This is a genomic window from Homoserinibacter gongjuensis, assembly GCF_030161875.1.
Lineage (GTDB): Bacteria > Actinomycetota > Actinomycetes > Actinomycetales > Microbacteriaceae > Homoserinibacter > Homoserinibacter gongjuensis.
Genome location: NZ_BSVA01000001.1, coordinates 2,196,219 through 2,308,069 on the forward strand (window position 1 = coordinate 2,196,219; position 111,851 = coordinate 2,308,069).

Annotated in this window: 106 protein-coding genes, 2 tRNA genes, 1 other RNA gene and 24 pseudogenes (2 of these 133 cut by a window edge); 74 read left to right on the forward strand and 59 right to left on the reverse strand. The window is 69.9% G+C overall.

The genetic code is table 11. The annotated features are described in order from the left end of the window. Positions 1-157: the end of a lamin tail domain-containing protein gene (locus tag QQK29_RS11825; protein WP_284300518.1), read on the forward strand. It extends 2,357 nt beyond the left edge of the window; 157 of the gene's 2,514 nt are visible here — the last part of the coding sequence; the start codon falls outside the window, past its left edge; it ends in the stop codon at positions 155-157. A 440-nt stretch (positions 158-597) separates the two neighbouring features. After that, positions 598-1,239 (forward strand): hypothetical protein, encoded by a 642-nt coding sequence (locus tag QQK29_RS11830; RefSeq protein ID WP_284300521.1) that lies wholly within the window; start codon positions 598-600, stop codon positions 1,237-1,239. A 62-nt stretch (positions 1,240-1,301) separates the two neighbouring features. Here QQK29_RS11830 and QQK29_RS11835 read toward each other — a convergent pair whose 3' ends face one another. Further along, positions 1,302-2,021, reverse strand: coding sequence for a DUF6994 family protein (locus tag QQK29_RS11835; protein WP_284300523.1), 720 nt, complete (start codon positions 2,019-2,021; stop codon positions 1,302-1,304). Positions 2,022-2,088: 67 nt separating this feature from the next. Here QQK29_RS11835 and QQK29_RS11840 point away from each other — a divergent pair, with 67 nt between their 5' ends. The 4 genes from QQK29_RS11840 to QQK29_RS11855 are packed head-to-tail and all read left to right on the forward strand — an operon-like array spanning position 2,089 to position 3,935. Further along, complete coding sequence (locus tag QQK29_RS11840) at positions 2,089-2,997, forward strand: SDR family NAD(P)-dependent oxidoreductase (protein ID WP_284300525.1); 909 nt, start codon at positions 2,089-2,091, stop codon at positions 2,995-2,997. A gap of 12 nt (positions 2,998-3,009) precedes the next feature. Next, positions 3,010-3,375 carry an iron chaperone gene (locus tag QQK29_RS11845; protein WP_284300527.1) on the forward strand — a complete coding sequence of 122 codons (366 nt, stop codon included), beginning with the start codon at positions 3,010-3,012 and terminating at the stop codon, positions 3,373-3,375. Beyond that, positions 3,372-3,656: a hypothetical protein gene (locus QQK29_RS11850; RefSeq protein WP_284300529.1), complete on the forward strand. Its 285-nt coding sequence runs from the start codon at positions 3,372-3,374 to the stop codon at positions 3,654-3,656. The genes QQK29_RS11845 and QQK29_RS11850 overlap by 4 nt, the downstream gene beginning before the upstream one ends. Before the next feature lie 9 nt (positions 3,657-3,665). Further along, positions 3,666-3,935 carry a hypothetical protein gene (locus QQK29_RS11855; protein ID WP_284300531.1) on the forward strand — a complete coding sequence of 90 codons (270 nt, stop codon included), beginning with the start codon at positions 3,666-3,668 and terminating at the stop codon, positions 3,933-3,935. Here QQK29_RS11855 and QQK29_RS11860 read toward each other — a convergent pair. After that, positions 3,914-4,345 (reverse strand): KTSC domain-containing protein, encoded by a 432-nt coding sequence (locus QQK29_RS11860; RefSeq protein WP_284300533.1) that lies wholly within the window; start codon positions 4,343-4,345, stop codon positions 3,914-3,916. The genes QQK29_RS11855 and QQK29_RS11860 overlap by 22 nt on opposite strands. Before the next feature lie 60 nt (positions 4,346-4,405). Here QQK29_RS11860 and QQK29_RS11865 point away from each other — a divergent pair. Then, positions 4,406-5,028: pseudogene (locus tag QQK29_RS11865) on the forward strand (GyrI-like domain-containing protein). Between the two features lie 15 nt (positions 5,029-5,043). Here the strand turns inward: QQK29_RS11865 and QQK29_RS11870 are convergent. Then, on the reverse strand, positions 5,044-5,610 hold the full coding sequence (locus QQK29_RS11870; protein ID WP_284300535.1) for a hypothetical protein: 567 nt from the start codon (positions 5,608-5,610) through the stop codon (positions 5,044-5,046). Between the two features lie 130 nt (positions 5,611-5,740). On the opposite strand from QQK29_RS11870, the gene QQK29_RS11875 reads away from it, so the two are divergent. Then, positions 5,741-7,225, forward strand: coding sequence for a hypothetical protein (locus tag QQK29_RS11875; protein WP_284300537.1), 1,485 nt, complete (start codon positions 5,741-5,743; stop codon positions 7,223-7,225). 1,395 nt (positions 7,226-8,620) lie between these two features. Here QQK29_RS11875 and QQK29_RS11880 read toward each other — a convergent pair. From QQK29_RS11880 to QQK29_RS11910, 7 genes and pseudogenes are all read right to left on the reverse strand, one after another. After that, the gene (locus tag QQK29_RS11880) at positions 8,621-9,295 is read right to left on the reverse strand and encodes a dihydrofolate reductase family protein (protein ID WP_284300539.1); all 675 of its coding nucleotides are present in this window, start codon (positions 9,293-9,295) and stop codon (positions 8,621-8,623) included. Further along, positions 9,283-9,701, reverse strand: a pseudogene (locus QQK29_RS11885) (DUF1761 domain-containing protein). Before QQK29_RS11885 ends, QQK29_RS11880 begins: the two are co-directional and overlap by 13 nt. A gap of 89 nt (positions 9,702-9,790) precedes the next feature. After that, a pseudogene (locus QQK29_RS11890) lies at positions 9,791-10,338 on the reverse strand (type 1 glutamine amidotransferase domain-containing protein). Between the two features lie 99 nt (positions 10,339-10,437). Then, positions 10,438-11,127 (reverse strand): NADPH-dependent F420 reductase, encoded by a 690-nt coding sequence (locus QQK29_RS11895; RefSeq protein ID WP_488803248.1) that lies wholly within the window; start codon positions 11,125-11,127, stop codon positions 10,438-10,440. A gap of 7 nt (positions 11,128-11,134) precedes the next feature. Beyond that, positions 11,135-11,467: a hypothetical protein gene (locus QQK29_RS11900; RefSeq protein ID WP_284300543.1), complete on the reverse strand. Its 333-nt coding sequence runs from the start codon at positions 11,465-11,467 to the stop codon at positions 11,135-11,137. Then, positions 11,455-12,006, reverse strand: a complete 552-nt coding sequence (locus QQK29_RS11905) for a hypothetical protein (RefSeq protein WP_284300545.1) — start codon at positions 12,004-12,006, stop codon at positions 11,455-11,457. The genes QQK29_RS11900 and QQK29_RS11905 overlap by 13 nt, the downstream gene beginning before the upstream one ends. Before the next feature lie 4 nt (positions 12,007-12,010). Then, entirely contained in the window at positions 12,011-12,934 is a 924-nt protein-coding gene (locus QQK29_RS11910; protein ID WP_284300547.1) for an NYN domain-containing protein, read from the reverse strand. A 124-nt stretch (positions 12,935-13,058) separates the two neighbouring features. On the opposite strand from QQK29_RS11910, the gene QQK29_RS11915 reads away from it, so the two are divergent. The 3 genes from QQK29_RS11915 (at position 13,059) to QQK29_RS11925 (ending at position 13,870) form a co-directional block, all read left to right on the forward strand. After that, positions 13,059-13,250 (forward strand): PspC domain-containing protein, encoded by a 192-nt coding sequence (locus tag QQK29_RS11915; protein ID WP_284300550.1) that lies wholly within the window; start codon positions 13,059-13,061, stop codon positions 13,248-13,250. A 36-nt stretch (positions 13,251-13,286) separates the two neighbouring features. Continuing rightward, positions 13,287-13,622: a hypothetical protein gene (locus tag QQK29_RS11920; protein WP_284300553.1), complete on the forward strand. Its 336-nt coding sequence runs from the start codon at positions 13,287-13,289 to the stop codon at positions 13,620-13,622. Between the two features lie 65 nt (positions 13,623-13,687). Further along, positions 13,688-13,870 carry a hypothetical protein gene (locus tag QQK29_RS11925; RefSeq protein WP_284300555.1) on the forward strand — a complete coding sequence of 61 codons (183 nt, stop codon included), beginning with the start codon at positions 13,688-13,690 and terminating at the stop codon, positions 13,868-13,870. 110 nt (positions 13,871-13,980) lie between these two features. Here QQK29_RS11925 and QQK29_RS11930 read toward each other — a convergent pair whose 3' ends face one another. The 6 genes and pseudogenes from QQK29_RS11930 to QQK29_RS18040 all read right to left on the reverse strand — a co-directional run. Then, positions 13,981-14,736, reverse strand: coding sequence for an MFS transporter (locus QQK29_RS11930; RefSeq protein WP_284300557.1), 756 nt, complete (start codon positions 14,734-14,736; stop codon positions 13,981-13,983). Further along, on the reverse strand, positions 14,649-15,215 hold the full coding sequence (locus QQK29_RS11935; protein ID WP_284300559.1) for an MFS transporter: 567 nt from the start codon (positions 15,213-15,215) through the stop codon (positions 14,649-14,651). Before QQK29_RS11935 ends, QQK29_RS11930 begins: the two co-directional genes overlap by 88 nt. A 1-nt stretch (position 15,216) precedes the next feature. Next, on the reverse strand, positions 15,217-15,804 hold the full coding sequence (locus QQK29_RS11940; protein ID WP_284300561.1) for a winged helix-turn-helix domain-containing protein: 588 nt from the start codon (positions 15,802-15,804) through the stop codon (positions 15,217-15,219). A 115-nt stretch (positions 15,805-15,919) separates the two neighbouring features. Continuing rightward, entirely contained in the window at positions 15,920-16,330 is a 411-nt protein-coding gene (locus QQK29_RS11945) for an FBP domain-containing protein (protein ID WP_284301965.1), read from the reverse strand. Positions 16,331-16,462: 132 nt separating this feature from the next. Beyond that, positions 16,463-16,744: a TetR-like C-terminal domain-containing protein gene (locus QQK29_RS11950; protein ID WP_284300563.1), complete on the reverse strand. Its 282-nt coding sequence runs from the start codon at positions 16,742-16,744 to the stop codon at positions 16,463-16,465. 212 nt (positions 16,745-16,956) lie between these two features. After that, positions 16,957-17,163 (reverse strand): annotated as a pseudogene (locus QQK29_RS18040) (hypothetical protein); the annotation flags it as partial. Between QQK29_RS18040 and QQK29_RS11960 the strand changes: the two are divergent. Further along, positions 17,162-17,557, forward strand: coding sequence for a VOC family protein (locus tag QQK29_RS11960; RefSeq protein ID WP_284300565.1), 396 nt, complete (start codon positions 17,162-17,164; stop codon positions 17,555-17,557). The pseudogene QQK29_RS18040 and the gene QQK29_RS11960 sit on opposite strands and share 2 nt — an antisense overlap. Before the next feature lie 29 nt (positions 17,558-17,586). Further along, positions 17,587-19,100: pseudogene (locus QQK29_RS11965) on the forward strand (DUF7059 domain-containing protein). 521 nt (positions 19,101-19,621) lie between these two features. On the opposite strand, the gene QQK29_RS11970 reads toward QQK29_RS11965, so the two are convergent. Further along, positions 19,622-21,055: an acyltransferase family protein gene (locus QQK29_RS11970; protein ID WP_284300567.1), complete on the reverse strand. Its 1,434-nt coding sequence runs from the start codon at positions 21,053-21,055 to the stop codon at positions 19,622-19,624. A 66-nt stretch (positions 21,056-21,121) separates the two neighbouring features. Next, positions 21,122-21,340, reverse strand: a complete 219-nt coding sequence (locus tag QQK29_RS11975; RefSeq protein ID WP_284300569.1) for a hypothetical protein — start codon at positions 21,338-21,340, stop codon at positions 21,122-21,124. Between the two features lie 341 nt (positions 21,341-21,681). On the opposite strand from QQK29_RS11975, the gene QQK29_RS11980 reads away from it, so the two are divergent. Beyond that, on the forward strand, positions 21,682-22,380 hold the full coding sequence (locus tag QQK29_RS11980; RefSeq protein ID WP_284300571.1) for a M23 family metallopeptidase: 699 nt from the start codon (positions 21,682-21,684) through the stop codon (positions 22,378-22,380). A gap of 125 nt (positions 22,381-22,505) precedes the next feature. Here the strand turns inward: QQK29_RS11980 and QQK29_RS11985 are convergent, their stop codons facing one another. Continuing rightward, positions 22,506-23,870: a zinc-dependent metalloprotease gene (locus QQK29_RS11985; protein WP_284300573.1), complete on the reverse strand. Its 1,365-nt coding sequence runs from the start codon at positions 23,868-23,870 to the stop codon at positions 22,506-22,508. A gap of 96 nt (positions 23,871-23,966) precedes the next feature. Between QQK29_RS11985 and QQK29_RS11990 the strand changes: the two genes are divergently transcribed. The 4 genes and pseudogenes from QQK29_RS11990 (at position 23,967) to QQK29_RS12005 (ending at position 29,098) form a co-directional block, all read left to right on the forward strand. Further along, entirely contained in the window at positions 23,967-25,112 is a 1,146-nt protein-coding gene (locus QQK29_RS11990) for a YlbL family protein (protein WP_284300576.1), read from the forward strand. A gap of 58 nt (positions 25,113-25,170) precedes the next feature. After that, positions 25,171-28,063, forward strand: a pseudogene (locus QQK29_RS11995) (UPF0182 family membrane protein). 1 nt (position 28,064) lies between these two features. Beyond that, positions 28,065-28,955, forward strand: coding sequence for a class I SAM-dependent methyltransferase (locus tag QQK29_RS12000; RefSeq protein ID WP_284300579.1), 891 nt, complete (start codon positions 28,065-28,067; stop codon positions 28,953-28,955). A 66-nt stretch (positions 28,956-29,021) separates the two neighbouring features. Next, positions 29,022-29,098 (forward strand) — tRNA-Met (locus QQK29_RS12005). 125 nt (positions 29,099-29,223) lie between these two features. Here the strand turns inward: QQK29_RS12005 and QQK29_RS12010 are convergent. Continuing rightward, positions 29,224-29,559, reverse strand: a complete 336-nt coding sequence (locus QQK29_RS12010; protein WP_284300581.1) for a hypothetical protein — start codon at positions 29,557-29,559, stop codon at positions 29,224-29,226. Positions 29,560-29,568: 9 nt separating this feature from the next. Beyond that, entirely contained in the window at positions 29,569-30,150 is a 582-nt protein-coding gene (locus tag QQK29_RS12015) for a hypothetical protein (protein WP_284300583.1), read from the reverse strand. An 87-nt stretch (positions 30,151-30,237) separates the two neighbouring features. Between QQK29_RS12015 and QQK29_RS12020 the strand changes: the two genes are divergently transcribed. Continuing rightward, on the forward strand, positions 30,238-31,056 hold the full coding sequence (locus tag QQK29_RS12020; RefSeq protein ID WP_284300585.1) for a carbon-nitrogen hydrolase family protein: 819 nt from the start codon (positions 30,238-30,240) through the stop codon (positions 31,054-31,056). 6 nt (positions 31,057-31,062) lie between these two features. Here the strand turns inward: QQK29_RS12020 and QQK29_RS12025 are convergent, their stop codons facing one another. The 3 genes and pseudogenes from QQK29_RS12025 to QQK29_RS12035 form a co-directional block, all read right to left on the reverse strand. After that, complete coding sequence (locus QQK29_RS12025) at positions 31,063-31,662, reverse strand: HdeD family acid-resistance protein (protein WP_284300587.1); 600 nt, start codon at positions 31,660-31,662, stop codon at positions 31,063-31,065. A gap of 54 nt (positions 31,663-31,716) precedes the next feature. Continuing rightward, complete coding sequence (locus tag QQK29_RS12030; RefSeq protein WP_284300589.1) at positions 31,717-32,358, reverse strand: hypothetical protein; 642 nt, start codon at positions 32,356-32,358, stop codon at positions 31,717-31,719. Positions 32,359-32,442: 84 nt separating this feature from the next. Beyond that, a pseudogene (locus tag QQK29_RS12035) lies at positions 32,443-33,620 on the reverse strand (aminotransferase class I/II-fold pyridoxal phosphate-dependent enzyme). Positions 33,621-33,752: 132 nt separating this feature from the next. Between QQK29_RS12035 and QQK29_RS12040 the strand changes: the two are divergent. Continuing rightward, positions 33,753-35,237 carry a S1C family serine protease gene (locus QQK29_RS12040; protein WP_431308694.1) on the forward strand — a complete coding sequence of 495 codons (1,485 nt, stop codon included), beginning with the start codon at positions 33,753-33,755 and terminating at the stop codon, positions 35,235-35,237. Between the two features lie 147 nt (positions 35,238-35,384). Beyond that, complete coding sequence (locus QQK29_RS12045; protein ID WP_284300593.1) at positions 35,385-36,431, forward strand: glycosyltransferase family 2 protein; 1,047 nt, start codon at positions 35,385-35,387, stop codon at positions 36,429-36,431. 64 nt (positions 36,432-36,495) lie between these two features. Here the strand turns inward: QQK29_RS12045 and QQK29_RS12050 are convergent, their stop codons facing one another. Both QQK29_RS12050 and QQK29_RS12055 read right to left on the reverse strand, forming a co-directional pair. Further along, a complete protein-coding gene (locus QQK29_RS12050) occupies positions 36,496-38,631 on the reverse strand; it encodes a CDP-glycerol glycerophosphotransferase family protein (protein ID WP_284300594.1) in 2,136 nt (711 codons plus the stop codon). A gap of 119 nt (positions 38,632-38,750) precedes the next feature. Then, positions 38,751-39,350 (reverse strand): annotated as a pseudogene (locus QQK29_RS12055) (CDP-glycerol glycerophosphotransferase family protein); the annotation flags it as partial. Positions 39,351-39,482: 132 nt separating this feature from the next. Between QQK29_RS12055 and QQK29_RS12060 the strand changes: the two are divergent. Next, positions 39,483-40,784: a CDP-glycerol glycerophosphotransferase family protein gene (locus QQK29_RS12060; RefSeq protein WP_284300596.1), complete on the forward strand. Its 1,302-nt coding sequence runs from the start codon at positions 39,483-39,485 to the stop codon at positions 40,782-40,784. A 157-nt stretch (positions 40,785-40,941) separates the two neighbouring features. On the opposite strand, the gene QQK29_RS12065 is transcribed toward QQK29_RS12060, so the two are convergent. Both QQK29_RS12065 and QQK29_RS12070 read right to left on the reverse strand, forming a co-directional pair. Beyond that, positions 40,942-42,492, reverse strand: coding sequence for a type I restriction enzyme subunit R domain-containing protein (locus QQK29_RS12065; protein ID WP_284300599.1), 1,551 nt, complete (start codon positions 42,490-42,492; stop codon positions 40,942-40,944). Beyond that, a complete protein-coding gene (locus tag QQK29_RS12070; protein WP_284300602.1) occupies positions 42,450-44,054 on the reverse strand; it encodes a type I restriction endonuclease in 1,605 nt (534 codons plus the stop codon). Before QQK29_RS12070 ends, QQK29_RS12065 begins: the two co-directional genes overlap by 43 nt. A 97-nt stretch (positions 44,055-44,151) precedes the next feature. On the opposite strand from QQK29_RS12070, the gene QQK29_RS12075 reads away from it, so the two are divergent. Then, entirely contained in the window at positions 44,152-44,430 is a 279-nt protein-coding gene (locus QQK29_RS12075) for a hypothetical protein (protein ID WP_284300604.1), read from the forward strand. A 44-nt stretch (positions 44,431-44,474) separates the two neighbouring features. Here QQK29_RS12075 and QQK29_RS18725 read toward each other — a convergent pair. The 3 genes and pseudogenes from QQK29_RS18725 to QQK29_RS18050 all read right to left on the reverse strand — a co-directional run. Further along, positions 44,475-45,236: pseudogene (locus tag QQK29_RS18725) on the reverse strand (restriction endonuclease subunit S); the annotation flags it as partial. A 262-nt stretch (positions 45,237-45,498) separates the two neighbouring features. After that, on the reverse strand, positions 45,499-46,284 hold the full coding sequence (locus tag QQK29_RS18045) for an HsdM family class I SAM-dependent methyltransferase (RefSeq protein WP_348533861.1): 786 nt from the start codon (positions 46,282-46,284) through the stop codon (positions 45,499-45,501). Positions 46,285-46,409: 125 nt separating this feature from the next. Then, positions 46,410-47,237 (reverse strand): annotated as a pseudogene (locus tag QQK29_RS18050) (type I restriction-modification system subunit M); the annotation flags it as partial. Between the two features lie 126 nt (positions 47,238-47,363). Here QQK29_RS18050 and QQK29_RS12085 point away from each other — a divergent pair. Further along, positions 47,364-47,669: a helix-turn-helix domain-containing protein gene (locus tag QQK29_RS12085; RefSeq protein WP_284300606.1), complete on the forward strand. Its 306-nt coding sequence runs from the start codon at positions 47,364-47,366 to the stop codon at positions 47,667-47,669. Here the strand turns inward: QQK29_RS12085 and QQK29_RS12090 are convergent, their stop codons facing one another. The 5 genes and pseudogenes from QQK29_RS12090 to QQK29_RS12110 form a co-directional block, all read right to left on the reverse strand. Next, a complete protein-coding gene (locus QQK29_RS12090) occupies positions 47,670-47,936 on the reverse strand; it encodes a hypothetical protein (RefSeq protein ID WP_284300608.1) in 267 nt (88 codons plus the stop codon). A 227-nt stretch (positions 47,937-48,163) separates the two neighbouring features. Further along, complete coding sequence (locus QQK29_RS12095; protein WP_284300610.1) at positions 48,164-49,060, reverse strand: hypothetical protein; 897 nt, start codon at positions 49,058-49,060, stop codon at positions 48,164-48,166. A 118-nt stretch (positions 49,061-49,178) separates the two neighbouring features. Further along, positions 49,179-49,903: pseudogene (locus QQK29_RS12100) on the reverse strand (ABC transporter ATP-binding protein). 49 nt (positions 49,904-49,952) lie between these two features. Beyond that, positions 49,953-50,768, reverse strand: coding sequence for an ABC transporter permease (locus tag QQK29_RS12105; RefSeq protein WP_284300613.1), 816 nt, complete (start codon positions 50,766-50,768; stop codon positions 49,953-49,955). A 178-nt stretch (positions 50,769-50,946) separates the two neighbouring features. Then, a complete protein-coding gene (locus QQK29_RS12110) occupies positions 50,947-51,639 on the reverse strand; it encodes a phosphocholine cytidylyltransferase family protein (protein ID WP_284300615.1) in 693 nt (230 codons plus the stop codon). Positions 51,640-51,887: 248 nt separating this feature from the next. On the opposite strand from QQK29_RS12110, the gene QQK29_RS12115 reads away from it, so the two are divergent. The 4 genes from QQK29_RS12115 (at position 51,888) to QQK29_RS12130 (ending at position 54,997) form a co-directional block, all read left to right on the forward strand. Then, the gene (locus tag QQK29_RS12115) at positions 51,888-53,111 is read left to right on the forward strand and encodes an ABC transporter ATP-binding protein (protein ID WP_284300617.1); all 1,224 of its coding nucleotides are present in this window, start codon (positions 51,888-51,890) and stop codon (positions 53,109-53,111) included. A 65-nt stretch (positions 53,112-53,176) separates the two neighbouring features. Continuing rightward, positions 53,177-53,317 (forward strand): hypothetical protein, encoded by a 141-nt coding sequence (locus QQK29_RS12120; protein ID WP_284300619.1) that lies wholly within the window; start codon positions 53,177-53,179, stop codon positions 53,315-53,317. Further along, positions 53,302-54,687, forward strand: coding sequence for a hypothetical protein (locus tag QQK29_RS12125; protein WP_284300621.1), 1,386 nt, complete (start codon positions 53,302-53,304; stop codon positions 54,685-54,687). Before QQK29_RS12120 ends, QQK29_RS12125 begins: the two co-directional genes overlap by 16 nt. 46 nt (positions 54,688-54,733) lie before the next feature. Continuing rightward, a complete protein-coding gene (locus QQK29_RS12130; protein WP_284300623.1) occupies positions 54,734-54,997 on the forward strand; it encodes a DUF3039 domain-containing protein in 264 nt (87 codons plus the stop codon). Between the two features lie 42 nt (positions 54,998-55,039). Here QQK29_RS12130 and QQK29_RS12135 read toward each other — a convergent pair whose 3' ends face one another. The 3 genes from QQK29_RS12135 to QQK29_RS12145 form a co-directional block, all read right to left on the reverse strand. Next, positions 55,040-56,344 carry a nicotinate phosphoribosyltransferase gene (locus QQK29_RS12135; RefSeq protein ID WP_284300625.1) on the reverse strand — a complete coding sequence of 435 codons (1,305 nt, stop codon included), beginning with the start codon at positions 56,342-56,344 and terminating at the stop codon, positions 55,040-55,042. Between the two features lie 55 nt (positions 56,345-56,399). Continuing rightward, the gene (locus tag QQK29_RS12140) at positions 56,400-56,888 is read right to left on the reverse strand and encodes a PKD domain-containing protein (protein ID WP_284300627.1); all 489 of its coding nucleotides are present in this window, start codon (positions 56,886-56,888) and stop codon (positions 56,400-56,402) included. A gap of 299 nt (positions 56,889-57,187) precedes the next feature. Continuing rightward, on the reverse strand, positions 57,188-57,604 hold the full coding sequence (locus tag QQK29_RS12145; protein ID WP_284300629.1) for a hypothetical protein: 417 nt from the start codon (positions 57,602-57,604) through the stop codon (positions 57,188-57,190). Between the two features lie 385 nt (positions 57,605-57,989). Here QQK29_RS12145 and murI point away from each other — a divergent pair. The 6 genes and pseudogenes from murI to QQK29_RS12175 all read left to right on the forward strand — a co-directional run bounded on the left by murI (position 57,990) and on the right by QQK29_RS12175 (position 63,136). Then, a pseudogene (gene murI / locus QQK29_RS12150) lies at positions 57,990-58,837 on the forward strand (glutamate racemase). Positions 58,838-58,877: 40 nt separating this feature from the next. Continuing rightward, positions 58,878-59,627 (forward strand): ribonuclease PH, encoded by a 750-nt coding sequence (gene rph / locus QQK29_RS12155; RefSeq protein WP_284300631.1) that lies wholly within the window; start codon positions 58,878-58,880, stop codon positions 59,625-59,627. Then, positions 59,624-60,202, forward strand: coding sequence for an RdgB/HAM1 family non-canonical purine NTP pyrophosphatase (gene rdgB, locus QQK29_RS12160; RefSeq protein WP_284300633.1), 579 nt, complete (start codon positions 59,624-59,626; stop codon positions 60,200-60,202). Before rph ends, rdgB begins: the two co-directional genes overlap by 4 nt. Before the next feature lie 104 nt (positions 60,203-60,306). Then, positions 60,307-61,221 carry a cation diffusion facilitator family transporter gene (locus QQK29_RS12165; protein ID WP_284300635.1) on the forward strand — a complete coding sequence of 305 codons (915 nt, stop codon included), beginning with the start codon at positions 60,307-60,309 and terminating at the stop codon, positions 61,219-61,221. Continuing rightward, complete coding sequence (locus tag QQK29_RS12170) at positions 61,214-61,828, forward strand: metal-dependent transcriptional regulator (RefSeq protein ID WP_284301966.1); 615 nt, start codon at positions 61,214-61,216, stop codon at positions 61,826-61,828. Before QQK29_RS12165 ends, QQK29_RS12170 begins: the two co-directional genes overlap by 8 nt. A gap of 134 nt (positions 61,829-61,962) precedes the next feature. Further along, a pseudogene (locus QQK29_RS12175) lies at positions 61,963-63,136 on the forward strand (Nramp family divalent metal transporter). A 97-nt stretch (positions 63,137-63,233) separates the two neighbouring features. On the opposite strand, the gene QQK29_RS12180 reads toward QQK29_RS12175, so the two are convergent. Then, positions 63,234-63,959, reverse strand: a complete 726-nt coding sequence (locus QQK29_RS12180; protein WP_284301967.1) for a DedA family protein — start codon at positions 63,957-63,959, stop codon at positions 63,234-63,236. 168 nt (positions 63,960-64,127) lie between these two features. Continuing rightward, a tRNA-Leu gene (locus tag QQK29_RS12185) sits at positions 64,128-64,211 on the reverse strand. Positions 64,212-64,337: 126 nt separating this feature from the next. Between QQK29_RS12185 and QQK29_RS12190 the strand changes: the two genes are divergently transcribed. From QQK29_RS12190 to QQK29_RS12220, 7 genes are all read left to right on the forward strand, one after another. After that, complete coding sequence (locus tag QQK29_RS12190; protein WP_284300637.1) at positions 64,338-65,771, forward strand: NAD(P)/FAD-dependent oxidoreductase; 1,434 nt, start codon at positions 64,338-64,340, stop codon at positions 65,769-65,771. Then, positions 65,761-66,999 carry a cytochrome b gene (locus tag QQK29_RS12195; protein ID WP_284300639.1) on the forward strand — a complete coding sequence of 413 codons (1,239 nt, stop codon included), beginning with the start codon at positions 65,761-65,763 and terminating at the stop codon, positions 66,997-66,999. Before QQK29_RS12190 ends, QQK29_RS12195 begins: the two co-directional genes overlap by 11 nt. After that, a complete protein-coding gene (locus QQK29_RS12200) occupies positions 66,981-67,418 on the forward strand; it encodes a hypothetical protein (protein WP_284300642.1) in 438 nt (145 codons plus the stop codon). Before QQK29_RS12195 ends, QQK29_RS12200 begins: the two co-directional genes overlap by 19 nt. After that, positions 67,415-67,783: a hypothetical protein gene (locus tag QQK29_RS12205; RefSeq protein WP_284300643.1), complete on the forward strand. Its 369-nt coding sequence runs from the start codon at positions 67,415-67,417 to the stop codon at positions 67,781-67,783. The genes QQK29_RS12200 and QQK29_RS12205 overlap by 4 nt, the downstream gene beginning before the upstream one ends. Before the next feature lie 140 nt (positions 67,784-67,923). After that, positions 67,924-69,204, forward strand: a complete 1,281-nt coding sequence (locus QQK29_RS12210) for a TadA family conjugal transfer-associated ATPase (RefSeq protein WP_284300645.1) — start codon at positions 67,924-67,926, stop codon at positions 69,202-69,204. Continuing rightward, positions 69,201-70,070, forward strand: coding sequence for a type II secretion system F family protein (locus QQK29_RS12215; RefSeq protein WP_284300647.1), 870 nt, complete (start codon positions 69,201-69,203; stop codon positions 70,068-70,070). The genes QQK29_RS12210 and QQK29_RS12215 overlap by 4 nt, the downstream gene beginning before the upstream one ends. Continuing rightward, positions 70,067-71,005 carry a type II secretion system F family protein gene (locus QQK29_RS12220; protein WP_284300648.1) on the forward strand — a complete coding sequence of 313 codons (939 nt, stop codon included), beginning with the start codon at positions 70,067-70,069 and terminating at the stop codon, positions 71,003-71,005. The genes QQK29_RS12215 and QQK29_RS12220 overlap by 4 nt, the downstream gene beginning before the upstream one ends. Positions 71,006-71,016: 11 nt before the next feature. Here QQK29_RS12220 and QQK29_RS12225 read toward each other — a convergent pair whose 3' ends face one another. Next, positions 71,017-71,385: a hypothetical protein gene (locus QQK29_RS12225; protein ID WP_284300651.1), complete on the reverse strand. Its 369-nt coding sequence runs from the start codon at positions 71,383-71,385 to the stop codon at positions 71,017-71,019. Between the two features lie 154 nt (positions 71,386-71,539). On the opposite strand from QQK29_RS12225, the gene QQK29_RS12230 reads away from it, so the two are divergent. The 8 genes and pseudogenes from QQK29_RS12230 (at position 71,540) to QQK29_RS18055 (ending at position 75,420) form a co-directional block, all read left to right on the forward strand. Then, positions 71,540-71,716: a hypothetical protein gene (locus QQK29_RS12230; protein ID WP_284300653.1), complete on the forward strand. Its 177-nt coding sequence runs from the start codon at positions 71,540-71,542 to the stop codon at positions 71,714-71,716. 1 nt (position 71,717) lies between these two features. Further along, entirely contained in the window at positions 71,718-72,140 is a 423-nt protein-coding gene (locus QQK29_RS12235) for a TadE/TadG family type IV pilus assembly protein (protein WP_284300655.1), read from the forward strand. Next, the gene (locus QQK29_RS12240; protein ID WP_284300657.1) at positions 72,115-72,588 is read left to right on the forward strand and encodes a hypothetical protein; all 474 of its coding nucleotides are present in this window, start codon (positions 72,115-72,117) and stop codon (positions 72,586-72,588) included. The genes QQK29_RS12235 and QQK29_RS12240 overlap by 26 nt, the downstream gene beginning before the upstream one ends. Before the next feature lie 5 nt (positions 72,589-72,593). After that, positions 72,594-73,031 carry a pilus assembly protein TadG-related protein gene (locus QQK29_RS12245; protein WP_284300659.1) on the forward strand — a complete coding sequence of 146 codons (438 nt, stop codon included), beginning with the start codon at positions 72,594-72,596 and terminating at the stop codon, positions 73,029-73,031. Between the two features lie 97 nt (positions 73,032-73,128). Next, a pseudogene (locus QQK29_RS18910) lies at positions 73,129-73,794 on the forward strand (DUF2207 domain-containing protein); the annotation flags it as partial. A 488-nt stretch (positions 73,795-74,282) separates the two neighbouring features. Further along, positions 74,283-74,945 (forward strand): DUF2207 family protein, encoded by a 663-nt coding sequence (locus QQK29_RS12255; RefSeq protein ID WP_284301968.1) that lies wholly within the window; start codon positions 74,283-74,285, stop codon positions 74,943-74,945. 92 nt (positions 74,946-75,037) lie between these two features. Further along, a complete protein-coding gene (locus QQK29_RS12260; protein WP_348533864.1) occupies positions 75,038-75,295 on the forward strand; it encodes a hypothetical protein in 258 nt (85 codons plus the stop codon). Continuing rightward, positions 75,271-75,420, forward strand: a complete 150-nt coding sequence (locus tag QQK29_RS18055) for a hypothetical protein (RefSeq protein WP_348533865.1) — start codon at positions 75,271-75,273, stop codon at positions 75,418-75,420. The genes QQK29_RS12260 and QQK29_RS18055 overlap by 25 nt, the downstream gene beginning before the upstream one ends. A 16-nt stretch (positions 75,421-75,436) precedes the next feature. Here QQK29_RS18055 and msrA read toward each other — a convergent pair whose 3' ends face one another. Beyond that, positions 75,437-75,985 carry a peptide-methionine (S)-S-oxide reductase MsrA gene (gene msrA, locus QQK29_RS12265; protein WP_284300661.1) on the reverse strand — a complete coding sequence of 183 codons (549 nt, stop codon included), beginning with the start codon at positions 75,983-75,985 and terminating at the stop codon, positions 75,437-75,439. Positions 75,986-76,123: 138 nt separating this feature from the next. On the opposite strand from msrA, the gene QQK29_RS12270 reads away from it, so the two are divergent. Further along, the gene (locus QQK29_RS12270; RefSeq protein WP_284300663.1) at positions 76,124-76,531 is read left to right on the forward strand and encodes a hypothetical protein; all 408 of its coding nucleotides are present in this window, start codon (positions 76,124-76,126) and stop codon (positions 76,529-76,531) included. Here QQK29_RS12270 and QQK29_RS12275 read toward each other — a convergent pair. Next, on the reverse strand, positions 76,518-76,799 hold the full coding sequence (locus QQK29_RS12275; RefSeq protein WP_284300664.1) for a peptide methionine sulfoxide reductase: 282 nt from the start codon (positions 76,797-76,799) through the stop codon (positions 76,518-76,520). The two genes, QQK29_RS12270 and QQK29_RS12275, sit on opposite strands and share 14 nt — an antisense overlap. Before the next feature lie 433 nt (positions 76,800-77,232). Between QQK29_RS12275 and QQK29_RS12280 the strand changes: the two genes are divergently transcribed. The 7 genes and pseudogenes from QQK29_RS12280 (at position 77,233) to QQK29_RS12305 (ending at position 81,741) form a co-directional block, all read left to right on the forward strand. Then, positions 77,233-77,388, forward strand: a complete 156-nt coding sequence (locus QQK29_RS12280; protein WP_284300666.1) for a DUF5709 domain-containing protein — start codon at positions 77,233-77,235, stop codon at positions 77,386-77,388. Between the two features lie 76 nt (positions 77,389-77,464). After that, positions 77,465-77,824 (forward strand): LmrA/YxaF family transcription factor, encoded by a 360-nt coding sequence (locus QQK29_RS12285; RefSeq protein ID WP_284300668.1) that lies wholly within the window; start codon positions 77,465-77,467, stop codon positions 77,822-77,824. Next, on the forward strand, positions 77,821-78,450 hold the full coding sequence (locus QQK29_RS12290; RefSeq protein WP_284300670.1) for a TetR/AcrR family transcriptional regulator: 630 nt from the start codon (positions 77,821-77,823) through the stop codon (positions 78,448-78,450). The genes QQK29_RS12285 and QQK29_RS12290 overlap by 4 nt, the downstream gene beginning before the upstream one ends. Positions 78,451-78,563: 113 nt before the next feature. Beyond that, positions 78,564-79,466, forward strand: coding sequence for an NADP-dependent oxidoreductase (locus tag QQK29_RS12295; protein WP_284300672.1), 903 nt, complete (start codon positions 78,564-78,566; stop codon positions 79,464-79,466). Positions 79,467-79,617: 151 nt separating this feature from the next. Beyond that, positions 79,618-79,905: pseudogene (locus tag QQK29_RS18730) on the forward strand (GNAT family N-acetyltransferase); the annotation flags it as partial. 539 nt (positions 79,906-80,444) lie between these two features. After that, a pseudogene (locus QQK29_RS18735) lies at positions 80,445-80,681 on the forward strand (GNAT family N-acetyltransferase); the annotation flags it as partial. Between the two features lie 115 nt (positions 80,682-80,796). Next, positions 80,797-81,741, forward strand: a complete 945-nt coding sequence (locus QQK29_RS12305; protein ID WP_284300676.1) for an NADP-dependent oxidoreductase — start codon at positions 80,797-80,799, stop codon at positions 81,739-81,741. 9 nt (positions 81,742-81,750) lie between these two features. Here the strand turns inward: QQK29_RS12305 and QQK29_RS12310 are convergent, their stop codons facing one another. Further along, complete coding sequence (locus QQK29_RS12310) at positions 81,751-82,989, reverse strand: MFS transporter (protein ID WP_284300678.1); 1,239 nt, start codon at positions 82,987-82,989, stop codon at positions 81,751-81,753. A 56-nt stretch (positions 82,990-83,045) separates the two neighbouring features. Between QQK29_RS12310 and prfB the strand changes: the two genes are divergently transcribed. The 4 genes and pseudogenes from prfB (at position 83,046) to smpB (ending at position 86,795) form a co-directional block, all read left to right on the forward strand. Beyond that, positions 83,046-84,151, forward strand: a protein-coding gene (gene prfB, locus QQK29_RS12315; RefSeq protein ID WP_284300681.1) for a peptide chain release factor 2 whose coding sequence is annotated in 2 segments (ribosomal slippage) — positions 83,046-83,115 and positions 83,115-84,151 — 1,107 coding nt in all. Because the reading frame shifts where the segments join, the coding sequence is not laid out codon by codon here. Between the two features lie 172 nt (positions 84,152-84,323). Next, complete coding sequence (gene ftsE, locus QQK29_RS12320; protein ID WP_284300684.1) at positions 84,324-85,274, forward strand: cell division ATP-binding protein FtsE; 951 nt, start codon at positions 84,324-84,326, stop codon at positions 85,272-85,274. Then, positions 85,271-86,178, forward strand: a pseudogene (ftsX, locus tag QQK29_RS12325) (permease-like cell division protein FtsX). The gene ftsE and the pseudogene ftsX overlap by 4 nt, the downstream one beginning before the upstream one ends. 140 nt (positions 86,179-86,318) lie before the next feature. Next, positions 86,319-86,795 (forward strand): SsrA-binding protein SmpB, encoded by a 477-nt coding sequence (smpB, locus tag QQK29_RS12330; RefSeq protein WP_284300686.1) that lies wholly within the window; start codon positions 86,319-86,321, stop codon positions 86,793-86,795. A gap of 80 nt (positions 86,796-86,875) precedes the next feature. Here the strand turns inward: smpB and QQK29_RS12335 are convergent, their stop codons facing one another. Then, the gene (locus QQK29_RS12335) at positions 86,876-87,583 is read right to left on the reverse strand and encodes an SIMPL domain-containing protein (RefSeq protein ID WP_284300688.1); all 708 of its coding nucleotides are present in this window, start codon (positions 87,581-87,583) and stop codon (positions 86,876-86,878) included. A 93-nt stretch (positions 87,584-87,676) separates the two neighbouring features. Here QQK29_RS12335 and ssrA point away from each other — a divergent pair. The 5 genes and pseudogenes from ssrA (at position 87,677) to QQK29_RS12360 (ending at position 91,166) form a co-directional block, all read left to right on the forward strand. Further along, positions 87,677-88,046: a transfer-messenger RNA gene (gene ssrA, locus QQK29_RS12340) on the forward strand. A gap of 194 nt (positions 88,047-88,240) precedes the next feature. Beyond that, positions 88,241-89,131 (forward strand): ABC transporter ATP-binding protein, encoded by an 891-nt coding sequence (locus tag QQK29_RS12345; RefSeq protein ID WP_348533866.1) that lies wholly within the window; start codon positions 88,241-88,243, stop codon positions 89,129-89,131. Continuing rightward, the gene (locus QQK29_RS12350) at positions 89,128-89,979 is read left to right on the forward strand and encodes an ABC transporter permease (RefSeq protein ID WP_284300692.1); all 852 of its coding nucleotides are present in this window, start codon (positions 89,128-89,130) and stop codon (positions 89,977-89,979) included. Before QQK29_RS12345 ends, QQK29_RS12350 begins: the two co-directional genes overlap by 4 nt. Then, positions 89,972-90,214, forward strand: a complete 243-nt coding sequence (locus QQK29_RS12355) for a helix-turn-helix transcriptional regulator (protein WP_284300694.1) — start codon at positions 89,972-89,974, stop codon at positions 90,212-90,214. Before QQK29_RS12350 ends, QQK29_RS12355 begins: the two co-directional genes overlap by 8 nt. Before the next feature lie 86 nt (positions 90,215-90,300). Further along, positions 90,301-91,166, forward strand: a pseudogene (locus QQK29_RS12360) (AraC family transcriptional regulator). A gap of 138 nt (positions 91,167-91,304) precedes the next feature. On the opposite strand, the gene QQK29_RS12365 reads toward QQK29_RS12360, so the two are convergent. The 4 genes and pseudogenes from QQK29_RS12365 to QQK29_RS12385 form a co-directional block, all read right to left on the reverse strand. Further along, positions 91,305-93,200 carry an alpha-glucosidase gene (locus QQK29_RS12365; RefSeq protein ID WP_284300696.1) on the reverse strand — a complete coding sequence of 632 codons (1,896 nt, stop codon included), beginning with the start codon at positions 93,198-93,200 and terminating at the stop codon, positions 91,305-91,307. Then, complete coding sequence (locus tag QQK29_RS12370; RefSeq protein ID WP_348533867.1) at positions 93,187-94,560, reverse strand: glycoside-pentoside-hexuronide (GPH):cation symporter; 1,374 nt, start codon at positions 94,558-94,560, stop codon at positions 93,187-93,189. The genes QQK29_RS12365 and QQK29_RS12370 overlap by 14 nt, the downstream gene beginning before the upstream one ends. 547 nt (positions 94,561-95,107) lie before the next feature. Beyond that, positions 95,108-96,933 (reverse strand): annotated as a pseudogene (locus tag QQK29_RS18740) (alpha-galactosidase); the annotation flags it as partial. A gap of 49 nt (positions 96,934-96,982) precedes the next feature. After that, positions 96,983-97,564, reverse strand: a complete 582-nt coding sequence (locus QQK29_RS12385; RefSeq protein WP_284300702.1) for a TetR/AcrR family transcriptional regulator — start codon at positions 97,562-97,564, stop codon at positions 96,983-96,985. A 122-nt stretch (positions 97,565-97,686) separates the two neighbouring features. On the opposite strand from QQK29_RS12385, the gene QQK29_RS12390 reads away from it, so the two are divergent. The 3 genes from QQK29_RS12390 to QQK29_RS12400 all read left to right on the forward strand — a co-directional run bounded on the left by QQK29_RS12390 (position 97,687) and on the right by QQK29_RS12400 (position 101,667). After that, the gene (locus QQK29_RS12390) at positions 97,687-99,102 is read left to right on the forward strand and encodes a hypothetical protein (protein ID WP_284300703.1); all 1,416 of its coding nucleotides are present in this window, start codon (positions 97,687-97,689) and stop codon (positions 99,100-99,102) included. A gap of 8 nt (positions 99,103-99,110) precedes the next feature. Then, positions 99,111-100,052 (forward strand): hypothetical protein, encoded by a 942-nt coding sequence (locus tag QQK29_RS12395; protein ID WP_284300706.1) that lies wholly within the window; start codon positions 99,111-99,113, stop codon positions 100,050-100,052. Positions 100,053-100,155: 103 nt separating this feature from the next. Next, positions 100,156-101,667, forward strand: a complete 1,512-nt coding sequence (locus tag QQK29_RS12400) for a S1C family serine protease (protein WP_284300709.1) — start codon at positions 100,156-100,158, stop codon at positions 101,665-101,667. Between the two features lie 86 nt (positions 101,668-101,753). Here QQK29_RS12400 and QQK29_RS18745 read toward each other — a convergent pair whose 3' ends face one another. From QQK29_RS18745 to QQK29_RS18070, 3 genes and pseudogenes are all read right to left on the reverse strand, one after another. Continuing rightward, positions 101,754-102,185, reverse strand: a complete 432-nt coding sequence (locus tag QQK29_RS18745; RefSeq protein ID WP_431308696.1) for a M15 family metallopeptidase — start codon at positions 102,183-102,185, stop codon at positions 101,754-101,756. A gap of 944 nt (positions 102,186-103,129) precedes the next feature. After that, a complete protein-coding gene (locus tag QQK29_RS18065; protein ID WP_348533942.1) occupies positions 103,130-103,315 on the reverse strand; it encodes a hypothetical protein in 186 nt (61 codons plus the stop codon). Between the two features lie 27 nt (positions 103,316-103,342). Beyond that, a pseudogene (locus tag QQK29_RS18070) lies at positions 103,343-103,651 on the reverse strand (hypothetical protein); the annotation flags it as partial. Between the two features lie 51 nt (positions 103,652-103,702). Between QQK29_RS18070 and QQK29_RS12415 the strand changes: the two are divergent. From QQK29_RS12415 to QQK29_RS12435, 5 genes and pseudogenes are all read left to right on the forward strand, one after another. Continuing rightward, a complete protein-coding gene (locus QQK29_RS12415; protein ID WP_284300711.1) occupies positions 103,703-104,326 on the forward strand; it encodes an NADPH-dependent F420 reductase in 624 nt (207 codons plus the stop codon). A 216-nt stretch (positions 104,327-104,542) separates the two neighbouring features. Continuing rightward, on the forward strand, positions 104,543-105,211 hold the full coding sequence (locus tag QQK29_RS12420; RefSeq protein WP_284301970.1) for a GntR family transcriptional regulator: 669 nt from the start codon (positions 104,543-104,545) through the stop codon (positions 105,209-105,211). Next, positions 105,208-106,720: pseudogene (locus QQK29_RS12425) on the forward strand (MmgE/PrpD family protein). The gene QQK29_RS12420 and the pseudogene QQK29_RS12425 overlap by 4 nt, the downstream one beginning before the upstream one ends. Then, positions 106,720-107,627 (forward strand): annotated as a pseudogene (prpB, locus tag QQK29_RS12430) (methylisocitrate lyase). The pseudogenes QQK29_RS12425 and prpB overlap by 1 nt, the downstream one beginning before the upstream one ends. Position 107,628: 1 nt before the next feature. Continuing rightward, positions 107,629-108,738, forward strand: coding sequence for a bifunctional 2-methylcitrate synthase/citrate synthase (locus QQK29_RS12435; protein WP_284300713.1), 1,110 nt, complete (start codon positions 107,629-107,631; stop codon positions 108,736-108,738). Between the two features lie 88 nt (positions 108,739-108,826). On the opposite strand, the gene QQK29_RS12440 is transcribed toward QQK29_RS12435, so the two are convergent. From QQK29_RS12440 to QQK29_RS12465, 6 genes and pseudogenes are all read right to left on the reverse strand, one after another. Then, entirely contained in the window at positions 108,827-108,973 is a 147-nt protein-coding gene (locus tag QQK29_RS12440) for a hypothetical protein (protein ID WP_284300716.1), read from the reverse strand. Further along, a complete protein-coding gene (locus QQK29_RS12445) occupies positions 108,970-110,133 on the reverse strand; it encodes a sugar ABC transporter permease (RefSeq protein ID WP_284300718.1) in 1,164 nt (387 codons plus the stop codon). The genes QQK29_RS12440 and QQK29_RS12445 overlap by 4 nt, the downstream gene beginning before the upstream one ends. Further along, positions 110,130-110,297, reverse strand: a complete 168-nt coding sequence (locus QQK29_RS12450; RefSeq protein ID WP_284302073.1) for a hypothetical protein — start codon at positions 110,295-110,297, stop codon at positions 110,130-110,132. Before QQK29_RS12450 ends, QQK29_RS12445 begins: the two co-directional genes overlap by 4 nt. 111 nt (positions 110,298-110,408) lie before the next feature. After that, positions 110,409-110,609, reverse strand: a pseudogene (locus QQK29_RS12455) (hypothetical protein); the annotation flags it as partial. Next, a pseudogene (locus tag QQK29_RS12460) lies at positions 110,528-110,881 on the reverse strand (ATP-binding cassette domain-containing protein); the annotation flags it as partial. The pseudogenes QQK29_RS12455 and QQK29_RS12460, both read right to left, overlap by 82 nt. 125 nt (positions 110,882-111,006) lie before the next feature. After that, positions 111,007-111,851: the 3' portion of a sugar ABC transporter substrate-binding protein gene (locus tag QQK29_RS12465; RefSeq protein WP_284300720.1), read on the reverse strand. The gene runs 220 nt beyond the window's last position; only the last 845 of its 1,065 coding nucleotides appear in the window; its start codon lies beyond the right edge, outside the window; the stop codon is at positions 111,007-111,009.

Consider the following 111,851-nt stretch of genomic DNA (forward strand, 5'->3'; position numbering starts at 1 on the left):
ACCGACCTCACGCCCGCCACGCAGGGCGGCGTCACCGGACCCTCGTCTGCCCGCGCCGGCTCGACCATCACGGTCACGGTGGGCGCTGACCGCGCCGGCGCCCGCGTCGACGGGTGGGTGTTCTCCACCCCCGTGCACCTCGGCACCCACACCGTGAGTGCGGCGGGCACTATCCGGCTCACGCTGCCGACCACGCTCGCCGCCGGTGCGCACCGTATCGCGGTGCTCGACGCCGACGGTGCCGTGATCGGGTGGTTCTCCATCACCGTGCGACCCGCGGCACTCGGCGCCACCGGTGCGGATGCAACAGCCACGGATGGGGGCTCGCGTTCGCGGCGCTGCTGCTCTCAGCGGGTGCGGGGCTCGTGGTGCTGCGCCGGCGCACGTCGCGGGTGGAGTAGCGCGGCGGGCGTTAAGCGGTCGTGTCCACGTCGACCTCGTCTTGTGCGCGTCGTATGGGCGCCAGTCTCGTCGTCACCTGAGATATGCGTCTGCCGCGCGTTCGAGGAGGCGCGGCAGGGCGGTGGAGCGGGAACGACGGGCTAAAGCCGATGGCGTCGTCGTGCCGCGGTTGTCGTCGGCGATACAGTGTCGACCGTGCCCTACTGGACAATTGACCCGAGTGCGATCTTGAAGTCGCTGGGAGCGCGGCGGCAAGTCTTCCACTCAGAGGCTGACCTTCAGTTCGAGTTCGCGAATGAAGTGAGGGTGCTGTATCCGGAGGCACAGATCCGCCTTGAGGTGCCGCTCTCGCCGCGAGAGTATGCAGACATCGTCGTGGTCGGTCCCGATGATTCGGCGGTAGTCATCGAACTCAAGTATCTGACGAGGAAATGGAGCGGACCCGTCGCGGGCGAACAGTTCGCGCTGAAGAATCACAGCGCGCTCGATCTTCGTCGCTATGACGTGATGAAGGACATCCGCCGAGTGGAGCAGTTCATCGCCGAGCGCCCGGGCTGGTCAGGCTACGTCGTCACACTGGCAAACGACGCTGGTTATTGGACGCCTCCTCGCGGCGAACGAGTAAGCAACGATTCGGAATTCCGAATCCATGACGGTGTCGTGATCAACCCCGGCCCGCGAGGGTGGGCCTCGAAGACAGCCAGCACCCGGAAGCGCGAGGCGGCGATCCACATCGGGGGCACGTACGCTCTGCGGTGGGCCGATTACACGACTCTTGACGCGAGTATTGCGGGAGCGTTCAGGTATCTGATCGTCCCGGTATCGCTCAGCGAGTAGATTGTCGTCGAGTCGCGCGCCCGAGCGCATGCTCTCGACGCAACCTTCGATTGGTCGCTGAGTCAGTTCGACGACCGCGCCGCCACCGACTCTGCAATGCGGGCGTTCCGCGCGTCGACGAAGCTCAGCATCCGCTCTCGGTAGTCGAGGTAGCTCTCCAGATCGGCCGGAAGCGGTGAGCCCGTGAAGTCGTCGAAGTCGGCCCAGAACTCGACCGTCGAGTAGTCGTCGCTCACGAGATCCTGCAGAAGCCAGAAGTCGACGTATCCCTTGAACGAACCGAAGAGCGCGAAGAAATCGGCGTAGCGTGCGAGCACCTCACTGAGAGGGTTGGATTGGCCGTCGTAGAACCTGCGGATGCACTCCAGGGCGAGGTCGAACCTGTCCTCGAGTTTGCGGTTCACGCCGCGTGCTTGATTGATCGTGTGCTTGCGGTCGATGCGCACCCCCGGGAAGAGGATCATCCCGCCCATCCGGTATCCGCGGCGCAGCGCAGCCTCGCGGTCGTCGGCAGGCAGCGCGGAGACGATGTGCTGCATCTTGAGGTGGCGAGCGAAAGTCCGGTGGATCGTGTCGCTCGACAGCAGGAATAGCCTGCCTTCTGACTCGCGCCGAAGGTATCCGCGGCTTCCTCCGTCGCTCAGAATGAAGTCGGTGCCGTCGGGAAGCGGCTTCGACCAGGCAAGCCGGTGGTAGCGCCGCAGGGTCGCGCTACGGCTGTCGGGGTCGCCCCCTCCCGCATCCGCTCGGAAATCGAACTCGGGGTCGTATTCGGGTGTCATAGCCGCCACCGTAGTGGGGCGCAACGACATGAGGTCGACGCTTACGCTGTGCCACGCGACTCAAGGGATGGGCACGGTGCGCTCGCGCACCCACGAGGCGCGAGAATGGCACCAACGGGCGACCCGGCCCGCGCTCTTCGACGACGAGGATGCCATGACCACGCGACTGCGCGACGTGCGAGACAGGGTGGTGCTCATCACGGGCGCCGCCCGCGGCATGGGACTGCTCTATGCCCGCTACGCGCTCGACGAGGGCGCCCGCGTGGTGCTCGGGTGGGATGCCGACGAGGCCGCACTCTCCGAGGTCGCCGCCGAGCTGGGGGAGCGCTTCTCGCCCACCGTCGTCGACCTCTCCGACGCGGATGCCATCGAAGCCGCAGCCGCCGCGGCGATCGAGAACCACGGCGCCCCCGACATCCTCATCAACAACGCCGGCATCGTGCGCGGCAAGCTCTTCGTCGAGCACACGCGCGCCGACATCGACGCGACGATCGAGGTGAACCTGCTCGCCCCCATGCATCTCACGCGCGCCGTGCTGCCCGCCATGCTCGAGGCGCCCGAGGGGCGGCGCATCATGAACATCGCGAGCGCCGCCGGCCTGCTCGCCAACCCCCGAATGAGCGTGTACGCGTCGAGCAAGTGGGGCCTCATCGGCTGGAGCGACTCGCTGCGCCTCGAACTCGAAGCGTCGGGCATCGGCGTCACGACGGTGTGCCCGTCGTACGTCGCCACCGGTATGTTCGCGGGAGCCCGCGGCCCGCTCTTCACGCCCGTGCTGTCGCCCGAGCGCATCGCATCCGCCCCCTGGAAGGCGATGAAGCGCGCCAAGCCCTTCCTGCTCATGCCCGGCATGGTGCACGTGAGCAAGCTCGGCCGCGGCCTGCTGCCGCCGCGCGCGTGGGACACCGTGGGCGGGCGCTGGTTCCGCGTCTACAGCTCGATGGACGAGTTCACGGGCCGCGGCGACGCACGCTGACATCATGAACCCATGACCGAGTCAGCGCAGACCGTCGACGACTACATCGCCGCGTTCCCGCCCGAGGTGGCCGCGCGACTGCAGCAGGTGCGCGCCGCGATCCACGCCGAGGTTCCGGATGGCGAGGAGCGCATGCGCTACGGCATCGCCGCGGTGATGCTCGGCGGCCGCTACGCCCTGCACTTCGCGGGGTGGAAGAAGCACATCGGGCTCTACCCGGTGCCCGCGCTGCCCGAGCCGCTCGAGGCCGAGGTCGCGCCGCGCCGGTCGGGCAAAGACACGGTCGGGTTCCCGCACGACGAGCCATTGCCTATCGAGCTCATCTCGCGCATCACGCGCGCGATCGTCGAGCAGCGATCGAAGGAGGTGGCCGGATGACGGCCCTGCGCAGCTACGGCGCCGGCGCGCTCGGTGCGGCGCTGCTGGTGATCGGCATCGTCGTCGTCACCACGCAGCCGGTCGGTTTCGGCTGGACCGCGTACGCCCCGCTCACCGACGCGACGTTCTCGCCGCCGTTCCCGACGCCAGCCATGTGGATCGGCGGTGCACTCGCGGCCGTGGGGCTCGCGCTGCTCGCGGGCTGGGTCGGTTTCCGCCTCGGGCGCCGCGGCCCACGTCCCGACCCCACCCAAATCGTGCAGACGCCCCGCGACCTGTAGAAATGACCCGTGGATGCGTTGAGAAGGTACGGAGTCGTCGGTGTCGGTACCGGGCTGCTCATCGTCGGTGTCGTGCTGCTGATGCTGCAGCAGCCGAGCGGATTCGGCTACGCGTCTGTCGACGCCACGGGCCTCGCGGGCGAGTCCACGGCCCCCGACCCGACGGTGCCCGCGATCGTCGCGATCGTCGGTCTCGCGCTCCTCGCAGGCGGCATCGGGTTCCTGCTGGGGCGTCGCCCCGGTCGCGCCGCGCGCGTTCAGAGCCGCTCGAACGTGTAACCGTCGCGGATCTCGGCGCTGAAGTAGGCGCCCTTGCTCGGGGCTGCCATGAGCGCGTGCACCACGAACGCGGGCACCTCGGCGTAGCGGTACACGTCGCCGCTCGTGAAGCGGATGTCGAGCCGCTCCGCGCGCGCGTCGTAGCGCACCGCGTCGATCACCGACGACTCCACGGGAACCCAGGCCACCATCCGATCCTGCGCCCCGGCGCGGGCGAGCGCCAGGGGTTCAGCGCAGCGGCGTGTACGCGGGGGCTGCGGATGCGTGCGGTCCATCCAGCGTTGATGATCGCGCAGCGCGCCCGTGACGGCGGCTCGGATCACGAGGTAGAGCAGCAGCAGGCTGATCGCGATGCCGCCTACGTAGATCAGAATCGGGGCCCAGACCCATCCCCAGCTGTCGAGTTGCATGCCGCCATAGTGGCGTATGCGGGCCTCCCGCGGGTCAGCGCCGCCCGCTAACGTGGCGCCGTGAGCGACAAGATCGACCTCAAGAAGCAGCTCGAGTGCTACGCGGCGCGGCGCAGCGAGTTCCGCATCCTCGAGGTGCCGCCCGCGAACTATCTCATGATCGACGGCGAGGAGACCCGAACACGCCCGTCTTCGCCGAGGCCACCGAGTCCCTCTACCCACTCGCCTACACGATCAAGTTCGCGAGCAAGCGGGAGCTGGGTCGCGACTACGTCGTGCCGCCGCTCGAGGGGCTCTGGTGGGCGGATGACATGGCCGCGTTCACCGCGCGCCGTGATAAGTCCCGCTGGAGCTGGACGCTGCTCATCATGCAGCCCGAATGGATCGAGGCCTCCCTCGTGGATGCCGCCCGCCGCACGGTCGAGGCGAAGGGCGCCCCGACGCGACTGCACGACATCCGCTTCGCGACCCTCGAGGAGGGACTCTGTGTGCAGACGCTCCACGTCGGCTCGTTCGACGACGAGGCGCCGGTGCTCGCGCGCCTGCACGACGAGTTCATCCCCGCGAACGGCCTGCGCATGACGGGCCACCACCACGAGATCTACCTGAGCGACCCGCGGCGCACGGCGCCCGAGAAGCTGCGCACGATCCTGCGCCAGCCCGTCGAGCGCGTCGCGGACTGACGCGGCACGAGCCCCTCAGCAGTCGCTCTTGGTGAACTCCATCGCGTACACATCGCCGGTGCTCTCGACCGTGTAGGTGTACTTCATGGCGATGTCCTGGTCGAGCACCTGACGCGTCTCCTTGGTGCTGCAGAGGCCCGGCAGCACGACGCCCTCGAGCACCTCCTGCGTGACGACCGACGGGTCGACGTCGACGAGCGTGTAGTGGTAGTGGATCGCGTCCTGCTCGGCGGTCACGTCGGTGAGCACCGTCACCTCGTCGATCTGGCGCGGCGGGTCGAAGGTGTCGAGCGCCTCCTCGACGCCCTTCTCGATGAGCATCTGCTTGCTGGGCCCGCTCAGGGCGTCGAATGCCGCGCGCACGCCCCAGTACACACCGAACGCCACGACCAGGCTCACGACCGGCACGATGATCTTCACCGCAAGCGGCACCTTCTTGCGCGGCGGCTGCGGGGTGGGCGGCACGGATGCGGGCACTGCGGCGGGCGGCACGGATGCGGTGGGTGGCACGGGCTGCGCGGGCGCGGCGGCCGCTGCTGCAGTCGGGTCGGTGGGCTGGCCGGTGCCGGATGTGTCGGTCATCCGTCCTCCTCGTCTCGTGGTGGTGCCCGCGGGACGGATGTCGGACGAGCTGAGCGCGAGCCTAGCTCACCATCGCGGTGGGGTGTGCGGGCGGGTGGGGCACCCTCCCGAAGCGGCCTAGGCTCGTGCCATGACGACGGCACGACGACGAGGAGCTCTCGCCGTCGTGACGGCCGTCGCGCTCGTGGCGCTCAGCGCGGGCGTCGCGGTGGCGGTGAGCGACGCGCTCGGCATCCGTGCGGAGCCCGCCGAGCAAATGCGGCCCGCGCCCGCGCAGGCGCCGCAGCGCACGAGCTTCACCGCGCCTCCCGCGTTCACGAGCATCCAGGCTCCCGACACCGTGCGCATGCAGCTCGCGCTCGATGAGCTCGACACGGCGCTCGCGGGCGCCGAGAACACCGAAGGCGAGGCGAGCCTCGAGGTCGTCATCACGGGCACGGCCGTCGACGACACCTACACCCTCACCGGCACCCCCGACGCGCTGCGCATCGAGGCGGCGGGGGAGCCAGGCGCCGTACGCGGTGTCTACGACCTGGCCGCGGCCGTTCGAGCCGACGACGACATCCGCACGCACCTTGGCGAGACCGTCACCTCGACGCTGCCGCTGCGGATGGTCGACCTCGGTGCCGTCGGCGTCGAGGCCGACCCCGCCCAATGGGTGGCGGGCGACGACTACTCGCACGTCTCACGGGCCTTCGAGAACGCCTATCTCGAAGAGGCGCCCTACATCGACGACGCGGCCCTCGCCGACGACTACGAGCAGTGGGATGACTACTTGCGCCACGTGATCGGGCTCGGCTACAACGCGGTCGCCTGGCCGGGCTTCGTCGAGTACGTCGACTTCGCCACGGCCGACGGGGAGGTGTACCCGGAGGGCGACCCGCACATCGCTCGCGCCGCCGCCCTGCGCGCCGCCTTCACCCCGTTCTGGGAGCGGGCCTCCGAGCTCGGCGTGAAGATCTACCTGCGCACCGACATGCTCGCCCTCACACCGCAGCTCGCCGACTACTTCGACGGGCGTTTCGGCTCGGCCGACACCGAGAACCCCGAGCTGTGGCAGGTCTACACCGACGCCCTCGACGAGCTCTACGCGGAGGTGCCGGCGATCTCGGGCATCCTCATCCGCATCGGAGAGGGCGGCAGCATCTACGCCGAACCCGGCTGGGACTACTACTCGGCGCTCGCGGTGCGCAGCGTCGAGGCGGTGCGCACGATGCTCACCGCGTTCACCGATCAGGCCGAGTCATCCGGGCGCGAGGTGGTCTTCCGCACCTGGAGCGTCGGCATCGGCGACGTGGGCGACATGCACACCGACGCCGACTCCTACCGCGCGGTGCTGGACGGGCTCGACTCGCCCGCCCTCATCGTGTCGACCAAGTACACGCTCGGCGACTTCTACAGCTGGCTGCCGCTCAACGCGACGCTCGAGGCGGGGAGCAACGGCGCATCGTCGAGTTCCAGTCGCGGCGCGAGTTCGAGGGCTTCGGTTCGTTCCCCAACGACCTCGGCGCCGAGTTCCAGTGGGCACTGCAGACGCTGCTCGCGGCGAACCCGAACATCGAGGGCGTCTGGACGTGGACGCAAGACGGCGGCCCGTGGCGTGCCGGTCCCATGACGCTGTATCTGACATCCGGGTTCTGGCAGCTCGCCGAGCTCGGCACCATGCAGGCGGTCGCGCTCGCCCGCGACCCCGACACGGATGTCGCGGGCGTCACCTACGCCTGGGCGCGCCGCTACCTCGCGAGCGATCCCGGCACCGCGCTCGCGGTGGTCGACGCGATGGCCTCCTCTCGCACCGCGATCATGCAGGGCCTCTACCTGCAGGGCTTCGCCGAGAACCGCGTGTTCGCGGTGGGGCTCGAACCGCCGCCGCAGATGTGGCTGTTCGAGTGGGACATCCTCACCGGCGACACCGCGACCCTCGACACGATGTACGCGATCATCGGCGCCGACCGGGTCGAGCAGACGATTCGGCAGGGCGACGACGCCGTGGCGGCGGTGCACCGGATGCGTGAGATCGTCGAGGGCGCGTCGTCGCTCGGATGGCGTGACGGCGCGCGGCAGCAGCTGCTCGACAGCCTCGACTACGAGGCCAGCACGCTCGAGCTGCTGAACGCCTACCGCGCGATGTTCCTGTACCAGGCCGAATGGCACGACACGGGGTCAGCGGATGCCTACACGCGTTGGCAGACCGCGCGCGACGCGTTCGCATCCGCGTCGGCCGACCACCTCGAGCGCTACACGGGCGACGTCGAGCACCCCGCGTGGAACCTGACGGCGGCCGAGCTCGGCGTGGAGCGCGCGGATCGCGACCTCGCCATGGCGTGGATCGCGCGGGCGCTGCTCGCCCTGACCCTGGCCTGGCTGCTCATCGGCATCTTCTCCGCCCGCACGCGTCTCGTGCGCCGCCCCGGCGCCGCCGCCGCCCGTGCCACCTGGATCGCCTCCACCCGGCCCTGGCGGGCGCAGGAGTCGACGCTCGGCCTCGACGATCTCGACAAGGCGCTCATCGTGCTGGTGCCCGGAGCGCTGCTCGTGGGCACGCGCGCTGTGCAGACCTCGTTCCTCGCGCCCGCGCAGCTCGCCATCACGCTCGGCGCCTGGGCTGTGTTCGTGGCGCTGCTGCTCCTGCTCGTGCGGGGGCGCGCGGCGTGGGCCGCGCTGTCGGCGATCGGGGGCGTCATCGTGCTGCGCGCCGTGCTCCTGCTCTTCGCCCTCGCCTTCACGGGCCCCGGCGGCTACTGGTTCGGCTTCTGGACCGACCCGGTGCGCCGCACCGTCTACATCTCGCTCGCCTTCGCCGCCTTCCTCTGGACCTTCGTGGCCGCCGGCTGGGCGCTCGCGGCGCGCCTCGGCGCGCGTCGCGCGACGGGCGTCGTGCTCGCCGCGGTCGGCGCGGGACTCGCGGTGCCCGCGGCGATCATCGGCGTGATCGGTCTCGAGCGGGCGCTCACCGTGTGGAACGACCAACTGGGCCTCTTGCCGTGGGGTCTCGCCCGCATCCTCGGCATCACGACCTACCTCGAGATCCCGGATGCGACGGCCTGGTGGGCGGCGGCGTTCGGTGCCGCGCTGCTCGCGGTGGGCCTGCTGCTCGCCCTGCCCCGCGGGCCGCGCGCTCAGGTGAGGCGGTAGCGCAGGTACAGCGAGCCGCTCGCGAAGCGGTGCTCGTCGAGCAGCTCCAGGTGGCGCCGGATGCCGTGGGCGAGATACGGCGTGCCGCCCCCAGCAGCACGGGAGTCACGATCAGGTGCACCTCGTCGAGCAGCCCCAGCCGTGCCGCCTCGGACGCGAGCTCGCCGCCGCCGATCGCGATCGGCTCATCCGACTCCGCCTTCCAGCGCGCCACCTCATCCGCGTCGAATCGCGAACGCAGGATGCTGCGCCGCATCCGCGATTCGCCGAGCGTCGTGGAGTAGATCACCTTGTCGACGTCGTTCCAGAGCTCTGCCCAGCCGCGTGAGGCGCCCGTGATCTCGGGGTGCTCGGCGTCCCAATAGAGCATCGTCTCGTAGTTGCGCCGGCCGTAGAGGTGCAGCCGCGTGGGCCGGAACAGCTCGTTGATGAAGGTGTGCACCTCCTCATCGGGCATGCTCCAGTCGAAGCGGCCGTCGGCGTCCTCGCGGTAGTTGTCGAGCGAGACGGTCGAGAAGTAGATGAGCGGCGCGCTCATCAGGCCGGCCACACCCCGATGATGATCGCCATCACCACGAGCGTCACGAGCTCATGCGCGCAGTTGAGGATCGTGAGCCCGGCCGGGCGGCGATCGAACTGGTCGTGCGTCACGAAACGCGCGGCGGTGAATCCGGCCCACAGGATCACGGCCGTGAGCACGGTGTTCCAGAAGAAGCTGCCGCCGTAGAACTGCAGCGAGATGTAGGCGGCGCCCGCGAGCACCCACGCCGTGATGAAGCTCACGATGAGCGTCACCACGAGCGGCCGCACGAACGGGCCGCCATCGTTCGGGTCGATGCCCGACTGCTTCATCCAGTAGGTGCCGAACACCTTGGGGTGTACCAGACCGCCCCCACGACCATGCTCGACAGGGTGGCGAGCACCACGGCGATGTAGTTGATCTCGGGCACAGTCATCTTCGTCTCCTTCGACGTACGGATGTTGCCGCTGATGCTAGCGGCAGCGGGCGGCGGGTGCGCCCCCGCCGCCCGCTGTGTCCCGCAGCTCAGGCGTGTTGCTCGGCGTGCTCGCCCTCGGCGATCTCCTCCACGACCTTGGCGCAGAAGGCGGGCAGGTCGTCGGGTGTGCGGCTCGAGACGAGCCCGGCATCCACGACCACCTCCTCGTCGACCCAGTTCGCGCCCGCATTGCGCAGATCTGTCGTGAGGCTCGGGTAGCTCGTGAGCGTGCGGCCGTCGACGACGCCCGCCTCGATGAGGATCCACGCACCGTGGCAGATCACGCCCACCGGTTTGTGCTGGTCGAAGAAGCCCTTACGAAGGCGATCGAGTCCTCGTCCATGCGCAGGTGGTCGGCGTTCACGACGCCGCCCGGCAGCACGAGCGCGTCGAACTGATCGGGTACGACGTCGGCCACCGGCCTGTCGACCTGCTGGCGATATCCGTTCTTGCCCTCGAGTTCGCCCGTCGTGGGCGACACGAGCAGCGCCTCCGCGCCGTGGTCGGTCACCGCCTTCCAGGGCTCGGTGAACTCCGAGTCCTCGAACCCATCGGTCATCAGGAAGGCGACCGTCTTGCCGGTCAGGTGCGTCATGAGCTGGCTCCTCTCCGTCGTCGCGCGTCCACGCTAGGCAGGCCGACGAGGCGCGTCATCGGGATTGACGCGGCGGAGTGGGCGACTCATAATCCGCGATCACGCCGCGGGCGGCACCCGGAACCCCTTGGCGAGGTTCGCCCGCAGCTCATCGGCGTTCTGGCGCACGACATACGCGGGGCGATCGCGCTCGAGTCGCCACGACTCCGACAGCGGGCCCGCCGAGACGGTGTCGAACCCGAGCTCGTCGTAGAGGCGCGTCACGAACTCGATCGCCTCCGGGTGGTCGGATGCTGTGCCGAGCGCCCGGCGATTCGGCGTGCCGGGCGCGGAGCCGGTGGTGGTGATGTCGCCCGAGTTGATGTGGTTGAAGGCCTTGACGACCTTCGAGGTGGGCAGGTGCGCCTGCAGCAACCCCGAGCTGGTCGCCTCGCCGCGATCGAGTTCGGGGATGTGGCCGTCGCGTTCCCAGTAGTAGTTGTTCGTGTCGAGCACGATCTTGCCCGCGAGTGGCTCGACCGGCACCGCCGTGTAGGCGTGCATCGGCACCGTGACGACGGCGACATCCGCCTGCTCGGCGGCCTCGGCGGCGGTCGCAGCGCGGGCGTGCGGGCCGAGTTCCGCCACGAGCGGGGCGAGGGTCTCCGGCCCGCGCGAGTTGGCGATCACCACGTCGTAGCCGCGCTGCGTGAGCGCGCGCGCCAACTGGGATCCGATATGGCCTGCTCCGATGATGCCGAACGTCGTCATGTCGGCTGCAACCCGGCGCGGGTGCGGGGATTCCCGGATGCGGCGGTCAGCGGAACCTGTCGCGCCGCTGCTCGGCCTCGTCGACCGCGTCGCGGGCCCGCTCGAGCGCCCGCTCGGCGCGGCTGCGTTCCGCCGTGGCGTCGCGCAGCTCGCCGCTCGCGTCGTCGAGTCGTCGGCGCGCGCGGGTGAGCTCCGCCTCGAGACGTTCCACCTCGTCGGCAAGCTCGGTGCGACTCGTCTCGGCGGCATCGATGCGGCGCTCGACCGCGCGATGGGCGTCCTCGGCCTCGGCGAGTCGTGCCTGCGCCTCTTCGAGCGCCTCGGCGGCCTCGCGGCGGGCGCGCGCCAACTCGGCATCCGGATCCTTCACGCGACGCAAGCGCGGGCGCGGGGAGTGGCCGGTGCTCCGTCGTCGACGGCGAGGGCGCCCTCGAGATCGACGGCGTCGAACCCCGACGACTCGAGCGTCCGCACGAGCAGGCCCGAGCGCACCGCCGACTCGGCCGCCGCATCACCCATGGCGGCCTGCAGGGTCTCGGCCACATCGTCGAGCACGGCGCGGCTCGCGCTCACATCGTGCTCGTCGGCCAACTGCTGCGCGGCATCCGTCGCCGAGCGGAGGGCATCGCGGCGGGCGTCGGCGAGGCGGGCGAGCGCCTCACGGTCGGCGTTCTCGAGCGCCGCTCGCAGCTCGCCCCCGAGCTCGACGAGCTCGTCGATGCGCTCGGGTTCCTCGCGCGCGAGTGCGGACACCAGCCACGCCGCGGGCGAGGCGCGCTTGAGGGCGCCGACCTCGTCGGCGAGCCCCCGATCAGACGATCGCAACTCGGCCCGTCGCGCGTTGCGCGCGGCCGTGAACGCGGCGGGCGGAAGCAGATACAGCTCGCGCGCCTCCTCGGCCAGGGTGCGACCCGCCACGGCGCTACTTCGTCTTCGGCGCTCGCGGTCGCAGCCAGCGCTGCTGGCCGTCTTCGCGCACCTCGACCTGGCCCGAGCGTGACTTCACGAACTCGATGAAGCTCTCGAACCCGAGCGACTTCTCGGCGAACTGGGGGTTCAGGCGCTTCATCTGGTTCTTCACCGCGGATGCGGCGCTCCAGCCGTCGCTGTCTTTCGCCACGAGCCCGAGCGCCTTGATGAGCAGCTTGGAGGCGCCGGGCCCGCCGATCGGCTGGCCCGCGTCGCCGGATGCCGCCGCCTCGGACGCGCCGGACTTCTTCGACGCGGTTCCCGCATCCGCCTTGGCGACGGTCTCGGTCGGCAGCTCGCTCGCCACCTGCGCCTCGGCCTGCTCCTCCTCGCGGGCGACCTCGTCGTAGTACTCGAACTCGTCGCAAGCCGAGATCAGGGCCCGGCTCGTGCCGCCCGCCACGCCGATGCCCACGACCACCCGGCCGAGCCGCTTGCAGCGCTGGGCGAGGGCGATGTAGTCGGAGTCGCCCGCGACGATCACGACGTGCGTGATGTCGGGCAGGCGGAAGAGATCCTCGAGCACGTCGACCGAGAGCCGGATGTCGGCGCCGTTCTTGGTGCCCGACACCGGGAACAGCTGGGTCAGGTCGATCGCCCGATCCACGAGCTGCGCGCGGTAGGCGGCGTTCGCGGGAACCGACCAGTCGGCGTAGGCGCGCGTCACCGCGACGGTGCCGAACGACGACGCGTAGTCGAGCACGGCGCTCACGTCGACCCGCGCGGCCGCGAGCTTGTCGGCGGTGGCGGGCTTGGCATCCCGCGCCTTGTCTTTGCGCCAGGCGCCGTCGCCATGCAGTTGGTCGTACCGCGAGATGACGATGTTGTCGAAGTCGATGTAGACCGCGACGCGATCGGTATCCGTGAGCTCAGCCATCCGGCGCCCTCCTCGGGTTCGTGTCGAGCCTACCCGCGCACCCACAGCGCTCTCGGGGTAGCGCGCCACGAGGTCGGGGGTTCTCCGGATGCCGTGGCAGAGGCCCGCGCGCCATCATGGACGCATGAGCAGCGCATCCGCATCCCTCACCCGCCCCCGCCAGGGCCGCGTCATCGCCGGCGTGTGCGCCGGGATCGCACGTCGCTTCGGCTGGGATCTCACCCTGACCCGTGTGCTCACGGTCGTCGCCGCGTTCTTCGCGGGCTCGGCCGTGCTCATCTACATCGTGCTGTGGATCGTGGTTCCCGAAGAGTGAGTCGACACCGTCGGGGCACGCGGATAGCGTCGAGCCATGGCGGAAACACTGGGTAAGGAACGGCTCACCGAGAAGCTCGCGGCGGGTGTCATCGATCGCGGCGTCAAGCTCGCCGTCGGCGAGAAGCAGACCGTCGACGGCGTCGAACTCGTGCCGGTCGCGCTCGTGGCCTACGGGTTCGGCGCGGGCGACACCGACGAGTACGGCAGCGGTGGCGGGGGCGGCGGGTCGGCGATCCCGCTCGGCGCCTACATCGGTGGGCCAGATGGCGTGCGGTTCCGTCCGAATCCGATCGCGCTGCTGGCGGTGTCGATCCCGGTGATCGGCACGCTCGGCTGGGCGCTCGCGAAGATCGTGCGGGCGGCCCGCTGAGCCAGACCTCGCGCACGCGGGTTCAGACGCACGGATGCGGGCCCCACGCACGGTAAGGTGGCCGCATGAGGGTCGTCGTCTTCGTCATCTCGCTGCTGATCTTCGTGGGCTCGCTCGTGCTCATGGGCTACTCCTTCGAGGTCGGGATCGAGAACGGCCTCGGTGCGGGCTCGATGTTCCTGGGCGGCATCCTCGGCGTCTCGCTCGCCTTCGCGATCCCGTTCCACCTGCTCGAGCGCTTCGACTGAATTTCACGCGCCGCAGCTGCGCCTCTCGCGGCGCGGTCATCCGCGCCGTCCGCCGCGCCTCAGCTGGTTGAGGAGCGCCCGTAGGGCGCGTCTCGAAACCAGCGTCGTGCTCAGCCACCTCGGGCGGTGCGCCCCTGGCGCCAGGCCGGCAGGTAGCAGAGCGCGCCCAGCGCACTGAAGGCACCGGCCACCGCGAACGCGAGGGATGTCGATGTCACCTCGGCGAGCGGCAGCAGCACGAGCAGGGCGAGGCTCGCGACGCCCGCCGCGACGGCCGAGTTGATCGACAGCACGAGTGTGCGGGTGCGCGGCCCCGACTGTCGATGCAGCAGCGCGCTGTGCATCGGACCGTTCGCCCCGTGGGTCAGATAGGCGAGCCAGAACGCCACGACGAGGCCGAGCACCCCGCCGGCGAACGCCATCAGCACGACGAAGCCCGCGTTGAGCACGCGTGCGATCATCGCCGTCGTCGCCACCCCGAGCCGGCGACTCGCGAGTCCCGCAAGCGCGGCCCCCGCCGCGAACAGCGCCCACGCGGCCGCCGCTGCCGGACCGAACAGCGCCCCTGCCGCATCCTCGCCGCCCACCAGCTCGGCGAGCCGCACCGGCGTGAGGGTCTCGAAGGCGATCATCGCGACCGCCCAGAACACCTCGACGGCCACGAGCATGCGCAGCACGGGCGAGGTGCGCAGCAGTCGCCAGGCGGCCCTCGCGGCACCCTCGGGTACGTCGTCTGACCGTTCCCGCATCCGGATGCGAGCGGGTTCGCGCACGAGCGTCACCACGAGCACCAGGTGAACGAGTTGCGCCGCGAGCGCCACGAGGAACGGCAGCACGAGGGCGCTCCAGGCGCCCAGGGGTGCCACCCCACGAGTAGTCCGCCCAGCAGCGCGCCGCCCGCGATGCCCACGCCGAGCACCGCGCCAGACCGGCTGAGGCCCCGCTCGGGCTGCGCTGTCGGGTCATCGGCGTGCAGGGTGTCGACGAACCACGACTCGAGCGGGCCCGAGTCGAGCGCGCGGAACACGCCCTGCAGCACGAGCGCCGCCGCGAACCACGCGACCGTCTCGGCGAACACGAAGATCGTGGTGGAGGCGACCGCGATCGCACCCGCGAGCACCAGCAGCGGTCGACGCCCGATCGTGTCGGCGAGGCCACCGGTGGGCAGTTCGAGCGCGAGCGACACGAAGCCCGCTGTCGCCATGAGGCCACCCACCTCGGCGAGCGAGAGGCCGCGCTCGAGCGGAAGCAGCACGGTGAGGCCGAGCACGAGGCCGACGGGGAACCAGCGCGTCGCGGTGAGCAGCACGAAGCGGCGCTCCGCCTGCTGCCCCGTCAGCGCCATCTCACGCCTCCGTCGGCGGGTCGAGCTCGACGGGCGTCGCGACGTAGCCCAGGTGCACCCGGCGCGCGCCGGGCCGGCCCTCGCCCACGGTGCGGTAGCGCGCGACGAGGGCATCGAGCTCGCTGCCGAAGTCGCGCAGCTGCTCCGGGGTGACCGTGACCACGGCATCCGAGATGCCGAGCAGGTCGACCCAGGCGGCCGGCCAGGCGTCGGCGGCGTCGAGCCAGTGCTCGGCGCGTTCGGCGAACTGGCGCACGTAGTTGCGCTGCAGCCACTCGAGAGCGGTGCGGGTGTCATCGTCGTCGTCGCGAAAGCCCGAGTTGGTCCACGAGTGGTACTGGGTGCTCGCGCGCCAGAGTCGCCGTTTGCCGACCCCCTCGCCGGTGTCGGTGACGAGCCCCACGGATTCGAGGGCGCGCAGGTGGTAGCTCGTGGCACCCGTGTTGGTCGAGAGGGCGGCGGCGAGTTCGGTGGCGGTCGCGGGCCCGGCCAGGCGCAACTGCGAGAGCAGGCGCGACCGCAGCGGATGCGCGAGCACGCGCACGGCGCGGTCGTCGAGTTGCATGCCGGTGTAGGAGGGGTCGCTCATGCGGGGAGTCTAGGCGTGCATAGAGATTGTGCACAAGTTCTGTGCACGTACGAGCCGGAGGTCGGCGGCTTCGAGACGCGTCGCTGCGCGCCGCTCCTCAGCCACCTCCGGAGTGCTACGCGAGCACGCGCGACGCGAACGCATCGAGCCGACGCATGAGCCCCGCTCCGCGGTCGGCGATCACGGCATCCGGATTCGGATCCCACGGGCTGCCGTGCGGCGCCACCCGGATCAGCAGCGAGCATCCGAGGTCGGAGCAGATGTAGGTGCCCACGGTGTCGCCCGCGTGGCCGGCATCGCCCACGCGCAGTGCGGAGAACAGCCGAACCTGGCCGGCGGGCTGCGCGATCTGGCACAGCGAGCACATCGCCGAGCCGCCCGCGAGGCGGGACTCGGCGGCCCGCAGCACGAGGCCGACCGGCCGGTCGTCGCGCCAGTACACGAGGTAGCCGCGATGCGCGGTCGATCCGTCGCGCCATCCGAGGAACTCACGGTCTTCCCAGAGCACCTCATGCAGGCCTGGCAGGGGATGCGCTCGCGCTCGAGCGAGCCCGCGTTCACGAACGAGTCGCGGATCTGCTCGGCGGTCAGCGCTTTCATGTCACGCCAGGCTAGCCCGAGGCGCGGAGGTCGCGCCGAGTGGGCGTGAATGCCTTAGTCAGATGCCGCGCACCACCATCTCGACGACACCGCGGCCCGCCATCATCCGCACCTCGCGGTCGAGGCCGTGCAGGGGGCCCTCGAGCACGAGCATCGCGAGCCCATGCACCGCCGACCAGGCCAGCAGTTCGGCACCGGGACGCCGCTCGGCCGGCAGGCATCCGAAACGCACGAGGTCGTCGAGCGCGCCCGAGAGCAGTCCGAACGGGCTCGCGCCGCCGGGTCCGGCCTTCTCCGCGACGAAGGCGCGGTCCAGGTCACCGGGTACGCCGAACGCCACCCGGAAGAGGCCGGGCTCGTGCCGGGCGAAACGGAGGTAGCCGATGCCGACTGCGCGCAGGCGTTCCTGCGCGCTCGCCGCGTCGGTCGCGGGGGCACCTCGGTCAGCTCCGCCTCCATGGCGGCGGCGGCCAGGCCCTGGGCGGCGTCGCTCACGGCGTCGAGCAGCTCGGCACGATCGGCGAAATGGCGGTAGGCCGCGTTGGGGGAGACACCCGCCTGCCGGGTCGCCTCGCGCAGCACCACCGCATCCGGCCCACCCTCGCGGGCGAGCGCCACGCCGGCCTCGATGAGTGAGCGGCGCAGGTCCCCGTGGCGGTAGGTGGCACGCGCGGTGCTCATGCGGTTCCCCCTCGGGCTGGTGCCGTCGGCGCTGACGTGCAATTGTGGACAGTGTACACATGACGGAGGTGCGCTCATGCTCACGACGACACACGCGTTCAGCGGCTTCACTGTGGAGGATACCGAGGTCGCGCTCGCTTTCTACCGCGACGTGCTCGGCATCGATGCCCGCCTGAACGAGATGGGCATCATCGAGTTCACGCACGGCGGCACCCACGTGATCGTGTATCCGAAGCCCGGAGGCGAGCCCGCGGGCTACACCGTGCTCAACTTCGTGGTGCCCGACATCGACGCCGCCGTCGACGAGCTCGAGGCCGCAGGCGTCACGCTCGAGCGCTACCCGGGCATGCACCAGGACGATCGCGGCATCATGCGCGATCGCGCCGCCGGGCGCGGCCCCGACATCGGGTGGTTCACCGACCCCTCGGGCAACATCTTCTCGATCATCGGGGAGGATTCCCGGCCCGAGTAGCCGCAGGCACCTCACCCGGCGGCGCGAGAATAGACCCCGTGCCTCTCGTCTCCGCGCTCCGCGCCGACCTCGCCGCCGCCCGCTACCGCGTCGACCACCTCGACTCCCTCTGGGGCGCGGCCGCCGAGGCGGCACTGCAGCGCGGCAACCGCGTGCCGGCCTCACGGGCGCTCGCGGCATCCGACGACCCATCCGCCGTGCTCGCTCGCCTCTTCGTGCTCGGCGAGACCGCGGATGCCGGCGCGCTCGCCGCCGCACTGCCCACCCTCGGGGTCTCGGGCGCGGTCGAGCTCGGGCTCGTCGAACGGGAGGCCGAACGCGTGCGCCCCCTGCTCGATCTGCGCCCCTACGCCTTCGTCGACCCGCACGGCGCGGGGAGTGGTGGATCGCCTCCGACCTCGGCGAGCTCGCGACGGGAGCCCCGCTGCGCGTCGACCACGTGCTCGGCGTCGGCGGCGCCTCGACGACGCTCGCCTCGCTGCAGTTTCCCGACGACGTCGACAGCGTGCTCGACCTGGGAACCGGGTGCGGCATCCAGGCGCTGCACGCGCGCCGGTTCGCCCGGCGGGTCGTCGCGACCGACATCTCGGAGCGCGCCCTGGGCTTCGCGCGCCTCAACGCCGCGCTCAACGCGGTCGACGGCATCGAGTTCCGGCTCGGGAGCCTCTACGAACCGGTCGCGGACGAGCGTTTCGACCGCATCGTGTCGAACCCGCCGTTCGTCATCACACCGCGCGCACCGGAGGTGCCTGCGTACGAATACCGGGACGGCGGGCTCGTGGGCGACGCGCTCGTGGCGTCCGTCGTCGCGGGGGCGGCCGAGCACCTCGTCCCGGGCGGCACGGCGCAGCTGCTCGGCAACTGGGAGTACCGCTGGAATGCCGACGGGCTCGAGCGAGCGGGCGACTGGGCCGCCGATGCCTGTCTCGACGCCTGGATCATCGAGCGCGACCGGCTCGACCCGGCGCGCTACGCCGAGACCTGGATCCGCGACGGCGGAACCCGCCCGGGCACGCCCGAGTTCGAGCGGCTGTGCGCCGCCTGGATCGACGACTTCGTGGAGCGTGGCGTGACCGAGGTCGGCTTCGGCTACCTCGTGCTGCGCCGGTCCGCGACGGATGCCGCGCCCCGGTTGCGGCGCACCGAGCATGCCGACGCTCCGCTCGACGGGGCCGCCGGGCTCGGAGCGCACCTCTCGGGGGCGCTCGCCGCGCGCGACGTCGTCGCGGCTCTCGACGACGCAGCCCTCCGTGCGACGCGATTGCAGGTCGCGGGCGACGTGACGGAGGAGCGCAGCTACTGGCCGGGCGCCGAAGACCCTTCGGTCATCGTGCTGCGTCAGGGCGGCGGCCTGCGGCGCGAGCTTCGTGCCGACCCGGCGCTCGCCGCCGTCGTGGGCGCGTGCGACGGTGAGCTGCCGCTCGGTGTGATCGCGGATGCGGTCGCCGAGCTGCTCGGCGTCGATGCGGCCCGGATGGGGCCTGAGCTGCTCGCCGAGGCTCGCGAACTCGTGATCGACGGCATCCTCCAGCCTGCCCCCTAGGCGGCTACCAGCCGCATCCCAGCCGCCCCCAGACCGGCTCCGTACCGTGAGCGACGGAGGCACCATGGGATTCCTGGATCGACTGTTCGGCGCTGCTCCGGAGAGCGCGCAACCTGTCCGAGCGGCGGCGCAGCCGATCCGGAGCGCCGACGAGCAGGCTCTCGATCGTTACCGCTACCTTCTTCGCACCGCACCGCCCGAGACCATCGAGCAGGTGCACGCCGAAGCCTTCGCTCGGCTCACCGATGGTCAGCGCGCGCTCATCTACGAAGAGCTCTCGCGCGGCGCCGCCACGGGTGAGCGCCCCTGTCGAGCGAGCCCGCGACGCTCGCCCGCGCCGCGACCCGCGCCGAGTTGCGTCGACCCGGCTCGCTCGAAAGCTCCCTCTCGGGCAGCACGGCAGGCATCACGCCCGGCGGCCCCGGTTTCGGGTCGATGCTCGCGAGCTCGCTGCTCGGCACGGTCGCCGGCTATGTCATCGGATCCGCGCTCGTGAGCGCCTTCCTGCCCTGGGATGCCGGCTACGACGCGGCAGCATCGGGTGACGGTGCCGGCGAGGGTGCGGATGCCGTCGACGCGTCCGCCGCTGACTCCGAGTTCGGTGCCTTCGGCTCGGACTTCGGAGAGTTCGGCGCGGCCGACGTCGGAGACTTCGGTTTCTGACCCGCACCGAGCAGCCCCACCGCAAGCGCGAAGCCGATCGCGCCAGCGACCGCGAGCCAGAGGTCCAGGCCGAGCATCGTGATCGCCGCCGTCGGGGCGATCGTCGCGACCGCGGCCACCGCGAGCTCGGCGCGCGACGCGACGCGCCGCACCGGATTCGGCCGTTCGAAGCGACCGAGCGCGAGTGAGAGCACGAACACCAGCCCGAGCACGACGAGGTAGACGATCGGCCGGGTGAGCCACCAGGCCGCGCTCCCCGGGGCCGTCGCGATCACCGGCACCACGAGCCCGAGTCCCGCGATCGCGAGGATGAGCGGCAGGTGCCACAGGTACACCGTCATGAGGTGCGAACCGATCACGAACACGATCGCGCGCATCGCCCGCGTGCGCATGAGCGCCGTGAGCGGCGGCTTGAGCAGTTGCAGCAGCGCCGCCTGCCCGAGCCCGAGCGCCACGAGCGGCAGCGTCGGCGGGTTGAGGTTGGTGAGCATGTCGTCGGAGTACGGCCCCCACACGGTGAGCGGTACGAGCGCGGTCCAGCACAGCGCGGCGATCAGCAGCAGCTGCCACCAGGCGCGCCGCGCGAACCAGCCGTCGGCGTACCAGAAGCCGAACTGCTGCACGAGCGGCCAGACGAAGAGCAGATTCAGGTAACCCAGCATGCTCATGCCCGCGGCGTCCGTCGGGATGGCCGGCATGCTGAACTGCGCCACGTCGATCAGGATCACGGCCGCCAGCAGCGCCAGCACGGTCGCGACCGGGGCGCGCTCGTGCCGATCGAGCAGGGCGGGCGCCGCGAGCTGACAGATCAGATACGCGCACAGGAACCACAGCGGGCTGCCGACCCCGGTGGCCACGGCATCCAGCAACCCGGCGTCGATGCCGAGCGCCGTCGCGGCGCCGAGCACGACCGCGAGGAAGACGAAGAGCGGCAGCGCGGGACGTGCCAAGCGCTGGATACGCGCGTGCACGAAAGCGCGATCCGCCTCGTTCCCGATGCTGTGGGCCTCGGCGGCGCGCCGCCGGTGGCTGCGCAGCGAGGTGGCGGTGGCGAAGCCGCCCACCACGAAGAACAGGGGCATGATCTGCCCCGCCCAGGTGGCGGCCCAGAACCAGGGCTGCTCCTCGAGCGGGCGCGTGATCGCCATGTCGCCGTCGGCGTCGGTTCCCACGCCCACGAAGAGCAGGTGGATCACCACGACGAGCAGCACGCAGAAAACGCGCGCGAGGTCGAGCGTGAGGTCGCGGTTACCGAGATCGATACCCGACCGCGAGGAGTGCGCCGTCGTCACGAGCACACTGTAGCGGCGCGCCCGTCACGCGAAGATGCAGCACCTCTGCCAGGTGAGCGGATGCGGTCAGCGCTCGGCGAGCACCCGCACGGCCGTGTCGAGGTCGTGCGACTGGCCGACCTCGAGCGAGGTGTTGAAGATCTCGCCGCGCAACGTCACGTACATCGAGCCGGTCTCGAGAATGTAGCCGAGCACGCGGCCCCGCTCACGCACCCGGTAGACGTCGTCGAGTACACGCTCGACATCGAGCTCGGTGATCGTCGTCGGCTCGATCGTGAGATGCATGGTCCGCTCCCTCCCGGATGGCCCTCGTTTCGGGGGATGTTCCCATTGAACGTCGCCCTGGAGCGCGGGGCAAGAGGCTTCGCAGGGAGTTGACCGAGTGTTGGCAGGGCGTTCGTCCGGCGAGAGCGTTCCCACGGCATACGGAGGCGGATGCCAGGGTTCTGCCAGGTCGGTTTGTCAACGTTGTGGACGGCCAGGGCGGGCCCGGTGTGACCGAACCGCCGATCCGAATCCGCCCGATACACGGCCTCAACCGATCCGACGGCGCGCAGTTGCGCTCTCCCGCCCTGCGGGACAGAACCCGAAAGACCCGAACACCCGTGCCTCTTTTCTCCCGAAGCGTGCCCGCGCGCGCCGTGGCGGCCCCGAACCCCGCACACATCCCGCTCGGTGTCTTCCGTGGCATGAGCCGCCGTCGGCTCGCCTTCGGAACGCTGTTGCTCAGCATGTTCCTCGTCGTGATCCACGACCTGCCCGCATCCGCATCGACTCTGCCCGTGGCCGAGCCGGTGGTCGCCGGGCAGGAGCTTGCGATCACCGACGCCACGCTCGCCGCCTCGACGCGCACCCTGCCGCTCGAGACGACGCGCGACGCCTTCGCCCTCAGCTACTACACGCCCATCCAGTGGCCCGTGAGCCCCGGGTCTCCCATCTCGAGCTACTTCGGGCACCGCGCCGCCCCGTGCGGCGGGTGCTCCACGGAGCACTCCGGGGTCGACTTCACGCCCGGCCGCGGCACACCGGTGCACGCGATCGCCGACGGCATCGCCGTGTCACGCCCGATGTCGGGCTGGGGCAGCTACGTCGTGCTGCAGCACGAGGTCGACGGCGAGATCGTGCTGAGCGGCTACGCGCACATGATCACGGGCACGACCGTTCCGGTCGGCACCGTCGTGAAGCGCGGCGACGTCATCGGGCGGGTCGGGAGCACGGGGGAGAGCTCGGGGGCGCACCTGCACTTCAGCATCATCCGCGGCGACCGCTTCGTCGAGCCGCTGTCATGGATGCGGGCGCACGTGACGGAGCCGTTCGCCGGGTAGCCGGGGACGGGGTTCGAGACGCCGCTTCGCGGCTCCTCACCCACCTCGACCCGCGTGGCGCGACGTACTCAGCTGGTTGAGGAGCGGCGCGCAGCGACGCGTCTCGAAACCCCCGCAACTCGCGCTCACTCCTCGTGCGGACGCTCACCCGTCGTGTCGTCGAGCAGGTCCTGCAGGGCGCGATCCACGTCGTCCTGCACCGGTTCGCCGCCCGTCAGGCGCGCGACGAGCAGGGTCGGGTCGTCGATGTCGGCGTCGCCCGGGATGATGTCGGGGTGCGCCCACAGCGCATCGCGCGCATCGGCGCCCACAGCATCCGTCACGGCCTGCCACATGGCGGCCGCCTCGCGCAGCCGCCGCGGGCGCAGTTCCAGCCCGACGAGACTCGCGAACGCCGACTCGGCGGGGCCGCCCGCGGCGCGACGTCGGCGCACCGATTCGGCGATCGCATCCGACTTGGGCAGGCGCGAGGTGGCCTGCGCCGTCACCACGTCGACCCAGCCCTCGATGAGCGCGAGCATCGTCTCGAGACGCCGCAGCGCCGCGAGCTGCTCGTCGCTCTTGGGCGGGATGAGCTTGCCGCTCGTGAGCGCCTCGCGCAGCGCCTCGGGGTTGGTGGGATCGAAGTCGGCGGCGAGGTCCTCGAGCGGTGAGGTATCGATGTGGATGCCGCGCGCGTAGTCGGTGACCTGGGTGAGCAGTTGCAGCCGCAGCCACTTCGCATGGCGGAACAGCCGGGCGTGCGCGAGCTCGCGCACCGCGAGGTAGAGCCGCACCTCCTCGACCGGCACCTCGAGCCCGCGGGCGAAGCCTTCCACGTTCTGCGGCACGAGCGCCGCCTGGCGCTGTTCGCCGTCGAGCAGCGGGATGCCGACGTCGCCGCCGGAGACCACCTCCTGCGCCAGCTGCCCCACGACCTGGCCGAGCTGCATCGCGAAGAGGGTGCCGCCGACGTTGCGCATGACGCGTCCTGCGTCGCCGAGCATGCTGCCGAGCTCTTCGGGCGCCTGCTCCTCGAGAACGCGCGTGAGGGCGGTTGCGATCGAATCGGCGACCGGCTCGGCGAGCTGGGTCCACACCGGCATGGTCGCTTCGGCCCAGCCGGCGCGCGTGAGCAGCGTGGGCTCGCTCGTGAGGCTCGCGATGTCGGTGGCCTCGTCGAGCCACAGGGATGCCACGTGCAGTGCCTGCTCGAGGGCGGAGACCTCGGCCGGTGTCGCCGCGACGGCCGAACGTGCGGCCAACGCCGTGGCCTGCTCCTGGGCGAGTGACCAGTTGATGCCGTCGCCGGAGTTCTGCAGTGCCTGCTGCAGTTGACCGATGAGCTGCTTCACGAGGTCGGGGTCGGCGGGCAGGCCGGCGGCGCTCGCGAGTTGTGACGGGTCGAGCTCGGAGTTGCCGGCGAGGAAGTCGCGCAGCATGTCGCGGAACTCCTCGCCCGGGTCGTTCTCGGAGCCGTCGAAGAGCGGATCGCGGGGCTCGTCTGCCATGCATTCCACGCTAGTGCGGGTTCCCGGGCTTGCGCCTGCGGATTGCCCTAGGCTGACCGGGTCTCGGCTGCGCCCGCAGCGAACACGGAGGACCCTGTGACGCTCGACCCGGCAGCCCCCGAGCGCGAGCCCACCTCCCGGCGGCAGCTCGTGGGTCAGGGGCTCATCCTCGCGTCGCTGCTCGCCGTGCTCGTGATGGCCATCTCGCCGGCGCCCTACGTGGTCGAGAGACCGGGCCCCGTCTACGACACCCTCGGCACGACCGAGGTCGAGGGCGAGACGACGCCGGTGATCGCCATCGACGGTGCCCCCACGTATCCCACCGACGGGCGGCTCGACCTGCTCACGGTGTACATCGACGGATCTCGCGACAACCCGATCGACTGGTTCCAGGTGATCGGGGCATGGCTCGACCCACGCCGCGCGGTCGTGCCCATCGACCTCGTCTATCCCGAAGGGCAGACCGAGGAGCAGTCCGACGAGGAGAACGCCCTCGCGATGCAGGCCTCGCAACAGGCGGCCACCGCGGCGGCACTCGACGAGCTCGGGATCGACGTGGACTCGATCGTGACGGTGCTGGGTGTCACCGAGGGCGACCCCGCCGACGGCGTACTCGAGCCGGGCGACGAGATCCTCACGATCGACGGCAGCCCGATCGCGAGCGACGCTGCGCTGCGCGAGGTGATCGCGGATGCGGGGGTCGGCACCGAACTGGAGCTCGGCATCCGCCGCGACGGGGTGGAGCGCACGGTGACGGTCACGACGGCGCCGCGCTCGGCATCCGACGATTCGCCGATCATCGGCGTGCTGCCCGGCCTCATGTTCGACTTCCCGTTCGAGGTCGCGATCCACCTGCAGGACGTGGGCGGGCCGAGCGCCGGCATGATGTTCGCGCTGGGCATCTACGACACGCTCACGCCGGGCGCGCTCACGGGCGGCGAGCACGTCGCGGGTACCGGCACGATCGACGCCGACGGCGCGGTCGGGCCGATCGGCGGCATCCGGCAGAAGATGTTCGGGGCGAAGGATGCCGGGGCCGACTGGTTCCTCGCCCCCGAGGCCAACTGCTCCGAAGTCGTCGGTCACGTGCCCGACGGTCTGCGGGTGTTCGCGGTGTCGAGCTTCGACGAGGCGCTCGAGGTGGTGCGCGCGATCGGCGAGGGGAGGCGACCGACGGTTTCCCGAGCTGCGGGTGACGCGGTCGGCACCGCTCCCAGAGCGCCCTCAGCGGCGCGCCCATAGGATGGTTTGAGCCGCCGGGGTCCGCTTGACCCCCGCTGACCCCGCAGGAGCGCCACCCGTGACATCCGCCAGCAGCACCTCCGCCGTCCGTGCCCGTGGACGCAGCACGATCGCGATCGTCGTCGCGATCCTCGCTGTGCTCGTGGTCGGATTCCTCGCGTTCGCGTACCTGTACGCCGACGTGCTGTGGTTCAGCCAGCTCGACTCCTCTCCGTGCTCACCACCCAGTGGTGGGCGATGGGCCTCATGTTCCTCATCGGGTTCGCCTCGATGGCGATCGTGATGTGGCTGAGCATCTTCATCGCCTTCCGCTCGCGGCCGCTCTACCAGAAGCTCAACTCGCAACTCGATCGCTACCAGCAGGTCGTCGAGCCGCTGCGCCGCCTCGCGATGATCGGCATCCCGGTGCTGCTCGGGCTTTTCGTGGGCGTCTCCACGGCCGCGCGCTGGTCGACCGTGCTGCAGTACCTCAACCGCACCTCGTTCGGGCAGACCGACCCGCAGTTCGGGTTCGACGCATCGTTCTTCGTGTTCGAGCTGCCCTTCCTCCGCGGGCTCGTTGCCTACGCATCGGCGATCGTTCTCATCTCGGGTCTCGCGGCGATCGCCACGCACTACCTCTACGGCGGCATCCGGATCAACGGGCGCGAGGTACGCGTGACGCGTGCGGCCCGCATCCAGATCGCGGTCATGGCGGCCATCTATATCGCGCTGCAGGCCGTGAGCATCTGGCTCGACCAGTACGCGACGCTCACGCAAGACACCGGCACCATCACGGGCGCCGCCTACACCGAGGTCAACGCGGGCATCCCCGGCCGGGCGATCCTCGCCGGAATCGCCGCGCTCGTGGCCCTGCTGTTCATCGTGACCGCCGTGATCGGTCGCTGGCGCCTGCCGCTCATCGGTACGGCCCTGCTCATCGTGTCGGGGCTCGTGGTCGGCACCATCTACCCGGCGATCGTCGAGCGCTTCACCGTCGTGCCGAACGCGAAGCAGGTCGAGGCGCAGTACATCCAGCGCGCGATCGACGCCACGACCCACGCCTACGGGCTCGACGACCTCGACGTCGTCTCCTACGACGCCGTCACGACCGCGTCGCAGGGCCAGCTGCGCGAGGACGCCGCTACGACCGCGAGCATCCGCATCCTGGATCCCGCGATCGTGAGCCCGACCTTCCGCCAGCTCGAGCGCGTCAAGCAGTACTACCAGTTCGCGACCCACCTCGACGTCGACCGCTACGAGATCGACGGCCAGACCCAAGACACCGTGATCGCGGTGCGCGAGCTCAACCAGGCCGGTCAGACCAACTCCGGGTGGTACAACAACACCCTCGTCTACACGCACGGCTACGGCGTCGTCGCGGCCTACGGAAACAGCCGCGCCGCCGACGGCACGCCGCAGTTCCTCGAGTCGGGCATCCCGTCGACCGGCAAGCTCGGCGAGTTCGAACCGCGGGTGTACTTCGGCGAGAACTCGCCCGAGTACTCGATCGTCGGCGCCCCCGACGGCGCCGCGCCGATCGAGCTCGACTACCCACGTGGCGGCAACGACACGAGCGACACCAACGCCGCGACCTTCACCTTCGACGGCGACGGCGGCCCGGTGCTCGACGACGTCGTCAAGAAGCTCGTCTACGCGCTCAAATTCCAGTCGGCCGACCTGCTGCTCTCGGACAACGTGACCGACCAGTCGCAGATCCTCTACGACCGCAACCCCATCGAGCGCGTCGGCAAGGTCGCGCCGTACCTCACGCTCGACACCGACACCTATCCGGCGGTCGTCGACGGACGCATCGTCTGGATCGTGGACGGCTATACGACCACGGCCAACTACCCCTACTCGAGCGTGCAGCAGCTGTCGTCGACGATCGCCGACACGTACACGCCGTCGCCGGACTTCCCGCTCGACGACGTGAACTACATCCGCAACTCGGTCAAGGCCACGGTCGACGCCTACGACGGCAGCGTCACGCTGTACGCCTGGGATGACGAGGACCCGATCCTGAAGACCTGGCAGAAGATCTTCCCCTCGACCCTCAAGCCGGCATCCGAGATGAGCGAGCAGCTGACCTCGCACGTGCGCTACCCGGCCGACCTGTTCAAGCTGCAGCGCGCGATCCTGCAGACCTACCACGTCGACGACGCAGGCACCTTCTACTCGGGCGACGACGCATGGGCGACCCCGGAGGACCCGACGCAGACCTCGGGCGTCGCGCAGCCGCCGTACTACCTGACGATGCAGATGCCGGATGCGGACGCCCCGTCGTTCTCGATCTACTCGACCTACATCCCGGCGAAGCAGGCCACCGACACCGGCCAGAGCGTGCTCACGGGCTTCCTCGCGGCGAACGCCGACCCGGGGAGGACTACGGCAAGCTCACGCTGCTGACCCTGCCGACGCAGGACACCGTGCCGGGCCCCGGCCAGGTGCAGTCGAACTTCAACTCGAACGCCACGGTGGCCACCGAGCTCAACCTGCTCAACCAGCAGGGCAGCAAGGTGACGCGCGGCAACCTGCTGACGGTTCCCGTCGGCGGTGGTCTGCTCTACGTGCAGCCGGTGTACGTCGCCTCCACGGGTGAGACGAGCTACCCGCTGCTGCGCAAGGTGCTCGTCGCGTTCGGTGACCAGGTGGCGTTCGAAGACACCCTGGATGCCGCGCTCGACAAGATCTTCGGCGGCGATTCCGGTGCGAACGCCGGCGACAACGGCACCGAGGACGACCTCGATGGCGGCGACGGCCAGACCGGCGGCGACACCGGCGGTGAGACGGGCGGCGATACCGGTTCGGACTCGACGACCAACGCGGCTCTCAAGCAGGCGCTCGCCGACTACCAGAAGGCGCTCGCCGACCGAACGAAGGCCTACGCCGACGGCGACCTGGTCGCTGCGGCCGAAGCCGACGAGCGCATGCAGAAGGCGGTCGAGGCCGCCATCGCCGCGACGGAGTGACATGAACGAGCCCACCGACCCCGTCGACCCGGGCGGTGGGGAGTGGCTCGAGCGCAACCGCGCCCGTTGGGACGAGATCGTGCCGGTGCACGTGGCCGCTCCCATGTACGACCGCACGGCGCTGCGTGAGGGCCGCGGGCGGTTCATGACGCCCATGGAGGAGTCGGAACTCGCCGGCTACGCACCCGGCGGCTGGGCGGGTAAGCGCGTGCTGCACCTGCAGTGCCATTTCGGGCTCGACACCCTCGTATTCGCGCAGCGCGGCGCCGAGGTGGTGGGGATCGACTTCTCGATGCCGGCCGTCGAGGAGGCGCGGCGCACGGCCGAGGAGCTCGGACTCGCGGATCGCTCGCGCTTCGTGCGTGCCAACATCTACGACGCACGCCACGCGCTGCCCGACCCGGGCGGGTTCGATGTCGTCTACAGCACCTGGGGCACGATCGGCTGGCTGCCCGACATCGCCGAGTGGGCTCGGATCATCGCCTGGTTCCTGAAACCCGGCGGACGGCTCTACTTCGCGGACGGGCATCCGGCTGCTCTCGCCCACGATGACCCGGAGTCGGGGGAGGGGCTGCCCGAGCTGCGCTACGAGTACTTCGCGCGCATGCCGCTCGTCTTCGACGACGGGGCGGACTACGCGGATGCCGAGGCGCAGGTCGAGAACTCCGTCACCTGGGAGTGGATGCACCCCACGGCGGAGGTGCTCACCGCCCTGCTGGATGCCGGCCTGCGCCTCGACTTCTACCACGAGCACGACGTGGTGCCGTGGCAGCTGTTCGGTTCCCTCGTCGAGCAGCAGCCGGGCCTCTGGGGGTGGCCGGCGGAACGCTGGCTGCCGCTGACCTTCTCGCTCGGCGCCACCAACCCCGCAGATGCGCGAGGAGCGGCGTAGCCGCGTCTCGAAACCCCGCCGCAGGCAGCGCGCCCTCCGCACCCGTGCTAGGCTTACTTCTTGTGCCGCGGGGTGGAGCAGCTCGGTAGCTCGCTGGGCTCATAACCCAGAGGTCGTAGGTTCAAATCCTGCCCCCGCAACCAATCGAAGGGCCGTCCGACAGGGCGGCCCTTCGTGTTTTCCCGCCGCGTGCAGCCAGCGCTCACTTGCCAGTTGTTGTCGCCTCACTCCCGCAGAGGCGACAACAACCGGCAAGCGAACCGCGCGATCAGGCCGTGCCGAGCCGCACGAGCAACACCGCAAGGGTTGCGGCGGCCATCACCAGCACCATTCCGGCGACGGGCGCCCACCAGCTGGGCAGCCCCTGCCGGGATCGTGCCACGACCACTCCGATGCTGCCGAGCAGGGCGACGGATGCCGCGATGATCGTGCCACGGAAGGCTGCGGTGACGAGGTCGTAGTCGCAACGATCTCCGCATCCGGCCACGCTGAAGGTCTGCAGCGTCACGAGATACGTCGCGATGATCGACACCGCGAGTTGCACGCCGATCAGCAGGATCGACAGCGCGCGTGCATTCGCGTCGGGGTACCTCGTGCGCGCCACGCGCGGGGCTCAGCCCGTGATGAGCGACTCGTCGATCGCCATGAAGATCGTGCCGATGAGCGCGCCGTTGGGAAGGAACGCCACCACGGCGCCGCTGTCGGAGCGGCCGACGATGACATCATCCGGGAAGAAGTCGCCGTAGTACTCGCTCGCCCGGTAGCCGTCGATCACGCTCGCGGGCAGCGCGAAGTCCCAGGTGCCCACGCCCGGCTGCACGTAGTCGAGGGCGAGCACCGCATCCACGGCGCTGTATTGCATGTCGGCCTCGCTCGCCGCGATGACGACGCGGGTGGGCTCGGTCAGGTAGTCCTCGATGGGGGCCGTGTCGCCGCTCGAGATCGCATCCGCGAGGTCGCCCTCGATGCCGCCATCGTGGGCGGAGCCGGTGGGTTTCGACGACGGCTCGGGGCTTTCCTCGTCGTCGCTCGGCGCGCTGGGGGTGTCGGATGCGGTGGGCCGGTTCGTCGGCTCCGAGAGGGCCGGGTCGGTGCCGCACGCGGCGAGCGTGACGGCGACGAGCGAGAGGCCGGCGACCAGCGCGAGCACGCGCGCGACGCCGGAGGGACTCGTGGGGCGGGGCGAGGGGGTCATCCGGCACCTTGTCGACTCAGGGGAGGGCTGTGTCGAACGATGATAACTCGCATTCCTGACATCTGACCCCCGGCGTAGGCTGACGCCATGAACGCCGAAGACGCGCCATACGCGGTGGCCGTCGCGCAGTTCGCGCCGAGTGCCGACACCGCAGCCAACCTCGAGGAGATCTCCCGGCTCGCGGTCGATGCCGCCTCCCGCGGCGCCATGCTCGTGGTGTTCCCGGAGTACTCGTCGTACTTCACGCCGAAGATGGGCGCTGACTGGGTCGAGGCGGCGCAGAACCTGCACGGTCCCTTCGTGCGCGGGCTCGCCGAGATCGCCGCCGAGCTCGGCATCCACCTCGTGGCCGGCATGCTCGAGGTCGTGCCGGGTGAGCCGGAACGCGCAGCGAACACGGTCGTCGCCCTCGGCCCCGACGGCGAGCTCGTGGCGCACTATCGCAAGCAGCACCTCTACGACGCCTTCGGGCAGCGCGAATCGGACTGGATCGTCGCGGGGCCGATCGAGGAACCCCAGACGTTCACCGCGGGCGGCTTCACCGTCGGCATCCAGACCTGTTACGACGTGCGCTTCCCCGAGGTCACCCGCCGCCTCGTCGACGCGGGCGCCGACCTCGTGGTGCTGCCCGCCGAGTGGGTGCGGGGTCCGCTCAAGGAGTCCGCGTGGCGCACGCTCGTCACCGCGCGCGCCATCGAGAACACCGTGTACATCGCCGCTGCCGACCAGGCACCGCCGATCGGCGCCGGCAACAGCATGATCGTCGACCCGATGGGCGTGGAGCTCGTGACGATCGGCGAGGCGACGGATGCCGCGGTCGCCTGGATCAGCCCCGCCCGCATCCGCGAGGTACGTCACCTGAACCCGGCGCTCCAGTTGCGCCGGTTCCGGGTGGCGGCCGGGTAGTCCGCGCTACGCCGCCCGGAGCGCCTCGTTCGCAGCTCCGCGGGCCTGGAACGCGATGATCACGAGCACGAGGCCCGCAAGCACCGCATACGCTCCGAGCACGTAGATCAGGCCGATGAGCGCCGACTGCGGCGTCGTGAACAGCAGGATCGCGAGCAGGATGCCGAAGAGGATCGATAGCACCGAGAAGACGATGCCGAGAACCTTGGCGCCGCCGCTCGCGATCGACGCGGCGGCCGGGATGCCGAAGATGCCGCTCATGATCGCCCAGATCGCCACGATCCACAGCAGCACGAGGAGCGCGAGGGCGCCCGCCGCGACCGGGAAGATCATGACGACGACACCCGCGATGACCCCGACGATGCCGATCGTGAGCAGCCACACCCACCTGGGGTCGGTCTTGCGGGTCGAGACCGCCTGCACGATGTTGACGATCCCGTCGATCACGGCGTAGAACGCGAAGACCCAGACGAACGCGACAGCCGTGGCAACCGGCCAGATGAAGGCCAGGATGCCCAGGATGATGGCGAAGATGCCGCGCAGCAGCACGAGCCACCACACGGACTTGACGAAGCGGCTGACCTCGATGACGTTGTCACTCGACATGCGGTGGTTCCCTTCCTCCGCGGGGGACGCCGTCGTCCCGCCGTCGGGGCGAGCCTAGCCGCGGTGCGCCCCCACGGCCAGGGTCGCCGCGTACCGGGCGAAGACCAGCTTGCCGGGCGTCGTATCGGTGACATCCGCATCCACCCCGCGCTCGAGCATCGAGATGAGTCCGCTCGCCACCGCGTCGAGTTGCTGTCCGGGCGCCGACATGGCGATACCCGAGCCGAGCACGCTCACGACGGCCGCGATCGCCTCGGCGTCGACGTCGAGGCGCACCATGCCGGCCCTCTGCAGGGCGGGCAGCAGTTCGGGGTGGATCGTCAGATCGGGCACGCGCGCGACGCCGTCGATGGCGCGCATGATCCGCTCGAGGCCCCCGGGGTCGGCGAGGTAGAGCGCGCGGGCCACCGGATGCTCGTAGATGGCTCCGAGGGCGTAGCCGAAGATGCGGGAGGGCAGGCCACCGCGCGGGTCACGGTCGACGTTGTCGGCGATGATGCGCACGAGGTCGCCGGTCTCGCGAGTCAGCAGCGCAGCGAGCAGCTCCTCGAAGAGCGGGTAGAGGGTGGTGACGTCATCGAAGGTCACGTCGAGGTGCTGGGCGATGCGGGCGTAGCCGAGTGCGTCGGCGCCGTCTCCGACGACGATGGCTGCGGCAGCGTCGAGAACGTCGTCGTGGGTGGGGGTGGTGTACATGAACGACCATTCGGGTGGGTTTGCGCGTCAGCCTAGACCCGAGCCTGGACAGGTCAGTACACCCTGTTCGGGGGCGACGGCACCCTAGCCGCGCATCGTGCCGAGCCGTCGGGTCGCCTCCTCGATCACCTCGACGCGCTTGCAGAACGCGAAGCGCACGAGCGAGGCATAGGGCGCGCGGCGATCCGGATGCACGAACGCGGTGAGCGGGATCCCCACGACGCCCGCCAGCTCCGGCAGCCTCCGACAGAACGCCCCGGCGTCGGCATGACCGAGCGGAGCGGCATCCGCGATCACGAAGTACGAGCCGGCGGGTCGGCTCACTCCGAAGCCCGCGGCGCGCAGCCCGTCGATCAGCAGGTCGCGCTTGTGCTGGAGGGTCGCCGCGGTGCTGGCGTAGAACGTGTCGGGCAGGTCGAGGCCGAGCGCGATCGCGGGCTGGAACGGTGCGCCGTTCACGTAGCTGAGGAACTGCTTCACGGCGAGCACGGCATCCCGCAGTTCCGGCGCCGCGGTGAGCCAGCCGATCTTCCACCCGGTCGTCGAGAAGGTCTTGCCGGCGCTCGAGATGCTCACAACCCGTCCCGACGCCCCGGGGCGTGCAGCGGACGGCGTGTGCGTGCGGCCGTCGAAGACGAGATGCTCGTACACCTCGTCGGTCACGACGATCGCGTCATGGCGGTGGGCGAGCTCGATCGCGAGATCGAGGAACGCCGGCTCGAGCATGGCGCCCGTCGGGTTGTGCGGCGTGTTCAGCAGGATGACGCGCGTGCGGTCGGTGACGGCGGCCCGGAACTCGTCGGCATCCGGCTGGAAGTGGGGTGCCCGCAGCGGCACGGGCACGTGGCGGCCGCCCGCGAGGGCGATGATCGCGCCGTAGGAGTCGTAGCCCGGCTCGAGGGTGACGACCTCGTCGCCACGGTCGACGAAGGCGAGCAGGGTTGCCGCGAGGGCCTCGGTCGCGCCCGCGGTCACGAGCACCTCGCGATCGGGGTCGACCTCGACGCCCCAGAAGCGACGCTGATGGCGGGCGATCGCCTCGCGCAGCACCGGCATCCCGAGTCCCGGGGGTATTGGTTGACGCCGGATGCGATCGCCTCGCGCGCCGCCTCGAGCACCTCGGCCGGGCCGTCTTCGTCGGGGAAGCCCTGGCCGAGGTTGAGGGCGCCCGTCGCCGTCGCGAGCGCCGACATCTCGGCGAAGATCGTGGGGCGAGCCGTGCCGTCCGCGTCGAGCAGCAGCGCACCGCGGGCCGCACGCATCCAGGGAGCATCGGTCACGGCCACACGCTACCGGCAAGGTCTTTCCCGCGCCCAAGTAGGCTCCCAGGGCGAGCATAGAGATCGCTCAGCTAGCGATTGCACGCTGGCCACTGCGTGAAAGGAGCGCCCCCGATGCCCGATTTCGAGTCGTCAGACACCCCCACCCCCGAGACTCCTTCGCCGGTCTTCCCGCCGGTGGTTCCTCCGGCCGCCCCGCTCGCCTCCGTGCCCGCGCCTGCGGGCTCTGTCTCCTCGCCCGTATCCCCGGCCCCCGGCGCGGGCGGGCCTGTGCCTCCGACCCCCGCCGCCGGTGGTTCTGTGCCGCCGACCCCGGTCGCGGGTGCCCCCGTGCCGCCGCCTCCCGGCGGGACGCCCCAGGCCGCGACCGGCCCCGCCGCCGCCCCGCAGCGCTCGCTCGCCGTGCCGATCATCGCGGCCGCGGTGGTCGCGGCGCTGCTCGGCGGAGGTGTCGGCGCCGGTGTCGCCACCTGGGCCGTCACGAGCCAGACCGCGCAGCAGTCCTCGACCGACACCGGCTCGCACCAGACCATCACCGTGAACAACCCGGATGGCACGGATGTCGTCACGGCCGTCGCCGCGAAGGCCGCCGACTCGGTGGTCACCATCAGCGTCGCGGCGGGCAACTCCGGCGGCACCGGCTCCGGCGTCATCCTGAACTCCGACGGGTACGTGCTCACCAACACCCACGTCGTGACGCTCGACGGCTCGTCGGCCGACGGCGCGATCGAGGTGACGACCGCCGACGGCCGCATCTTCACCGCCAAGCTCGTCGGCCTCGACCCGATCGTCGACCTCGCCGTCATCAAGCTCGAGAACGCGTCGAACCTCACGCCGATCGAGTGGGGCGACTCCGACTCCCTCGAGGTGGGCGACCAGGTCGTCGCGATCGGGGCGCCGCTCGGACTTTCGAACACCGTCACCGACGGCATCGTGAGCGCGCTCGGACGCAGCATCCAGATCCAGTCCTCGGCGGTGCCCGACTCGGGCGATGCCGACCAGACCCCCGACCAGGACCAGAACGGTGGCCAGGGTCCCTTCGACTTCTGGCAGCTCGACCCGGGCCGGGGCTCCTCGGGTGGGCAGAGCGCCACGATCTCGCTGCCCGTGATCCAGACGGATGCCGCGATCAACCCCGGCAACTCGGGCGGTGCGCTGCTGAACGACACCGGCCAGCTCGTCGGCATCAACGTCGCGATCGCCTCGACCGGCGGTTCCTCCGGCGGCGGCCAGAGCGGATCGATCGGCGTCGGCTTCTCGATCCCCTCCTCGCTCGCGAAGCGGGTGGCGCAGGAGATCATCGAGAACGGCGAGGCTACGCACGGCCTGCTAGGTGCCACGGTGAGCACCGCCACCTCCGACGACTCGGATGTCGTGGGCGCCGTCATCCAGGACGTCACCTCCGGTGGCGCTGCGGCCGACGCGGGTCTCAAGAAGGGCGACGTCGTGACGGAGTTCAACGGCGTGGCGATCGCGAACAGCACCGACCTGACTGCGCAGGTGCGGGCTCTCGCATCCGGATCGACCGCGAAGCTGAACTACCAGCGCGACGGCAAGGCGGCCACCGTCGAGGTGAAGCTCGGCGAGCTCACGCTCTGAGCGCCGTCTCTCGACAGCCCCCGCCCCGCGACGCCGTCCACGTTCCTCCGGACGGACACGCGGGGCGGGGGCTCGTCGTCGCGAGAGTGCTGCCCGGGATGTCATAGGCTCGTTCGCACCCGCATCCGCGGTCCGAACAGGGGGCGCATGGCACAGCCGCACGCGGCGACCGGCGTCTCCTACGTCATGCCGGTCTTCAACGAGGTCGGATACGTGGCCGACGCCGTGCGCTCGGTACTGCGCCAGGAGTACGACGGCCCCGTCGAGGTGATCCTCGCGCTCGGACCCTCGACCGACGGTACGGCGGATGTCGTGACGGCGCTGCTGGGGGAGGACGACCGCATCCGCGTGGTGCAGAACCCCGAACTCGACATCCCGATCGGCCTCAACCGGGCCATCGCCGCCGCGCGCTACCCCGTGATCGTGCGCGTCGATGCGCACACGGAGCTCGCCCCCGACTACACGGCGCGGGGCGTCGAGACCCTCACGCGCACGGGCGCGGCGAGTGTCGGCGGCGTCATGGCGGCCGCGGGGCGCCCGGGCGTGCAGGCGGCGATCGCCCGCGCCTACAACAGCCGCTTCGGCCTCGGCGGCGCGCGCTACCACGACGACGACGCCGAGGAGGAGGGTCCGGCGGAGTCGGCCTACCTCGGCGTGATGGATGCGGCGGTGCTGCGCGAGATCGGCGGCTACGACGAGAGCCTGCGTCGCGGTGAGGATTGGGAGCTCAACTTCCGGCTGCGCAATGCCGGGCACCTCGTGTGGTTCGACCCGAAGCTGCAGGTGCGCTACTGGCCGCGGTCGAGCTGGAGCGCGCTCGCACGGCAGTTCTGGGCGACCGGGGTGTGGCGCGGTGAACTCGTGCGGCGCCTCGGGGCTCGTAACTCGCTGCGTTACTTCGCGCCGCCGCTCTTCGTGATCGATCTCGTGCTGTGCGTGATCCTCGCGCCGCTGCTCGCCACGGGACTCGTGGGCGGATGGCCGGGCTGGGTGCTCTCGCTTGTGTACCTCGGGCCGGTGCTCTACCTGGCGCTGCTCGCGTTCGCGACGGTGCGCTCGCCCGGGCGGCTCGTCGATCGGCTGCGCGTGGCGCGTGCGATCGCGATCATGCACGTGTGCTGGGGGCTGGGCTTCCTCGTGGGCGTCACGCGCGGTGCGGGGGATGCGGTCGACACCTCGCGCACGGAGTCGTAGCCGCGACGCTCAGGTGGTTGAGGAGCGCCCGGCGCAGCCGGACGCGTCTCGAAACCGCCGCCCCTTACAGCCACCCTGCCTCGATCATCCGCTGCACGACGCGGCGCCCCGCCTCACCGTCGTCGAGTGGCGTGAACCGCTCGCGCCAGCGCGCGGCCTGCTGCCGGTAGCGCGCCCGCGCGACCTCCGCATCCGTGATCGCGTCGAGCAGTTCCTCCCGCGTGCGCACCACGGGCCCGGGGGCTTCGGCGAGCAGGTCGAAGTAGAAGCCGCGCAGGTCGGAGCTGTAGTGGGCCAGGTCGGGGGTGAAGAACACGACGGGGCGTCCGGTGGCCGAGAAGTCGAACATGACGGAGGAGTAGTCGGTGACGAGCACGTCGGCCACCTCGAGCAGGTCGGCGACGTTGGGGTAGCTCGTGACGTCGATGAGGCGCTCCGCCTCGAGGTCCTTGCCGTAGCGCAAGGTGCGCGAGTGGCCGCGCACGAGCATCACGTGGTCGTCGCCGAGTTCGCGCGCGAAGCTCGTGAGGTCGAGGTAGTCGACCATCTCGGTGCGGTCGTCGCGCCAGGTGGGCGCGTAGAGCACGACGCGCGCACCCTCGGGGATGCCGACGGCCGCCCGGATGCCGCTCGCATCCGCTCCCGTCACGAGACGGTCATTGCGGGGGTAGCCCTCGTCCCAGGTGCCGCGCTCGTAGGCGTACGCCGAGCGGAAGATGCGCGCGCTGTAGGCGTTCTGGGCCAGCAGGGCGTCCCAACGGCGGCTTTCGCGCTTCACCGCGATGCGGGTGCGCAGGCTGACCCTGGCGCGATCCAGCGCGAGGCGCTTGAGCATCGTGCCGTGCCAGGTCTGCAGCACGTGCTGGTGCGGGCGGGGGCGGTAGCGCTTGCGCAGCCAGTCGTTCACGATGAGCACGCGCGCAGCTCCCCGCACGCGCCACCATTCGCGGCTGCCCTCGATGAGCCGCACGTCGCCATCGGGGATCGCGACCGAGCCGTCGACGACGCTCCAGTACCGCGTGACGTGGGGTCGCATCCGGCGCAGCGTGCGGGCGATTCCGAGCGGATTGTCGGAGGCCGATTGGCCGTAGAAGCTCTCGAGGAACACCGCGTCTTCGGGCCTCGTTGTGCCGCGGCGGTAGGCGCGTTCGAGGCGCTTCTGGTTGCGTCGCCCGCGTTCGTCGTCGGCGAGCGGTGCCGACACCCGCAGCACGAGGCCGCCGGCGCGCAGCAGCAGTTCGGCATGGAAGAGCGGATGCGTGAACCGCGGTGGCAAGCCGGCCTCGACGTGCAGCCTGCTCGTGCCCACCTCTCCCGCGAGCGTCAGGCGGTAGTCGCCGGACGGCAGGGCGAGGCCCGGCGTTCCCCAGCGTTCGGTGAGCAGCGGCAGGCGAACGCTCAGGCTGCCGCCCGCTTCGACGGCCGCGTCGACGCGGGCGCGCGCACCCTCGAGCCGCACGCCGGTGACGGCCCGCACGGGCTCGGCGATCGTCACACGCAGCGCCGGCCCGTCGGCGGCCTCTTCGAAGGCGGCCTCGACGACGCGTGCCCGGGCGAGCCGCCCGTCGGGAACCCGCAACTCAGGAACGTTGGCGGGTGTGCGGCCCGCGACGGCCGCATCCGCTGCATCCTCCTGAGTTGCGAGACCGACGGTGCCGGTGCGCGTCAGGATCTCGGCGAGCACCCGTTCGGCGCTGCGCCCGTCGAGGCGGTCGACGTGCTCCTCGCGCAGCCACACGGTGTGGCGCGCGATGCGCCGCCCGAGTTCGGTGTCGGTTCCGACCGCGTCGAGGTGCTCGAGCACGTGCTGCCAGCTCGCGACGTAGCGGTCGTCGCTGAAGACCCGGTAGTTCTCGTAGAGGCCCCGCGCGCGGGCATACAGCTCGACGTCGGGGGCGAAGAACACCACGGGGCCGCCGGTGAGCGCGTAGTCATAGGCGATCGAGGAGTAGTCGGTGACGAGCACGTCGACGCCGGCGAGCGCGGGCGTCACGTCGACCAGCTCGCGGCTGCCGAGCATCCGGATGCGCGGCGACACCGCCGGGCCCGCGGCGTAGTCGCCGAGTCCCAGCGGGTGGGCGCGCACGAGCAGCACGGCGTCGCGCGCCTCGAGCCAGCGGGCGATGAGGTCCCACTCCTCGCGCGTCGGCGCGCCGGGGTCGGCGGCCCCGTCGCGCCAGGTGGGCGCGTAGAGCACCACGCGGGTCGCGTCGTCGAGGGGGAGGCCGCGTCGGCGAGCAGCATGCGCGCGTCGGCGCGCACCTCGGCAGGGTCGCGCCCGAGCAGCGCGTCGTCACGGATGTCGCCGAGGGCCGGGATGCGCTCGAGCGGCACCCCGAACGCGGTCGCGATGCGCGGCGCGACGAGCTCGGATGCGACGGGGAACAGGTCGATGCCGCGGCCCGCGAACCGGTAGGCGCGCGCCAGCAGGGCGCGCACGTAGCGATGGTCGGGAACACCACGGATGCGCAGCGTCGCGGGGGAGTCGAGGTGCAGCTTCTTGAGCGGGATGCCGTGCCACAGCTGCACGACGAACGCACCCGCGGTCGCGTAGCGGTTGACGTCGCCGTAGCCGTGGGTCACCACGAGCACGCGGGCGCGCAACGTCAGCCAGAAGCCGCGCCAGGAGTGCTTGGCGACCGCATCGAGACCGCGGGATCGCGCCTCACCGAGTTCGGCATCCGTGCTCGCGAGCCACACGAGACGCACCTCGTCGTCGAGGCGCTCGCGGGCGATCCGGTACAGGGGCAGCGCGCCCTCGCCGAGGCCGATGCCGCAGCCGAAAGCCCACAACTTCGACGTGCGCGGGACGAGCAACGCGGCGATCGCACCCAGCGCATAGAGGGGCAGGCGGAGCAGCTTTCGAGCGTTGCCGGCGCCGAAGGTGAAGGTCGCAGGCATCGGCACTGATTCTGTCATGCGCGGCCGTGCCGACAGCGTAGCTTCGGCCCTGCGCTGCAACCGATCGGTAACGATGCACGGCGATGGACGGGTGCGTTTCGAGGGGCTGGTGTAATGGTTCGGGCGCACAGCGCCGGGGAGGACGTCAGGATGGGGCTCGTCAGCGACGCCAAAGCGGCGCGGAAGGTGCTCCGCAACGCGCTGCGGTCCCGCAACACCCGGCGCGAACTGGCCCGCCGCATGGAGCTCGAGGGCACCGGCGAGCCGGGCCGCGTCGAGATCGTGGTGTACTTCGCCGACACCCGTGTGAACCTCTACCAGATCCGCCAGTGGTACGCGCCGCTCGCCGAGCTCGCGGCCACGCATCCGGTGACGATCCTCACCCGTAGCCCCGGTGCGACCCTCACGCTCAAGGACGAGGCGCCCGTGCCGGTCGTCTACTGCCGCAAGGTGACCGACCTCGAGGCGTTCGTCGGCCGACACGACGTGAAGCTCGTGTTCTATGTGAACCAGAACACCAAGAACTTCCAGATGTTCCGCTACGGGCGCATGTGGCACGTGTTCATCAACCACGGCGAGTCCGACAAGATGTACATGACCACCAACCAGTTCAAGGCCTACGACTACGCCCTCGTCGCGGGCCAGGCGGCGCTCGATCGGCTGTCGAACAAGTTGTGGGCCTACGACGTGGCCACCAAGGCCATCCCGATCGGCCGACCCCAGGCCGACCATTTCGCGGGCGAGGTGCCGTATCCGTCCGACGATCGCACGGTCGTGCTCTACGCGCCGACCTGGGAGGGCGACCGCCCGGCGGCGGCCTACGGCTCGATCGCCTCGCACGGCGTCGCGATCGCGGATGCGGTGCTCGCGTCGCCCGCGCACCGTTTCGTCTACCGGCCGCATCCGCGATCCGGGGTGATCGATCAGGAGTACCGGGCGGCGAACGAGCGCATCATCGCGGCGATCGCGGCGGCGAATGCCGCAGACCCCACTGCTCACCACGTGTACGACGACGGCCCCCAGCTCGGCTGGCAGCTCGCGGATGCGGATGTCGCCATCACCGACATCTCGGCCATGGTGTACGACCGTCTCGCCGTCGGCAAGCCGATCCTCGTGACGCGGCCGGCATCCCCCGATGCCGAGGTCGACGAGCAGGGCTACCTCGGGTCGGCCGAGTGGCTGCGCGCCGACGAGACGCCCCGAGTGCTCGCGGAGGTGGACCGGGTGCTCAACGACGAGTCGGCCCGGTCCACCCTCGCCTTCTGGTCGGCGCACCACTTCGGCGACACGACCCCCGGCGCTGCGACGGCCCGCTTCCATGCGGCCGTCGAGCAGCTCGTCGCCGAGTGGGAGCGCTGCGCGGCCCAGCACGCCGACGACCGCCGCACCTCGGAGTCCGACCCCTTCGACGACGATGACGACGAAGAGGGCATGCCGGCCTCGGGCGACTGAGCGATCCGCGTCTCGAAACCGCCGCCCCGGCTGTCCCACCCAGCCGGTTGAGGAGCGGATCGCACGCGATCCGCGTCTCGAAACCGCGCAACAGACGCTCTCCCGCCCGTTTTGAGCGTCGGATGCGCGGTCTCGTTCGGGGTGGCGCGGCCGACTGCTACCGCGTGCGCGCGACCGCCTCGTGCACGAGTTCGCCGAGCAGCTGCCGCAGCTCGAGCTGCAACTCCGCGCGCTCGAAGTAGAGATCGGCCATGCGCCCGTGGTTCGCGGTGTTGGTGAGCACCGCTTCGCTCACCGCCGTGCCGAGGTCGGGCGACGCCATGAACTGCGCCCGCGTATTGGCCGCGGCCTGTGTGCGGATGACGGGGTCGGCGCTCAGCACCGTCACGAGGCCCTCCACCCACGACTGCTGCTCGGCGGGGGTGAAGTCCTCGTCGGCGAACAGCTCGTTGATGCGCGCAAGCACCTCGGCGAGCCGCACCATCCGCGGGTCACGGGAGGCACCGGATCCGGCTGCATCGACGGGCTTCAACGGCGTCGCCTCACCCGAGGCGAGGTCGAGGTCGAGTTCGGCCGCACGGGCTTGCTTGATGTGGGTGAGTTCGACGGTCGAGAAGTCGATCGGATCGGTGTCGCGTCGTCCGGTGAGGCGCGGCTGCAGCAGTCGCAGGTAGAGCGAGCGCTTCTCGAGCGAGGTGTCGTGGTAGTTCACAATCTGAGAGAGGAAGTCGTAGAGCCGCACGAAGGTGCCGACGTCCTTGCGGAACAGCTCCAGCTCGTCGAGGTCGGCTCGGTTGTCGGTCGCGATCGCATCCTCGTACCGTCCGTTGAACCGGTCGGCCGCGGCCTTGAGCGGCGCGGTGTGCGCGCCGTGCTTGGCGCTCGCAAGGTAGGCCTCCGTAAACGCCTCGACCTCGGCATCCGTGTAGACACCCGCCGCATCGAGTTTCGCGCGGATGTCGTGCAGCTTGTCGACGTCGGTCACCTCGGTGAGCTGGGCGTCGCGGAAGTAGGGCAGGAACGAGTCGAGGATCTCCTGGGGGTCGTTCACGAAATCGAGCACGTAGGTCGTGTCCTTGCCCGCTGCCGGATAGGTGCGGTTGAGGCGCGAGAGGGTCTGCACGGCGGTGACGCCCGAGAGCCGCTTGTCGACGTACATGGCGCTCAGGAGTGGCTGGTCGAAGCCGGTTTGGTACTTGTTGGCGACGATGAGTAGCTGGAAGTCGTCGGATGCGAACGCCGTCGGCAGCGAACGCCCGCGCAGCCCGGTGTTGAGGTTCGCCTCCGAGTACGGCGGCTCCACGCCCGCGAGGTGTGCCCCTGGGACCTGCTCGGCGGTGAGCGTGCCCGAGAACGCGACGAGCGTCGCGATGCGGTAGCCGTTCTTGGCGATGTAGGCGTCGATCGCCTCCTTGTAGCGCACGGCGTGCTCGCGCGAGCTCGTGACCACCATCGCCTTCGCGTGCCCGTCGAGCAGGTGCCGCACATTGGCTCGGTAGTGCTCGACGATGATCTGCACCTTCTGCACGATGTTCGTGGGGTGCAACGACACCCAGCGCATGAGCTTCTTGGTGGCTTCGGTCTCGTCGACAAGGTCGACCGCCTGCAGGTGCCGCTTGCTCGACTCCGCGATGCGGAAGGCGGTGTCGTAGCTCGTGTAGTTCTTCAGCACGTCGAGGATGTAGCCCTCCTCGATCGCCTGCTGCATCGTGTAGACGTGGAACGGGCGCGGGATGCCGTCGGCGTCCTTCCGCCCGAACAGCTCGAGGGTCTTCGCCTTGGGCGTCGCGGTGAAGGCGAAGAACGACAGGTTGGGGAGTCCGCACGCGCCGCCATCTGCTCGGCGAGCACGGCTTCGGTGTCGAACTCGCCCCCGTCGTCGACCGCGGCCCGCTCGTCGGCGGTGAGCACCTCCTTGAGCTTCTTGGCGGCCTCGCCGGTCTGCGAGGAGTGGGCCTCGTCGGCGATGATCGCGAAGCGCTTGTCGGTGAGGCCGGAGTTCTCGCGGATCGCCTCGAGGGCGAACGGGAAGGTCTGCAGCGTGACGATCACGATGAGCTTGCCGCTCAACAACTCCTTCGCGAGCAGCGCCGATTTCGAGGTGACGTTCTCGCCGGCCTTGCGCACCTCATCCGCGTTGATCGTGGCGACGGTGCCGTCGACCCCCTCGATCTGGCTGATCGCCTTCTGCAGCTGGTCATCGAGCACCGTGCGATCGGTGACCACGATCACGGTGTCGAACACCTTGCGGTCGTCGGCGTCGTGCAGGGTGGCGAGCCCGTGGGCGAGCCAGGAGATGGAGTTGGTCTTGCCCGAGCCGGCGGAGTGCTGCACGAGGTAGCGCTGGCCAGGGCCCTCGGCGCGGGCCGTCTCGAGCAGCCGGGTCACGAGCTCCCACTGGTGGTAGCGCGGGAACAGCAGCGTGGTGGTCTTGGTGACGGTGCCCGTGATCGGGTCGGTCTGGGTGCGCTTGTCGAGGTGCAGCAGCTTGCCCAGGATGTGCAGCCACGCGTCGAGCTGCAGCACCTCGGTCCAGAGGTACTCGGATGCCGCCCCGCCCGGGTTGAGAGGGTTGCCGCTGCGTCCGTCGTTGCCGCGGTCGAAGGGCAGGAAGTGGGTGGCCTTTCCCGCGAGCTTGGTGGTCATGGCGACCCGGTCATCCGAGACGGCGAAGTGCACGAGGCAGCGGTTGCCGAAGCCGAGCAGCGGCTCGCCCTTGGGGTCGCGGTTCTGCTTGTACTGTGCGATCGCCTCGCCGAGCGTTTGCGTGTTCTCCGTCTTGAGTTCGATCGTCGCCACGGGCAGGCCGTTCACGAACAGCACCAGGTCGATCGAGTTGCCGTTCTTGGTGGAGTAGTAGACCTGCCGCATGACGCGCAAGCGCACGGCTTCGTAGCGGGAGGTCGCGGTGCGGTTGAGGCTTGTCGCGGGCTTGAACGCGCACATTGCGAACGACGCGGGGGTCTTCTTGAACCCGCCGCGCAGCACGTTGAGCGTGCCCCCGCCGGCGTCGAGCGGCAGGTCGAGGGTGGCGACGAGCCGGTCGAGCAGCTGCTGCTTGGCCTTCTCCTGCTCCGCTGCGGATGCGGTGGGCTTGACGACCTTCGCCCACTCCTCGGGCTGCGTCTGCTGCAGCCAGGCGTAGACGTCATCCGGGAACAGGGCGCGCTGCTTGTCGTAACCCGCGGCGGTGGGGGAGTAGAGCCACCCGCCCGCCTCGAGCGTGGCGCAGAGCTCGTTCTCGAAGGCCTTCTCGTGGTGGATCGCCATGATGTGTTCAAGCATGGCGCATATATGCGTCGGTGCTGCAGCCCGCGTTCGGGTGCGGGCCCGGCAACGGCACGCGTTCGAACTCCATGGTGAGTCGATGCCCGGCGTGCTGCCGCCGGTCGCGACGGCGGCTCCCCATGGAGTTGCTACCGCTTCGACCGGTGAGCTGCCCTCACGCCGCGGTGACGTCGAGCTGACCTGTGACGGCAGCCGTGATGAGCGCCGCACGACGCTCCTTGGCGAGCTCGATGAAGCGCTCAGCCTTCGCGATGAGCGCGTCGATCTTCGCCGTCTGCTCGTCGAGGTACGCGACGATGCGCCGCTGCTCGTCGAGCGGCGGGAGGGGATGCGAAGCGCGGCAGCCACCGGCTGGTAGATGGTTTGGTGGGTCGAACCCATCATGAGCGAGGCGAAATACCCCCTCATTGCCCGAAACACGTACACAAGGAACTCGGGTTCCAACCGCTCAGAGCAGACCCAGTTCCAGAAATCCTGGCTCGTGGCCATCGGGACGGGCATGATGCCGCTGAACCCGACTGAGGCGGTTCGCGACAGTACGACCGTCCCTGCCGGCAAGAGCTCCGCGGCGGAGTTCGCGAGGCCGAGCTCACTGATGCGGTTCGCCGTTTCGCCCAAGTACATGCGCGTGCCGTCGCGCAGCTGCCAGACATCTGCCAACGTGAACCAGGGGATGGTGGTGTTCTCCCAGTACTCGATTTTGGCGCGGCTTGGCGTGTGCCCGGTCTTCATCGTCGCGACTCGCCGGAGGTTGAGCTCTTCCCAAGCTGCGCAGATGTGGTTGCTCCAGCCGAGGCTCGACGCTTTCAGTGGGCCGCCGTCGACCCCCTGTGATGCCCCACGCACGATCTGGGCGTGGCGCCGCTGGCGCAATCGACCAACGAGCTGCTCTTGTTTCGCGATGAGCGTGTCGATCTGGGCAGTCTCGCGGTCGAGGTAGTCGGCGATGGTCGCCTGCTTCTCGAGTGGCGGAATCGGTATACGGACTCTCATGAGGTCGCTGCTGCGAATTCCTACGCGGGTGACGCCGGATGCGAGTACTGCCCACTGCATCGACACGAACGTCGATGCGAGCGCCCAATAGACGTATCGAGGGTGCGAGGTCGACTCGTCCGGCCGAACGATCGCAAGATGGTAACCGCAAACGAGGTCATCGGCTTCGTATGCGACGTACGAAGGACTCCTATGTCGTCGGCCGTTTCGGAGTCTTTAGTGATAAGAGTGTCTCCGAGTCGGATCCGGAAACGGTTGATCTGCTCCTCACTGGCCGTCGCACGCATGAACGGCAATCGATCTGTGATCGTGCGGTTGTTGTACACATCGGTGTAGTTGCAGAGTCGGATCTTTGATTGGCCTTCGACGGAGTGCTTGTCGACGTTGCTAGGCCAGGCCGTTGCGAGGCGCCCAAGCCGATCGACAGGCCAATTCACCGCTTCACCTCGCGCAGAAGCTCCATGATCTCGCCGACGAGGGTGTTGAGCTCCGCGTCGATCTCCTCGAGCGGGCGCGGCGGCACGTACGTGTAGAAGTGGCGCGTGAAGGGGATCTCGTAGCCGACCTTCGTCTTGGCGGGGTCGACCCACGCATCCGGAACGTGGGGTGCCACCTCGGCCTCGAAGTAGGCGGCGATCGTCGCGTCGCGACCGTCGGCGCCCAGCGTGTTGCCGCCGTAGCCGAAGGGTACGTTCTCGGTGTCGCGCAGCTTCGCATCCGGCTTCGGGCTGCCTTTGCGGTCGAGCACCACCTCGCCCGCCTCGTCGCGCAGCGGGCGTTCGACGGTGATCGTCCAGTAGCCGAACGCATTGGTCGGGAAGATCTTGGAGTGCTCGCCCTCGGCGTGCTCGGCGTAGAGCTGCACGATGCGCTTGCGGTCGGCATCCGAAACTTCGCGCGACTTCTGTCCGAGGTTCTTGCGCATTTTGGTGAAGAACGTCGTCGCATCGATGAGCTGCACCGTGCCGACGCGCTCGGCTGGCTTATCGGTGTCGAGCAGCCACACATAGGTGGCGATGCCCGTGTTGTAGAACATGTTGGTCGGGAGGGCGACGATTGCGTCGACGAGGTCGTTCTCGAGCAGCCAGCGGCGGATGTTGCTGGGGCCCGACTCGGCTGCCCCCGTGAACAGCGGCGACCCGTTGAGCACGATTCCCGCACGACCACCGCCCGCGTGCTTCTTCTCGAGCTTCGTGGCCACATGCTGCAGGAACAGCATCTGCCCGTCGCTGATCGGGGAAGCCCACCCGGGAAGCGGCTCGCGTCGCCCGCCTGCTGCACGTGCTCGGTGATCGCCTTCTGCGAGGCCTTCCAGTCGACGCCGTACGGCGGGTTCGACAGCACGTAGTCGAAGCGCTCACCGGCAAACAGGTCATCGGCGAGGGTGTCGCCGCGGCGGATGTTCGACGCGTCCTGGCCCTTCGCGATCATGTCCGACTTGCAGATCGCGTACGACTGCGGGTTGATCTCCTGGCCGTACAGCCGCAGCCGCGCATCCGGGTTCATGGCGAGGATGCGCTCCTCGGCGACCGAGAGCATGCCGCCCGTGCCGGCTGTCGGGTCGTAGACGCGGCGGATGATGCCGGGATCGAGGATGCCGCTGTCGTCGCCCTCGAACAGCAGGTCGACCATCAGCCGGATCGCGTCGCGCGGCGTGAAGTGCTCACCCGCGGTCTCGTTCGACGCCTCCGCGAACTTGCGGATGAGCGCCTCGAAGAGGTCGCCCATCTCGGCATTCGAGACGCGGTCGGGGTGGAGATCGACGTCGGCGAACTTCTGCACCACGAGCAGCAGCCGGTTGTTCTCGGCCATGGTGCGGATCTCGTTCTCGAACTTGAATTGCTCGAAGACGTCGACCTCCGCCGAGAACCCTGCGATGAAGTCGACGAGGTTATCGGCGAGTCCGTCGGGATCCTGCACGAGCTTCGCGAACGTCCAGCGGCTCGTGTTGGAGAAACTGAGGCCCGTCTCCTTGCGGATCAGGGCATCGCGGCGACCACCCTCGGGGTGCGCGGCAACGATGCGCTGCACCGATTCATGCGTGCCCTCGAGCATGGAGTCGAGGCGACGCAGGATCGTCATCGGCAGGATGACGTCGCCGTACTGATGCGGCTTGTAAACGCCGCGCAGCTGATCGGCGATCTGCCAGACGAAGTTGCCGAGTCCGCTCACCTCGTCGCCGTCACGAGCTGGAAACGGATCGGCGAGGAGACGAGATCGGGCATTTAGCCATCATGCATATATGCATAACGCTTATGCAATCTCGTGCCCTGCGCGCGGAGCCGTTAGGCATGACGGGTGCCCGTATCCGATCCCTCGAACGCCTCGCGCATCGTGGGGGAGCGGCTCAAGACCGCGCGGCTCGAGCTCGGCGTCTCGCAGATGGATCTCGCCTACCTCGCGGGCATGAACGTCGCCAACTACGGCAAGATCGAGCGCGGCATCGGCAACCCCACACTCGACTCGCTCGTGCGACTCGCGGGCGTCATGGGGCTCGACCCCGGAACGCTCGTGGCCGGGCTCGGGCTCAGCGACCTGCCGCCCGTGAAGTCGAGCTACACGGTCGCCGAGTTCCTCCGCGAGAAGCAGCGCAAGGCCCACTAGTCAGAACGCCACTCGCCAGAGATACTCCTCGCCACTGGATCGCAGCCAGCGGATGACGAGGACCGCATCGCGCGCGAGATCCTCGCCGCGGATCGCGAGCTCGAGGTGCTCGCCGGGTCGTAGCACGCGAGGAAGGGCCGCTGGCATCACGCCGCTGCCGAGCAGCGAGACCGTCACACCGCGCAGGGTCTCGCGGCTCGTGTTGCGCAGGTAGTAGTGGGGTGCGGATGCGCGGTCGAACGTGAACGGGATGCGGTACGGCTCCATGAAGCGGACGCTAGGAGAGGCCGCCGACTCGAACGCGCGTTCGGGGGAGAGTCGGATGCGCGCTTGGGGTGGGGAGGAGGGGAATGGGTGTTTGAGGGGGTGCTGGTTTCGAGACGCCCGCTTCGCGGGCTCCTCAACCAGCGGGGTGGGCCGCTTCGCGGGCTCCTCAACCAGCGGGGTGGGCCGTTGCTGGGGCTCCTCATCCGGCGGGGTTGCGGCGCCGCGGGCTACGCGACAGGTGGTGGTGTGTTGGTGCCGGGCGCAACGGGCGGAGGGGTGGCACCTCGACGGAGCGCCTTGCGCGTCGCCCGGGGACCGGGCGCCACGACCTTGGGCTGCGTGCTCGCCGGGAACACGTACGGCGGCGGGCCGAACGCGGTGCGCGCCGTGTTCACCACGCGCCGCCCCAGGATCTGGTTCGCGGCGCCTCCCACGACCGCGCCCACCCCGAACGGCAGCACGCGCCCCACGACCCCACCACCGGCGGATGCCAGCATCCGGGGCAGGTACACCTTGCGCACCCGGTCCATGAAGTGGGTCACCGCTGTGCGCGGCAGGTTCTTCGCCAGCAGCGTGCCCCAGAACTCCGGCTTCGCGGGGCCGCGGCCGGTCGCCTGCCCCGTGAACTGCATGATGAGCTCCTGCGATGGACCACCCACGACCATCGCCAGCACGAGCGCACGTGCCCGGTCGGGATCCTCCACGGGGATGCCGTGCAGCTCGGCCACCGATTGCGCGAACAGCGCGGTCGACTCGAGGAACAGCACCGTCTCAGCACCCGAGATGGCGAGCGCGGCAGCGGTGCCGACAGCCGGCACTGCAGCCGCCACCCCGACGCCCGCGCCGCTCGTCGTCACGGTCGTCAGATAGCGGCGCTCGAGGATCCGCAGCACCTGTTGAGGCGACGCATCCGGGTACTTGGCTCGGATGCCGCGCAGATGCGCGAGCACCGCGGGGCGATGCACCGACATGACGCGATCGAGGATCGCGTCGACGCGGCTCGAGCCGGGGGCGCCGGATGCGGTGGGCTGGCCGGGTGTGCCGGTGTCGCCCGGCAGCACGGAGGATTCGACGATCTCGGCGATGATCACCTCGTCGTCGCGCGGGTCGGGCTGCTGGTCCACGGTTTCAGCGTACGTCGCTCGGGGTGTGCGCTTGCTGGTTTCGAGACGCCCGCTTCGCGGGCTCCTCAACCAGCGGGTGAACGCCGGCTCCGCGGGCTCCTCAACCAGCTTCAGGCCGCTACACCCCGTAGTCGGCGTTGTAGCGGTCGACCACCTCGCGGATCGGCGCGTCGAGCACGAGTGCGCCCTTGTCGAGGTAGAGGCCGCGCGTGCAGAACCGCAGCAGGTCGCGCTCGCTGTGCGACACGAAGAACAGGGTGCGTCCGCCCGCGAGGAGTTCCTCGATGCGCGTGTAGCACTTCTCGCGGAATGCCTTGTCGCCCACCGCGAGCACCTCGTCGACGAGGATGATGGGCTCCTCCAGACGCGAGATCACCGCGAACGCGATCCGCACCTTCATGCCGCTCGAGAGGTGCTTGTAGGGGTGTCGACGAAGTCGCGGATCTCGGCGAACTCGATGATCTCATCGAAGCGGTCGTCGATCTCGCGCTTGGTCATGCCGTGCAGGCCGGCGGTGAGGTAGACGTTGTCGCGCACCGAGAGGTCGGCGACGAAACCGCCGGTGATCTCGATGAGCGGCGCGACGCCTTCGTTCACGGCGATCGAGCCCTCATCCGCGTACACCACCTGCGCCACGAGCTTCAGCAGCGTCGATTTGCCCTGCCCGTTGCGCCCCACGACGCCGATCGCCTCGCCGGGCTGCACCTCGAAGCTCACGTGGCGCAGCGCCCAGAACTCGCCGGGCCGGGTGCGCCGGTTGCGTCCCGCGAAGAGGTCCTTGAAGCTTCTTCGCGACGAGCGGTTGCGCTTGAAACGGATGCCGGCATCCGTCACCGAGATCACGGGGGCGCATCCGGCATCGTGGCGGCGGGCGTGGGCGACACCTCGGCCATCAGATCTCCTTCAGCACGGTGCGGATCGTGCGCTGATACACGGCGAGTCCCACGATGAACGCGAGCACGCTCATGCCGGCGCTCACCGCGACCGCGAACCAGTCGAGCTGCTCGGGGAAGAACGCCGCGCGGTACAGCGTGAAGATGCCGGCGAGCGGATTGAACGAGCCCCAGAAGTCGAGCCCGATGGCCGCCAGGTCCTTGAGGCCGTAGATGATCGGCGAGGCGTAGAACAGGAAGCGCAGCACGAGCCGCACCGCGCGCTCCAGGTCGCGGAAGAACACCACGAGCGGCGCCACGATGAGACCGATGCCGAGCGTCAGGATCACCTGCAGCACGATCGCGAGCAGCGACCACAGCGCCTCGACATGCAGGTGCGCCGGGTGGGCGGTCCACAGCGAGAGCACGGCGAACACGATCACCACGGGGATGCTCGCGACGAACTCGATGCCCTTCGACAGCACGAGGCGCGCGACCCAGATGGTGCGCGGGATCGTGGTGGAGCGGATGAGTTTGGCTTCCTTGGTGAACGCGCGGGTGGCATCCGTGATGGCACCGTTGAACCACATCCACGGCAGCAGCGCCGTGAGCAGGAACACGATGTACGGCTCGGCGCCGACGGTGCGCTGGAACACCTGGGTGAAGACGAACCAGTAGATCGCGCTCATCGCGAGCGGATCGAGGATCGACCAGAAGTACCCGAGGAACGACGTCGAGTAGCGCACCTTGAGGTCGCGTGTGGTCAGCAGCCACAGGGATCGCCGATATCGGGTGAACGGCGACCAGTCGCGTCGAGACAGCGCGGCGGAGGTCACGCAGTCACACTAGTTCGTTTGGTGCCGCGGTAATCCGCGGCACGCGCCGGATCACCGGCCGCGCGCGAGCGCCCGGCGATCCGGGTGCGCACACCATCGGCTGCCGCGGATTACGACGACGCGCGTGTGTCGGCACTCGATCGGCCGAGCGTCGCGGATTACCGTGACGCCAATAAATTCAGACGAAGAGGTTCGCGCGCTCGAGGTCTTCGGCGAAGTCGATCTCGACGGCGTACAGGTCGCTGACGTCGACGGGCTGGAAGCGCACGCCGTCGTGCTCGATCGCGAGCTCGATGCCGCGCTCGAAGTAGTCCTGGGCGTCGACGCGCTGCAGTTGGCGCACGAGCGCGGCCTTGTCGCGGCTCGAGACGAAGTTGATGCCGACCGCCTCGCCGAGGCCGCCACGCACCGTCTTGGACAGCTCGTTGATGTGGCCGGTCTCGTCGATCGTGTACTTGACCTCTTCGTCGGACACCTTCGAGGTGTTGACGGTCACGAAGCTCTGGTCGCGGGCGACGAGGTCGCCGGCACGCACGAGGGCCTCGGGGTCGAAGACGACGTCGCCGTTCATCCACAGCACCGCGGAATCCTTGGTGGCCTGCAGCGCGCGGAGGAGGCTCTTGGACGTGTTGGTCTGGTCGTACGCCTCGTTGTAGACGAAGTCGGCGTGCGGGAACGCCTCGATGATGTGCTCGAGCTTGTAGCCGACCACGATGGTGACCTTGACATCCCGGCCGAAGGCCTGGTGGATATTGTCGAACTGCTGCTGCATGATGGTGCGGCCGTCGCTGAGCTCGGTGAGCGGCTTCGGAAGCGAACGGCCCAGACGGCTGCCCATGCCTGCGGCAAGGATCACGATCTGCGTGGTCACGGGGGTCTCCTCGGTGGTGTGCGGCGCGGGCTGAATTTCATGTGCTGTTGGCCCGCACGTCGTTATAGGGACACGCCGTTGTGCTGTGGCGAGTTTATCGGCGCACTTCGAGATGAAACGGGGAGTTTCCCGTTTGTTCTCTATTCGTGATAACTGTGACGGTGCCTCAACCGGGGCGAGTCCTCCTTGCGGATGATTCCCAGGCGGGGGCATCAGGGGGCGCCTCGGCGTGTTGATACGGTGAACCGGTGGAGCCTGAACCCACCACCCCCACCGCGAAGAACCGGCGCCCGTCGGGGTCTTCTGCGCGCCGTGGATCCGCCTCCGCTGCGTCCCGTGCCCGCACGGGCGCGTCGCACGTGGACCCGCCCCGCCCGGAGGCCGCAGTCGTCGCAGAACTCGAGGCCGCCACGCTGACGCTCGAGAAACCCGTCGAGGCGCCCGAGCCCGACACGATCGAGACGGATGCGGCACCCGAGGCGCTCGTCGAGAAGCCGGCTCCCAAGACCGGCCGCACGAAGAAGAAGGCCGCGCCGCGGCAGGAACCGGATGCCGCCCCCGCCGAGCCGGAGGAGGTCGCCCCCGCAGACGCGGACGTGGCATCCGAGGCGCCCGAGACCGCCGAGGCGCCGACGCGCCCCACGCCGCGCGGCAAGCGCCGCCCGGTGCGCGTGACGGCGCCCGAGTCGCCCGCTGCGGCTCCCGCGACCCCCGAGGTCGCGCTGTCGGTCGAGGGCCTCAGCAAGTACTTCGGCGGTGCCGCCGCCGTCGACGCCATCGACCTCGAGGTGGCCCCCGGCGCCTTCTTCGGCATCGTCGGCCCCAACGGCGCAGGCAAGACCACGACGCTCTCGATGATCACGGGGCTGCTGCGTCCCGATGCCGGCATCGTGCGGGTGTTCGGCCTCGACGTGTGGCAGAACGCGCAACTGGCCAAGCGCATGATCGGGGTGCTGCCCGACCGCCTCCGGCTGTTCGACCGCCTGACGGGAGCCGAGTTCCTGTACCACGCGGGAGCCCTGCGCGGGCTCGACCGCGCCACGATCGCCCAGCGATCCGCCGACCTCTCCGCCGCGTTCGGGCTCGAGCACTCGCTGCACCGGCTCGTGTCGGACTACTCGGCGGGCATGACCAAGAAGATCGCGATCGCCGCCGCGATGATCCATGCGCCGCGCCTGCTCGTGCTCGATGAGCCGTTCGAGTCCGTCGACCCCGTGTCGGCGGCCATCGTGATCGACGTGCTCAAGCGGTTCACCGCTGCCGGGGGCACCGTCATCCTCTCCAGCCACAGCATGGAGCTCACCGAGCGCGTCTGCGATGGCGTCGCCATCATCGCCGAGGGCGCCGTGCTCGCCGCGGGTCCCCTCGCCGAGGTGCTCGAGGGCCGTAGCCTCGAGGAGCGTTTCGTCGAACTCGCCGGTGGCGAGGCAGCCGTAGAGGACATGGAGTGGTTGCAGAACTTCTCCGACTGAGGCTGAGGATCCTCGCCAACGGCTTCCGCCGCCCGCCGCTTCAACGGGTCGCCATCGTGGTCGGGATGCTCGTGGCGATCGCCGGCGTCGTCGCCTTCTGGGCCGGCGCCGAGTGGGTGAGCCAGTTCGACGACCGATTCGTGATGCGCGCCACCACGACCGTCGGGGGTGGCTCTCGATCACAGCGCTCATGCTCCCCCTCATGATCGTGCGGAGGTCGGTGCTGTCGCCACGGGCCTTCCTGGGCTATCCGATCTCGCCGCTCGCCGTGAGCCTCACGATCATGCTGTACGCCATCATCGGGCCCGGCATCCTGCTGCTGCCGATGGCGTTCGCACCCGTCGTCGCGTGGCCGGATGCGGCATCGCAGCAGGTGGCGTGGGCCGCGGCGCCGCTGCTGTTCCTGCAGACCCTGTTCGTCATCTCCCTCGCGCGCCCCCTCGGCATGCTGCTGCGCAGGCATCCGCGGGTCGCGGCCTGGATCGACTTCGTCGGCAGCGTGGCCATCCTGTTCGGAGGGTTCACCGCGGTCGTCGTGATCGCCCCGCGCGTGCCCGAGCTCGTGTGGCTCGTGAAGCTCATGCGGCCGTTCAACACCTTCTTCCGGCAGGTTCCCGAGGCCCTCGCCGGCACGCCGTTCGGAGCCCTCTGGGCAGCGCCGGGGTACGCGTCCACGACGCTCGGCGATCCGGCGACCGCGTGGCAGTTGCTGAGCTTCTCGGCGCTGCTGGTGGTCGTGCTGCTCATCGTGTGGATCGCCCTGATCGGCATGCCGATGCGCGCCACGCGCCGCCTGCCCGGACCGCGCCGCACGCGGGTTCCCGGATGGTTCGCCCGCTTCCCGGCGAACCCCGCCGGCGCGATCGCCGCACGTTCGGTGACCTACTGGCTGCGCGATCCGCGATATCGCGCCGTCTACACGGTGCTGCCCCTCGCGCTCGCCGTGATGCTGCTCGCGATGTGGATCGGCGGGGTGCCGTTCGAGATCGCAGTGCTCGTGCCGTTGCCGATTCTCACGCTGCTGCTGTCGTGGTCGACGATCCACAACGATGTCGCCTACGACAACACCGCGGTGTGGCAGCATGTCGCGGCGCAGACGCCGGGCTGGGCCGACCGCCGCGGCCGCGCCGTGCCCGTGCTGCTCTGGGGTCTCGTGCTGCTCGCCGTCGGCATCCCGCTCACCGTGTGGGGGCATGGCGACATCCGGGTGGCCGCCCCGCTGGCGGGGCTGTGCATCGCATTGCTGTTCGGCGGCATCGGCGTCGGCAGCATCTACTCGGTGCGGTTCCCCTACGCCGCGCCGCGCCCGGGAGACCCCGCCTGGCAGTCGCCGCAGTCGGCCACGAGTCAGGGCGGTGTCGCGCAGAGCGTGTCGGTGCTGCTCGTGCTGCTCGCGGCGCTGCCGTCGCTCGTGCTCGGCGCGATCTGGTGGATCGAGGGCGGCGTGTGGGGCTGGCTCGCGCTCGCGGCCGGTGTGGTCGTCGGGCTCGGGGTGTTGCTCTCGGGCCTGCAGGGCGGGGGTCGCAGCTTCGACGAGCGGGCACCCGAGCTGCTCGCCTTCACCTTGCGCAACTGAGCCGATCGGGGCGGCGATCCGGAGGATTCCGTCGTAATCTGGGCGGATGAGCGACCTGGATGCGGATCGGATCGGCGGCGGCACCGACGTGCTCGACCGGGAGCTCGAGAAGCTCCTCGAGGGCGAGCTCACCGAGGATGGCGACCACGATCGCTTCGCGCACTACGTGAAGAAGGACAAGATCGTCGAGTCGGCCGTCACCGGTAAGCCGGTGCGCGCCCTGTGCGGCAAGAAGTGGATTCCGGGCCGCGACCCGTCGAAGTTCCCGGTGTGCCCCGACTGCCAGAAGATCTACGAGCGCCTGAAGTAGCGAGGCGCACCGCCCGTTCGGCGAGCAGCCCTCGCACCCGTCCTACAGGTATCGCGTCGGAATCGCGGGCTCCCCGCGCGAGAGACGCAACGCATCCGCGGGCAGTTCGGCGATCGCCGCGGCATGGTGCGCCCGCGCCCGCTCGACCCCGTCGGGCCCGAGCGCCTCGGATGCCGCCTCGCCGTGCGTCATGAGCGTCGTGTGCAGCAGACGCCCGACTCCCGCGTCGAGGGCCTCGACGGGCGGGTCGTCGACGTGGATGTCCTCCGACACGGCGACGCCGTCGCGAAGGGCCCGCACGGGTTGCTTGCGGCCGCCGATCGTGGCTTTGCCCTCTGACGACTTGCCGACGCCGATCCAGGTGCCCTCGGCATCCCGACGCGCCACGAGCTTGTAGACCATGCCCGCCGCGGGCGCGCCGGATCCGGTCACGAGCGCGGTGCCGACGCCGTACGAGTCGACGGGGGCGGATGCGAGCGCCGCGATGGCGTACTCGTCGAGGTCGTTGGTGACGGTGATGCGCGTGTCCGTGGCACCGAGTGCGTCGAGTTGCTCCCGCACCTCTGCAACCACGACGCCGAGGTCGCCGGAGTCGATGCGCACGGCGCCGAGCTCGGTGCCCGCCGCGCGCACCGCGTTCTCGACGCCCGCGCGGATGTCGTAGGTGTCGACGAGCAGCGTCGTGCCGACACCCATGCTGGCGACCTGCGCGCGGAACGCCTGCTCCTCATCCGGGAACAGCAGGGTGAAGGCGTGCGCGGCCGTGCCCATCGTGGGGACACGCCAGGTGCGCCCCGCTTCGAGATTGCTCGTGGCGCCGAAGCCGGCGATGTAGGCGGCGCGCGCCGCGGCGACGGCCGAGCGTTCCCCGGTGCGGCGGGACCCCATCTCGGCGAGCGGTCGCCCGGATGCTGCCGACACCATGCGGGCCGCGGCGCTCGCGACGGCGGAGTCGTAGTTGAGGGTGGAGAGCGCGAGCGTCTCGAGGATCACGCCTTCGGCGAAGCCCGCCTCGACGACGAGCAGCGGCGATCCGGGAAAGTAGAGCTCGCCCTCGCGATACCCGCGGATGTCGCCCGTGAACCGGTAGGACTCGAGCCAGTCGAGGGCGTCGGTCGAGACGACCTCGTCGCGTTTGAGAGCGGCGAGCTCGGCCGGCCCGAAGCGGAACCCGGCGATGGCATCGAGGAGACGGCCGGTTCCGGCGACGACGCCGTAGCGGCGACCGTTGGGCAGTCGGCGGGCGAACAGCTCGAAGACGCACGGGGTGTCGTGGGTGCCGGCGAGGAGCGCGGCGTCGACCATGGTGAGCTCGTACCGGTCGGTGAGCAGAGCCGTGGAGGTCATGAGGCCAACCCTATGGTGACGGCCGTCGGGCGATCGAGTGCTCGGGATGCGGAACTCAGCACCCCGGGCCGCGCGGCGCGACCGTGCAGTCGCGGTCGACGAGCACGGTCTTGGCCCCGCTCGCGATGATGTGCAGCTCGTTCGCCGGGAGGGTGATGGTGCCGGCGATCGGCGTGAACGGGCCCTGTGCGATGCGGTACTCGGCGCGGTAGACGATGCTGAGCCGGATCGTGTAGCTGCCGGCCCGCTGATAGCTGTGGCTCGTGGGGGTGGCATCGAACTCACGGAGTCCGAGCGCCGCCCACGTGCCGCCCCTGGTCGGCAACGTTGCGGCCGTGCCGTCTCCGTAGTTCCATTGCCACGCCACGGGCGTGAACCGCACGTCGGCCGACTGCCCGAGCAACTCGCCCGCCACGATCTGCGTGTCGACGATCGAGTAGATGTTCGCGGGCAACCCGACGACGACCCAGCCGTCCGGCTCCATGCGCTGGATTCCCGGTGCCGGCCGGAACCGCGCGATATCGGCGAGGGTGACGACGGTCACGCGGTAGTCGTCGCGCGGGTCGCAACCGAAGGTGCCGACGGGGCACGGGGCGGAGTCCGGGGTGGTCGACGGCTCGGGTGCGTTGTCGGTGCCGCCTGGTCTCGGGTCTGAGCCATTGGACGTGTTCCCGGTGGAACCTCCATCTCCCCCGCTCAGACCATCGATTACGGCGTCCGACCCGTCGATGTGACCAGTTGCGCATCCATCGGTGTAAATGCTGCCGCTCTGGCAATAAGGATTCCCGCTCGTTGACGGGGCGGTCAGGAACGGGATCAACACAATGGCGACCAGGAAGGTTCTCAACATACTCCGGAGCCGTCCCATCGAGTTCGGTTCGCCAGCAGGAGGTGGCCGTCCTCCAGGCTGAACGCAACTTCGAAGGCCACTTGCACAGGTCGGTCGGAACTCACAACCGAAGAGCCAGAGGAATCGACAACGTCCGTACCTCCTATGTCGTCACAGGAGTACGCGACGACGCCGTCGGAGCCATAGCGTTGAAGTGTCATCTCGAACTCGCTGGATCCCACGAGCCTCCACCCATTGGTTCGGAAGGTATCGAACGACTTCGATTCGTTCGCGATTACCTCGTCGGTAGCCAGCCCAGCAAGTTGCTCGTCGTAGATCCCACCGTTCGCGAGAACTGTGTCAGCCGCTGCAAGGAACTTCCCATACGCCTCCTCCGCCGCCGCAAGCGCCTCCTCATCCGAGGCGAACACGGGGGCCGAGCTCGGAGTGGGCGGGGGAGTCGGCATCGGATCCGGCGGGGTGCATCCGGCGAGCACGAGGGTGATGAGCAGCAGCGGGAGGGGAGACGGGCCGTTCTGCGCATGCCCGACACGTTAGGGCACGCCCCGACCTCCTCGTGCGATCTCTCCACAGCCCCCGCATCCATTCGGCCTGCCGCCCAAATCAAGGACCTGCGCGCCCGAATCAAGGACTCCGTGTTGCAGAAGTTGCCCCGAGTGGACGATGAGACCGACTTCGGGTCAGATCTCCTTGACTTGGGCGCGCAGGTCCTTGATTCGGGAACAGAGTTCCGCGGAGGGTCACCGCACCGCGCCAGGCGCGAAGCCGCGCCCGGGCGCTCGGTACGCTGGAACCGTGACCGCATCCGTGCCGACCGACGCGCCCATCGGGGTGTTCGACTCCGGAGTGGGGGCCTCACCGTCGCCCGCGCGATCCTCGATCAGCTGCCGAACGAGGCCATCGTGTACGTCGGCGACACCGCGAACGGGCCGTACGGCCCGCGACCGATCGCCGAGGTGCGCGCGCTCGCGCTCGGCGTCATGGACGACCTCGTGGCGCAGGGCGTGAAGGCGCTCGTGATCGCGTGCAACACCGCATCCGCCGCCGTGCTGCGGGATGCGCGCGAGCGGTACGAGCTCGGTGCGGGCATCCCGGTGGTCGAGGTGATCCAGCCGGCCGTGCGCGCCGCCGTGCGGGCGACCCGCAACGGACGCGTGGGCGTGATCGGAACGCAGGGCACCATCCGGTCCCGCGCCTACGACGACGCCTTCGCCGCCGCCGACGGACTGCAGCTCACCAGCCGCGCGTGCCCGCGCTTCGTCGAGTTCGTCGAGGCGGGCATCACGAGCGGTCCCGAGTTGTTCCGCTTCGCGCGGCAGTACCTCGACCCGCTCATCGAGGCCGACATCGACACCCTCGTGCTGGGCTGCACCCACTACCCGCTCATGTCGGCCGCGATCCAATTCATCATGGGTCCGGATGTGCGGCTCGTCTCGAGCGCGGAGGAGACGGCAGCCGACGTCTACCGCACCCTGGTGTCGCACGGCATCGAGCGCACGGCGCAGACACCGCCCGTGCACCGCTTCGAGTCGACCGGCGACGACGAGATCGTGTTCCGCACCCTCGCCGCACGCTTCCTCGGCCCCGAGGTGCGGCACGTCGAGGCGTTCCCGACGGGCACCATCCCCGTCGTCGGCGCCTGACGGTACCGTGCATCGCATCCATCCACCGATCGGAGAACCCATGACCGACAGCCCCGCCCCGCGCCTCATCCGCGCCGACGGCCGCCACGCCGACCAGCTGCGGCCCGTCACGATCGAGCGCGGCTGGAGCCGCCAGGCCGAGGGCAGCGCGCTCATCTCATTCGGCAACACGCGCGTGCTCTGCACGGCGAGCTTCACGAACGGCGTGCCGCGCTGGCTCACGGGCAAGGGCACGGGATGGGTCACGGCCGAGTACGCCATGTTGCCGCGCTCCACCAACGAGCGGATGGATCGCGAATCCGTGAAGGGACGTGTCGGCGGGCGCACCCACGAGATCTCGCGCCTCGTCGGCCGCAGCCTGCGGGCCATCATCGACACGAAGGCGCTCGGTGAGAACACGATCGTGATCGACTGCGACGTGCTGCAGGCCGACGGCGGCACCCGCACGGCCGCCATCACCGGCGCCTACGTCGCACTCGCGGATGCTGTGGCCTGGGGCCGCGAGAAGGGCTTCATCGGCAAGAACTCTCGTGCGCTCATCGACACGGTGTCGGCGGTGAGCGTCGGCATCATCGACGGCACGCCCATGCTCGACCTGGCATACACGGAAGACGTGCGGGCCGAGACCGACATGAACATCGTGGTCACCGGTCGCGGCCTGTTCGTCGAGGTGCAGGGCACGGCCGAGGGGGCGCCGTTCGACCGTCGCGAACTCGACGCGCTGCTCGATCTCGGGCTCGCAGGCAACGCCGAGCTGGCCCGCATCCAGACGGAGGCGCTCAGCGCATGACGACGTTCGTGCTCGCCACCCACAACGCGCACAAGGTCGAGGAGCTGCGTCTCATCCTCGGCGAGCGGCTCGGGCCGCATGAGCTCATCGGTTACGACGGGCCGGAGCCCGTCGAAGACGGCGACACCTTCGAGGCCAACGCCCTCATCAAGGCGCGTGCCGCCTACGCCCACACAGGGCTGCCCTCGCTCGCCGACGACTCGGGCATCTCGGTGCGCGCGCTGGGCGGCGCCCCTGGCATCCATTCCGCGCGCTACGCGGGCACCCGCGACGATGTCGACAACTACACGCTGCTGCTCAAGAACCTCGAGGGTGAGACCGACCGAGCCGCCGACTTCGTGTGCGCCGCCGCTCTCGTCGACGGTGAGCGCGAGGTCGTGGTGCGCGGCGTCTGGCCCGGCGAGGTGCTCGAGGCGCCATCGGGTGCGCACGGTTTCGGCTACGACCCGGTGTTCCACCCCGACGGCATCGCCACGAGCTCGGCCGAGCTCACCGCCGACGAGAAGAGCGCCATCAGCCACCGCTCTCGCGCCTTCGGGGCGCTGCTCGAGCAGCTGCGCGAGCTCTACGGCTGAGCGTGCGGGTCGCGGTCGGTGCCCCGCCTGAGAACGGTTGTGAGCAGCGTTCCCGAGAAGCCGGATGCGACCCCCGGTGCGCGGTTCCGGCCTAGCCTGGAGGGGTGGCACACGGGCATGATCACGCGCGCGCCGCGAAGGGTAACCGCACGCGGCTGACGATCGCGCTCGCCATCACGCTGCTCGTGCTCGTGGCCGAGGTCGTGGGTGCCGCCCTCTCGGGATCCCTCGCGCTGCTGGGCGACGCCGGCCACATGTCGAGCGACTCGATCGGTCTCGCGGTGGCGCTCGTCGCATCCGTCGTCGCCGCACGACCGGCGACCGACCGCCACACCTTCGGCTTCCAGCGCATGGAGGTGCTCGCGGCCCTCGCGAACGGCCTGATCCTCGTGGTGGTGGCCGTCTTCGTCGCCATCGAGGCCGTGCGGCGGCTCGTGGAACCGGGCGCCCACATCGATGCCGTGCCGATGCTCGTGATCGCGGCCGTCGGGCTGGCCGCGAACGTCGTCGCGTTCCTCGTGCTGCGCGGCGGTGACCGCAGCTCGCTCAACATGCGCGGCGCCCTGCTCGAGGTGTTCGGCGACATGCTCGGGTCGATCGCCGCGATCGTGGCGGCCGCGGTGATCCTGGTGACGGGGTTCGCCGCGGCGGATGCGGTGGCGTCGCTCGTGATCGCCGCCCTCATCGCCCCGCGCGCCTTCCTGCTGCTGCGTGACGTCGTGCGCGTGCTCACCGAGTCGGCGCCGCGCGATCGCAGCGTCGCACAGATCCGCGACCACCTGTGCGGTGCGCCCGGGGTGATCGATGTGCACGACGTGCACATCTGGAACATCACCTCCGGTGCCCCCGTCTTCACCGCCCACGTCGTGGTCGAGCCCGGTGTCTTCGAGCGCGGCGAGACGCACACCATGCTCGACACCCTCGGCGGCTGCCTCGCCGAGCACTTCGACGTCGCGCATTCCACGTTCCAGCTCGAGCCCGCGGGGCACGTCGAACACGAGGAGCACGCTCATCGCTAGGTCTGCATCCTCCACGATCGAGGACTACCTCAAGACGATCTACTCCCACACCGAGTGGCAGGACGTGCCGATCACCGGCTCGCAGCTCGCCGCCCGCCTCGGGGTGGTTCCGTCGACGGTCACCGAGATGGTGAAGAAGCTCGCCTCTCTCGGGCTCGTGACGCACGCCCCCTACGGAGCCATCACGTTGACGGATGCGGGCCGCACCGAGGCGCTGCGCATGGTGCGCCGCCACCGGCTCGTGGAGACCTGGCTCGTCGAGGGCTTCGGCTACAGCTGGGACGAGGTGCATGACGAGGCCGAGGTGCTCGAGCACGCCTTGAGCGATCGGCTGCTCGACGCCCTCGACGCGCAGCTGGGGCGTCCGCGGCGCGACCCGCACGGCGACCCGATCCCGGATGCGACGGGTCACGTCGAGCACCCGCCGGCCGAACTCGCGTGCGAACTGCCCGCAGGCACGCGCGGTCGGGTGGCCCGGATCAGCGACCGCGACGGAGAGGTGCTGCGCCGGATGGGGGAGCAGGGCCTCGGGCTCGACACGATCGTCACGATCGACGAGCTGCCCGAGGGCACGGCCGAGGCGGTCTGGATCACCCCGCTCGACTGATTTCGGGTCGCCGAAATCTCTGCTAATTTCGGGATACCGAAATCGTGCAGGAGGCAGCCGTGACCCGCTCCGCGGAACCGTCGGTGATCGCGCGGCGCGCGCGGGCGGGCGTCTGGGGGTTGCTCGGCCCCGCGATGGTCGCGGGCGTGGCCTACCTCGATCCCGGCAATGTGGCGAGCAACGCGAGCGCGGGCGCCGAGTACGGCTACCTCCTGGTGTGGGTCGTCGTGGTGGGCAACGCGATGGCGTGGCTCATCCAGTACCTCTCCGCGAAGCTCGGCGTCGCGACCGGGCTGAGCCTGCCCGCTCTGCTCGGCATCCGCATCCGTTCCCGCCCCGGCCGCTTCGCGTACTGGGCGCAGGCCGAGCTCGTGGCGATGGCGACGGACGTGGCCGAGGTGCTCGGGGAGCGATCGCGCTCAACCTGCTGTTCGGGCTGCCGCTGCTGCTCGGTGGACTCATCACCGGCGCGGTCTCGCTCGCGCTGCTCGTCCTGCACAGCCGCCGCGGACCCAGGCTGTTCGAGCGCGTGGTGGTGGGGCTCGTCGCCATCATCGCGATCGGCTTCTGCGCGGGGCTCGTGGTGGCGCCCGTCGACCCCGCCGCGACTGTCGCGGGGCTCGTGCCGCGGTTCACGGATGCCGGGTCGGTGCTGCTGGCGGCCTCGATTCTCGGCGCTACCGTGATGCCGCACGCGATCTACGCGCACTCCGCCCTCACGCGCGACCGCTTCGGCGGTGTTCCGGAGGGGCCGCACCGCCAGCTCGTGCTGCGGGCGACCCGCATCGACGTGACGATCGCCCTCGCCATCGCGGGCACCGTGAATCTCGTGATCCTGCTGCTCGCGGCGGCGACCCTTCCGGGTGTCGCGGGCACCGACACGCTCGAGGGGCGCATGCGGCGATCGGCGCCGCTCTGGGACTGGTCGTGGCGACCCTCTTCGCGGTGGGGCTGTTGGCATCCGGGCTCGCGTCGACCTCCGTGGGCGCCTACGCCGGCGCCGAGATCATGCAGGGGCTGCTGCGGGTGCGGGTGCCGCTGCTCGTGCGGCGGCTCGTGACGCTCGTGCCGGCGCTGCTGCTGCTCGTGGTCGGCGCGCCACCCACCCTGTCGCTCGTGTTGAGTCAGGTGGTGTTGTCGTTCGGCATCCCGTTCGCGCTCGTTCCGCTCGTGGCGCTCACGACGCGGCGCGAGCTCATGGGGGATGCCGCCAACCGGCCGTGGACGACGGTGCTCGCCGCGGTCGCCGCGGGACTGCTGATCGTGCTCAACGTGACCCTGCTGGTGCTGCTCGCCACGGGGGCGTGACCGGCGGGCGTCCCGTCTACATGGTCAGTTGGGCTGCGGGTGCGGCGCGCCCGGCGTCAGCGACGGTTCGCCATGTAGCCGGGACGCGAAGTGGCGCTCAGTCGTCGAGCACGTCGGGGTCGAGCACGATCTCGGCCTCGCTCAGCGGCGGCTCACCCGAGTTGCGGGCGCGACGGGCCTTCACCACACCCTGGATGTAGTGGTACACGGTCGGGATCACGGCAAGCGCGATCGCGCACAGCAGGATCACGTCGATGTACTCGGTGACGAAGTCGGCGAGGGGCGGGATGTAGCCGAGCAGGAAGCCCGCGAAGGTGAGGCCCGCGCCCCAGATGAGCGCCCCGACCGCGTTGTAGAGCGAGTAGCGCTTGTAGTTCATGTGCGCGACGCCTGCCGCGACGGGCGCGAAGGTGCGCACGATCGGCACGAAACGCGCGATCACGATCGCGAGCGGTCCCCAGCGCTCGAAGAACTTGTTGGTGCGGATGACGTTCTCCCGGGAGAACAGGCCGCTCTCGCGCTTCTCGAAGATGCGCGGTCCCGCCTTGTGTCCGATGAGGTAGCCGACCTCGCCGCCGAGGAACGCCGCGACGGCGATGGCGATGCACACCCACCAGATCGGGATCTGGATGCCGGTGCCCGACTCGGTCATGGTGCCGGTGAAGCTCAACAGTCCGGTGATGATGAGCAGGGTGTCGCCCGGGAGGATGAAGCCCACGAGCAGGCCGGTCTCGGCGAAGACGATGAGACACACCACGAGCAGCGCCCACGGGCCGGCGTTCACGATGATCTCGTGCGGGTCGAGCCATGGGATCAGCCCCATGGGGGCGGCGGCGATGAACGCGAGGGCGGCGGTGGTGAAAGGCACGCAGAGATCTCCTGGTACGTCGGTCGCGGACGCGATCGGCGGTCGGGTGGCGCGTTCAGCGTAGCCGCTGGCGAGTCGCCGTACCTGGGGGTTGGCCCCCGGATTGCAGGGGGTGGACACGGATGGTGCGGGAGGCGGGGCTCGAACCCGCATGCCGTGAGGCACAGGAACCTAAATCCTGCGTGTCTACCGTTCCACCACTCCCGCGGGCCGCAACAGTCTATGGCCCGGGTTGCCGCACCGAGACCGGACAGCCCTCCGAAATGTGACACCGCGGCGCATCACATTTCGGAGGGCTACGTGGTCTTAAGGGTGAGAGCGAACGGAGAGATCATGCGCAGGATTCTCATCATCGGTGGCGGCTACGCCGGTTTCTACACCGCCTGGCAGCTCGAGAAGAAGCTGCGGCCCGACGAGGCCGAGATCACGATCGTCGAGCCGCGGTCGTACATGACCTACCAGCCCTTCCTGCCGGAGGTGGTCGCCGGCTCCGTCGAGGCGCGCCACGTGGCCATCTCGTTGCGCAGCAACCTGCGGCGCACGACGATCGTGCCGGGCCGCGTGACGTCGATCACGCACGCCGACAAGCGCGTGCAGGTCGAGATGCCCGATGGTCCGCCGCGCACCCTCGAGTACGACATCATCGTCGTCACTGCGGGTGCGGTCACCCGCACCTTCCCGATCGAGGGTCTCGCCGAGAACGCGATCGGGCTGAAGACGGTCGAGGAGGCGGTCGCCGTGCGCGATCGGCTGCTGACCTCCGTCGAACGCGCGGCAGCGCTGCCGGACGGCCCGGAGCGTCGTCGCCTGCTGACCTTCACCGTGGTCGGCGGAGGGTTCTCGGGCGTCGAGATCTTCGGCGAAATGCTCGCGCTCGCCACCGCGCTGTTGAGGTCCTACCCCGAGCTGTCGTTCTCGGAGCTGAGCTTCCACCTCATCGAGGCCAACACCCGGATACTGCCGGAGGTGACCGACAAGCCGGGCGAATGGGTCGTCAAGCATCTCACCCAACGCGGCGCCCACATCCATCTCGGCACGCAGCTGGTGTCGGCCCGGGACGGTCACGTGGTCTTGTCGACCGGCGAAGAGTACGACACCAACGTGCTCGTCTGGGCGGCGGGCAACGCGGCCAATCCGGTGGTCGCGAGTCAGGCCGATCTGCCGATCGACCCGCGCGGCCTGATTCTCACCCGGGCCGACCTGCGGATCGGCACCGACACGATGATCGTCGAGGATGCTTGGGCGGCGGGCGACAACGCGTTCGTTCCCGATCTCGCCATCGGTGAGGGTGCCCGCGCGGTGCCCAACGCCCAGCACGCGGTGCGGCAGGCGAAGCGGCTCGCGAAGAACCTCGCCGCGGTGCTTCGCGGGGATCGCCCGGTCGCCTACCTGCACCACAGCCTCGGCACGGTGGCGACCCTCGGACTCGGCTACGGCATCTTCCAGTACCGCCGCATCGTCATCAAGGGGGCGCTGGCGTGGCTCATGCACCGCGGCTACCACGTGCTCGCGGTGCCCACCTGGCAGCGCAAGGCGCGCGTGCTCGCGCTGTGGATCGTCGCGTTCCTCTTCGGTCGCGACATCATCGCGCTGCCCTACGTGCAGCAGCCGCGCGCCGCGTTCCTTGCCGCGATCCCGGCGCCCGTGCCCCGGCCGGCAGCTCTGCCACCGGCCGAGCACGCGGCCGCTGCGGAGGCCCAGCCCGCTACGGAGGCTAAGCCCGTTGCGGAGGCCGAGCCCATCGCGGAGGTGCGCCGTGCCGGTTAACCGGAGGCGACGCGCCTCGCTCGTCGACACCGCATCCCGAGCCCTCACCGAGCGGACGACCTTGGGTCGCCGACTCGTGGCGATGAGAGCCGAGCTGCGTTCGCGCCGGGTGCCGCTGCACTGGACCCACGTGTTCGGCGTGGTCACCATGGCCAGCCTCGCCGTGCTGTTCGTGACGGGCGTCATCCTGATGTTCGCCTACGACCCCTCGAGTGAGCTCGCCCGCTACGAGGGCCCCTACGTGCCGCTGCACGGTGCCGAGGCATCGGGCGCGTTCATCTCGGTGATGCGTCTCTCGTTCGAGGTGCCGGGCGGCCTGCTGCTGCGTCAGCTGCACCACTGGGCGGGCCTGCTGGCGCCCGTGTCGATCATGCTGCAGCTGCTCGTGAGCTTCTTCACGGGGGCGTTCCGGCGGCCGCGTCGCGCGAACTGGGTGCTGCTGTTCCTGCTGTTCGTCGTGACGCTCGCCGGCGGTTGGAGCGGATACGCGCTTCCCGACGACATGCTCTCGGGTTCGGGGCTGCGGATCGTCGAGGGCATCGTGCTGGGCATCCCGGTGATCGGAACCTGGCTTGCGTCGCTGCTCTTCGGTGGCGCATTCCCGGGAGCCATCATCGAGAACCTCTACGGCATCCACGTGCTGATCGTGCCCGCCGCCCTGTTGCTGATCGTGGTGGTGCGCGCGTGGCGCGCGTACCGCATCCAGCCGCCCCAGTTCGCGGGCAGCGGCCGACGCGAGGACAACATCGTCGGCGTGCCGCTCGCCACGGCGGCGACGCGCGCGGGTGGGGTGTTCGCGGTGGTCACCGCGGCGCTGTTCGTGGTCGCCTCCGCCGTGACCGTCGGCCCGATCTGGGTGTACGGCCCCTCCGACCCGGGCAACGCGGGCGCCGGAAGCCAGCCCGACTGGTACACCGGGTTCCTCGACGGTGCCCTGCGGTTGGTGCCCCCGGGGTGGGAGTTCGAGTGGATGGGGCGCACCGTCACGCTCGCGGTGCTCGTGCCGCTCGCGGTGGTGGGTGTGTTCCTGCTCGTCGTCGCGGCGTATCCCTTCCTCGAGGAGTGGATCACGGGCGACAGGGGGAGCACCACATCCTCGACCGGCCCCGCAACGTGGCTTCGCGCACGGGCGTCGGCGTCGCGGGCATCGTCTTCTACGCGGCGCTCTGGGGCGCAGCGAGTGCCGACCTCATCGCGGTGGCGTTCCACGTGGGTCTGGAGGCGGTGATCACGACCTTCCAGGTGACCTTGATCGTCGGTCCGGTGATCGGGTTCGCGGTCGCCCGGCGGATCGCTCTGGCGCTGCAGAAGAAGGATCTCGAGCTCGTCGCGCACGGTTACGAGACCGGGCGCATCGTGCGACTGCCCGGCGGCAGGTACGTCGAGCTGCACGCGGGGCTCGACGAGGATGAACGGGCGCGACTCGCACATCGCGCGGTGCGGCCGATCGCTCCGCGACCCGACGAGGCGGGGCGGCTGACCCGGCTCGACCGGGTGCGCGGCGCGCTCGCGGAGAGGTTCTTCGCCGATCGGGTGGAGGTGCCCGAGCCGGCGGCGGAGGCGGTGGGTGCCGTCGCGGGGGCGCCTCACGATGACGCTGAGCCCGCCGAGCGTCGCCCCCTGTCGCGAGTGGACGGAGCGGCATGATGTCGGTGCTCGTGAGGCGGGATGCGCAGCTGCGCGAGTCGGGCGTCGTCTCGAGCGCCTGGGGTCGCGCGTGGGAGTGGGTGACGCGGCCGCTGCACTACGGTGCGGTGCGTCGCTTGCGCCTCGCCGCGCAGCGGGGCGATGGTCCGCTGCTCGCCTCGCTGCTCGCCCGCGGCGTCGCGCTCGTCGTGCAGTCGACGCAGGGCGAGACGGAGCGGGTGATGGTCGTGCGCGGCTCCCGTGACGTGGTGGCGATCCTGCAGCACGGCATGACGACGCCGCAGGGCGTGATCGCCGAGGAGCGGTCGGTGAACGGCCAGGCGGGCATCGTCGTCAGCTCGGGGAGCGCGCATCCGCGATGCTGACGCTCGACTTCACGGGCCGGCTCGTCAGCCTCATCTGGGTGCGGCTGGATCCGCATCTGCTCAAGCACTGGAACGTGGTGTAGCCGCGCGCCTGTGGACAACTTGCGCGGCGCACCACGGCATCCGGGCATCATGTGCGGGTGACGAGCGCGATCGGGGTCATCGCCGAGCAGGTGCGGCAGCGCGTGCGGCGTGAGGGCGTCGACCTGCACGGCGACCGCGAACTGGCGGTGCGCTACGTGCGCGACGAGGTGCAGCGTTACGCGGAGCTCGCGCTCGGCGGCTCGGTGCCGCTCCTGGAGGACGAGCAGCACGTCACGCGCCAGGTGGTGGCGGCGCTGACGGGGCTCGGGCCGCTGCAGCCCTACCTCGAGGACCCGAGCGTCGAGGAGCTGTGGATCAACGCCCCCGACCGCATCTTCGTCGCGCGCGACGGCGTCACGGAACGGGTTCCGGTCGCGCTCACCGACACCGAGGTGCGCGAGCTGCTGGAGCGGATGCTGCACCGCACGGGGCGGCGCATCGACCTCAGTTCTCCCTTCGTCGACGCCTCGTTGCCCGACGGCTCCCGCCTGCACGCGGTGATCCCGGATGTCGCACGCGGTCACGTGTCGATCAACATCCGGCGGTTCCGCACCGGTATGCGGCGTCTCGAGGATCTCGTCGCGCTGGGCTCGCTCACGAGCCAGGCGGCCGGCTTCCTGCACCTCGCGGTGCGTAGCGGCCACAACATCCTCGTCACCGGGCCGACCCACAGCGGCAAGACGACGCTGCTGGGCGCGCTGCTCGGCTCGTGCCGCCCCGAGGAGCGCATCGTGACGGTCGAGGAGACCTTCGAGCTCGCCGTCGACGCGCTCGACCACGTGGCGATGCAGTGCAGGCAACCGAGTCTCGAGGGCACCGGGGAGATCAGCCTGCGACGCCTCATCAAGGAGTCGCTGCGCATGCGGCCCGACCGGCTCGTCGTGGGGGAGGTGCGTGAGGCCGAGGCGCTCGACCTGCTGATCGCCCTGAATTCGGGCATGCCCGGCATGTGCTCGCTGCACGCCAACAGCGCCCACGACGCACTCGTGAAGCTGTGCACGCTGCCGCTGCTCGCCGGACGCAATATCGACGTATCGTTCGTGACGCCCACCGTCGCCTCGGCGATCGACCTCGTCGTGCATGCCGAGCTGGGCGCCGACGGGCGCCGACGGATCGTCGAGATCGTCGCGCCCACCGGGCGCGTCGTCGGCGGCGCAGTCGAATCTGTCGCCCTCTTCACGCGAGCGGGAGATGCACTCGTCGCGACGGGGGAGCTGCCTCCGCGGATGGGGGCGTTCGAGCGAGCCGGCCTGGATCCGGTCGCGATCCTGCGCGAGGCGGGTCCGGCATCCGGCGCCGCGATGGAGCCCGCGATGCTCATCGGAACCCCCGCATGATCGCGGCCGCGTGGGGTCTCGTGCTCGGCATCGGGCTCGTGCTCTCTGCGTCGCCCTGGCTGTGGCCGCGTGCGACGGAGCGCGCAGCAGCCCGGCGTCGCGGCCCGTTCACCTGGCTCGGGGAGCTCGTGCGGCAGGCCGGAATGGCACGCGTCTCGGTCGCGACGGTCGTCGTCGTGGCCGCGGCGCTCGCGTTCGCCGCGACCGCGGTGGTGCTCGCCCTGGTACCCGTGGTCGCCCTTGCCGTCGCCGCGGGCCTCGGGGTGGGCACCCTGCCGTTCGCCCTGATCGCGGCGCGGGCGCGGGCACGGCGTCGCGCGATGCGGGCCGTCTGGCCCGACGCGGTCGACCACCTCGTGGCCGGGCTGCGCTCGGGGCAGGCGCTGCCGGATGCGCTCGTCGCGCTCGGTGAGAGCGGTCCCGTACCGCTGCGGGCCGCGTTCGTCTCGTTCGCATCCGACCTCGGGGCGACCGGGCAGCTCGTGCTGGCACTCGAGGCGCTGAAACAGCGCCTGGCCGACCCCGTCGCCGACCGCGTGATCGAGACCCTGCGGGTGGCACGCGAGGTCGGCGGCACCGAGCTGCCGTCCGTGCTGCGGGCACTCGCGTCGCACTTGCGATCGGATGCCGCCCTGCGTTCCGAGGTCGAAGCGCGGCAGAGCTGGGTCGTGAGCGCGGCCCGGCTCGGGGTGGCCGCGCCGTGGCTCGTGCTGCTGCTGCTCGCGGCGCGACCCGAGGCCGTGCGCGCCTACAACTCGCCGGCGGGGGTCACGCTGCTCGTCGTCGGCTTCGCGGTGACGGTCGTCGCCTACCGCATCATGATCGCCGTCGGACGCCTGCCGGAAGAGCGGCGGTGGTTCGCGTGAGCCCGACGCTCGCCATGGCGGCCGCGCTCGGGGTGCTGCTGGGGCTCGGGCTCTGGACCCTCGTCGCGCTGCTCCCGCGGATCGGCGCGGACCGGCTGACGGAACGGATCGCGCCGTACGTGCTCGATGTCTCCTCCGAGGCACGTGAACTGCGCGCACGCAGGGGCGGAGAGCCCGGATCGCTCATCGCGGAGCTGCTCGCACCGTTCCTGCAGCGGATGGGGAGCGGTGTGACCGCCCTCCTCGGCGGCGATGCGACGGTCGAGCGGCGCCTCCGGCAGTCCGGCTCGGCGATCACCGTCGCGGCCTTCCGAGCGCGCCAACTGCTCTGGGCGGCGGGCGGCGCGGCTCTCGGGATCCTCGCGGCGCTCGTGCTCGCGAGGTCGGCCGCTGTGTCGCCGCCCGTCATGGTGGTGCTCGCGGTGGCGGCCGCGGCATCCGGTCTCCTGTTGCCCGAGCAACTGCTGGCTCGCCGCGCGCGTGCCCGCCTGCGCCGGATCGCCGACGAACTGCCGACCGTGCTGGAGTTCCTGAGCCTCGCGCTCGCGGCGGGCGAGACGGTGCGCGATGCGCTGCGCCGCGTCGCGCGCATCGGCTCGGGTGATCTCGCCGCGGAACTCGGGCACGTGATGACCGATGTCGAGGTGGGCGTGCCCCTGACCGATGCACTGCAACGTTGCGCCTCGACCCTCGAGCTGCCGGCCCTGAGCCGCGTGGTCGAGCAGCTCGTGACGGCGCTCGACCGCGGCAGTCCGCTCGTCGAGGTGCTGCGGGCTCAGGCGCAGGACTCCCGTGACGACGCGAAGCGTCAACTGATCGAGTCCGCGGGGCGCAAGGAAGTCGCGATGCTCGTGCCGCTCGTCTTCCTCATCCTGCCCGTCACGGTCGTGTTCGCGCTGTTCCCGGCGACTCTTGTGCTCGAGCTGGGATTCTGAGGCGTCCGCGTTCAGGCGGGGCTCAGCAGGATCGCGAGCCCCGCGAGCGTCATACCGCTCAGGTTCAGCACGATGCCGACCCGGATGCAGACGACTTTCTGCTTGTAGGCCTCGGCGAGGCGGAACCCCAGCACGGGGCAGCCCGCCCAGACGAGCGCGGCCAGGCCGAGCGCCGCCGCGACCGCCCCGAGCCAGAACCCGAGCTCGGCCAGCGGCGGCAGGCCGAGTGGGCGCCAGCCGCTCGCGAGCAGTGGGCCGAGACCGATCGTGGGGGCCAGCGCGGCGGCCGCGAGCCAGATGGTGCCGGTGCGGATGATGCGCTGCGTCTCCAGCGCGCGGGACTCCACATCGAGAGAACGTACGTCGAGAAGTTCACTCATCGCTCCACCATGCACCCGGCCATGCGCGTCGTCCACCCGCTTGCGAATCGTGCGAGTTGGTCGTTATGGGCCCGCGAATCGACCAACTGGCACGATTCCCGGGCCTGTGGATAGTTTCTGCGGCGCCGGGGCCAGCGGTGCCACGCTTGCCCGCATGACGACGCGTGGCATCCGCTTGCTCAAGAAGTTCGCCGACGACCGCGGAGACGTACCGGGCTGGGTGCTCATCACCCTCATGACCGCTGCATTGGTGATCCTCATCTGGGCGCTCGCCGGCCCCGCGCTCTCCGACATCTTCCAGAACGCGATCGACAAGGTCTCCGGGATCTGAGGTGCGGGTCCGGGGGCAGCGCGCGCGAGCACGCGGGCGCGGCACGTTGCGCGACGACGCCGGTTCGGCGCCCGTCGAGTTCGTGCTCGTCGGGGTGCTGCTGACCTTCCTGACGCTCGCCGTGCTGCAGCTCGCCCTCGCCCTGCACGTGCGCAACACCGTGCTCGACGCCGCAGCCGAGGGCGCCCGTTATGGCTCCCTCGCCGACAACGAGCCTGCCGACGCGGTGCCGCGCACGATCGAACTCATCGAGGCCGCGGTCGGCCCCGACTTCGCGCGTGACGTGACGGTGCGGGAGGGCTCCTGGATGGGCGTGCCCGCCGTCATCGTCACCGTGCGCACGACGTTGCCGCTCGCCGGGTTCCTCGGCCCCGACCGTGGGATGGAGGTGGAAGGCCATGCGGCACGCGAGACGCTGGATTGACGGGCGACGCCTCGCCGCATCCGACGGCGGGTCCGCGTCGCTCGAGTTCATCACGGTCGGCGTGCTGCTGCTCGTGCCGCTCGTCTACCTCGTGCTCGTGGTGTCGTCGCTGCAGTCGGCGTCGCTCGGCGTGGAGGGCGCGGCCCGGCAGGCGAGCCGCGTCTTCGTGCAGGCAGAGTCGGAGGCCGACGCGCGCGCCGCGGCCGAGCGCGCCATCCGGGTGACCCTCGCCGACTACGGCCTCGACGCCGACGCCGCCGAGGTCGCGATCACGTGCCGGCCCGATCCCGCCGACTGCCTCGCGCGGCGCGGGTTCGTGACGGTCGAGATCGCCACGGTCGTGCGGCTGCCGCTCGCGCCGCCCGTGCTCGCCGTCGACGTGCCGCTCGGCGTGCCCGTGCAGGCGCTCGCGACCGAGCAGGTCTCGCGGTTCCGGGCGGGGTCATGAAGCGGATGCGGGCGGCGCTCGCCGCGGACGACGGATCGACGCTGCCGCTCGTCGCGTTCTTCGGCATGCTGGGCCTCGCCGTCGTGCTCATCGTGACCGCGGCGACCTCGCTCTACCTCGAGAAGGAGCGTCTCTTCACGGTCGCCGACGGCGCGGCCCTCGTGGGTGCGGAGGCGTTCGAGCTCGACGCGGTGAGCTTCACGCCCGACGGGCCCCGTCCCACGCTCGAAAGCGACGACGTCGCGGCGGCCGCCGCCGACTACCTCGCGGGCAACCCGGCGCCCGACCTCGACGGGCTGGCGATCGAGCGGGCGTTCACGGCCGACGGACGCAGCGCGACGGTCACGGTCACCTCGGTGTGGCATCCGCCGGTCGTCACGATCTTCGTGCCCGACGGGTTGCGTATCGAGGCGACGGCGACGGCCCGCTCGGTGTTCGGGTGAGGGCGTCTCGGGGCTCCGATATGCTCCCGGCGTGACCCGACGACGCTTAGCCGCCCTCGTGACCCTTGCGGCACTTGCCATCGGCGGCATCGGCATCGTGTTCGCCATCGGTCTCCCGAACCTCGGGCGTGTTCCCGCGAGCGGAAGCGTCACGGCGGTCGGGGCGCCGGAGGCGCGCACGGGGGTCGACGACTTCCGCTTCGCCTCCTTCGACGCCATCTACCAGCTCGACCGCGACGTCGAGGCGCGCTCGACCCTGCACACCACCGAGCACCTCGTGGCGGTCTTCCCCGACATCGATCAGAACCGTGGCATCCGGCGTGCCATCCCCGCCGTGTACGACGGCCACTCGACCCAGCTCGACGTCGTCTCGGTCTCCGACGCCGACGGCACGCCGCGCCCCTACACGAGCGAACGCGACGGCGATTTCCTGGTGCTCACGATCGCCGTGCCCGAGGGGCAGTACGTGCACGGCGAGCAGCACTACGTGATCGAGTACACCGAGCGCGATGTCACCCGCTACTTCAGCGACACGGGCGTCGACGAGTTCTACCGCGACGTCAACGGCACCGGATGGGCGCAGCCGTTCGGCGAGGTCAGCGCGCGGCTCGAGCTCGCACCAGCGGTCGCTGCCGCCGCGACCGGTGACGCCTCCTGCTACCAGGGCGCGGAGGGCAGCACGGCCCGCTGTTCGATCGACCGCGAAGGCACCGGCTTCGTCGCGCACGCCCGAGACCTCGGCCCACGACAGAACATGACGATCGCCGTGGCCTTCCGCGAAGGCACCTTCGTGGCGCCGCCGTTCGATCTCTTCGCGCTCTTCCCGCCCTTCCTGATCGCCGGGCTCGGCGTGATCCTCGCCACGATCATCGCTGCCGTGGTCTACCGCATCTTCGGCCTCCGCGCGGCCGAGGGTCGCGGCACGATCGTCGCCTGGTACGAGCCGCCCGAGAACGTCACGGTGCCGCTCGCGGCCAACCTGCTCGGGGTGCCGCAGCGCGCCTTCACCGCCTCGATCCTCGACCTCGCGGTGCGCGGCAAGGTGCGACTGCTGCACGATCCCGCGGCGGATGCGTACGGCATCCGGCTGCTGGATCGCACCGGCGTCTCGCCCGACGAGCGCCACATGGTGAGTCGACTCTTCTGGTCGGGCAGCCGCGTGAGCCCCGAGGTGAGCGACGGGCTCGTGAAGCCCGACCTCGACATCCGCTGGTTCGAACCGCGCGAGCGAGCTCTCGGGCTCATCGCGGCATCCGTGCGCAAGCACGCGGATGCGCTCGCCCTGAGTGCCGGGCTGCGGCGCAAACCCTCAGCTCGCCCGGTGGGCTCGTGGTGCTCGGGCTGCTCATCGGTTTCGCGCTGCTTGTGGTGAACGCCATCGTCTCGGGAGACGAGGGCGTGCTCGCGGTGACGCTCGCGCTCGGCATCAACGCGATCATTTGGGTGGCGATCGGGCTCGCGAGCCTCGTCACGAGCCCCCGGCCGCTCACCCGCTCGGGGGCGCTCATCGTGGAGCATCTGCAGGGGCTTCGCGAGTACATCCGGCTCGCCGAGGCCGACCGACTGCGGATGCTGCAAAGCGCCTCGGGGGCCGAGCGCACCACGGGCGAGAGCGGTGTCGACGTCGTGCGCGTCTACGAGCGACTGCTGCCCTACGCCGTGCTCTTCGGCCTCGAGCGGGAGTGGCAGGCCGAGCTCTCGCGCTACTACGGTGACGTCTCGCCGAACTGGGTCGAGAGCGGCCCCGGCCCCTTCACGGTCGTGCCGTTCACCGCTCACCTGGCCGCCGTGCCCGGCATCGCGTCGAGCTCGAGCTCGTGGGGCACCTCCTCGGGATCGTCGTCGAGCGGTGGTTCCAGCGGCGGCGGCTCGTCGGGCGGCGGAGGCGGAGGCGGTGGTGGCGGCGGCGTGTGAGCCGTCCCAGCGGCACCGCCCCAGCTGCACCGCTCGGCAGGCTCCCGCGTCACACAGCCCCGGCATCCGCGTTCCCGCTCTACGGTGGGCACATGCACAGACGCGACTGGATCGAGCACCGCCGCGCCGATGGGGAGCGCGTCGGGTGGATGCGCCCGGAAGGTGACGGCTTCGTGCCCGTCGACCTGCTCGGTCGTGATCGCGCGCCCGCGCTCGACTGGCTGAGCGCCGAGGAGCTGCTGGACGAGCTCGGCATCGGCTACCTGGCCGAGCCGTATGTGCTCGAGCGCGCGGATGGCGCCCCCTGCGGGTGCGCATCGTCGAGGTGTCGACGGAGCGCATCCGGGTGAAGCTCGACGACTTCGGCGCGATCGACGGGCCGCGCGTGAACTTCGACCTCAGTTGGCCGATGCCGCCCGAGCTGCGCACCTGGTCGACCGAGGCCGACGCCATCACGGCATGGCCCGGGGCCTGACCGGCTCAGACGCGGCTCAGGATGCGGCGCGCGCCGGAAGCACCCAACCGGGCCGCACGAAGTGGCAGGTGTAGCCGCCCGGGTTCGCGATCAGGTAGTCCTGGTGCTCGGGCTCGGCCTCCCAGAAGGGGCCGGCCGGCTCGATCGTCGTGACGGCCTTGCCGGGCCACAGCCCCGAGGCGTCGACGTCGGCGATCGTGTCACGGGCAACCTGCTCCTGCTCGGGGGTGAGGGGGAAGATCGCCGAGCGGTAGCTCGTGCCGAGGTCGTTGCCCTGCCGGTTGAGCGTCGACGGATCGTGCACCTGGAAGAAGAAGGCGAGGATGTCGCGGTAGCTCGTCTTCTCGGGGTCGAAGACGATCTCCACGGCCTCCGCGTGCCCCGGGTGGTTCGGATAGGTGGCGTGGTCGTTGGTGCCACCCGTGTAGCCCACGCGCGTTCCGATCACGCCGGGCTGGCGGCGGATGAGGTCTTCGAGGCCCCAGAAGCAGCCTCCGGCGAGCACCGCCGTCTCGGTTCCCGGGGTGCGCGTGACCTCGCCGGTGTCGCTCATGCCGCTCGTCATGGTGTCTCCTCAGTGTTGAAACTGCATCGTCGGGGGATGGGACGATTGCATCCAAAAGAAGCGTAGGTGATCTTCGGAGCTTGTGGGTGGAATCCCGAAAATGGACGATATAGTCCTATCAACGGGAAGGAGCACGACATGAGCGAGAGCGCAACATCCGCGAACGCACACGGGCGCCGCATCGCCGCCGACGACGTGGTCGAGGCCGTCACGAGGGCGCCGCTGCGCTACCAGGACGGATCGACCCAGGTCTTCACCCCCGACGGCAACACGACCTTCGTCGAGCACGGCCGCCGCACCTCGGGCGAGTGGGGCGTCGATCACGAGGGCAGCTTCTGGTCGTTCTGGCCGCCGGACTACCGGGCGAGCTATGACGTGTACTGGATCATGGGCGCCGAGAACACGGGCGCCGAGACGGGCGCCGACAACGCGGGCGCCGAGACAGCAGATGCCGTACCCGCCACCGCATCCGGCGTGCGTTTCGTGGAGCGCCACGGCGGCGCGGTCTCCGACGGTCGCTACCAGAGCCGCGTCACCCGGGGCTGAGCGCATCCGCGGCCGCACGCAGCATCCGCAGCACGCTCTCCGCCGGCACCTCGCACGGTTTGAGCAGCGCCCCGCGACTCGTGAGCCAGACGTTGGCCCCGAGATACTCGGCGCCGCCGAGCCGCTCGGCGTCGATCGTGATCACCTTGCCCTCGGCGCGCGTCGTGCGCGTGATCGCCCACGGCTCGCCCGCGAGGTGCAGGCGGGTCCACCCCTCGGGGATGGCGTGCACCAGGGTCTCGAGTTCTTCGTCGCGCGACGGGCTCATCGATCCGCTCTCTGTGAGGGGGCTCGCATTCCACGAGGGCAGGCCGTCGGCCTGCGTTTGTTCCAACGCCGGATGCCGCGATCTCGTTCCCGGGCGCGGTGCCGGCCCACCGACAGAAAGGCGATCGCATGAGCGACACCGGCCAGGACTTCAGCTACGACATCTCGGAGGACGACGAGGGCCTGCTGCCGCCCGACGAGAGCCTCGATCCCGACGAGCTCGATGACGACTTCGACGAGCTCGGCTACTCGCCGCTGGATCGGCCCTCCGGCAACCTCTCCTGGGGCTTCACGGCGCGGGAGGCGCGCACCTCGGAACCCCTGTCCGCCCGCCTGGCACGCGAGCTGCCCGACGTGGGCGCCGACCTCGACGGCGAGGAGGAGACGGCCTCGGCGATGTCATCGACACCGATGGCGAGCTGCGTGACGACGAGGTGGGCTCGGCGCGAGCGGGTCGACTCGTCTGGGCGGAGCCGGAGAGCCGCGATCCGGAGGCCGAATACTGGGCGTCGGATGTCGGCATCGACGGGGGCGCCGCCTCGGCGGAGGAGGCGGCCGTGCACGTGATCGACACCGACGAACGCGGATGACACCCGGCTTCACCGAGGTGCTCGCCCGGGAGACCTCGGCGCTCGCCGAGGTGGGGGATGCGGCAGGATTCGCGCAGTGGCGGCGCCGGCTCGTGGGGAGTTGCTCGCGCCGCGCTCGCCGTATGCCCTCGTGCTGCGCACCGACGGGGCGGACCACGAGCGGGCGGTCTTCCTCGATCGGTGGAGCGACCTGCTCACGGCGGCCGTCGCGCGCGTGCTCGCCGCCGCGCCCACCCGCGGGCAGGTGGACCCTCGTGAACTCGCGATGCTCATCCTCGCCGCGGTGCACGGGGGCAGCATCCTCAGCCGGGTCGCCCGCGACCCGGGGCCGCTGCAGGCGGCGCTCGATCTGGCGTTCCTGCCGCTCGAGCAGGCCGAACGCGACCCTCTCGCATCCGATGGCCGTGCCGGGCCGCTCGATAGCATGGCATCGTGACGATCTCGGCCGACGCGAGCACCGCGAAACGCCTCACGGCGCGTGGGGCGAAGACGCGAGCCCGGATCGTCGCGGCGGCCGCGGAGCTCATGTACGTGCGGGGCGTCGGTGCCACGACCCTCGACGAGGTGGTGGCCGCGAGCGGGGTCAGCAAGTCGCAGCTGTACCACCACTTCGCGGGCAAGGAGATGCTCGTGCGGGCGGTCATCGATCTCACGGGCGAGCGCGTGATGCAGCGCGAGCGCGACGCCCTCTCCACCGTCTCCACCATGGCGGGCCTGCGGCGGTGGCGGGACGCGCTCGTGCAGAACAACGCGCTGCGTCACGGTGCCTATGGATGCTCGCTCGGCTCGCTCGCATCCGATGTCGCCGACCAGGACGAGGTGGCCCGGCGCACCCTGCACGAGCTGTTCGGTGCCTGGCAGGCACTGCTCGCCGATGCCCTGGGGCGCATGCGCGAGGCGGGCGTGCTGCCGCCGGACGCGCCGGTCGAGCAGCTCGCGACCGGGCTCATGGGGGCCGTGCAGGGCGGATACATGCTCGCCCAGACGGCACACAACGTGGCGCCGATGGGTACCTCGATCGACATGGCGCTCGCGCACATCGAGAGCCTGACGGTGCGCTGACCCGCGTGCGACCGAATTGGACGATATCGTCCGATTCGGGAGTACGATGGCACCAGCTCGTGCGACACGTCCACGCGAGCGAGGCAGGGAGGTGCCGGATGAAGGCGATCGTCGTGACGGATCCCACCGCGGGAACCGCGGGAATGACACTCACCGAGCGGCCCGACCCCGCCCCGGGCGGCAACGACGTGCTCGTCGAGGTGCACGCATCCGGATTCACACCGGGCGAGCTCAGCTGGCCGGGCACCTGGGCCGATCACCTCGGCCGCGACCGCACGCCCTCGATCCCCGGGCACGAGGTGGCCGGCATCGTGCGTTCGCTCGGATACGGCACGCGCGGCCTGTCGGTCGGCCAGCGGGTGTTCGGGCTCGCCGCATGGGACCGCGACGGCACCCTCGCCGAATCGGTCGTGATCGAGGCGCGCAACCTCGCACCGTTGCCCGGCGACATCGACTTCACCATCGGCGCGAGCCTGCCCATCTCGGGACTCACGGCCTGGCAGGGGCTCTTCGTGCACGGCCGGTTCGAGGCCGGTCAGAGCGTGCTCGTGCACGGTGCGGCAGGCGGAGTCGGCTCGATCGTCGCTCAGCTCGCGCGTGAGGCCGGCGCGTACGTCATCGGCACGGGACGCGCCGCCGACCGTGAGGCGGCTCTCGACTTCGGCGCTCAAGAGTTCCTCGACCTCGAGCACGACGAGCTCGCCGACATCGGGGAGGTCGACCTCGTCTTCGACGTGATCGGCGGCGAGGTCGGCAGCCGCTCCGCTGCCCTCGTGCGCGCCGGCGGGATGCTCGTGACGATCGCCGGACCGCCCGAGGCCCGACCGGCCGAGGGCATCGCCGTCGACTTCGTCGTGGAGGCGGACCGCGCCCAGCTCGGCGAGCTCGCCACCCGCGTGCGCGACGGGCGGCTGCGTACCCGCATCGGCCGCGTTGCCGACCTGGGCGGTGCCGTCGCCGCCTTCAACGCGCCGGAACGCGCGGCCGGCAAGACCATCATCCGTGTGCGTGCGTGAGCGTCCGCGCACGCCATCGACTCGGGAGGAACACACGATCATGACGCAGTCCATCGACTCCACACACTTCACCTTCGAGTACCCCGATGAAGCCGGCTATCCCGACGGAGTGGGCACGCTCACACAAGACCAGACGGTGCTCATCGGCGAGATGCTCGCCGACCCCCGTGAGCTCGGGCTCGACTTCACCCTCGTCGACGACGACGCCGAGAACACGTACGAGGCGATCGTCGGCGATACCGAGATCGCAGCGATGCCCTATACCCGGGCTGGCGACGATCGGCTCGTGCTGCTTGCGACCTCCGTGTTCCCGGAGTTCCGCGGGCAGGGTGTCGCGACCGAGCTCATCCGCCGGGTGCTCGACGACGTGCGGCGCCAGCACAAGACCGTCACCATCATGTGCCCGGTGGTGCGCACCTTCATCGACCGGCATCCGGACTACGCCGACCTCGTCGATGCGCAGCACCCGGGGTCACTCGGAGCCGGGGCCATGTCTGAGCACGAGCCGGCCTCGGGCGAGCACGTTCCGACCACGACGCATGCCGCCTGGGGTGCCGGGCATCCGCGGCTGCTGGTCGTGCGCGACGACGAGCGGCAGGTGCACGAGATCACGACGGATGTCACGCGCATCGGCTCGTCGCCGGATGCCGAGCTGAACCTGCCGGCGACCCAGCCGATGCACGCGATGGTCACGCACGACCCCACCGACGAGTACGTGCTGCAGATGTTCGGTGCGGGTGAGACGAGCCTGCACGACTGGCGCACGATCGGAACCGGCTCGCACGATGTCGAGGTGCTGCGCACCGGTGCGCACTTCAGCACGGGGCCCTGGCGGCTCGTGTTCGCGCGCGACGAGTTCGCCGATCACGGGCGCCCCTACGGCGGGCGTCAGGGCGGCGAGGAGCCCACCAGCGGCGTCAGCCGCCGCGTCCGGACTATGCGCAGATGCTCGCGGAGGCGGTCATCACCCACGCCTCGATGGATGCGGATGCCGAGAACGCCGTCGAGTTCCGGCTCGTCGACGACACGGCGGCGGGCATCTACCTCGCGGTCGTCGGAGATCGGGAGGTCGCCGGCATCACCTACAACCTCATCGGAGATCACCGCATCGTGCTGCTCGCGGTGTCGGTGTTCCCGGAGTTCCGGGGTCGCGGCATCGCGATGGAGCTCATCCGTCAGGTGCTCGACGAGGTGCGCGCGCAGGGCAGAACGGTCACGAACTACTGTCCCGTGGTGCTGACCTTCCTCGAGCGAAATCCGTCGTACGCCGAGCTCATCGACACCGAGCATCCGGGCGTCGTCTCCCACGAGACGAAGGAGGGCCCACCGCGTGAAGGCCATCATCGTGACCGACCGCACGGCGGGCATCCCCGGGATGCGGCTGGTGGATCGTCCGGATCCGGATGTCGCGCGGCTCGCGAGTCTCGACGGCGCGAGCTACGGCGATGTCGTGGTCGAGGTGCACGCCTCGGGGTTCACCGGCAACGAGCTCGACTGGCCCTCGACCTGGACGGATCGGGAGGGGCGCGACCGCAGCCCGACGATCCCCGGGCACGAGGTCGCGGGCGTCGTGACGGCGCTCAGCTACGGGGCCGCCGGGCTCGCGGTGGGCCAGCGGGTGTTCGGCCTCGCCGATTGGACTCGCGACGGCAGCCTCGCCGAGTACGCCGTGGTCGAGGCGCGCAACCTCGCGCCGCTGCCCGGCGACGTCGACTTCGTCACCGGAGCGGGCGTCGCGATGACGGGCCTCACTGCATGGCAGGGGCTCTTCGAGCACGGGCGGCTCACCGCGGGTCAGACCGTGCTCGTGCACGGCGCCGCGGGTGCGGTGGGGTCGATGGCGGCGCAGCTCGCCCGTGACGCCGGCGCCTACGTCGTCGGCACGGGACGCGCCTCCCACCGCCTGGCCGCACTCGACTTCGGCGCGAACGAGTTCCTCGACCTCGAGAACGACGACCTCGACGACGCGGCAGGCGTCGACCTCGTCTTCGACGTCTTCGGCGGCGACATCGGGCGGCGTTCCGTCGCCCTCGTCCGCCCCGGCGGCACCTTCGTGACCGTCGCCGGACCGCCGGAGGTGCGACCCACCGACGCCCGCAGCGTCGACTTCGTCGTGGTCTCGGACCGCGCGCAGCTCACCGAGATCGCACACCGCGTGCGCACCGGGCGGGTGCGCCCGCACATCGGCCGGGTCGCCGAGCTCGCGGATGCCGCTTCCGCTCTCGACCCTGCGACGCGCGCTCCCGGGAAGACCGTCATCCGCATCCGCCCCTGAGCGGCGCGCTCAGCCGCGCGGGCGGCGCCGGGTGGTGTACTTCGGCACGAAGATGCGCAGCTCGAGGGCACCCGCGAGGCCGAGCACGCCCATGACGCCCGCCGCGATCGGCAGCGAGGCCGCCGCCGTCACGCCCCAGATGAGCAGCGGGGCCACGGCCGCGCCGGTGTCGTTCGTGAAGCGCCATGCGCCGAGGAACGGCGCGGGACGCGCGGGGTCGGCCAGGTCGGCACCGAGGGTCATGAGGATCCCTGCGCCGATCCCGTTCGAGAGCGAGAGTAGGCCGGCGATCACCGCGAACCACACGGCCGCGTGGGGAACGTCGTGGGTGAAGGCGAGCAGGAGGTGGGAGAGGCCGAGGCCGATCATGGAGGGCACCGCCGTCCACAATCGGCCGAAGCGGTCCATGATCCAGCCACCCGCATAGAACAGACCGAAATCGAGGGCGGCGGCCGAGCCGATGATGATCGCCATGGTCGCCTCGTCGATGCCGATCGACACCGCCCACAGCGGCAGGATCACGTTGCGGCTGGCACGCAGTGCCGCCACGAGGGCCGAGCCCGTGCCGAGTGTCGCGAGCACGCGCCGGTTGGCCGTGATCGTGCGGAACAGGCCGCGATCCGCCGCCTCGACCTCGCGTGCCGCAGGCCCCGGGCGCGTGGTCACGGCATCCTCCGGGTCGTGCAGCGCGATGAGCACGATGATGGCGGCGAGGCATGCGGCGAGGTGGATCCAGAACGCGTTCGCCGCGGAGCCGGTGGCCTGGATGACGCCCGCCGTCACGAAAGGACCCACGAGGTACCCGAACCGGAAGGTACCGCCGAGGGTCGAGAGCGCCCGCGCACGGTAGACCGGCGGCACGAAGCTCGTCATGAAGGCGTGGCGCGCGAGGGCGAAGACGGCCGTCGCGACGCCGATGAGCAGGATGCCGATCCCCAGTACCCACGGGTTAGGAGCGAGCACCGAGATCAGCACGCCGACGATCGACAGCACCGAGGCGCCGATCATCGCCGTGCGCTCGCCGATCCGCGCCACGAGGGCGCCCGCGGGGATGTCGCCGAGCAGCTCGCCGACCACGATCATGGCCGACACGAGGGCGGCGCCGGCGATGTCGGCTCCGAGTCCGTTGGCGACCACCGGGATGATCGGGATGATCGCGCCCTCGCCGATCGAGAACAGGATCGTCGGCAGGAAGGCCGCCACCACGACCTGCCGCCACGGGAAGCGGTCGGCGGGTACGTCAGTCATGGCGCCGTCAACGCTACCCCGGTGCGGCGGCCGTCAGCGTCTAGGCTGATACCGCCATGCTCGACGACCTTCCCGGCCAACTCGCCGCCCTGCGCCACACCTTCGACGACATCCGCGCCGTTGTGGGGTGGAGCAGCTGCAGGCGCAGATCGCTGACCTCTCCGAGAAGGCGGGCGCGCCCGACCTGTGGGACGACCCCGAGGCGGCGCAGAAGGTCACGAGTGCCCTCAGCCACCGCCAGTCCGAACTCGCGCGGGTGACCGCCGTCGAGCGCCGCCTCGACGACCTCGACGTGCTCGTCGAGCTCGCCCGAGAAGCCGACGACGCCGAGACCGGCGCCGAGGCCCAGGCCGAGTACGAGGCGCTCAAGAAGACCATCGGCGACCTCGAGGTGCAGACCCTGCTCGACGGCGAGTACGACGACCGCTCGGCCGTGGTCACCATCCGCTCCGGTGCGGGCGGCGACGACGCCACCGACTTCGCCGAGATGCTCCTGCGCATGTACCTGCGCTGGGCCGAGCGTCACGGCTACCCCGTGAAGGTCATGGACACTTCGTACGCGGAGGGCGCCGGCATCAAGTCGGCCACCTTCGAAGTCGACGCCCCGTATGCCTACGGCACGCTGTCGATCGAGGCGGGAACGCACCGACTCGCGCGCATCAGCCCGTTCGGCTCGGCCGACAAGCGCCAGACGAGCTTCGCGGCGGTCGAGGTGATCCCCGTCATGGAGGAGGCCGTCGAGGTCGAGATCCCCGAGAACGACATCCGCGTCGACGTCTTCCGCTCCTCGGGCCCCGGCGGGCAGAGCGTCAACACGACCGACTCCGCGGTGCGGATCACCCACATCCCCACGGGCATCGTGGTGTCGATGCAGAACGAGAAGTCGCAGATCCAGAACCGCGCGGCCGCCATGCGCGTGCTGCAGACCCGACTGCTCCTGCTGCAGAAGGAGAAGGAGGCGGCCAAGAAGAAGGAGCTCGCCGGTACGATCACCGCGAGCTGGGGCGACCAGATGCGCTCGTACTTCCTCTACGGTCAACAGCTCGTCAAGGATCTGCGCACGGGCTACGAGGTCGGCAACCCGGCGACCGTCTTCGACGGCGAGCTCGACGGCTTCATCGCGGCCGGCATCCGCTGGCGCAAGTCCGACCACGACGCCTGAGCCCTCGCGGCCCCGTCCGTCTCCCGTCAAACGCTGTAGCGGTTGGCGGTGCGCGTCCGTGATTGCTGGCGCGCGACGGTCAACGCTGTAGCGTTTGTCGCCACCACCCGATCCCGAACGGGGGAGTGTCGCAACCCGCGTCCCGAAAAGGCGTGCTTAGGCTCAAGACGCCATGATCCGATTCGACCAGGTCACCAAGACCTATCCCGGCACGACCCGTCCCGCGCTCGGCAACGTGAGCCTCGAGGTGCTCAAGGGCGAGTTCGTGTTCCTCGTCGGAGCATCGGGGTCGGGCAAGTCGAGCTTCCTGCGGCTGATCCTCAAGGAGGAGCGGCCCACCAAGGGCAAGATCCACGTGCTCGGCCACGACCTCACGACGCTCGCCAACCGCAAGGTGCCCTACTTCCGTCGCAGCCTCGGCGTCGTGTTCCAGGACTTCCGCCTGCTGCCGGCCAAGACGGTCTTCGACAACGTCGCCTTCACCCTCCAGGTGATCGGCAAGTCGAAGGGCTTCATCCAGGAGGCGGTGCCCGACGTTCTCAAGATGGTCGGCCTCGCCGGCAAGGCGGGCCGCTTCCCGCATGAGCTCTCGGGCGGCGAGCAGCAGCGCGTCGCGATCGCGCGCGCCATCGTCAACAAGCCCGCGATCCTGCTGGCCGACGAGCCCACCGGCAACCTCGACCCCGCGACGAGCGCCGGCATCATGACGCTGCTCTCCACGATCAACGCCAACGGCACGACCGTGCTCATGGCCACCCACGATTCGGGCATCGTCGACACGATGAAGCGCCGCGTCATCGAGCTCATCTCGGGCCAGGTCGTGCGCGACGAGCGCCAGGGCGGCTACCAGACCCAGGCGATCCCCGTGCAGGACTTCAGCATCGGCGAGCGGCAGCAGGTGCACGCCGTGAACGCCGCGGATGCCGCGCCCGCCTCGGTTCCGCCGGTCACCGCTGCGGCGCTCACCGCGGCGGCCCCGATCTCGGCCCCCGCCGCCCCGCAGACGGCGTCGTTCTACGTGCCCAAGCAGCGGCCCGCATCCGAGCCGCCCGCGCCCGGGCCGAACACGGCATCCGCACCGCCCGTACCGCCGCCGCTCGTCGAGCCGGGAGGCGACGCATGAGGCTCGGGCTCATCCTCTCGGAGGTCGGTCAGGGCTTCCGCCGCAACCTCTCGATGGTCGTGTCGGTCGTGCTCGTCACGTTCATCTCGCTCACCTTCTTCGGCAGCGCGATCCTGCTGCAGCTGCAGATCGGCGAGATGAAGGGCTACTGGTACGACCGCGCCGAGGTCACGGTGTACATGTGCATCGCGGCGATCCCGGATTGCGATGGGGCGGACGCCACCCAGGAGCAGATCGACGCCGTGAGCGCTCAGCTCGCGGGCGACACGCTCGGGCAGTTCGTGCAGAAGGTCACCTTCGAGACGCGCGAAGACGCCTTCGCGCGGTTCCAGGAGGAGTTCGCAGGGTCGCCGATCGTCGAGATCGCCACGCTCGATGCGATCGCGGCCGACTTCCGCATCAAGCTCAGCAACCCCGATGACTCCGACATCATCATCGACTCGGTGAGCGGCATGCCGGGCGTCGACGAGGTGCGCGACGAACGGGCGCTGCTGCAGCCGATCTTCGACGTCATGAACGCGGCGAGCTACACGGCGGTCGGCATCGCGGCGCTCATGCTCGTGGCGGCGGTGCTGCTCATCTCGACCACGATCCGACTGTCGGCGTTCTCGCGCCGCCGCGAACTGGCGATCATGCGGCTCGTCGGTGCGTCGAACCGATTCATCGAGACGCCGTTCATCCTCGAGGAGTGCTGGCCTCGCTCATCGGCTCGGTGCTCGCGAGCGGGGCGGTCATCGCCATCGTGCACTTCTTCGTGAACGGCTATCTTGCCGAACGCATCTCCGAATACACCTTCATCGGGTTGGGCGAGGCCTACCTCGTGGCACCCATCCTGATCGGCGTCGGCGCCTTGCTGGCCGCGCTCTCGGCGAGCGTCGCCATCCGCCGCTACCTCAAGGCTTGAGGGGTCGAACGCTGTAGCGTTTGCCTGCGTGCGCCGGTGATGTCTGCCGCCCGACGCGAAGCGCTGCAGCGTTTGGCGGATAGACTGAACGGCTGCGTGCGTCGGCGGGCGGCGGATGCGAGAGCGCAGGGAGGTGCGTCATGCCCAAGGAGAAGGGCGAGAAGGTCGTCGCGACCAACCGGAAGGCGCGCCACGACTATCTCATCGAGGACACCTATGAGGCCGGCATCGTGCTCTCGGGCACCGAGGTGAAGTCGCTGCGCGAGGGCAAGGCCTCGCTCGTCGACGGCTACGCGTTCATCGACGGCGGCGAGATCTGGCTCGACGCGGTGCACATCCCCGAGTGGGGTTCGGGCTCGTGGACCAACCACGCCACGCGCCGCAAGCGCAAATTGCTCATGCACAAGGAGCAGATCATCAAGATCAGCCACCGCACGAAGGAGGGCGGCTACACCCTCGTGCCGCTCTCGATCTACTTCAAAGACGGCCGTGCGAAGGTCGAGCTCGCGGTCGCGAAGGGCAAGCGCGAGTTCGACAAGCGCCAGGCACTGCGTGAGCGTCAGGACAAGCGCGAGGCCGATCGCGCCATCGCGAGCCGGCGGCACCTGGGGGAGTAGCCCGCGCTCGCTCTGCCGCGGTTTCGGCGCTCTGCGCGCGTCGAAACCGCGGCAGAGCGCCGAAACCGCGGCAGAACAGCTCAGCTGGCCTCGAAGCGCGCGTCGACGGACGCCGACACCTCGATGTCCTCCGGAGTGAAGTCGAGTGCCGCCTCGCCCGCCCCGCCGTGCACGGCCGCCGCGCGCATCATCATGGGCGGGGCGGCAGGGCCGTTGCCCTGCACGCCGAGCATGCCGGGATCGGCGATCGCGATCGCGTTCACCTGACCGAGCCCGATCGCCTGGGCGAAGACGCGCGCCTTGTCGGCCGCGTCCTTGACGGCTCGCGAGCGCACCTCGGTGGTCACCGACGTGCGGCGCGCTTCCGTCAACGCCCATTCGATGCCGTTGATCTGCACGCCCGCGACACCCGCGACCTCGCCGATCCACTCGGCGAGCGCGTCGAAGTCCTTGAATTTCACGGTGACGTTGATGGCCGCATGGTGCACGGGGGCGAGCTGCTTGCCCTCGTTGTTCCACGGGCGCTGCGCCCACACGCGGATGCGGTCGCTGGAGAACCAGGTGACCGGTCCGGCATCCGGATCATGCAGTTGCTTGATCGAGGCCGTGACGCTCTGCACAGCCTGGGTCGTGGCGCTCAGCACGCCGTCGCGCTTGGCTCCGTCGAAAGCGACGGCGAGGCGCACGGTCGCGCGCTCGGCGGGATACCAGGCGGTGAAGCTGCCCTGAACGGTGATGACGGTCGGCATCCGTTCATCCTGCCAGGCGTCGGCGGTCTGGGCTATCATGGGAGGCTGCGCCGGAGACGGCGCACTTGGAAACTCCACAGCGCGTGATGACGGCCCACCTCTCACGGATCCCGAGGATCCGGAGGTGACCATGGGGATGATCGGTTTCGACATCGCCTGCGAAACTGCGAGAAGCGGGCCGAGGATGCAGGGCTATCTCGTTAACGCTCTCTGCAAACCACAGGTGCCAACGTTAAGCGCACCGACCTCGCTCTCGCTGCCTAAGCGGAGTAGATAGGTCCGTCAGACCGGACTCGCCCTCGATCCGGACCCTGGCGTCATCTAGAGGGCTTGCTGTGCGACTGAGTTCCAGGGTCGCGCGGGACTTTCACTGGGGCTGGGCTTGTCGACCTAGGTGTTCGTGACAAAGGTCGGAGCCGAGTAGAACGATTCCACGGACTGCGCCCGGAGAAGGCGCAGGCTCACAGCGATGGACGGGGGTTCAATTCCCCCATCTCCACCATCGGTCGTCATCACGGCTGTCGAGTTGAAGAAGACCGCCCCTCGGGGCGGTCTTCTGCGTTGTGGCGGCCTTTTCAGAAGTACCGATCGGCGCTCGTGTCCACTCATTCGGTCCCCGCGGTTGTGTCTTTGACATGCTGCGGTATGTAGCACATCTGCTACATTCGGTAGCGTCAAAGCTGCGAAGGGATGGGCATGAGGAGCACCGCGGTCATCGAGGTCACGGGCCTCACCATGAGCTATGGTCCGCGTGAGGTTCTGCGCGGCGTCGACTTCCACGTGGGGCGCGGCGAGGTCGTCGCGCTGCTCGGCCCCAACGGCGCGGGCAAGTCGACGACGATCGAGATCCTCGAAGGATTCCGCGCACCCTCTGGTGGGCGGGTGCGGGTGCTCGGAGAGGATCCGCTGCACGCCGACGAGGACTGGCGCGCTGGCGTCGGGGTCGTGTTGCAGTCGTGGCGCGACCACGGCCGGTGGCGGGTGCGGGAGCTGCTCGACCTCTTCGCCCGCTACTACGCCCCGCCGCGCGCGCCCTTCGACGTCGACGAGCTCCTCGCCCGCGTCGGGCTGACCGAGCAGGCGACGTCGCGCATCCGCACCCTCTCCGGCGGGCAGCGTCGCCGACTCGACGTCGCGATCGGAATCGTGGGGCGGCCCCAGATGCTGTTCCTCGACGAACCCACCGCGGGCTTCGACCCCATCGTGCGCCGCGAGTTCCACGAGCTCGTGCACGCGCTCACGGATCTCGAGGGAACCAGCGTTCTGCTCACGACGCACGACCTGAGCGAGGCGGAGCGGCTGGCCGACCGCATCCTCATCCTCGATGAGGGAACCATCGTGGCCGACGGCAGCCCCGAGGAGCTCGCCCGTCGCATCGCCGGGACGAGCGAGGTGCGCTGGGTGCAGGACGGCACACGGCATGTGCACGCGACCCCCGACGCGACGGCCTTCGTGCGCGAGTTGCTCGCGCAGAGCGGCGATGCCGTGTCGGAGATCGAGATCGCGCGAGCCAGCCTCGAGGACACCTACCTCGCCATGGTCACCAAGAGCGAGGCAGCGGCCTCGCGGCAAGGAGCACTCCGATGACGTCGACGACCTCCACCGTGCTGCGGGCCGGCACGCACCGCGGGCTCATCGAGTTCCGCAACATGCTGCAGACTCCGAGCGAGGTGCTCTACTACCTCGTCGGAATCGTCGGCGTCGTGATCGCCCTCATCGTGCTCCGCGAGGCGACCCTCGACGGCTCCGACTTCTCGATCGTGCGGTTCCTGTTTCCCGGCCTGCTGGCGATGCAGGTGCTCATCGCCGCGTGCTTCGGCCCGGCGACCGTGCTGTCGACGGAGCGGGAAGACGGCACGCTGCTGCGTCACAAGTCCCTCCCGCACGGCATGCGTGGTTACGTCACGGGGCTCATGGTGCGGTCGGTGCTCGAAACGGGCGTTGCGCTGCTCATCGTGCTCATTCCGGCGACAATGCTCGTCGAGGGGCTGTGGGAGCGCGGGGCGATCTCGCTTCTCGCGATTCCGATCGTCTTGCTCGGGCTGCTCGCGTTCATGCCGCTCGGCTTCATCGTCGGCTCGGTATTCCGCAACCCGAGAGCCGTGGGCGGATGGGGCTTGACGGTGATCATGGTGATCGCCATCGGATCCGGCCTCTTCTTCCCCCTTGTCGCGCTGCCGTGGTGGGCGCAGCTCATCGCGATGGCACTTCCTGTCTATTGGTTCGGCCACGCTCTGCGCTCGGTTCTGCTGCCGAGCGAGACGGCGGTGTTCGAGATCGCGGAGTCGTGGAACCCCCTCCTCGCGCTCGGCGTGCTCGCCGTGTGGGCTATCGTCGGCCTGGTGCTCGCGCCCGCCCTCCTCCGCCGCTCCGCGCGCCGGGAATCGGCGACCGCGATCGAGCGCCGACGTCAGGCGGCACTGCAACGTGTCTGAGCCCGTCGACCGCATCTACAACCGCATCGCGACCCTACGCGCCGATCGCGGTGTGAGCCGGCGCGAGCTCGCCGAGGCCCTCGGGGTGCACTACCAGACGATCGGTTACCTCGAGCGGGGCGAGTACAGCCCGAGCCTGCACCTGGCCTTGCAGATTGCGGGCTACTTCGGCGTGCCCGTCGAGTTCGTCTTCTCGCGGGAGCCGTTCACCCCGCTCGGCTCCGAGCGCGGGTAGCCTGGCGCGCACCCGACCGGATCGGTTCCCACCGGTCGGGTGCCGCGCTCGTGCGGCGGGCAGGCTCGAGAGCGAAAGGGGAAGCCATGATCGCCGCACTCAACCGCCTCGTCGAGCTCATCGAGTCGCAGCTCGACGACGATATCGAGATGGCCGGCCTCGCCCGCGAGGTGGGCACCACCGAGTATCACTTGCGGCGGATGTTCTCATCACTCGCAGGCATGCCGCTCTCGGACTACATCCGCCGTCGCCGCATGACCCTCGCGGCGGCGGATGTCGTCGCGGGTGACGCGCTGCTCGACGTCGCCGTGCGCTACGGCTACGGCTCGACGGAGGCGTTCGGGCGTGCCTTCCATGCGGTGCACGGCGTGCGTCCGGCGGATGTGCGCCGCCACGGCGGCCCCTTCGCACACAACCACAGCTCAGGTTCCGCCTGACCGTCGAAGGGACAGACCCCATGCACACTCGAATCACCGAACGACCCGCGTTCCGACTCGTGGGTCACGCCGCACGCGTGCCGCTCATCCACCACGGCGTCAATCCGCACATCCAGCAGCACATCGCGAGCCTGCCCGTTGCCGAACACGAGCGGCTCAAGGCGCTCGGCGACACCGAGCCCGCGGGCCTGCTGCAGGTGAGCGCTGACGTCGACGCCGACTTCACCGAGGGCAGCGAACTCACCTACCTGCACGGGGTCGCGATCGCCGATGGCGCAGCCGCCCCCGATGACCTCGACGTCATCGAGGTGCCCGCGGGTACCTGGGCGGTGTTCCGCATCGAGGGGCCGTATCCGGCGGCGCTCCAGGATGCGTGGGCGGCGACCGCGACGGAATGGTTCCCCTCGAACCCGTGGCGGTTGCGGCCCGGCCCGTCCATCGTGGCCGTGCTCGAGCGTGCCGACGACTTCAGCACGGCGACCGTGGAGCTGTGGTTGCCCGTCGAGCGGGCGTGAGCACGGTGCGCGCGCCATCTACATGGCAGATCGACACCCATGCGCCTGCAGAGGTGTTCCGGTACCGGTTGAGCATGTAGATGGGACGTGTTCGGCGCGAGGAGGTTTCGAGACGCGTCGCGCTGCGCGCGGCGCTCCTCAACCAGCTGAGCTGCGCCAGACGCGCGCCTCGTAGGGCGCGAGCGGTCCGGTTCCCGGGCCGCTCGCGCGCTCGAGCATCCATCCGGGCCCCGGCGCCCGCAGCCGCGCGACGCGGTCCGAGAGGTTGAGTGCCACGAGGAACTCCTCCGCACCCGCACGCCGCCGGTACCGCCACACCCGCCGCGACGAGCGCTCCGTGATCGTCTCCCCGTACACGAGCGCCCGGCTCGAGCGGCGCAGTGCGATCAGCGCACGGTGCCACTCGAGCACCGAATCCAGGTCGCCCTCCTGCAGCGCGACATTGACCTCGACATGGCTGCCGTCGCCCGCGATCCACGGAACACCCGTCGTGAAGCCGCCCGTGGCATCCCATGCCATCGGCACGCGCGTGTGGTCGCGCGTGCCGGCGAGCACCCGGGCGAAGATCTCGGCGGGCGCGACACCGGATGCGGTGAGCTCGGCCGCGAGGTTGTGACTCTCGACATCGCGCAACTGGTCGAGCATCGTGAAGCCCTGATTCGCGGCTCCCACCTCCTGCCCTTGATACAGGAACGGGGTGCCGCGCAGCGTGAACTGGACCGTCGCGAGCAGCTTCGCCACGGCGACCCGGTGCTCGGGTCGCGGGTCGACCTTGGAGACGAACCGCGGGTTGTCGTGGTTGTCGAAGAACAGGCTCATCCAGTAGCCGTCGCCGTACTCGGCCTGCCACCGCGTGTAGTAGCGCTTGAGGTAGCCGAGGTCGTAGCGGTAGTCGTCGAAGCGCGTGCGCCCGGGGTTCTCGAGATGCTCGAAGTTGAAGATCATGTCGAGCTCACCGCGGTCGTCGCCCACCAGGAGCTTGCCCATCTGCGGGCCGATGCCGGGCGTCTCGCCGATCGCGACGCAGTCCGGGTCGTCGAAGGCCTCCGCGCGCAGCTGCTTCAGGTGCTCGTGCAACCGGGGCCCGTGGAAGTAGTGCTCCATGCCGGTGAAGCCGATGAGTCGCCCGATGAGGGGGTTGCCGGGCGGCAGGCCCGGCGTCTTCGAGATGTAGTTGATGACGTCGAGCCGGAAACCGTCGACCCCGCGCTCGCGCCACCAGCGCACCATCTCGACGATCTCGGTGCGCAGTGCCGCGTTCTCCCAGTTGAGGTCCATCTGTTTCGAGGAGAAGAGGTGCAGGGCCCACGCGCCCGCCTCCTCGAACCACCTCCAGGCCGAGCCGGAGAAGAACGAGGTCCAGTTGTTGGGCGCCGCATCCGGTTCGCCCTCGCGAAAGAAGTAGTAGTCGCGATACGGCGAGTCGGGGTCGGCGAGCGCCTGCTGGAACCACTCGTGCTCGTCGGAGGTGTGGTTCACGACGAGATCCATGATGAGTCGCATGCCGCGCTCGTGCAGTCCCGCAACGAGTGCATCGAAGTCGTCGAGCGTGCCGAACTCGGCCAGGACCGCCCGGTAGTCGCGGATGTCGTAGCCCATGTCGTCCATCGGCGAGTCGTAGATGGGCGAGAGCCACACCGCATCGACGCCGAGAGCCTTCAGATAGTCGAGCCGCGAGAGGATGCCGCGCAGATCGCCGATTCCGTCGCCGTTCGAGTCCTGGAACGAGCGCGGGTAGATCTGGTAGACCACCGCCTCCTTGAACCACGCCTCCCGCAGTGGCATGCCGGATGGCGCCACAGCATCCGGAACCGTGCGCATGAGGGCCACGAGGGCGTCGACGAACGCGTCGTCGATACGCCTGCCGGTGAGGCGCGGCAGGGTGCTGAGCCGCACGGCCCCGACGAGCGGGTTGGTGACCCAGCGCGGCGAGCGGCCCACCTGCAGCGCGAGGCTCTCGATCACGTCGCGGCCGAGCGGATGCCGGGCGACGTCGCGGATGCGGCTGCGGCGGGTCAGGTCACGTGCCGGCATGCTCCTCCTTGCGTGCGCGCAGTTCCTCGACGATCTGGGCGTAGCGCCCCTCGTCGAGCACGTAGAAGCGGCGGTAGACGAGGTAGCTCACGGCGATGAGAACCCCGGGCACGATGAACATCGCGGCCTTCACGAGCATGACACCGGGCTCGGTCATGTCGGCGGCGCCCGCGGCATCCTTCATGCCGGAGGCGATCACGACCCAGCCGATCACGCCGTTCGCGAGCGCCGAGCTGAGCTTGTACACGAACGGCTGCAGCGACAGGGTGACCGAGTCGTTACGGCGGCCGAACTTGTGCTCGCCGTACTCGACGGTGTCGGCGATGAACATGAGCAGTTGGATCTGGATCACCGCCTGGGCCGCGAACACGCCGACGCCCGCGATGATGATCATCACGAGACCACCGGGCGGCGTGAGGAAGAACAGCACGTAGCCCGCGACGACCACTGCGAGAGCGATCGTGAAGAGCGTGCGTCGCGAGAGCCGGGCCGCCATGAGCGGGTAGAGCGCGAGCGCCGTGATCTGCGACACCCCGAGCACCGCGGCGAACACCGCGTACATGCCCTCATCGCCATACACGTAGCCGAAGTAGTAGATGCCGAGGCCGGTCGTCACCCCGAAGGCGGTCATGAACAGCAGGAACGCGATCGCCACCGTCAGCAGCTGGTCGTTGCGGAAGATCACCGACACCAGTTCGCGGAAGCGCGTGTGGCTGTGCGTGACGATCGTGCGGTCCTCACGAACGAGCAGCACCATCACGAGCTGCAGCACGACCATGACCGCGGCGATCGTCAGCGCGACCCAGAAGAACGACCAGCGGATGTCGCCGATCGCCGCCCCGACGGCGCTCGAGATCGGCACGATGCCGACCACCATCGAGAAGGTACCGATCGAGGCGCAGATGCGCGCGAAGGAGCCGATCTTCTCGCGCTCGCGCTGGTTCTGGGTGAGGGCGGGCAGCATCGACCAGTAGCCGATGTCGTTGGCCGCGAACGCCGCGCTCCAGGCGATGTAGACGACCGTGAAGACGGCGATGAAGGCGGCATCCCCGATGGCCCACGGCGTGAACAGCACGACCATGAGCGACGAGGAGGCGAGGATGCCCGCGACGATCCACGGCTTGAACTTGCCGAAGCGGCTGCGCGTGTTGTCGACGAGCACGCCCACGAAGGGGTCGACGATCGCATCGATCGCCCGCACCACGACGAGCACGATGGTGATGGCCGCGAACACGGGCGTCGACACCTCGAGGATGTCGCTGAGGTAGAACAGCAGGAACATGCTGATCATCGTGTAGGCGGCATCCCGGCCGATGGTGCCGATTCCGAAGCCGTAGCGGTTGCGGATCGTCTGCCGCATCGGCCGCTGCGGGGGCGGGGTTCGGGGTGTCGCGGAGCTCGGGTCGCTCACGGGGTGTCCTCTCGTACGACGGTGTACAGGGTGGATCCGAAGTCGCCCAGCATGCGCAGGGCGGGGTGTGGCCGGTGCCGGCGAACTGCATCTCGAGGCGGATGCCGACGGCCAGCAGCGCGCCGGTGCCGCGGTAGCTCTCCACCGCGTCGGGCAGGCTCTTGTGCTTGCGCACGACGTTCATGACGAGGCCGCCCGGGTCGAGCTTCACGGGGCTCACGTGGTTCACGAGCGCGCCCAGCCGCTCGAGCATGAGACGCTGCGGCTTCGCGTCGACCCGGTAGACGGCATCCGGATGCAACCCCGCGACGGGCAGGATGTCGCGCTCCGGGGCCGCGCGCACGCCGCGCTGGAAGTTGCCGACGATCGCGGCATCGCCCTCGCCGACCTGCCAGATCACGCGGTGCTCGGTGCCGCTCGGGATGCGACGGAATCGTCCGAACTGGAAGGTGCGCCGGTGCTCCTTGTAGAACGCGATCTGCTCGGTGATCTCACGTTTCTCCTCGGCCGTGAGGAAGTCGAGGTCGTACTCGTAGCCGAGGCAGCCGAACGCGGCCACGTTGAAGCGGGTCGAGAGCGGGGTGTCGCGCAGGGTCTGCTGGTGCGGCGAGGCCGACACGTGGGCGCTGATGACGCTCGGCGGGTAGAGCTGCGCGATGCCGCCCTGGATGCTGAGACGCTCGATCGGATCGGTGTCGTCGCTCGTCCAGATCATGGCGGCGTAGCGCAGCATGCCCAGGTCGAAGCGGTTGCCGCCCGAGGAGCACATCTCGAGCAGCACCTCGGGGCGGGGCCCGAAGACGCGCGCGATGACGTCGTAGAGGCCGAGCATGTAGGCGTGAGCGGTCATCCCCGGATGCGGCACGTGCGGGGAGTAGGCGGCCGCGATATGCCGGTTCATGTCCCACTTCACGTAGCCGAACCCGTTGTCGTCGATGAGCGCGCCCAGCTGCGCGACGAGGTAGTCGCGCACGGCGGGGTTGCACAGGTCGAGCACCTGCTGGTGGCGGCCCTCGCGCGGCGTCTTGCCGGGCACCCGCAGCATCCATTCCGGGTGCGCCCGGAAGAGCTCGCTGTTCTCCGACACCATCTCGGGCTCGACCCAGATGCCGCAGGCCATGCCGAGTTTGCCGACCTTGCTCACGAACGCGCCGAGCCCCGCCGGGAACTTCTTGACATCCACGGCGTAGTCGCCGAGCGCGGCGGTGTCGTCGGCGCGCCCGGCGAACCACCCGTCGTCGATCACGAACAGCTCGACGCCGAGTCTCGCCGCCTGCTTCGCGAGGCCGAGCAGGCGTTTCTCGTCGATGTCGAAGAACGCCGCTTCCCACGAGTTGTACACGACGGGCCGTTCGACGTCGCGGTGCGCACGCGGCGTCACGTGCTCGCGCACGAAGCGATGCATCCGATCCGAGAGGCCGTTGACGCCCTCGGCGGAGAACGCGAGCACCGCTTCGGGCGCCTCGAACCCCTCGCCGGGCGCGAGGATCCAGCGGAACGCTTGCGGGTGGATACCCGACAGCACGCGCACCGAGCCGTGTGCATCCCGCTCGAAGGAGGTGGCGTGATTGCCCGAGTAGACGAGGTTGACGCCGTAGACCCAGCCGTGGTCGTCATCCGCGTCGCGCGCGAGCAGCAGGGTGCCCGGGTTGTGGCGATTGCTGCTCGCCCCGGTCGTGCTGCCGATCGAGAAGACCCCGGGCTGAGGGGGCGGTCGTGCGCGTGGGCCTCGTGGATCCAGCCGCCATCGAAGCTGCGCACCGTGAAACCTCGGTCGGGCAGGTCGAGCTGCAGGCTCGCGAGCTTCACGATCTCGGCGGGGGAGTCGCCCGTGTTGCGCAGGATGGTGCGCCGCGTGATCACGTCGACCTCGGGGAACACGGTGTAGAGCAGCACGAGCTCGAGACCCGCGACCTCGTCGGCGAGGGTCACCTCGAGGGTCTCGACTCCCGCGCCTCCGTCGGCGGTCGGCAGGTCGGCCGCAGGCACGGTGCCGGGGAGGATGCGGTGGCTTCGGTAGGTGAAGTCGGTGTCGGTGCCGAACTCGGTGAACACCTCGACGGGCGAGAGCCGGTAGTCGCCCTGGCCGATGCCGGAGTACTCGAGCGGGACGGCGTCGAGGCTGTAGGCCGTGTCGCCGGGGGCGTAGACGACGCTCGAGCCGAGCTCGATCGTGCGCTTCACCTGCAGCGCTGAGGAGTGCTGTGGCGAGAGAAGAGGGCCGTAGTGCAGGTGCTCGAGGTGGCCGTGCTCGGTGCGCGCGAACCAGTACGAGGTGTTCGCGGTCTGCAGGAAGAAGACGTCGGCGGCGACCTCGATCACAGATGTGCTCCTGTCGCCGTGCCGATCGCGTCATCGCGATGGCTGGAGTCTAGCCGTCGCGAGCGATGGCATCCGTCTCGAAGAGCGGGGGCGGGTCGGAGAGCACCGCGTCGATGAGCGGCGTGACCCAGGGGTACTCGTCGGCGTGTTCGCGGTATCCCATGGCGAGCACGGCGTTGATGAGCAGCCCGCGCGCGAGGTAGTCGCGCGCCTCTTCCGGCGACGCATTCGAGTGCTCCACGAGCACCTGGTACATCTCGGCGAGCAGCCCCCGCACGTAGGCGCCGACCGCGGGAACGCTGCTCGCGGTGAAGCCCTGTAAGAGCACGAGCATGACGGTCTCGTCGAGCACCGTGCGGCCGTAACGCTCGGTGAAACGGTCGAGCGCGAAGCTCTCGAGCCCGATGCCGCGCATCTGCGCCAGGATGACGTCGCCGGCCCGCTGCAGCGCGGCGAGGAACAGCTCCTCCTTGGTGTCGAAGAGGTGCAGCACGTAGCCCTGCGAGATGCCCGCCTCGCGAGCGATCTCGGTCGTCGAGGTGCCGTGATATCCGGTGCGGCCGAAGGCGCGCATGGCGGCTCCGAGCACCTGCTCCCGGCGCTCGGGGCGTTTGAGGTTGCCGCCTGACACGCGATTCAGCCTACGGCGGTGCACGGCGACGGCGGATACGGCCCGCGGGCTTGTATGTAATAGATGTATTTATTATGTTGTTCGGCGGATGGCACCACCACCCATCCGGCAAGGGGAACTTCATGAGTCGGCTCGGCATACGAGCGCCACGCTGGCGCGTGCTCGCGATGGCCACGATCGCGGCACTCGCCGTGACCACCCTCGGAGGCTGCGTCCCCGGCGGCGAGACCGCCCGCAGCGAGGTCCGCGAGCTGCGCCTCTACACCGGCGCGATCCCCGAGCCCGCGCCCCTCGTCGCCAACAGTATGGGAGCTCTCGAGATGCCCATGCCGCCGACCGACCCCACGGACGAGGCGGCGTGGAAGGCGTACGAGATCGCCGCACAGGAGTACCTCGAGGCCGTGCAGAACACGAGTGGCGACGCCATGTCGTTCGCGATGCAGGTCGGCGAGCTCGCCGAGGCCACCCGCAACAGCGACGAGGCATCCGTCGCCGCATGGCAGTCGCTGCTCGTCGCGGCCGGTATCGCCGTCGGCTACGGCACGGATGCGGTCGAGGTCAGCGGCATGCAGGGCTCCGGAATCCCCATGACGGATGGCGAACTGCGCCTGCACGCGCTGCTCGGCGCCTCGACGGTGCGGATGCCGCTGACCCAGCTGGCCGACGTCATCGGCGCCCTCGGCGTGTTCGACGAGACCGACCTCGCCGAGGCCCTCTACGCCGACCTTCAGAGCCTGCTCGCGACCGACTTCGGCATCGTCTTCACCGTTCTCGACCCCGAGGTCTTCACCACGCTCCACCACGGCAAGCCGCACACCGTGCCGCTGGACGAGGTGACCGTGACGGGGGCGCAGGCCGCACTCATCCTGCGCCTGCTCTCGATCGACCTGCTGACGCTCGGCGACGAGAGCGGGGTGGTGCCCGCCGGCGCCGACGAGGCACCGGTCGTGATCAGCACGGCCGGGTGGTCAGCGCGCGCCGCCGCCGACGGCCCATGTGGCACCGGTGAGGAAGCCCCGTGGGAGGTGGAGGGTCGCCGCAACGTCGGCAAGGGGCTCGGTTGGAGCTTCGGCGAGCTCGTCGGGAATGTGCCCGGTTTCGATGGGCCCAAGCTCGCCTACCAGTCGGCGCAGGCGGCGCTCGCGATCGCCTCGGTGATGGCGAAGATGGCCGCGATGCAGTCCACGTTCTCGATGGGCGGCGCACCGCTCGTGCGCACCAAGGACCGCACGGCGGGGGAGCGGCGGGAGATCGCGATCGCCCTCAGCTACCCCACCGAGACGCTCGAGGACGTGCGCCAGTGCCTGTCCGCCCTGCTGGCGCCCCTCGGCATCGACCTGTCCGATCACCTGGGGGCGCCGCATCCGGGGTCGACGTCGAGCTCTACCAGAAGAACAACCGCCTGCAGCCCAGCACCGAGCGCGGCGGCACCGCGACCTATCGTCAGCAGACCGCCCAGAACGGCATCGCGACCTTCCCGGTGCTCGGGAAGCCCCAGGCGGAGCGTCTTCCCTCGGGAGCCGAGCCCGAGGAGGTGACGGCTCGCGTGCGGGCCGATGCCAACGTCGAAGGCTCCGACCTGATGAAGGATCTCGTCGCACTCGGTTGGGAGGCGCTCGGCAGGAGCATCCCGTCGATCCTCGCGAACGTCGCCGCCCGGATGAAGCTCGTGTCGTTCACCTGGGACGTGCCGGTGCGCGACTGGACCCTCGTCGCTGACTTCGACGTCGTACTGAGCGGCACCATGTGGGGCCACTCGGGCATCAACACCGGCGGGGTATCGGAGAGTCCCTGCGGCACGTGGATGATGCACATGTCGACCACGGGTGAGGGCACCATCGAGTCGCAGACGCCCACCCGGGTCACCGCCCACTACCTCACCGAGCAGGTCGAGGGGCAGGCGGTCTCCGGGCTCGTGTTCTACCCGGCGGGCTCGAGCCCCGACGACGTCGCGATCGTCGAGGACGGCGCCGAGCTCGTGCACCTGGGCGTCGACTACTCGGTCACCAAGTCGGAGTCGGCGCCGGGGGTCGACCCGATGCCTGCGCACTACGAGGAGCCGGGGGTGGGCGGATGCGGCGACGGCGACGGCGGAGGCTCCGCGCCGCCCCAGCCCGACTGCGGCCCGCGGCAGTACGCCGGAATCGCCACCCTGCTCGTGGCCGACGGCACTCTGCGGGTGCTCGCCGACCAGCCGAGCAGCCGCCCCTGGTCGGAATGCGGATGGGCGATGCCGTTCGCCGACCCGCTGTCGCCTCCCAGCAGCATGAGCTCGTGCGCCTCGGCGGAACCCGGGGGCGGCCGCGTGCCATCCGTCGACTCGGTGTTCAACGAGCGCGGGACGTTCGAGATCACCGGAACGCTCGCGTGTTCGCGCGACGGCCAGGAAGCCTGCAGCGCTTCACCTTCGACTGGACGCTCACGTTCTGTCGAGTCGTCGACGGCACCTCGGCGTGCCGCGCCTGAGCCACCTCGCGACCACCCCTAGTTCTCGGAACTGGGGTGATTCGACAGGGTCCCACGGAGTCCCGCGGGGCCACACTGATGGCCGGCCGTCCACCGGCCGCACCACCACCTGAAGGAGTCCTCACATGTCCTCGCACCACCACGCGACGCGGCGAACAGCCGTCGCCGTCGCCCTGATCTCCGCCACCGCGGCCGCATTGAGCGGCTGCAACCTCCTGCCCACGGCGACGCCCAGCTCGGGAGCAGTCGACTTCGACGACGTGCAGTCCGCCACCGTCTACCTCAAAGGCCAGGGCACGTTCATCGAGCCGGGCACCACGTCGTCGTCCGAGTACGGCTGGGTCGGTTCCGGGTTCATCGTCGACGCATCCGGTCTCGCCATCACCAACAACCACGTCGTCGTCGGCGCCGGCACGCTCTCGGGCTTCCTCGGCGGCGACCCCGACGACGAGGTCAACGTGAAGGTACTCGGCGCATCCGAATGCCTCGACCTCGCCGTCGTGCAGCTCGAAGGCAAGAGCTTCCCGTTCCTCGGCTGGCACAAGGGCGAGATCAAGACCGGCCTCGACGTGTACTCGGCCGGTTACCCCTTCGGCGCCGCCGAGGAGTTCACGCTCACGCGCGGCATCGTCTCGAAGAACGACTTCGCCTTCGACACGCAGTGGGCCTCGCTCGGTCAGGTCATCGAGCACGATGCGCGCATCCGCGGCGGCAACTCGGGCGGTCCGCTCGTCGATCCCGACGGGGCGGTCGTCGGCGTGAACTACGCCGGCAACGACTCGCTCGACTACAACTACGCCATCCACCGTGACGTCGTTCAGGATGCCTTCGAGGCCCTCTCGCAGGGCGAGCGCGTGTCGTCGATCGGTGTCAACGCGCGCGCGTGGCAGTCGGATGACGGCTCGCTTGCGGGCGTGTGGGTGCAGTCCGTCGAGGCGGGCGGGCCCGCCGATGCGGCGGGCATCGAACCCGGCGACCTCATCTACAAGCTCGGCGGGGTGAGCGTCGGCACCGACGGCACGCTCGCCGCCTACTGCAAGGTGCTCGACACGCAGGGCGTCGACGGCACCATCGACGTCGACGTCTACCGTCCGTCGAGCGACGCGCTGCTCACCGGGCAGGTGAACGGCAAAGAGCTCAAGGTCACCGAGACCGGCGTGTTCGGCGGCGGCACCAGCTCGAACTCGGGTGGCTTCACGACCGTCGAAGACGACAGCGGCGTGCTCTCGGTGAGCGTGCCGCGCGAGTGGAACGACGTCAACGGCAGCAAGGCCAACGACGGCGCGCGCGACTGGTACAGCGTCTCCGCATCGGCCGACCTCGCGGGCTTCCAGTCGTCGTTCGCGACGGCCGGCATGCAGTTGCTCGCCACGGATGCGAACTACAGCACGGATGCGGCGCTCGCGCAGTTCGACTTCAGCAGTTCGTGCAGCGTCATCACCGCATCCGGAGACTACGACGACGGCTACTACGCGGGTGTCTACAGCGAGTACGACTGCGACGGCACCTACGAGCTCGTGCTCGCCACCCAGGACACGTCAGGCACCGCGACGGTCGTGCTCATCGCCCAGCTCGTGAGCGACTACGAGCAGGACACCGTGCTGTCGCAGCTGCTGAACACCTTCCAGCTGAGCTGATCGGCGTCCGGGCAGGGTCGCCCGAGGACCGGCCCCGCCCGGACGCCCCCTCATGTCCTCGGAAACCACCACCGGGCTGCCGGTCGTCACCCGTAGTCGGGGGCGGCCGGCAGCCCGAAGTACTCTTCGAGCGTCCGGACGCCGCGCTCGTGCATGTCGGTCGCCACGTCCACGCCGACGTACCGGAAGTGCCACGGCTCGTAGGTGTAGCCGACGATCGGCTGCCAGCCGTCGCCGTAGCGCAGGATGAAGCCGTACTTCCACGAGTTCGCGGCGAGCCAGCGGCCTCCCGCGGTGTCGGCGAAGCAGCGCGCGAGGTTGCAGCCGGTGCCGTCGTCGAGGTCGACAGCGAGGCCGGTCTGATGCTCGGAGTTGCCGGGGCGCGCCGAATGGGTGTCGGCACCTGCGACCCCTTCGCGCGCGACGAAGCCGCTGTAGATGGTCTGCTGACGCGCGAAGCTGCGGTAGGCACTCGACATCCGCAGCGTGATGCCCTCGGCGGCCATGGCGGCCCGCATGCTCTCCAGGGGCCGAGCAGCTCCTGCCGCACCTGGGTCGCCCCGGGGATGCCCGACGGGGTGACAAGGCCCGGGGGCACATAGTCGGCCGCGAGGCCCCGGCGCTTGTTGACCACCGCGGTGAGCGACGCCGGATCGGACACGCGGACGCCGGTTCCGCCCGGGGTCGCGGGCGTGCGTGCCGCATCCGAGGATGCGATGACGGCGTCGACGGCCGAGCGGTAGGCGGCCAGGGTGTCGGCGAGGAGCGCCGGCTCGGCGTCGGGGAGGGCGTCGAGCTGGGCCTGCAGCGCGGCACGCACGTCGTCCGCCGCATCCGACCGTTCGGCGAGCAGTGCTTCGCCCGTCGTCTGAGCGGCCGTGAGGTAGGTCGCGATCGCGGTCTCGAGATCCTCGACGGCGCCCTCGATTCGCTCGGCCCGCTTCGTCGCGGTTTTCGCATCGTCGGCGTACAGCTCGGCCTGGCGGCGGAGAGCGGATGCGGTGGCGCCGTCGTCGTCCGGCTGCGCGACGATCTGGTCGCCGTACATGCCCTCGGCCTCGGCTTCGGCTTCGCGCACCTCGGCGGCATCGTCGCGCGCCCCCTGCAGTGCGGGGCGGGCGGCGTCGTCCAGGCCCGGTCCCGCGACGGCGAGGCCGGCATCCGCTGCGGTGATCACCTCGTCGAGAGAGCCGGTCGCGGCGTCGATGCGCCGAACCGCGTCATCGAGTGCGCTCCGCGCCTCGGTCACGGCCTTCGCCGCCGCGCGGCGTTCATCGGCGGCCGCCTGCTGGGCGAGGCTCGTCGCGATGAGCAGTCCCGCTACGAGCGCGAGCACGAGTGCGACGGCCCCGCCCACGATGAGCAGGATGCGGGTGCGGCGGCTCAGTCGCGCGCGCCCTGGGCGCAGCGTGGGGGCGTCTGCCTCGGTCACGCGGACGAGCCTAGGGGACAGGCGAGGCGTCTACGGCTCCAGCAGGGCCGTGAAGCGACCCTCGGGGTCGAGCGCGTGGGTGATGGCATCCGAGATCTCGGTGAGCTGGCCGAGTTGCTCGCGGCTGAGGGAGTCGATGACGATGCGCCGCACGAGGTCGATGTGACCGGGGATGGCCCGCACGAGTTCGCGGCGACCGTCGTCGGTCAGGCGCACGTTCGTGGCGCGGCGGTCATCGGGGTCGGGGACGCGCTCGACGACCCCGCGGTGTTCGAGACGGGTGACGACGTGCGAGAGCCGGGGAGGGTCGCGTTCGTACCGGTGGCGAGTTGCGACATCCGCAACGTCTGGTCGGGTGAGAACCGCAGGAACGACAGCACGGCGAACTCGAAGTGCGTCATCCCGGAATCGCGCTGGAGCTGGGAGTCGAGCGCCCTCGGCAGCAGTTCGAGCATCGTCACGAGCGAGAGCCAGGCGGCGGACTCCTCGGCGTCGAGGCGGGGTACGAGTCGGGTCATGGAACCAGTGTACGGGGAATAGTTGCAGCAACAACTATGTTGTGCCTATCGTTGACGTAACAACCTTTTGGAAGGAATCCCCGCAATGACCTCGATCAGCATCATCGGCGCCGGCAACATGGGCAGCGCCATCACGGGCATCGCCGCGAAGAGCGGCGCACAGGTTCAGGTGGTCGCACGCGACCTCGCCAAGGCGCAGGAGCTCGCCGGCAACACGGGTGCCACCGCGGCGACGTTCGGCGACGCGCTCACGGGCGACATCGTCGTGCTCGCCCTCCCGTTCCCGGCGATCGACGACGTCGTGAGCACCTACGGAGCCCAGCTCGACGGCAAGGTCGTGGTCGACATCACGAACCCCGTCGACTTCTCGAGCTTCGACGCGCTCGTCGTGCCGTCCGACTCGTCGGCGGCCGCGGTGATCGCCGAGAAGGTTCCCGGCGCACGCGTTGTGAAGGCCTTCAACACGAACTTCGCCGCCACCCTCGCCACCGGATCGGTCGGCAGCGCGACCACGACGGTGCTCGTGGCCGGCGACGACCAGGGCGCGAAGGACGCCGTGATCGGCTTCGTGCGCGACGGCGGCCTGAACGCCGAAGACGCCGGCTCGCTCAAGCGCGCGCGTGAGCTCGAGGGTGTGGGCTTCCTGCAGCTGACGCTCGCCGCGGGCGAGAAGATCGGCTGGGACGCCGGCTTCGCCGTCGCCAAGTAACCCTCATTGTCGAGAATGCAGGAGAACCCGGGCGTGTCGACGGCGTGAGGCCCCGGATGCCGGGGTGCCGCGCAAGCGCTCCTGCATTTTCGACATGGGGCGGCGTGAGAATCGCCCGAGCAGACAGACGAAAGGCCCCGCTTGTATACAAGCGGGGCCTTTTCGATGCGATCCGTCGCGTAACCGGGTTTCATTGTATACATTGAGAGAGTGACGATGGCGACGGGACGCGCGAGTGATCGCGCATACGAGACCCTGCGGCGCGAGATCCTGCAGTGGCGGCTCGCGCCCGGCACCGTGCTGGGCGAGGTCGAGCAGGCGACCCGTCTGGGCATCTCCCGCACACCCCTGCGCGAAGCGCTCTCCCGCCTCGCCGCCGACGGTCTCGTCGAGACGCAGACCGGCCGCGGTCTGGTCGTGGCGGCGGTCTCCCCGGATGCGGTGCGCGGCCTCTTCGAGCTGCGCGAGGCTCTCGAGACCGCGGCCGCCGCGCTCGCGGCCGAGCGCCGTGAGCCGACCGTGTTCGCCGAGCTCGCCGAGCGGTTCGACGGCGCCGCCGACCTCGTCGAGCAGGGCGATCTCGACGCCTACTACGCCCTCGTCGCGCGTTTCGACGACGCGATCGACGCGAGCCTCGACAACGCCTACCTCGTGGCGGCCCTGCGCGGAGTGCGCACGCACCTGCAACGCATCCGGCGCCTCGCCTACGACGACCCCGCCCGCCTCGTTCGCGCGGCCTCCGAGCATCGCACGATCGCCGAGGCCATCCGCGACGGCGAGGCCGAACTCGCCCGCACCGCGACCTACGTGCACTTGCGCGCCAGCCTGCGCCACATCCGATCCACCCCGCATCTCGATGCGGCCCGACCGAAGGAGAGCCCGTGAAGCTCCACCCCGTCCGCACCTACCGCAGCGACGAGAACCTCGCGCGCGAAGACGAGCTCGCCTGGAAGATCGCACAGGTGGCTGCCGATCCGGTCGCCGTCGAGCCCGAGGTCGCCGAGATGATCGTGAACCGGGTGATCGACAACGCCGCCGTCGCCGTCGCCTCGCTCGCCCGCGGTCCGGTCGTCGCGGCCCGCGGTCAGGCGCTCGCGCGCCCCCAGGCGGATGCCCGCCCCGGTCACGCGGGCTCCCGCGTCTTCGGCGTCGATGGCGCGTATCAGCCCGAATGGGCCGCCTGGGCCAACGGCGTCGCCGTGCGTGAGCTCGACTACCACGACACCTTCCTCGCGGCGGAGTACTCGCATCCGGGCGACAACATCCCGCCGATCCTCGCCGTGGCCCAGCACGCCGGGGCCGACGGGGCGGCTCTCGTGCGCGGAATCGCCACGGGCTACGAGATCCAGATGGACCTCGTGCGCGCCATCAGCCTGCACAAGCACAAGATCGACCACGTCGCCCATCTCGGCCCGTCGGCCGCCGCGGGCATCGGCACGCTGCTCGGCCTCGCCCCCGAGGTCATCTACCAGGCGATCGGCCAGGCCCTGCACACGACCACCGCGACGCGCCAGTCACGCAAGGGCCAGATCTCCACCTGGAAGGCGCACGCCCCGGCCTTCGCCGGCAAGATGGCGGTGGAGGCGATCGACCGGGCGATGCGTGGCCAGACCTCGCCGGCGCCGATCTGGGAGGGCGAGGACGGCGTCATCGCGTGGCTGCTCGACGGCCCTGACGGCCGCTACAAGGTACCGCTACCCGAGGCGGGGAACCCAAGCGCGCCATCCTCGACAGCTACACGAAGGAGCACTCCGCCGAGTACCAGGCGCAGGCCTGGATCGACCTCGCCCGGAAGCTCGGCACCGAGCACCCCGAGCTGCGCAACCCGGATGCCGTGCGCGCGATCGTGCTGCACACCAGCCACCACACGCACTACGTGATCGGCTCGGGTTCGGGCGACCCGCAGAAGTACGACCCGACGGCGAGCCGCGAGACGCTCGACCACTCGATCCCGTACATCTTCACGGTCGCCCTGCAGGACGGTGCGTGGGATCACGTCGGCTCGTACGCCCCCGAGCGTGCCGCGCGGCCCGACACGGTCGCCCTCTGGCACAAGGTCACGACCGCGGAGGATCCGGAGTGGACCAGGCGCTACCACTCCGAGAACCCCGACGAGAAGGCATTCGGGGGCGCGTCGAGATCGAACTCGCCGACGGCTCGCGCATCGTCGACGAGATCGCCGTGGCCGACGCCCACCCGCTGGGCGCTCGGCCGTTCGTGCGCGCCGACTACGTCGGGAAGTTCCGCACCCTCGCCTCCGGCGTGCTCGCGGACGCCGAGATCGGGCGTTTCCTCGCTCTCGCCGAGCGGCTGCCCGAACTGACCTCTGCCGAGGTCGGCGAGCTCAACATCGTCGCGACCGGGTTGCCGGTCGCACCGGAAGGACTGTTCTGATGCTCCACGCGCAATCGACCGCATCCGCCAAGCGCCAGGCGCTGCGGGCACGCCTCGCATCCGGTGAACTCGTTCGCATGCCGGGCGCCTTCACCCCGCTCTCGGCGAAGCTCATCGAGGAGAAGGGCTTCGAGGGCGTGTACATCTCGGGGGCGGTGCTCTCGGCCGAGCTCGGGCTGCCCGACATCGGCCTCACGACCCTCACCGAGGTGGCGCAGCGCGGAGGGCAGATCGCGCGGATGACCGAGCTGCCGACCCTCATCGATGCCGACACGGGCTTCGGGGAGCCGATGAACGTCGCGCGCACCGTGCAGGTGCTCGAAGACGCCGGTGTTTCGGGGCTCCACCTCGAAGACCAGGTGAACCCCAAGCGGTGCGGACACCTCGACGGCAAGGCGGTCGTCGACGAGGCCACCGCGCTCAAGCGCATCCGGGCCGCCGTCGAGGCGCGCCGCGACCCCGAATTCCTCATCATGGCGCGCACCGACATCCGCGGCGTCGAGGGCTCGACGCCGCGAAGGATCGTGCGAAGAAGCTCGTGGATGCCGGCGCCGATGCGATCTTCCCGGAGGCGATGGCCGACCTCGCCGAGTTCGAGGCTATCCGTGCGGCCGTCGACGTGCCGATCCTGGCGAACATGACCGAGTTCGGCAAGAGCGAGCTCTTCACGACGCAGCAGCTCGCGGATGTCGGCGTCAACATCGTCATCTTCCCGGTGTCGCTGCTGCGGCTCGCGATGGGGGCTGTCGAACGCGGCCTCGACACGATCCTGGCCGAGGGGAGCCTCACGAGTCGCGTGCCCGAGATGCAGAGCCGTGCGAGGCTGTACGAACTGGTCGACTACGAGGGCTACTCGGAGTTCGACGCCGACGTCTACACCTTCGACCTGCGGAACAACAGGAGCTGACATGAGCGAGAGCGACATCAAGAAGGGACTCGCGGGTGTCGTCGTCGACGTCACCGCGATCTCCAAGGTCAACCCCGAGACCAACTCCCTGCTCTACCGGGGGTACCCGGTGCAAGAGCTCGCGGCGAACTGCACGTTCGAGGAGGTCGCCTACCTGCTCTGGCACGGCGAGCTGCCGACGCCCGTCCAGCTCGAGGAGCTGCAGAGCTTCGAGCGCGAGCACCGCGCACTCTCGAGTGTCGCCAAGGATGCGATCGACCTGCTGCCGCTCGACGCGCATCCGATGGATGTCGTGCGCACCGCCGTCTCCGCCTACGGTGCCGCCGACCCCACGGTGGCCGACGCGGACACCGACACCCAGCTCGATCAGGCCAAGAGGCTGTGGGCGCAGCTGCCGGCGATCGTGGCCTACACGCAGCGCCGCCTGCGCGACGAGGAGCTCGTGGAACCGCGCGACGACCTCGGCTACTCGGCCAACTTCCTGCACATGACGTTCGGCGAGGTGCCGGATCTGGTGATCGTCACCGCGTTCGACGTCTCGATGATCCTGTACGCGGAGCACTCCTTCAACGCGTCGACGTTCACGGCGCGCGTGGTCACCTCGACGATGTCCGACCTGTACTCCGCCGTGACGGCCGCGATCGGTGCGCTCAAGGGCCCGCTGCACGGGGGCGCGAACGAGGCCGTCATGCACATGTTCGACGAGATCATCTTCGCGGATCGGGCCGAGGGGTGGCTGGATGCCGCGCTCGCCGAGAAGCGCAAGATCATGGGCTTCGGGCACCGCGTCTACAAGAACGGCGACTCCCGGGTGCCGACCATGAAGGCCGCGCTCGACACGCTGCTCGCCGAGTACGACCGCCCCGACCTCGGGGAGCTCTACACGGCGCTCGAGACGGCCATGGACGAGCGCAAGGGCATCAAGCCGAACCTCGACTACCCGTCCGGTCCCGCGTATCACCTCATCGGATTCGACACGGCGCTCTTCACGCCGCTCTTCGTCGCGAGCCGAGTGACCGGGTGGACTGCCCACATCCGCGAGCAGGCGGCGGCCAACGCGCTCATCCGTCCGCTCTCCGAGTACGTGGGTGTCGACGAGCGCCACCTCTGATCGCACAAACGCTGCAGCGGTTGCCCGTGCGCGCCCGAGATGACTGGCGCGCCGCGGCAACCGCTGCAGCGTTTGACCTGAGATGGGGCTAGGTGCGGATGACGGAGCCTCCGGCCCGCACCCGCGAGACGGCATCGACCGTTGCAGCGAGCACGAGCACGCCGCCCGTGACGATGTAGTTCACTCCGGCGGGCAGATTCAGCAGGCCGAGGCCGTTCGCGATGACCGCGATCACGAGGGCACCGATTGCGGCGTGCATGAGCCGGCCGCGACCCCGAAGAGGCTCACGCCGCCGACGACCGCCGCGGCGACACCGCTCAGCACGATGTCGGTTCCGAACCCGGCGTTGACCGAGCCGACCTTGCTCGCGCTGAAGACACCCGAGACCACCGCGAGGGTGGAGCCCACGATGAAGGCGACCCAGCGGATGCTGATGACCTTGACGCCCGCGCGGCGCGCCGCCTCGGCGTTGCCACCGATCGCGTAGATGTAGCGGCCGAACCGCGTGCGGTCGAGCACGAAGGTGCCGATCCAGAGGATTGCGAGCACGATCGGCAGCACGATCGGCACGCCCTCGATCACCTTGATGCTCGAGGAACGGTTGACGCTCAGAACGCCCACGACGAACCCGCCGACGACCGCGATGACGCCGAGCTTCGCCCAGACGAGCGCGATCGTGCGGTTCGGCACGCCCGCGCGGGTGCGGCGATAGCGGTCCCACATCGACATCCCGAACGAGATGGCGAGCATGACCACGAGCATCACCCAGCCCGCCCAGATCGGCAGGTTCGCGTTCTGAATGGCGAGGAACTCGGGGATCTGGATGCGGAACACGCCGCCAGCGCCGAGCAGGATCAGCGTGACGCCCTGAAGCCCGATGAAGAGACCCAGCGTGACCACGAACGAGGGGATGCCGACCCGCGCCACGAAGAATCCGATGAAGGTTCCGATCAGCATGCCGACCGCGAGCGCGATGATGAGCGCCAGGATCCAGTTCATGTTGATGCCGTCGGCCTTGGTGAGCACGACGAAGGCCGAGAGGGCCACGCCGGAGGTCACACCCGCCGACAGGTCGATCTCGCCGAGCAGGATGGTGAGGGTCAGCGCCATCGCGAGCGTCACGAGCGACGCCGCCTGCGTCATGAGGTTGGCGAAGTTGCGCTCCGTGAGGAAGTACTGGTGGCCGAGCATCGTCTCGCTCAGCACCGCGAACAGGATCACGAGCACGACGAGACCGCCGATGGCGGGCAGAGCGCCCATGTCGCCGTGGCGCACGCGCTGGAAGTACGCGCGCACCTGGTCGAGCACGCCGCCTTCCTGGCCGCTGCCGATGAAACCGCCCTCGGCGGGAAGGTTCGTGGTGTCGGTGCGTGGGGGAGTGGGGGTGGCGGTCATGCGTTGACTCCGTCGTAGGTCTTGCTGCCGGTGATGTAGCCCACGACGTCGTCGCTCGTGGTCTCGCTCGTCGGGATCGAGGCGACCATCGTGCCGAGGTACAGCACGTTGATGTAGTCGGCCACCTTGAAGACGTCCTGCAGGTTGTGGCTGATTATGATCACGGCGACGCCCTGGTCGGCGAGTCGGCGCACGAGGTTGAGCACCTGCTCGGTCTGGGCGACACCGAGCGCGGCGGTGGGCTCGTCGAGCACCACGAGCTTGGCCTTCTTGAGCACCGAACGCGCGATCGCGACGGTCTGGCGCTGACCACCCGAGAGGAGGAGACCTTCTGGCGCACCGACTTCACCGTGCGCACCGAGAGCGAACGCAGCGTCTCGCTCGCCTCGCGCTCCATCTGGCCTTCGTCGAAGGTGACGCCGCGCACCTCCTCGCGGCCGAGGAACATGTTCTGCACGATGTCGAGGTTGTCGCACAGGGCGAGGTCCTGGTACACGACCTCGATGCCGAGATGCGAGGCGTCGCGCGGCGAGTGCAGGTGCACGACCTTGCCCTCGAAGCGCACCTCGCCACCGTCGTACGGCTGCACGCCGGCGAGTCCCTTGATGAGGGTCGACTTGCCGGCACCGTTGTCGCCGACGAGCGCGGTGACCTTGCCGGCGTACGCCTTGAGGTTGACGCCCTTCAGCACGCTGACGGGGCCGAAGCTCTTCACGATTCCGGAGAGTTCGATGAGGGGCGCATCCATCGGGCCCCCTCCTTTCTGGGACGACGCCGTCCCGTGTGTGTCATGTTCCCACTTCGTGGGTTCGTCGTGGGAAGGGGCCCCGCGCCGTGGATGCGATCCCGGCGCGGGGCCCCTCCTCGCAGGTGTTACTTGATGCCGTACTGCTCGCACGCGGCAGCGACGTCACCGGTGCAGAGCTCCGACGCGCTGGCGTTGCCGTCGTCGATCACCTTCTGCACCTCCTCCGGTCCCACGAGGACCGGGGTGACGGCGATGTACGGGGTGCCGTCGTCGAGCGTCTTGTCGGCGGTCGGCTTCTCACCGTTCAGCAGCTTGATGGCGAGGTCGGATGCGGCCTTGGCCTCGAGCTGGAACGGCTTGTAGACCGTGGCGGTCTGCTTGCCGAGGAGCACGTTCTGCAGGCCGGCAACCGAGGCATCCTGACCCGAGACCGGAACGGTGAGGCCGTTCTTGTCGAGGATCGAGATGACACCGGCGGCGTTCGCGTCGTTGGCAGACCAGACCGCGTCGACCTTGCCGCCGAGCGAGGTCAGCGCCTGCTCGAAGTTGGTGGCCGACTTCTCGGTGTCCCAGACACCCGTGGGCTCGGCGGCCGGCTTGATGCCCGCAGCCTCCATGACCGACACGGCGCCGTCGTGGAACATCGCGGCGTTGCCGTCAGACGGGTCGCCGCCCATGTACACGACGACAGCGGTCGCCGGGTCCTTGCCGGCGGCCGCGAGGCCGTCGACGACCGACTGGCCCTCGAGCTCGCCGACCTTCACGTTGTCGAACGACACGTAGTAGTCAGCGCCGGCGATCGGGCGGTCGTAGGCGATGACGGGCACGCCCTCCGACTTGGCCTGCTCGACGACTGCCGAGCCTGCACCCTGGTAGTCGACGACGAGCATGACGCCGCAGCCCTTGGAGAACTGCTGGTCGGCGATCGTGGCCATCTTGTCGGTGCTGCCCTGAGCGTTCTGGATGTCAG

Bases quoted from the DNA above. Each gene is read 5' to 3' on its own strand.
- msrA (WP_284300661.1), bottom strand. From the start codon at position 75,985: ATGACGAGCGGCATGAGCGACACCGGCGAGGTCACGCGCACCCCGGGA.
- QQK29_RS12045 (WP_284300593.1), top strand. From the start codon at position 35,385: ATGGCACAGCCGCACGCGGCGACCGGCGTCTCCTACGTCATGCCGGTC.
- QQK29_RS12025 (WP_284300587.1), bottom strand. From the start codon at position 31,662: ATGTCGAGTGACAACGTCATCGAGGTCAGCCGCTTCGTCAAGTCCGTG.
- QQK29_RS12345 (WP_348533866.1), top strand. From the start codon at position 88,241: ATGAGGAGCACCGCGGTCATCGAGGTCACGGGCCTCACCATGAGCTAT.
- QQK29_RS12335 (WP_284300688.1), bottom strand. From the start codon at position 87,583: ATGATAGCCCAGACCGCCGACGCCTGGCAGGATGAACGGATGCCGACC.
- smpB (WP_284300686.1), top strand. From the start codon at position 86,319: ATGCCCAAGGAGAAGGGCGAGAAGGTCGTCGCGACCAACCGGAAGGCG.
- QQK29_RS11940 (WP_284300561.1), bottom strand. From the start codon at position 15,804: ATGAGCGACCCCTCCTACACCGGCATGCAACTCGACGACCGCGCCGTG.
- QQK29_RS18045 (WP_348533861.1), bottom strand. From the start codon at position 46,284: ATGCTGTTCCTGCAGCATGTGGCCACGAAGCTCGAGAAGAAGCACGCG.
- QQK29_RS12000 (WP_284300579.1), top strand. From the start codon at position 28,065: ATGAACGAGCCCACCGACCCCGTCGACCCGGGCGGTGGGGAGTGGCTC.
- QQK29_RS12415 (WP_284300711.1), top strand. From the start codon at position 103,703: ATGACCTCGATCAGCATCATCGGCGCCGGCAACATGGGCAGCGCCATC.
- QQK29_RS11920 (WP_284300553.1), top strand. From the start codon at position 13,287: ATGGCGGAAACACTGGGTAAGGAACGGCTCACCGAGAAGCTCGCGGCG.
- QQK29_RS12125 (WP_284300621.1), top strand. From the start codon at position 53,302: ATGCTCCCCCTCATGATCGTGCGGAGGTCGGTGCTGTCGCCACGGGCC.
- QQK29_RS12215 (WP_284300647.1), top strand. From the start codon at position 69,201: ATGATCGCGGCCGCGTGGGGTCTCGTGCTCGGCATCGGGCTCGTGCTC.
- QQK29_RS12030 (WP_284300589.1), bottom strand. From the start codon at position 32,358: ATGTACACCACCCCCACCCACGACGACGTTCTCGACGCTGCCGCAGCC.
- QQK29_RS11935 (WP_284300559.1), bottom strand. From the start codon at position 15,215: ATGGCGCTGACGGGGCAGCAGGCGGAGCGCCGCTTCGTGCTGCTCACC.
- QQK29_RS11845 (WP_284300527.1), top strand. From the start codon at position 3,010: ATGACCGAGTCAGCGCAGACCGTCGACGACTACATCGCCGCGTTCCCG.
- QQK29_RS12400 (WP_284300709.1), top strand. From the start codon at position 100,156: ATGTCCTCGCACCACCACGCGACGCGGCGAACAGCCGTCGCCGTCGCC.
- QQK29_RS11925 (WP_284300555.1), top strand. From the start codon at position 13,688: ATGAGGGTCGTCGTCTTCGTCATCTCGCTGCTGATCTTCGTGGGCTCG.
- QQK29_RS11835 (WP_284300523.1), bottom strand. From the start codon at position 2,021: ATGACACCCGAATACGACCCCGAGTTCGATTTCCGAGCGGATGCGGGA.
- QQK29_RS12070 (WP_284300602.1), bottom strand. From the start codon at position 44,054: ATGGCGATCCACCACGAGAAGGCCTTCGAGAACGAGCTCTGCGCCACG.
- rph (WP_284300631.1), top strand. From the start codon at position 58,878: ATGACCGACAGCCCCGCCCCGCGCCTCATCCGCGCCGACGGCCGCCAC.
- QQK29_RS11870 (WP_284300535.1), bottom strand. From the start codon at position 5,610: ATGACCGACACATCCGGCACCGGCCAGCCCACCGACCCGACTGCAGCA.
- QQK29_RS12135 (WP_284300625.1), bottom strand. From the start codon at position 56,344: ATGACCTCCACGGCTCTGCTCACCGACCGGTACGAGCTCACCATGGTC.
- QQK29_RS11860 (WP_284300533.1), bottom strand. From the start codon at position 4,345: ATGCAACTCGACAGCTGGGGATGGGTCTGGGCCCCGATTCTGATCTAC.
- QQK29_RS12225 (WP_284300651.1), bottom strand. From the start codon at position 71,385: ATGAGTGAACTTCTCGACGTACGTTCTCTCGATGTGGAGTCCCGCGCG.
- QQK29_RS12130 (WP_284300623.1), top strand. From the start codon at position 54,734: ATGAGCGACCTGGATGCGGATCGGATCGGCGGCGGCACCGACGTGCTC.
- QQK29_RS12120 (WP_284300619.1), top strand. From the start codon at position 53,177: ATGCTCGTGGCGATCGCCGGCGTCGTCGCCTTCTGGGCCGGCGCCGAG.
- QQK29_RS12190 (WP_284300637.1), top strand. From the start codon at position 64,338: ATGCGCAGGATTCTCATCATCGGTGGCGGCTACGCCGGTTTCTACACC.
- QQK29_RS12020 (WP_284300585.1), top strand. From the start codon at position 30,238: ATGAACGCCGAAGACGCGCCATACGCGGTGGCCGTCGCGCAGTTCGCG.
- QQK29_RS11850 (WP_284300529.1), top strand. From the start codon at position 3,372: ATGACGGCCCTGCGCAGCTACGGCGCCGGCGCGCTCGGTGCGGCGCTG.
- QQK29_RS11875 (WP_284300537.1), top strand. From the start codon at position 5,741: ATGACGACGGCACGACGACGAGGAGCTCTCGCCGTCGTGACGGCCGTC.
- QQK29_RS11960 (WP_284300565.1), top strand. From the start codon at position 17,162: ATGCTCACGACGACACACGCGTTCAGCGGCTTCACTGTGGAGGATACC.
- QQK29_RS12270 (WP_284300663.1), top strand. From the start codon at position 76,124: ATGAGCGAGAGCGCAACATCCGCGAACGCACACGGGCGCCGCATCGCC.
- QQK29_RS18745 (WP_431308696.1), bottom strand. From the start codon at position 102,185: ATGCGGGCCGCCATGGCCGCCGAGGGCATCACGCTGCGGATGTCGAGT.
- QQK29_RS12205 (WP_284300643.1), top strand. From the start codon at position 67,415: ATGATGTCGGTGCTCGTGAGGCGGGATGCGCAGCTGCGCGAGTCGGGC.
- QQK29_RS12060 (WP_284300596.1), top strand. From the start codon at position 39,483: ATGGGGCTCGTCAGCGACGCCAAAGCGGCGCGGAAGGTGCTCCGCAAC.
- QQK29_RS12240 (WP_284300657.1), top strand. From the start codon at position 72,115: ATGCGGCACGCGAGACGCTGGATTGACGGGCGACGCCTCGCCGCATCC.
- QQK29_RS12365 (WP_284300696.1), bottom strand. From the start codon at position 93,200: ATGCCGGCACGTGACCTGACCCGCCGCAGCCGCATCCGCGACGTCGCC.
- QQK29_RS12230 (WP_284300653.1), top strand. From the start codon at position 71,540: ATGACGACGCGTGGCATCCGCTTGCTCAAGAAGTTCGCCGACGACCGC.
- rdgB (WP_284300633.1), top strand. From the start codon at position 59,624: ATGACGACGTTCGTGCTCGCCACCCACAACGCGCACAAGGTCGAGGAG.
- QQK29_RS12180 (WP_284301967.1), bottom strand. From the start codon at position 63,959: ATGGGGCTGATCCCATGGCTCGACCCGCACGAGATCATCGTGAACGCC.
- QQK29_RS12420 (WP_284301970.1), top strand. From the start codon at position 104,543: ATGGCGACGGGACGCGCGAGTGATCGCGCATACGAGACCCTGCGGCGC.
- QQK29_RS12090 (WP_284300608.1), bottom strand. From the start codon at position 47,936: ATGGAGCCGTACCGCATCCCGTTCACGTTCGACCGCGCATCCGCACCC.
- QQK29_RS12445 (WP_284300718.1), bottom strand. From the start codon at position 110,133: ATGACCGCCACCCCCACTCCCCCACGCACCGACACCACGAACCTTCCC.
- QQK29_RS11985 (WP_284300573.1), bottom strand. From the start codon at position 23,870: ATGGCAGACGAGCCCCGCGATCCGCTCTTCGACGGCTCCGAGAACGAC.
- QQK29_RS12040 (WP_431308694.1), top strand. From the start codon at position 33,753: ATGCCCGATTTCGAGTCGTCAGACACCCCCACCCCCGAGACTCCTTCG.
- QQK29_RS11910 (WP_284300547.1), bottom strand. From the start codon at position 12,934: ATGGCTGAGCTCACGGATACCGATCGCGTCGCGGTCTACATCGACTTC.
- QQK29_RS11915 (WP_284300550.1), top strand. From the start codon at position 13,059: ATGAGCAGCGCATCCGCATCCCTCACCCGCCCCCGCCAGGGCCGCGTC.
- QQK29_RS12065 (WP_284300599.1), bottom strand. From the start codon at position 42,492: ATGCAGCAGGCGATCGAGGAGGGCTACATCCTCGACGTGCTGAAGAAC.
- QQK29_RS12390 (WP_284300703.1), top strand. From the start codon at position 97,687: ATGAGTCGGCTCGGCATACGAGCGCCACGCTGGCGCGTGCTCGCGATG.
- QQK29_RS12075 (WP_284300604.1), top strand. From the start codon at position 44,152: ATGCCCGGCGTGCTGCCGCCGGTCGCGACGGCGGCTCCCCATGGAGTT.
- QQK29_RS12015 (WP_284300583.1), bottom strand. From the start codon at position 30,150: ATGACCCCCTCGCCCCGCCCCACGAGTCCCTCCGGCGTCGCGCGCGTG.
- QQK29_RS11975 (WP_284300569.1), bottom strand. From the start codon at position 21,340: ATGCATCTCACGATCGAGCCGACGACGATCACCGAGCTCGATGTCGAG.
- QQK29_RS12435 (WP_284300713.1), top strand. From the start codon at position 107,629: ATGAGCGAGAGCGACATCAAGAAGGGACTCGCGGGTGTCGTCGTCGAC.
- QQK29_RS12370 (WP_348533867.1), bottom strand. From the start codon at position 94,560: ATGCGGCAGACGATCCGCAACCGCTACGGCTTCGGAATCGGCACCATC.
- QQK29_RS12245 (WP_284300659.1), top strand. From the start codon at position 72,594: ATGCGGGCGGCGCTCGCCGCGGACGACGGATCGACGCTGCCGCTCGTC.
- QQK29_RS12350 (WP_284300692.1), top strand. From the start codon at position 89,128: ATGACGTCGACGACCTCCACCGTGCTGCGGGCCGGCACGCACCGCGGG.
- QQK29_RS12310 (WP_284300678.1), bottom strand. From the start codon at position 82,989: ATGACTGACGTACCCGCCGACCGCTTCCCGTGGCGGCAGGTCGTGGTG.
- QQK29_RS11840 (WP_284300525.1), top strand. From the start codon at position 2,089: ATGGGCACGGTGCGCTCGCGCACCCACGAGGCGCGAGAATGGCACCAA.
- QQK29_RS12275 (WP_284300664.1), bottom strand. From the start codon at position 76,799: ATGAGCCCGTCGCGCGACGAAGAACTCGAGACCCTGGTGCACGCCATC.
- QQK29_RS12260 (WP_348533864.1), top strand. From the start codon at position 75,038: ATGCACAGACGCGACTGGATCGAGCACCGCCGCGCCGATGGGGAGCGC.
- ftsE (WP_284300684.1), top strand. From the start codon at position 84,324: ATGATCCGATTCGACCAGGTCACCAAGACCTATCCCGGCACGACCCGT.